This is a genomic window from Paraburkholderia fungorum, assembly GCF_003610895.1.
Classification (GTDB): domain Bacteria; phylum Pseudomonadota; class Gammaproteobacteria; order Burkholderiales; family Burkholderiaceae; genus Paraburkholderia; species Paraburkholderia fungorum_B.
The window spans coordinates 1-115,343 of the sequence record NZ_MCAS01000006.1 but is presented as its reverse complement, the minus strand read 5'-3'; the positions used below and the strand labels follow the sequence as shown (position 1 = coordinate 115,343).

Sequence of the window (115,343 nt, the reverse complement as noted above, 5' to 3'; positions counted from 1 at the left end):
TAGTGCGTGAAGTCGCCCCGCACCGACAATGTCGCCGACGTGAAGATCCAGGCGCGCGGCACGCCGGCGCGCTGCTTCGCGAAGATCGGCGCGACCGACAGGGGCGTTTCATGCAGCTGCACCGTATGCGCGAAGACTTCGATCCAGCGCACTTTTTCATTCGGATCGGCACGCTCGGCCTTGGCGTCCGCAGGGGCGGTATCAGCCGCTGCGCGCTCGGTCTCGGTAGGCGGTGTCGTCCAGCCTGCCAGCACGCCTTGCAACTCGCGTGCGCGGCGCAAACAGGCGCCGATCGATTCGGCGCGCTCCGCCTGGCTCGCCAACGCGGAAGTCAATGCGTCGAGCTCGGTCTCGAGCGTTTCGAGCGCGGGAAACAACGGGTGATCGTCGGGCAACTGGCCAATCGACAAGCGCACCGAGTCTTCCTTGAAAGCAAGCCGCACGTCACGAGCGGCTCGCTCGAGCGTCGAGCCGAGCTTCACCCAGTCAACCGACTCGCGCGCATGGCCCAGGCCCTCCGCCACGCTATCGCGTGCGAGTTCGAGAAATTGCGTAGTGGAGAGCGTTTCGCCGAAAAACAGCGTCGCGGTTTCCGGCAGTTGATGCGCTTCGTCGAAGACGATGGTGTTCGCCGTAGGCAGCAATTCAGCCATGCCGGTATCGCGCAGCATGATGTCGGCGAAAAACAGATGATGATTGACCACCACGATGTCGGCCTGCTGCGCCTCGCGGCGCGCCTGCATCACGAAGCACTCCTTGTAGTGCGGGCACTCCTGGCCGAGACAGTTTTCGCGCGTGGACGTGACCATCGACCACACCGCCGCGGTTTCCGGCACGCTCGCGAGTTCCGCCTTGTCGCCCGTGCGCGTGATCTTGGCGAAGCGAATGATGTCCTGCAGATACGAGGTTTCCTGGCGCGACGGCAGACGGCCGTTATCCGCCGTGCGCTGCAGATAGTAGTGGCACAGGTAATTCGCGCGCCCCTTGAGCATCGCCACCGAGACCGGCACGGCAAGCGCATCGCGCACAGTCGGAATGTCGCGCTGAAAGAGCTGATCCTGCAAATGCTTGGTGCCGGTGGACACGATCACCTTGCCGCCCCACAACATGGCCGGCACGAGATACGCATAGGTCTTGCCGGTGCCTGTACCCGCCTCCACGATCAGCGTGTTTTCGCTGCCGTCGAGACCGTTCGATTCTCCGGTTTCGGCGGTATCCGCCGCCGCATCCGCGCCGGGTGCCTGCAAGCGCCGCGCGGGGCGCTTTTGCGCCTCGAACATCGCCGGTTCGGGCATGGCACGACCCGATGCTTCCATGGCAGCCGCGACGGCGCGCGACATCTCGATCTGCGACGCACGTGAGCGATAGCCGTCGATCTGACGGGCGAGCAGTCCGTTGTCGGCGAAGATATCGTCCAGTTCGGCGGCGCGGCGCGGATTCAACGATGCGGAGAGCGCGGACGCGGCAGCGCGCGGCGCCGGAGTGCCGGCCACCGGAGCGCCGGCCACCGGAGCGCCGTCGCCCGCTGTGGCGCGTGGTGAAGTTTCGAGCGGTGAATTCAAGGCAAGCGTTTCCTGCAAAGTCCGGCGCGCGCGGCGCGACCCGGCGCCCGCCAGGCCACGAACTCAGGCGCGTGCGTCCGGTTCGAGCTGCAATTGCAGCAAGATGATGGTGTCCTTGACTTTGAGTTTGCGCTTTTTCAGGCGCTGCAACTCGAAGTCGTCGATGCCGGGCTCATCCGACATTCGGTCGATCAAGCGATCGAGCCCACTATGCTCCGATTCCAATTGCAGGATACGGTCGCGAAGTGTGTCAGCGGTGATGACGTGATGTTGATCGCGCATGCTCGCCTCCTCTCGTAAGCGGCACAGACTGCGTGGCGCAGCCCGATGCCTGAGGTTGCTGTCCGGCTTAAAACGCGTACGACGACTGCCTGGCTACTACCCTACCAGAACCGCTACAGCACACCTACTGTTGTTGCTGTTGCTGCTTCTGCTGTTCTTCAAGTTGTTGCTGCTGTTTCAACTGGTCCTGACGTTTCTGCTCGGCTTTCTCGGCCGCCTCCTTCTGACGGGCTTCAACGTCGGCTTTGTGCTGCGCCGCATCGGCTTGCTTCTTCTCGAAGCTCTGCTGCTTTTCCACCCGCTCCTGCGCCTTTTGCGCACCCTGCTGACGCGCTTCTTCGAGTTTGCGCTGGAAATCATCCTGCTTCTGATCGTACGCCTGGGTGTTGGCTGCGGCTTGCGACGGGTTGATGCCGCGCTGCGCCTGATCCAGCGCATGCTGTTGCTGCTTCTGCTGATACGCTTGCGCATTGGCGGCGCGTTGCGGCGCCTCGGCCGCACGCTGCGCCTGGTCGAGCTGATGCTGGCGCTGCTTTTCCTCGTAGGCTTGTGCGTTACGCGCGTCGTCAGCGGCGCGTTGCGGCGCGCCAGCTTCGTCTTGTGCGCGCTTGAGCGCTGCCTGCTCGTCACGCTCGCGGGCGCGCTGGACACGCTGCTCACCGTCGAGCGCGAGCTGTTCCTTGCGAATGTCGGCCTGCACCGAGCGCATGCTGTCACGCGCCTTGTTCAAACAGTAATTGACGAGAAACTTACTGTAGCAATCGTGTTCGGCAACCGCGTAACGGTAGTTGTTTTCCTCGGTGCGCTGATCCAGCACCTTCTGCCGCGCATCGAATGCGTTGTCGAGCGACGCCGCGCTGTCAGCATTTGCAGCGTTGCCGGCATTGTCCGCACTACTCGTGCTGTTCCCCGCATTGCTTCCATTACCCGCGCCCGTGCCTTTCACGATGCCCGTTGCCTGTGCCGCGCTAGCTGCCTGCGCGCCCGAAGCGCTTGCCGGCGCGAGGCTCGCGGCTGCCTTGAGCGAAGCGGCCGATTGTGCCGCGGCCGGTGCGGACACGGCGAGCGCTGCGGCCATGACGCACGAGGCGCACGACGCAAAAAGCATCCCATTGGACGCAAACGCTGACCTGAGCACGGATCGCGACGCCCGCACAGACGACACGAGCGGCATCAGCGATGTAATCGACCTGATCGACCTGATCGACGTAAGCGGCGAGCGCGCCAGACGCGGCGACAAGAAAGACAGCAATTGTGACAAGCGAGAGACCAAGCGGGAGCCCAGGCGGTTGAGGGACAAGGAGGTAGGCAACGTCGTAAATGGTCAACGGAACATGCCCGAAATTCTATCACCCTGCGGTTGAGCCCTTTGGCATTTATGGCAAAATGCCCCGCTCCAGCAACCTGGTCGCAGCGCGCACGCCCAGCGTGCACCGGCGTGCCCAACGCGGACCCAGCCTATGTCTCGCGTGCGCCATTACCGCCCGACCTTTGATTGAGTAGCAGGAACACCAAGACCTTATGACGGAAACCGTAGCACTCAAGATCGTACAGCGCATCGCCGCCGAACTGTCCGTCCAGCCGCGCCAGGTCGCGGCAGCGGTGCAACTTCTCGACGAAGGAGCGACTGTTCCGTTCATCGCCCGCTACCGGAAGGAAGTGACCGACAATCTCGACGACACGCAATTGCGTAACCTCGAGGAACGCCTGCTGTATCTGCGCGAGCTGGAAGACCGGCGCGCCGCGATCATCGCCAGCATCGACGAACAGGGCAAACTCACCGACGAGCTGCGCGCCGCGATCGAAGGCGCCGACAGCAAGCAGGTGCTGGAAGACCTGTATCTCCCGTACAAGCCCAAGCGCCGCACGCGCGCGCAGATTGCCCGCGAAGCCGGCCTGCAGCCGCTTGCCGACGCGCTGCTCGCCAATCCGCTGCTCGACCCGCAAACCGAAGCCGCCGCTTACGTGGACGCCGAAAAAGGCGTTGCGGACATCAAGGCCGCGCTCGACGGCGCGCGCGACATCCTCTCGGAACAATTCGGCGAAACCGCGGAACTGCTCGGCAAGTTGCGCGACTATCTGTTCAACCAGGGCGTCGTGTCGTCGAAAGTGGTCGAAGGCAAGGAAAACGCGGAAGAAGAGAAATTTCGCGATTACTACGACTACGCGGAAACCATCAGGACCGTGCCGTCGCATCGCGCGCTGGCCCTGTTCCGCGGCCGCAATGCGGGCGTGCTGATGGTCAAGCTGGGGCTCGGCGAGGAACTCGACGCGCAGGTGCCGCATCCGGGCGAAGCGCTGATCGCCCGCCACTTCGGTATCGCCAATCAGAACCGCCCGGCCGACAAGTGGCTCTCCGACGTGTGCCGCTGGTGCTGGCGCGTGAAAGTGCAGCCGCACATCGAAAACGAGTTGCTGACCAATCTGCGCGATGAAGCCGAACACGAAGCGATTCGCGTGTTCGCGCGCAACCTGAAGGACCTGCTGCTCGCCGCGCCCGCCGGGCCGAAGGCTGTGATCGGCCTCGATCCGGGCATGCGCACCGGCGTGAAAGTCGCGGTGGTCGATCGGACCGGCAAAGTGCTCGCCACCGACGTGATCTATCCGCACGAGCCGCGCCGCGACTGGGACGGCTCGATTGCGAAACTGGCGCGTATCTGCGCGCAAACGCAGGCTGAGCTGATCAGCATCGGTAACGGCACCGCATCGCGGGAAACGGACAAGCTCGCGAGCGAGCTGATCGCGCGTCATCCGGAGTTCAAGCTGCAGAAGATCGTCGTATCGGAAGCCGGTGCGTCGGTGTACTCGGCCTCCGAACTCGCGGCGAAGGAATTCCCGGACATGGACGTGTCGCTGCGCGGCGCCGTGTCGATTGCGCGCCGTCTGCAAGACCCGCTCGCAGAACTGGTGAAGATCGAACCGAAGGCGATCGGCGTCGGACAGTATCAACACGACGTGAATCAGCGCGAACTGGCCCGCTCGCTCGACGCGGTGGTTGAAGATTGTGTGAACGCGGTCGGCGTGGATGCCAATACGGCGTCGGTCGCTTTGCTCGCGCGCGTGTCGGGTCTGAACGCAACGCTGGCTCGCAACATCGTCGATTATCGCGATGCAAACGGTCCGTTCCCGTCGCGCGAACATCTGCGTAAAGTGCCGCGTCTGGGCGACAAGACCTTCGAACAGGCCGCCGGATTCCTGCGCATCAACAATGGCGAGAATCCGCTCGACCGCTCGTCGGTTCACCCGGAAGCCTATCCGGTCGTGGAGCGCATGCTCGCGAAAATCAGCAAGCATGTCGGCGAAGTGCTCGGCAATCGCGACGCGCTGCGCGGCCTGTCGCCGGCGGAGTTCGTCGACGAACGTTTCGGTCTGCCGACCGTGCGCGACATTCTGCTGGAACTCGAAAAGCCGGGCCGCGACCCGCGCCCCGAGTTCAAGACCGCGACCTTCCGCGAAGGCGTCGAGAAGGTCAGCGACCTGACGCCGGGCATGGTGCTCGAAGGTGTCGTGACGAACGTGGCGGCCTTCGGTGCGTTCATCGACATCGGCGTGCATCAGGACGGCCTGGTGCACGTGTCGGCCATGTCGACGAAGTTCATCAAAGACCCGCACGAAGTGGTCAAGGCCGGTCAGATCGTCAAGGTGAAGGTGCTGGAAGTCGACGTGAAGCGCCAGCGTATCGCGCTGACCATGCGTCTGGACGACGAGTTCGGCGCGGCGGCAAGCAGCGCGCGCAGCGGTGGCGGCGCCCAGCAGGATCGCGGCCGTTCCGGCGGCGGCGCTGGACGCGGCGCGCAGCAACAGCGCTCGCGCGAACCGGAAGCAGGCGGTGCAATGGCCGCGGCATTCGCCAAGCTCAAGCAGAAGTAAGGGGGTTCGTCGGCGCGCGGTGGAACGGCGCGCTGACGTTCACGAAACTGGCTGAGGGGTAAAAAAAACCCACGCAATCGCGTGGGTTTTTTATTGCTTGCCGTTCGTTAGGCACGCCTCGGTATGCAAGGCGCTTACGAACCAGCGCGCGCTCAGATCTCGATCTTCGTTCCCAATTCCACCACCCGATTGGCGGGAATGCTGAAGAAGTCCGTCGGCTTGGCGGCGTTCTGATGCATCCACGCGAACACCCGTTCACGCCACACCGACATGCCCGGCAACTGCGTCGGCACCACCGTTTCACGGGCGAGGAAGAACGACGTGTCCATCAACTCGAACGTCATGTCGTGCGTGCGGCCAACTTCCTGCAACACGGCCTTCACGTCAGGCGTTTCATTGAAACCGTACGCCGCCTTGACGAGGAACAGGCCACCGTTGAGATCCTTTACCGTCACGCGTTCCGCATCGTTCACATACGGGATATCGAGCGTCACGAAGGTCAGGAAAATCGTGCGCTCATGCAGCACCTTGTTGTGCTTCAGGTTGTGCAGCAAGCTCACCGGCACGAGCGAATCGCTGCCCGTCAGATAGATCGCGGTACCCGACACGCGATGCGGCGGATGCGCAAGCAAGCCTTGCAGGAAAGGCATAAGCGGAATGCCGTCAGCCGCGGTACGTTCCTTGACGATCATCCTGCCCTTGAACCAGGTCATCAGCAGGAAGAACAGAAGCGCACCGATGCCAAGCGGCAACCAGCCGCCTTCCGCAACCTTGAGCAGATTGGCGCCGAAAAATCCCAGGTCGACCGCCATGAACACGCCGATGATCATCGCCACGAGGAATTTGTTCCATTTCCACACGTTCACCATCACGACGGCGGCGAGGATCGTCGTGATCACCATGGTCGCCGTCACCGCGATACCGTACGCGGCGGCGAGGTTATCCGAGCTCTTGAACGCGATCACAATGCACAGAATGATGAACAGCAGCATCCAGTTCACCACCGGCACATAGATCTGGCCGATTGCCAGCTCCGATGTGTGCAGGATCTTCATGCGCGGCACATAGCCGAGCTGGATCGCCTGGCTCGTCAGCGAATAGGCGCCGGAAATCACTGCCTGCGACGCGATCACGGTCGCCACTGTCGAGAGCACCACGAGCGGCAGCAGCGCCCAATCCGGTGCGAGCAGGAAGAACGGGTTCTCGATCGCTTTCGGGTCGTGCATCAGCAACGCGCCCTGCCCGAAGTAGTTCAGCACCAGCGAAGGCATCACGAGGACGTACCAGGCCATGCGAATTGGCTTGGCGCCAAAGTGCCCCATGTCGGCGTACAGCGCTTCGGCGCCCGTCAGCACAAGGACGACCGAGCCGAGCACCACATAGGCCTGCAGCACGTGCGCCGCCATGAAGGTGTAGGCGTAGTACGGGTTCAGTGCGCGAATCACGTTGGGCGACTGCAGGATGTGCCACAGGCCCAGCGCGGCGAGCACAAGGAACCACAGCACCATGATCGGGCCGAACAGGCGGCCGACGGTGGCCGTTCCGTGCCGCTGAATCCAGAACAGCAGCACGAGGATGACCATCGTGAGTGGCAACACCAGATGGGACAGATTGGGGGCCGCGATCTCCAGACCCTCAACCGCGGAGATCACGGAAATGGCCGGCGTAATCACCGCGTCGCCATAGAACATGCAGGCGCCGAAAATGCCGAGCATCATCAGCAAACCGGCCATCTTCGACTTTTGATCGATCGAGCGCAATGCCAGCGCCATCAGCGCGAGGACACCGCCTTCGCCGTTGTTATCGGCACGCATCACGAACAACACGTATTTGACGCCGACCACGATCATGATGGCCCAGAACAGCAGCGAGATCACGCCGAGAATCGATTGATCGGTCAGCGGAATGCCGTGCGAGGGGCTGAAGGCTTCTTTCAGCGAGTACAACGGGCTCGTGCCGATATCGCCGAATACCACTCCGATCGCGGCAATCGCGAGGGAAGGCAGGGGCTGTTTGTGCACGTGATTGTTATCTGTCATAAACGCGAGGAAATCCGTTCCCTGAGCGGAAAAAACGACCGCTATTTTAAACTGCCCGCCTGGCGCCGCCCGGCTTGTTGTGGATACACCACGTGAATGGTCCGCGAAGTGTAGCACTGCGATTTGGGCACGTCTGCTGCACCAGACCTTTCACCAGTACAGACGCGCTAGTTCTGCAAGGCACCATTCGCAAGGCACCTGCGATGCGCACGGCGCGCACGGACGCGCAAAAAAAACGGAGCCCGATCGGGCTCCGTTTTACAGGCACTGCACGAAATACGACGCGACCGGTATGGCGCGCCGCAGCCCGCATCACGTACCCGACGACTCCTGCTGCATACCGCGCTTGATCCATGCGCCGAGATTATGCGGACGAACCGTGTCCCATTCCTCGAACGGCTGGTGAATCCACGGATTGGTGGGCAGATACTGCACGTGGTAGTCAGGCTTCACTTTCGAACAGCCCTTGTACCAGAGCACCGCCGAGCGCACCGCCGTGATCGCGGGATAGCGATCTTTCAGATGCTGCTGCACACGCGCCAGCGTCACGCCGGAATCGACCAGATCGTCTACCAGCAGCACGTTGCCGTGCAGCTCGCCGCGCGTCATCGTGATGTATTGCGCGATGTCGAGTTCGCCCTGCTCCGTACCGGCCGCTTCGCGGTACGAACTGGTGGCGAGAATCGCCAGCGGCAGATCGTAAATCCGCGAAAGCTGGTCGCCAACGCGCAAGCCACCGCGCGCGAGACACAGAATCTTGTCGAACTTCCAGCCCGACTCGTGCACCTGCAACGCCAGCAGTTCGATCAGCCGGTGATACTCGTCCCAGCCGACCCACAGGTTCTTGTCGTCGTTGCGCGGATCTTTCATCGCAATCATGGGTACACCTTGAACCATGGCTTAAACCTTGAACGGATGACGAAGCAGAATTGTTTCGTCGCGATCCGGACCGGTCGACACCATGTCGATCGGAATACCCGCGACTTCCTGCACACGCGTCAGATACGCGCGCGCGCTGGCCGGCAGCTTGTCCCATTCCGTGATGCCGACGGTGCTTTCCTTCCAGCCCGCGAAGGTTTCGTACACCGGCACGCAACGCGCGACTTCCGATGCGCCGCGCGGCAACAGGTCGACCGGCTTGCCGTCGACCGTGTAGCCGATGCATAGCTTCACTTCGTCGAGGCCATCGAGCACGTCGAGCTTGGTCATGCACAGCCCGGACACGCCGTTGATCTGGATCGAGCGGCGCAGCGCGGCGGCGTCGAGCCAGCCGGTACGGCGCGGACGCCCGGTGACCGAGCCGAATTCCTTGCCGACGGTGGCGAGTTCTAGACCGATCGCTTCCTGACGCGCGGCGTTATCCGCGTCGTACAGTTCGCTCGGGAACGGGCCCGAACCAACACGCGTGCAATATGCCTTGGTGATGCCGAGAATGTAGTTCAGCTTTTGCGGACCGACGCCCGCGCCGGCGGTAGCCGCACCGGCCACGCAATTGCTCGACGTAACGAACGGGTACGTGCCGTGGTCGATGTCGAGCAGCGTGCCTTGCGCGCCTTCGAACAGCAGGTTGTTGCCCTTGGCGTTTTCGTCGTACAGACGACGCGACACGTCGGTCACCATCGGCTTCAGACGGTCGGCATAGCTCAGCATCGTGTCGAGCGTTTGCTGGAAATCGACCGCGGCGACGCCCAGGTATTGCGTCAGTACGAAGTTGTGGTAATCGAGGTTTTCACGCAGACGTTCGGCAAAAGCCTCCGGCTCGAACAGGTCCTGCACGCGCAAACCGCGGCGCGCCACCTTGTCTTCATAGGCCGGGCCGATACCACGGCCGGTGGTGCCGATCTTGCCCGCGCCACGGCGCGCTTCGCGGCCCTGGTCGATGGCAATGTGGTACGGCAGGATCAGGGTGGTGGCTTCGGAAATGAAGAGGCGATTCTGAACATCGACCCCGGCGGCTTCGAGCTCGCCAATTTCCTTGAACAGCGCTTCCGGGGACAACACGACGCCATTACCGATGTAGCACGCGACGCCGGGATGCATGATGCCTGACGGAATCAGACGCAAGATGGTTTTCTTGCCGCCGATGATAAGCGTGTGACCGGCATTGTGACCGCCCTGGAAGCGAACGACGCCTTGGGCGTGGTCCGTCAGCCAGTCGACGATCTTGCCCTTGCCTTCATCACCCCACTGGGTCCCCACGACGACGACGTTGCGCCCGGGGTTCACATTCACTGCGCTGGCAGACATGTTGTTTCGTAAGCTGGTTAAAAACGTATTCTACCTATGTTCGCGGAACCTTCCGAATTTTTCCGTTTCCGCTCAACGGTATGCACGTTATGGTGGGTATATCGAAAATAGCGCGGCGAGTGGCCGCGCTACGTTCAGCGACGCTTTGGACGCCTTCTCAAATGCCCTCGGGTCACCCCGCGGGCGGTCCGGCTAATCAGTCTCAGGGACGGGGTTCGACGATCCACGCGCCGTTGCGCTCGACCAACACGCGGTCGCAGGCGAATTCGTCCAGATCGTGCTCGTGACCCGGCAACGCCTGGATCACGACTTCGCCGGCATCGCGCAGTGCGGCGACACTCGCGCGCAGCGCGTCGTCGTGCTGCCACGGCGCGAGAATCGCGCTGCTGCGGGCCTCGACGGGCGAAATACGGGCAACCTCGCGCAGATCGAGCGAGAAGCCGGTAGCCGCGCGGGCGCGACCGTAGGCCTGGCCGACGTGGTCGTAACGGCCGCCACGCGCAACTGCATTCGGCACGCCGTCGACATACGCCGAGAACATCACGCCGCTGTGGTACGCGTAGCCGCGCAAATCGGCGAGATCGATCATGACTTCGGCGCCGTCCACCTGGCTCGCGAGGAACGCGAGGTCGTCGAGCGCGCGGGCAATAGCCGGTGCGTTCGGCAAGCGGGCGCGGGCTTCGTCGAGTACCGAGGCGTCGCCGTAGAGCGTGGGCAGCGAGCGCAATGCGTCACGCGTCACCGGCGTGAGATTGGCGGTCAGCTCGACGAGGCGCGGCACGTCCTTGCCCGCCAGCGCATCGTAGAGCGATTGACCCAGCTCGGCCGCAGCAGGCTCCGCTTCGATCAGCGCGGCGAGTACACCTGCATGGCACAAATCGAGCCGCACTTTCGCGAGGCCGGCCAGACGCAGCGCGTCGAGCATCAACTGCTGGATTTCCAGATCCGCTTCAAGACCGGCGTGACCGTAGATTTCGGCGCCGATCTGGATCTGCTCGCGCGTGGCATGCAGGCCACGTGGACGCGTATGCGCGACGTTGCCGGCATAGCAAAGGCGCGTCACGCCCTGCCGATTCAGCAGGTGCGCATCAATACGCGCGACCTGCGGCGTAATGTCGGCGCGCAGACCGAGCGTGCGCCCGGACATCTGATCGACGAGCTTGAATGTACGCAGGTTCAGATCGTGACCGCCGCCGGTGAGCAGCGACTCGATGTACTCGAGCAGCGGCGGCATGACCATTTCGTAGCCGTACGAACGGAAACGGTCCAGCAGACGGCGCCGCAATTCTTCAATCTTGCGGGCTTCCGACGGCAGCACGTCGGCAATATTCTCGGGAAGTAACCAGGTCGACATCGATACAGTCCTACGACGTTGAACACGGCGGCTGGGTGCGCCGGTAAGTGAGTGTGAATGGCGGGCAACAGCTTTATTTTGGCGGCTGTAGCGGGCACGAGGGCGGCTCGTCGCAGTCCCTCAGCCGGCCTTCATCCGCGCCGGAGCGCTCGTTAAGGCAACGCTCTTGCCACGCTGCTCCGGCAGCGCATATCGCTAATGCAACGGTACGCTGCACAGCGTACCGTGCAAGCGCCCCATCAGGTCACGATGAACAGCAGGATCAACCCGAGCACCATCACGAGCAGCCCGCCGACGCGAATCTGATGCGGGGGCCGCTCCGCAATCTTGCGGAACGTATCGCGCCAGGCGCTCGGAAAAACGAAGGGAAACATCCCTTCGATAATCAGCATCAATGCGATCGCGAGCAGTAACGAGCCGGCTATGTCCATGCGAATGAAGGGCCGCGATGCGGATGCCGCGGCGTTCCGGTTATCAGTGTTTGCGCGGTGCCGCGGAAGCGTCCGGGGCGGCGCCACCGGTCGGGCTACGCATGAAGCGGAAGAACTCGCTGCTCGGGTCGACCACGATCACGTCGCCTGGCTTGAAGGTGTTCCTGTACGCCTGCATGCTTTGATAAAACTGGTAGAACTGCGGGTCGCTGCCGTATGCCGCGGCCGCGATTTCCGCTGCCTTGGCGTCGCCCTCGCCCTTGATGGTCTGCGCCTGACGATAGCCGTCCGCGAGAATCGCCTGTTGCTGCCCGACGGCGTCCGCCTTGATCTGGTCGGCCTCGGCCGTACCCTTCGCGCGTTCGTCGGCTGCCAGTTGCTCGCGCGCGGCGATCATCCGCTTGTAGACCGAGTCGGCCATCGCTGCCGGAAAGTCGACGCGCGTGAGCTGCACGTCGAGCACCGAAACGCCCAGCGATGCGGCGGCCTTGTCCATCGCGCCACGGGCTTCGTCGGCAACGGCTTGTTGCTTCGCCAGCGCGTCGGTCAGCGTGACCTTGGCGAACGCGTCGCCGAGTGCGCCACGCGAGAGCAGCGCGAGGCGATCCGACAGGCTTTGCACATCGCCCTTGGTTTCGGCGAGCAGCTTCAGCGGGTCGGTCACGCGGTATTTGATGACCGGGTTGGCCAGCAGATCGGTTTTGTCCGACGTGACGTAGCGATCTTCATCCGGCGCGTCGAGCGACTGGATGCGGTTATCGACCAGCGTGACCGTTTGCAACGGCGGCGGCAGCTTCACGTGAAGACCCGGGCCCAGCAAGACGGGCGCGGTGTCGCCATGCGAGGACAGCACGGCCATATGCCGCTGGTCGACCACGAATACCATCGACGACGCGGCAAACAGCACGATGACTAAGGCAACGACGAGCGCAATGATCTTGTTCATGGTGTGCGCTCCTTATTGAACGTCGTCTTCACGCATACGGCTGCGGAAGGAGTCGCGCGAACGGAGTGCGTCGCTGCTGGCTGCAGCCTGGCTGGCAGGCGTCGCGACCGCGGCGGGTGTGGAAGCAGCGGCAGAAGGCGCGGCTACGGATGGTGCAGCGGTGCCTGTGCCTTGCGGGGCGGAGGCACCCGCCGCAGCTGCAGCGCCGGAAGCGGCCGCTGCAGCGTCGGCAACGCGCTGACGCGTCTGCTCGACCAGCTTGTCGAGCGGCAGATACAGCACGTTGTTGCCGCTCTTGCTGTCCACAAACACCTTGGTCGTATTCGAATAGATGTGCTGCATGGTTTCCAGGTACATACGCTCGCGAATCACCGCAGGCGCTTTCGAGTACTGCGCGTAGACCTGCTTGAAGCGTTCAGCGTCGCCTTGCGCCTGAGCCACGGTCTTGTCGCTATACGTTTTCGCTTCGTCGACCTGACGCGCGACGTCGGCCTGGGCGCGCGGCAGCAGTTCGGCCGCGTAGGCCTGCGCCTCGCGTTTGGCGCGCTCGTTGTCCTGACGCACCTTGGCGGCATCGTCGAAAGCGGCCTGCACCTGGTCGGGCACCTGCACGCCCTGAATCGTGACGCCCGTCACGGTGAGACCGGACTGGTATTCATCCAGGGATTGCTGAATCGACGCTGTCAGTTGCTGGCGAATTGCTTCGCGGTCCTGATAGAGGATGTCGTTGGTGCTGCGCGCGCCGACGATGCTGCGCACCGCCGCCTGGGCGGCCTGCATGACGCTCTGATCGGGATCGACGCTGCGGAAAAGATAATCGGTCGGCTTGCTCACCTGGTACTGCACGGCAAAACGCACGTCGACGATATCGGCGTCGTGCGTGAGCATCGACGCGTCTTTCACGTTGGCAAGACGCACCACGTTGTTACGGCCAATCTCCACCTGGCGGATCTGGCCGATATTGACGAGCTCATGCGCTTCGAACGGATACGGCAGGCGCCAATGCACGCCCTGTCCCGCCGTATAGCGATACTTGCCGAACTGCATCACGACGCCGGCCTGACCATCCTGCACGACGAACACACCGCTGCCGAGATAGATCGCGATCAACACGCCGATCACAATGCCCACGCCGATACGCGCACCGCGACCGTTGTCCGGGCGGCCACCGCCACCCGCACCGCCGCCCTTGCGGCCAAACACCCGGCTCAAACGGCGGTTGAAATCGCGCCACATCTCGTCGAGATCGGGCGGCCCTTCACCATCCTTGGTCGGTGGACGTTTGGGTTCGTTGGGCCGTTGGCGCTCGCCATTGCCGTCGCCCCGGCCCCAGCGCGGATCGTTCAGTGAAAGCATGGCGCGCATGCGCAGCCAGATACTCCGCTCGTTGTAATCGTTCACCTGTGTTCGTTCACCAGAGTAGACAGCGGGTCAGTGCAATTGGAGCGGGTCAGTGCCCGAGTTCTGGGACCTTACGGTCCTCGCGCGGTGCCGCCGACCGGTCTTCTTCCGACAGATCGACCAGCGTATCGGAGAGAGGTTCGGCAGTAGCGATTTCAGCGATGGCAGCGCGCAATGTATCCAGCCCTTGCCCCGTGCGCGCGCTCAAAAAGACGCGCGAAATATTACCATACTCATCCCGCTCGACCGTGTCGCCACGCGCCGCCAGCTCCGGTACGGCGTCGATCTTGTTGAAGACCAGCACCTGACGGATCGTGTCCGCACCGATTGCGTGCAACACCTCGTTCACCTGGTCGATCTGATCGAGGCGTACGGCGCTCGACGCGTCGACCACATGCAGCAGGAGATCGGCGTGAATGGTTTCCTCGAGCGTGGCGCGGAAAGCCGCCACCAGTTGGTGAGGCAATTCGCGAATGAAACCGACCGTGTCCGACACCACCACCTGGCCGGCCTCGTCGCCCAGATAGACGCGGCGCGACGTGGTATCCAGCGTGGCGAACAGCTGGTCGGCGGCGTACGCCTGGGCCTTTGTCAGCGCATTGAAAAGCGTCGACTTGCCCGCGTTCGTATAGCCGACGAGCGACACGGACATGGTCTGATTACGGCTGCGCGCGCGGCGCTGCGTGCCGTGCTGACGGCGCAGTTTCTCGAGCCGCGTCTTGAGCGCCTTGATGCGCTCGCCGATCAAACGGCGGTCGGTTTCGAGCTGCGTTTCGCCTGGGCCGCGCAAGCCGATACCGCCTTTCTGGCGTTCAAGGTGGGTCCATGCGCGGATTAGCCGCGTCGATAGATACTGCAATTGCGCGAGCTCCACCTGCAACTTGCCTTCGTGGCTGCGGGCGCGCTGCGCAAAAATATCGAGGATGAGGCTCGTGCGATCAATCACGCGGCGATTAAGCGCCTGCTCCAGATTGCGCTGCTGCGCAGGGGCGAGAGCGTGATTGAAAATGACGAGCTCGATGTCGTTCGCCTCACAGGCAAGACGCAGTTCTTCGGCCTTGCCGCTGCCGACGAACATCTTGGCATCGGGACTGGACCGGCGCCCCGTGAGGGTGACTAAGGGGTTCGCGCCCGCGCTTTGCGCGAGCAGGCTGAGTTCTTCCAGACTGGCTTCGAAATCGATCTTACCGAAGTCGATGCCGACAAGCGCTGCATTGATCAAATTGGACGGTATCAAAATGAGGCGGCCGGGAGTTATCGCCAACGGGCGACGCTACGCCGGCCGCGACGGGGGTTAGGACTGTTCGGAATCCGGGTGGAAATTCACCGGACGGGCAGGCACGACAGTCGAAATGGCGTGCTTGTAAACCATCTGGGTGACCGTATTCCGGAGCAACACGACGTACTGGTCGAACGATTCGATGTTCCCTTGAAGCTTGATGCCGTTGACCAAGTAGATCGACACCGGCACATGCTCTTTACGCAGTGCGTTCAAAAACGGGTCTTGTAACAATTGCCCTTTGTTGCTCATAGCAAACTCCGTATTTTTTTGCAGGTTGACTGAATTGACGACGAAGGAAAAAGGGATCCGTCGCCAACCGCTACACTATAGCCGATTTTCATTTCTGCGCGAGCAGGCGGCCCTCGCGGCCAAACCCAGCACGCACGCGGGTTTCAGCCTGGATTTCAGCCTTTGTCCGCGTAAGGGTTCGTCGACGATCTGAACTCTATGCGCAATGGAGTCCCTGTCAGCTTGAAAGTTTCCCTGAAGCGGTTTTCGAGGTAGCGTTTGTACGTTTCGGTGATCGCATCGAGCGCATTTCCGTGAATCACGATGATCGGCGGATTCTGTCCGCCCTGGTGCGCGTAACGCAGTTTCGGGCGCACCGGACCGCGTCGGCGCGGTTGCTGGAACTCCACCGCCTCGATCAGCGCGCGCGTCAGCTTGGGCGTCGGCAGCTTGGTCATGGCAGCCTTGTAGGCGTCGTCGACCGAGCGCATCAGCGGGCCGATTCCGGTCTGTTCCGCAGCGGAAATGAAGTGGAATTTGGCGAAGTCGAGAAATTTTAGTTTGCGCTCGATGTCCGCCTTGGTGCGGTCGCGCACATGCGGATCGAGGCCGTCCCATTTGTTCACGCCCACCACCAGCGCGCGCCCCTGCTCGACCACGAAGCCGGCAATGTGCGCGTCCTGCTCCGAGATGTCCTGACGCGCATCGAGCAACAGGATCACGACGTTCGCATCCGAAATCGCCTGCAGCGTTTTCACCACCGAGAATTTCTCGATCGCTTCGAACACCTTGCCGCGGCGGCGCAACCCGGCTGTGTCGATCAGCGTGTACGGCTTGCCCTGACGTTCGAAGTCGACGTAGATCGAATCGCGCGTGGTGCCCGGCATGTCGAACGCGATCACGCGCTCCTCACCCACCAGCGCATTGATCAAGGTCGACTTGCCGACGTTCGGCCGGCCCACGATCGCAATCTTCACGCCGTGCGCCTTCTTCTCCTCGTCGCTCTCTTCCGGCTGCCCGGCGTACGCGACGCCGAGTGCCTCGTTGATCATTTCAGTGACGCCGTCGCCGTGCGCCGCGGAAATCGCGCGCGGGTCGCCAAGACCGAGTTCGTAGAAGTCGGCCGCCACCGTGCTGTACTTCATCCCCTCCGCCTTGTTGACGACGAGGAAGATCGGCCGGCCGACCTTACGCAGGTAGTCGGCGATCGTCTTGTCTTGCGGTGCGAGACCGTTGCGGCCGTCGACGATAAACACGACGATGTCCGATTCTTCGACCGCCTGGCGGGTTTGACGCGCCATCTCGTGCAAGATGCCGTCTTTCGCGACCGGCTCGAAACCGCCGGTATCGACGACCAGATACGGCCGGTCGCCGGCGCGACCTTCGCCATAGTGGCGATCGCGGGTGAGACCGGGCAGGTCGGCAACCAGCGCGTCACGCGTACGCGTGAGACGGTTGAATAGCGTGGATTTCCCCACATTGGGGCGCCCAACCAGGGCAATAACGGGTTTCATCAGATGTTGTTCACGGTGAAACGCGGGATCGAAATCGACCGCCCGCGTAGCGACGCCATGCGGCCGCTACACGGCAGCGTTTGACGAAAATTATCACGAATTCGGCCAGTCCCGGATGTGCTGCAAATATGCGCACCCGGGCGGACGAGAGTTTGGCTGTATGGGGCGGCGCCAATGGGCCGCCAGGTTCAGTCTTTCTTGCTCAACGGCTCGCACGCCAGTTCGGTACGATTCTCAGCGATGCCGTCGAAGGTGGCGCCGCAAGCAGCCACCGATGGCCACATGGGCCGTTTCTGATCCGACTTGCCGGACCAGCCAGTCCGGCGGAATTCTTCTAGTTAAGCTGCTGCACCACAAAAACGCGTGCGGCCGGCAAAGCCGGCCTGCACGCCTCACTACTTATTTGCCTGCGCGATTAACGCGGGCGGTAGCCGTACAGGTCGCCGTCGTGCGTTTGCACGACCAGCGTTTCACCGGCCAGCACCGGCGCCGCGGTAATCGCGCTGCCGTCGGTCTTCATACGGGCCACGAGCGTGCCGTCGTCGCGCGACAGGAAGTGCACGTAACCCTGATAGTCGCCCAGCACAGCCGCGTGACCCAGGATGAACGGGACGCTGAGGTCACGGTTCTTCAGCTTGTCGTTCTTCCACAGCGGCGCGCCGTTGGTGGCGTCGAATGCCGACACCACCGACCAGTCGTCGGCCGCCACCACGGCGCGGTCGTCCTGCGCCAGGCCGCTCGTGCTCGAGAACGCCTTTTCCCACAGCGCGCGGCCAGAGTTTGCGTCGAAGCAGCCAATCTGGCCCTGGAACGTCACGGCACAGGTTTGCGAGCCGACCAGGGTGGGCGGACCGGTCACGTCATTGATACGCTCCACCTCCGTCACGCCCTTCGGATACGACACCGGCGTCTGCCAGTAGTTGTCGCCGGTCTGCAGATTGATCGCGGCGAACGCGCCGCCCGGGAAACCTGCCAGAACAGCCGCGTCACCCGCGAACGTCATACCCGACGAGACGCGCAGGTTGAGCGGCACCGCGCGGTTACGGTAGTTCCACTTCTGCTCACCGGTTTGCGCATTGAAGGCAACGATCTGACCGTCGACCGTGCGCACCACCACGAGGCCGTTGCCGACCAGCGGCGGCGAGATGATTTCGCCGGGCGCCTTGGCAGTCCACAATTGCTTGCCGTCAGCACCGAGCACGTAGACGTCGCCCTTCAGGCCGCCAACCGCTGTGAGCGTGCCGTCGCTGCCGACACCTGCCGAGAGGTCGTCATGCAGCTTGACGCGCCAGACGTCCTGGCCGGTTTGCGCATCGATCTTCGCAACCGAGCCGTTCGCGCCGGCCGCGTACACCGCGTTGCCGACCGCGACTGGAGCGAACAGGTAACGCCCCGCCTTGCCCACGCTGGCCTTCCACGCCTGCTGCACGTCGAGCACGGGTTTGAACTCGGTGAGCGGCGTCGGCACGCGGCGCTCGTCTTTCGTGGATGAGCAAGCCGCCATGGTGAGGACGGTCATCGCACAGGCAACGGGCACAGCGTAACGTTTCAGCAGATTCATCGGTGGACGAAGCATTCAGGAAATTAATTAAAGGAGACCGGTTGGTCGTTACATGCGGCGCGCTGCATGCGGCGATTAGCCGCCCAGCGCGTCCAGCTTGAACTGAATCAACTGGCGAGCCGAGCTATCGTTTTTCGACAGCGAATCAAGCGCGAGCTTATAGGCCGCGCGTGCATCGTCACGCTTACCTTGTGCAGCGAGCAGGTCACCGCGGCCATTCGCCACAATGCCCTTGAACGCGTCGGATTGCGGTTCGGCGAGCAGTGCGAGGCCCTGGTCGTAAGCCTTGTCGTCGAGCAGCAGCGAAGCCAGACGCAGCTTGGCAATCTGCTTGAACTCGTCGTCTTTGGCGTGATCGATGGTCCATTGCAACTGCGCTTTCGCGGCGGCTTCGTCACCCGCGGCGTACAGCGCCTTGGCTGCGCCCAGCGCGGTCATCTGCGCATACGCGGTGCCGCTGAACTTGTCTTCCATATCGGTGGCGACGCGCGTGATCTTCGCCTTGTCACCCGATGCCACCGCTTGCTGCACCTGGTCGTACAGCACCGCGGCTTCCGCCGCCTGACGCCGCTGCCAGAAATTCCAGCCGTTCCAGCCGGCTGCGGCAACCAATGCCACCAGCACGATCCACGTGGTGGCATTGCCCCACTGCGTCCACCATGCCTTCAGACTTTCAATCGATTCTTGTTCGTCGTGGTAACTCATCGCCCGGCGATTTCCTCATTCTGGATACGTGTATGTGTCGAGCCTGATTGGCACTCAACCGGCTCGACGACATCGCGATCAGTCGTCGCCGTCTTCGGCGGTTGCAACCATCGCATTGATTAGAAATTCGGTCAAGTCTTCGGCGGGCACGTTATGTTGCTCGTTTTTACCGCCGTTAGAACTTGTATCACGGAGCGGTTTGACGCCGACCGTGCCGTTGGCGATCTCATCTTCGCCAAGCACCACCGCAAAGGCCGCACCGCTTGCGTCGGCGCGCTTCATCTGCGACTTGAAGCTCGCCGTCTGACCATCCGCGCTGCAATGCAGGATCACGTCGAGACCCGTATCGCGCAAACGCTCGGCGATGATAAAGGCCTGCTCACGTGCCGCGTCGCCCTGATGGACCACGTACACATCGCAACCTTCGTCTTCCGGCACGAGTTGCTCTTCTTTCAGCAACTCGAGGATACGCTCGACACCCATTGCCCAACCGCACGCGCCCGTCGGCTTGCCGCCGAGCTGTTCGATCAGCGGATCGTAACGGCCGCCGGCCGCCACGGTACCTTGCGCGCCGAGTTTGTCCGTCACCCATTCGAACACGGTCAGATTGTAATAATCGAGACCGCGCACGAGACGCGGATTGATCGTGAACGGAATGTTGTTCGCCTTCAGAATGCGCTGCAGGCCTTCGAAATGCGCGCGCGATTCTTCGCCGAGAAAATCGATCAGCTTGGGCGCGTTCTGCGCGACTTCCTGCATCGCCGGATTTTTCGTGTCGAGCACACGCAACGGGTTCGTGTACAGGCGGCGCTTGGCTTCTTCGTCGAGCACGTCCATGTGCTTTTCGAGGTATGCGATCAACTCGACGCGATGTGCCGCCCGCTCTTCTGCGAGACCCAGCGAATTGAGTTCGAGCTTGATGCCGATCAAGCCGAGGTCGTCCCACAAACGCTGGCACATCATGATGATTTCAGCGTCGGCGTCCGGGCCGGCGAAGCCCAATGCTTCGACGCCGACCTGGTGAAACTGCCGGTAGCGGCCGCGCTGCGGACGCTCGTGACGGAACATCGGACCGATGTACCACAGACGCTTCGGACCGTCGTACAGCATGTTGTGCTCGATCGTCGCGCGCACGACAGCCGCGGTGTTTTCCGGGCGCATCGTCAGATTTTCGCCGTTCAACGCGTCGGTGAAGCTGTACATTTCTTTCTCGACGATATCGGTCACTTCGCCGATCCCGCGCTTGAACAACTGCGTGTGCTCGATGATCGGGGTACGAATATTCTGGTATCCGTACGAACGCAGCATCGACTTGACGGTTGCTTCAAAAAATTCCCACAGCCCGGCTTCCTGCGGAAGGATGTCGTTCATGCCCTTCACGCCGGACAGCTTTTCGAGCTTTTTCTTCTGTTCAGTCATCTGTCTTCGATTGACGGTATTTAGTTGAGTGCTTCAGCGCGGCCATAGCGGCGCTCGACGTAGTCACTCACGATTTGCTGGAATTCTTGCGCGATATTATCGCCACGCAGCGTCTTGACCTTCTCGCCGTCGACGAACACCGGCGCAGCCGGATTTTCGCCAGAACCCGGCAAGCTGATGCCGATATTCGCCTGCTTCGATTCGCCCGGACCGTTGACGATACAGCCCATCACCGCCACGTGCATCTTTTCGACGCCAGGATACTGATCGCGCCACACCGGCATCTGCGTGCGCAGATAGGTCTGGATTTGCGAGGCCAGTTCCTGGAATAGCGTGCTGGTGGTACGGCCGCAGCCCGGGCAGGCGATCACCATCGGCGTGAACGAGCGCAGACCCATGGTCTGCAGAATTTCCTGGCCGACGATCACTTCGCCGGTGCGCGGGCCACCCGGCTCCGGCGTCAGCGAGATGCGGATCGTGTCGCCGATGCCTTGCTGCAGCAACACCGACAACGCAGCGGTCGACGCCACGATGCCCTTCGAACCCATGCCAGCTTCGGTCAGGCCAAGATGAAGCGCGAATTCGCAACGGCGGGCGAGTTCACGGTACACCGCGATCAGATCCTGCACGCCGCTGACCTTGCACGACAGAATGATCTTGTTGCGCGGCAAGCCAATTTCGACAGCGCGCTCGGCCGACCCGATCGCCGACTGGATCAAAGCCTCGTACATCACGCTCTGCGCTTCCCACGGCGTGGAACGCGCAGCATTTTCGTCCATCATCTTCGCGAGCAGGTCCTGGTCGAGGCTGCCCCAGTTGACGCCGATCCGCACCGGCTTGTCGTACTTCACCGCCGCTTCGATCATCTGCGCGAACTGCGTGTCGCGCTTCGCGCCGTGGCCGACATTGCCCGGATTGATCCGGTACTTCGACAACGACTCTGCGCACGCGGGGTAATCGCGCAACAGCAAATGGCCGTTGTAATGAAAATCGCCGACGAGCGGCACCGACACGCCCATGCGGTCGAGCTGCTCGCGAACCGCCGGCACGGCTGCCGCGGCTTCCGGCGTGTTGACCGTGATACGAACCAGCTCCGAACCGGCTTGGGCAAGTTCCTTGATCTGGATCGCCGTGCCGATCGCGTCCGCGGTGTCGGTGTTCGTCATCGACTGGACACGCACGGGCGCATCGCCGCCGATGGTGACAAGCTGGCCGCCCCAACGGACGTCGACCGCGTGCGACCTGCGCCGCTCAGCGTGGCCGCCGAACACCGGCTCGTTTGAAACGATCTTGCTACTGGATTGGGATTGAGCTTCGGATTGCATCGAAAAACCCATTTACGCCGCATGCACCACACAAAAAACGTGGCGCCTGAATTGAAAAAGCGTCGCGACCCGGTTGGCCGCGACGCATACCGTATCTATATCAAGGCAACGCAAAGCGCGCCACGTTGCCCTTGGCTGCTGAATATTTCGACGGATCGACTGGCTGGCCGTCGAGCGTAAGCGACTCGAGACCCGCCTTGTTGCCGACCGTAACCTTGAACGGCGCCACGCCCGTCACCTCTTTCGTATCGCCTGCGTGCACGAGGCCGGAGAATACTTCCTTGCCGTCCTTGCCGCGCACACTAAACCAACTGTCCTGAGTCACACGCAACGCGACGATCGCCTCACCCGCTGCAGGCGTTGCCGCCGCGTCCGATGCGCCTGTCGTGGCGACCACCGGCGCGCTCGCGCCAGGCGCCGCAGCCGGGACCTGCGAACCGGCCTTCGGCGCAACGGCTGCCGCCGTAACAGCCGGCGCGGATGACGGCGCCGTGCCGGTTGCCAGCGGCGCGGGCATCGGCGTGGCCGACGCTGCGTTATCCGCCGCGATGGCCTGCGTGTCCGGCGCGGAAGCAGCCTCATCCGTTGCCGCGTCGGAGCCGGCCGTCTGAGCTTGAGCCACCGCGCCCGATGCGCCGGTCGCGCCACCCGTTGCGCCGTTGGCGCTCGCCTTCAACCTTGCAAGCCACGCCGACGAATCGCCGCCGTTGGTATGCCACATGCCGAGCGCGATCACCGCAACGATGACCGCCGCAATGCCCCATAGCCACGAGCGGCTTTTCTGCCCGCTGCCGCCGAGCGACAACGATACACGGCCGCGCGGCAAATCCTTGCCGGACGACGCCGGCATCGACAGATCCGGTGCAGGCACGCCCTTCTCGCGACGCAAAGCCTGCGTGAACGGCGTGGGATCGGCACCAAGCATCTTTGCATAGCTGCGCACCACGCCAAGCGCGAAGGTAGTGTCCGGCAAGTGGCTGATGTCACCCGATTCGAGCGCACGCAACTTGATGACGGAGACCTTCAGACGCGCCGACACGTCTTCGATCGTCCAGCCCTTCGATTCACGCAATTGGGTCAAGCGCGCGCCCACCGCTGCCAATGAGTCAAAGCTCGCCGAGCCCGACTGCGTAACAGGCTGCACCACCGCCCGAGCGACCGGCGCCGGATGGCCTTCATTTCCGTCTGTGTCCTGCGGCTGCGGGTGCTGCGGCTCACTCATCCCAAATCCTTTCGCGTCGATTCTTTTTCACTTGTGCAACCCGGACGGGCCAAAGCCTCACGCCCGAATCGCAGACCGTTTATAACAAAATGCGCGGCCTTGTGTGCCGCTTCCGATCGCTTCTGCAAACTTTCTTTTCAATCGCGGATGGCGCGAAGGGGTTTTGCGCGCCCGGATCACTTTCCGCCGAACGCCGCGCCCTGCCGCCTTACGCGATTACACGGCGCGAACCTCGATCACCTTCGCTGCCCTCCCGGTGCGCTCAGCAAGGCGCGTGCGGTCTTTCACCGCACCGGCCAACTGACCGCAGGCAGCGTCGATATCATCGCCGCGTGTCTTACGCACTGTGGTGACGACGCCCGCGTCCATCAACACTTGTGCAAACCGCTTGATCTGTTCCGGCTTCGAGCGGATGAGGCCCGACTCGGGAAACGGATTGAACGGAATCAGGTTGAACTTGCACGGTACGTCACGCGTAACGGCCAGCAATTCACGTGCTTGTGCTTCGCTGTCGTTCACGCCGTCGAGCATGCAATATTCGAAAGTAATGAAATCTCGCGGCGCAACCTTCAGATAGCGCTGGCAAGCGGCCATCAGTTCGCGCAGCGGGTACTTCTTGTTCAGCGGCACCAGCATGTCGCGCAGCGGGTCGCTCGGCGCATGCAACGATACCGCGAGCGCCACCGGCAGGTCCGCGCCGAGCCGGTCCATCATCGGCACCACGCCCGAGGTGGACAGCGTGACGCGCCGGCGCGACAGGCCGTAGGCGTTGTCGTCCAGCATCAGGCGCATCGCGGGCACAACCGCGTCGTAATTGAGAAGCGGCTCGCCCATGCCCATCATCACAACATTCGTGACGACGCGCTCGCCTTTGCCGTCGCCACCTGTGGCACGGCCACCGTCCGTGCCGCGCGTTGCGCGCAGCGCGAACTCGGCCATGCGCAGCTGGCCAATGATTTCGCCGGTGGTCAGATTGCGGGAGAAACCCTGTTTGCCGGTCGAACAGAAACGGCAGTTGACCGCGCACCCGGCCTGCGACGACACGCACAGCGTGCCACGCGTTTCTTCGGGAATGTAGACGGTTTCAACCGCGTTGCTGTTGCCGACGTCGATCAGCCACTTGCGTGTGCCGTCGGTCGAAATATTGTCACTGACGATGCCAGGCATCGTGATCGTGGCACGCCCTTTGAGCTTTTCGCGCAAAGACTTCGCCAGATCGGTCATGCCGTCGAAGTCGGCAGCGTTGTACTGATGAATCCAGCGCTGCAATTGCTTGGCGCGAAACGGCTTCTCGCCCAGGCTGTCGCAGTAAGCGACAAGCCCTTGGGCGTCAAGGTCGAGAAGGTTGACGGTGGGACTGCTCGTCATATCGAATCCTGCCATTTCAGTGCGAGACTGCGTTCATGCAACAAGCTGCATGAACGCAATGCCGTTCGCGCCCATTCCTGCTGCTTTACCTTACTACTTTGCCGGGCGGTTCGTGCGGATTCGTGCGACAAATCCAACGGCTGCGTACGAATCACGCCACGACGACCAAAACCCGCTCAAACCCGCTTAACGCGAGTAAACGTTCACTTCCGGGAAGAAGAACGCGATTTCAACTGCAGCCGTTTCAGCTGCGTCCGAACCGTGCACCGCGTTAGCGTCGATGCTGTCGGCGAAATCGGCGCGAATCGTGCCCTTTTCTGCCTTCTTCGGGTCCGTTGCACCCATCAGGTCGCGGTGCTTCAGGATCGCGTTTTCGCCTTCCAGCGCTTGCACGACCACCGGGCCCGAGATCATGAAATCAACCAGGTCCTTGAAGAACGGGCGTGCGGCGTGCACAGCGTAGAACTTCTCTGCGTCAGCGCGCGACAACTGAACCATGCGCGAAGCCACGATCTTCAGGCCAGCGTTTTCGAAACGGCTGTAGATCTGACCGATCACGTTCTTGGCCACTGCGTCCGGCTTGATAATCGACAGGGTGCGTTCGATCGCCATAAAAACTCCAAAAAATTAAGAGGTTACAGATTCAAATGAATCCGCTATTGTAGCATGTTCCCGTGTATGATTGCGATTGAACCCTTACAGCATTGAAAGAATCCAAGCAGGAGTTGGGGATTACTGGTAGCGTAGGCCGTGTGAACATTTTCCGGGTATTGAAACTCCCCGCCAGCGCGCCAATCTTAGGGATGAACACCCCGCGACTGGCGGCAAGAATTCCGGCCGGCGCTGTACGACCTGCTGCCCAACCCGCAGTACAACCATTACGCAACACGCTTCTGAGGTAAGGAGAGACCATGAACGATCATCCGTATAGCTTTGGCCGCAATGGCGCGGTCAGCACGGTCGAAACCCGCAACCGCGTACTACGGAACACCTACTGGCTGCTCGCACTGTCCATGATTCCGACGGTGCTCGGTGCCTGGGTAGGCGTAGCCACCGGTTTCTCGCTGTTCGCCGCCACGAGCCCGGGCATGAGCATGCTGGCGTTCTTCGCGATCGCCTTCGGTTTCATGTTCGCCATCCAGAAAACTAAAGACAGCGCCATTGGCGTATTCGTGCTGCTCGGCTTCACGTTCTTCATGGGCCTGATGCTGTCGCGCATCCTGAGCTTCGTGCTCGGTTTTTCGAACGGCCCGTCGCTGATCATGCTCGCCTTTGGTGGCACTGGCGTGATCTTCGCCTCCATGGCAACGATCGCCACGGTCAGCAAGCGTGACTTCTCGGGTCTCGGCAAGTGGCTGTTCATGGGCGTGATCGTGCTGCTGCTGGCTTCGGTCGCGAACATTTTCCTGCACCTGCCGGCGTTGATGCTGACCGTGTCGGTGCTGGCAATCGTGATCTTCTCCGCCTACATGCTGTTCGATGTCCAGCGCGTCGTGAACGGCGGTGAAACGAATTACATCACCGCCACCCTCGCGATCTATCTGGACCTGTACAACGTGTTCGTCAACCTGCTCGCGCTGCTCGGCATCTTCGGCGGCAACCGCAACTAAGTCTGACGAGGCCCGGCACCCAAGCGCCGGCCTTGAAGAAAAAAGCCCATGGCGAGAAATCGTCATGGGCTTTTTTCTTTTGCACTGCCCGCACGCCGACCATAAGGCGCGGACACCCGCTACAACAGGCAGTCAGAGACAGATCACAAGCTCAGCCAGGCGAAGCCTTCATCCTGAGAAGCGACGATCACTTCGGTCGGCGCGCTGCCCAGCACACCCGCCATGGCAGCCTGCGCCAGTTCCGGCGAGTTGTTCTGCTGGCTCAGATGCGCGGCCACCAGATGGCGTAAGCGCGAGCGGTCGAGCGAGGCCAGGATTTCCGCCGCCGCCTCATTGTTCAGATGCCCGTGATTGCCGCCAATGCGCGCCTTCAGCGATTGCGGGTACCGGCTGCCCGCCAGCATCCGCACATCGTGATTGCATTCGAGCACCAGCGCGTCGCAGCCGCTCAGCACCGTGCTGATGTGCGGCGTGGAGGTGCCGACGTCGGTCAGCACGCCGAGCCGGCTCGCCCCATTGGAGAGCACGTACTGCAGCGGCTCGCGGGCGTCGTGAGGAACGGTGTAAGGAAGGATGCTGAGGTCGCCGATCGCCACCGCTTCGTCGCCCCACAAGACCTGAAGGTCGACGTCGGCTTCATCGGCACCCACCGCGCGGGCGGTGCCCCAGCTCATGTACAAAGGAATCGACCACTTGCGCGCCAGCGTCAGCGCGCTGCCAATGTGGTCGCTGTGTTCATGGGTAATCAAAATGGCGTCGAGACCCTCGACGCCCGCGCCCAGCCGCGCCAAACGCCGCTCGACTTCCTTGGCCGAAAAGCCGCAATCGAGCAGAACGCGCGTGGTGGTCGCGCCGCTTCGCGCTTCCACCAGCAAGGCATTGCCTTCACTGCCGCTGCCGAGACTGGCGAAGCGCACGGCCCGCTTAGTTCAGTTGTGCGTGCAGCAACGTCACGATGCGTTGCGCGTCGGACGAGTTATCCACCTGCCCGTTCGCGTCCAGCACCGCCACCTGCGTCACGGTGTCGCCCTTCGAGCGCACATTGACGAGGAATTCCTGACCCGGTTTCTTCGACGAATTGCCGCTGTAGAACAGCTTGCCGAAGAGCCCTTCCTTCTTCAACTCCTGCATGGAGTCGGCATAGCGCACGTAGTAAATGCCTTTCGAGCGATCGCGATTGTCGACGGTAAAGTTAGTGCGGTCGAGCGCGAGGCCCACGCGCAGCCATGCGCGGTCGAACGATTCCTGCAGGTCGAGCGTCGAAGCACCCGCGCTCTGATCGATCGTGGCCGGCGCGGTGGCCGAACGGGCGTCGGTCAGGAGTTGCTTCGACTGCGCGTCGGTCAGGCCGAACTTCTGCATCAGCTTGGCCAGGAACAGCGCTTCCAGCGCCGGATCACGCGGACGCTCTTCCCAGCGCGACGACGTCTTGTCCTGGCCCGTCAGCATTTCTTCCATCGCGCTATGCGTGATCGAGATGTCCGTGGTGTCAGCCGGACCGCGCGACACCAGCGTGCGGAAGCTGTCACGCGTGCCCGACGAGTAGGCGAAGTCGACCACCTTGCCGATCGTGCGACGGAACCAGTCGTCCGGAATATTGGCGCGGTTTTCAGCCCAGTCGGTGTTCATGATGCCGGTGGCCGGCGCATCGGTTTTCAGCGCAAAGCCGTTTTCCTGCCAGAACTCCTGCAACTGCGGCCACAGTTGTTCCGGCGTACGGCCGTCGACGACCAGCCAGCGGCGATCGCCATCACGCTCGATGTGCATACCCAGCGGATCCTGCGCATTGGGCTGGCCTTCGGTGGAATTGCCCGCTGCCGTGACCGCGCGTTGCGGCGAGCCGCCCAGCGCCAGATTGGCCGGCGGCGCCACGTAGCGCTGGTCGGTCGGCGTGGTGGTCAGATCGCCCGGAACGGCGAGCGGCGGTGCGCTGCCCGCGCCCTTGTAGTTGACGCGGTCGGAGGCGAACCAGTCGTTCAGCGTGTCACAGCCGGCGAGCGTTACCAGGGCAAGCGCCAGCGCCGCCATGCGGGTTGCGTGGAGGGAAAGTGCGGAACGTTTCATGAGGTCCTTCGTGATGCTGGAACGCGGTGCCTGGTTCTGTGTGCCGGGAACGTGGGCTGGATCGACGTCGGTTAAGGGAATGCCGGTGGCAGGCTTTCGTTAAGCTGGGAGTTGCCGGGACAAGCCCGCGCTTAGCCCAGCAGACCCGCTTCGCGCAGCGCGCCGCGCACCACTTCGTGGTATTGCGCGTCGAGCGGCGTGAGCGGCAGGCGGATTCCGCCCTGCACACGACCCAATTGCTGCAACGCCCATTTCGCAGGAATCGGATTCGATTCGATGAACAGGTTCTTATGCAGCGACAGGAGTTTCAAATGAATCTCGCGGGCGGTCTTCGCGTCCGCGGCAAGCGCGGCCTTGCACAGATCGCTCATCGCGCGCGGCGCGACGTTCGCGGTGACCGAAATATTACCGTGGCCGCCAAGCAGCATCAGCGCGATCGCCGTGGGATCGTCGCCGCTGTAGATACCGAAATGGGCCGGCGCCGACTTGATCAGGTGCGCGGCGCGATCGATATTACCCGTCGCTTCCTTCACACCGATGATGCCCGGCACCTGCGCGCAACGCAGAATCGTTTCGTTGCTCATGTCCGCGACCGTACGGCCCGGCACGTTGTACAGGATCACCGGCAGATCGACGGTTTCGGCAATCTTCGCGAAGTGGCGATAGATGCCTTCCTGGGTCGGCTTGTTGTAGTACGGCACAACCTGCAAGGTGGCGTCCGCGCCGACTTCCTTGGCCTGCTGCGTGAGTTCGATGGCTTCAGTGGTGGAGTTGCCGCCCGAGCCCGCGATCACCGGAATCCGGCCCGCCGTGTGCTCGACTGCGGTTTTGACCATCAGCACGTGCTCTTCGACCGACAGCGTGGCCGACTCGCCGCTCGTGCCGACCACGACCAGCGCGTTCGTGCCCTCTTCGATATGCCAGTCGATCAGCTTGCGAAACGCCGGCAGATCGAGGCCGCCGTCTTCGAGCATCGGAGTAATGATGGCAGGAATGCTGCCGCGAATCTGAACGCCGCCAGTGCTGCTTTGATTGCCGTTAGTCATGAAACGCCATGAATTTGATCAGGTAAACCGCGATTGTAGCGGATTAGCCAGCCAGCTCGTAACAAGGCGGGGGTGCCGCCTGCGCGCGCTCGGCTGAGCGATCCGCCTCCATAATTGCGCATATCCGCTGGACGTAGGCCGGGCGCGGCTGCGCGAGAAATCCATCTTGAAATGCAACCACGCGGAGATGACCTCGCACGACCTCGAGCAACTCGCCCGGCGCGAGCAAAAACGCCGGGTTAGACGGTTTGCCGACGGTTTCGTTGCCTTGCGCGAAAGTCTCGTAAACCAGCACGCCGCCGGGCGCAAGCGAGCGCAACAATTGCGGAAACAGCGGCCGGTGCAGATAGTTGGTGACCACGATCGCGGCGAATTGCGCGCAGGCGGGTAAAGGCCATGGCGCGCCTTCAAGGTCGGCTGCGAGCGTGGTGATCCGCGGCTCGTCGCGCATCAGGTCCAGCGCGGCCGCATCGCGGTCGAGCGCGGTGACCGGATGACCCAACGACGCAAAGAACCGCGCATGCCGCCCCGCCCCAGACGCCACATCGAGCACCGCGCCGCCTGCCGCGATCAGATGCGCCCAGTGGCACGCCCAGCGTGACGGTTCACCGTTTCCGTGCGAGGAAGCGTCCGGCATGGTCACGGGCGTACTCGTCATGTCAGCGCGGCAAAGCGTGTTCAGTTATACGAGAGGCCCATCGCCTCGCGCACATCACGCATGGTTTCCGACGCGTACTTGCGGGCCTTGTCGCAACCGTCGGCGACGATCGCGCGCAACAGCGACGGATCGTCCATGTACTTTTGCGCGCGCTCCAGCATCGGCTGCTGTTCGCGCAGAATGCCCTCGATCACCGGTTGTTTGCACTCGAGGCAGCCGATTCCCGCTGTTCGGCAGCCCTTCTCCACCCACTCGTGCGTGGCTTCGTCCGTGTAGACCTGGTGCAGTTGCCACACCGGGCACTTGTCCGGATCGCCCGGATCGGTACGGCGCACACGGGCCGGATCGGTCGGCATGGTGCGGACCTTCTTCGTAATGGTTTCCGCGTCTTCGCGCAGGCCGATCGTGTTGCCGTACGACTTCGACATCTTCTGGCCGTCCAGCCCCGGCATGCGCGACGCTTCGGTCAGCATGGCCTGCGGTTCGACCAGAATGATCTTGCGCGAGCCTTCGAGATAGCCGAACAGTCGCTCGCGATCGCTCATCGAGAGGCTTTGCGACTCCTGCAACATCGCCCGCGCCTGTTCGAGTGCTTCGTCGTCGCCTTCCTGCTGGTAGGCGTTGCGCAACTCGTGATAAAGCTTGGCGCGCTTGCCGCCCAGCTTCTTCGCCGCTTCATTGGCCTTCTCTTCGAAGCCTGGCTCGCGACCGTACAGATAGTTGAAGCGGCGCGCAATTTCGCGCGTCATTTCGACGTGCGGCACCTGGTCTTCGCCGACCGGCACGAGCGAGCCGCGGTACAGCAGAATGTCCGCCGCCATCAGCACCGGATAACCGAGGAAACCGTAGGTGGACAAGTCCTTGTCCTTCAGCTTCTCCTGCTGCTCCTTGTAGGTCGGCACGCGTTCAAGCCAGCCAAGCGGCGTGCTCATGCCGAGCAGCAGCGCCAGTTCCGCATGCTCGGGCACCTTGCTCTGGATGAACAGCGTAGCCTGCGCCGGATCGATACCCGAGGCGAGCCAGTCGATCAGCACGTCCCACACGTTCTTTTCGATCACTTCGGGCGTTTCGTAGTGGGTCGTCAGCGCGTGCCAGTCGACCACACAAAAGAAACACGGGTACTCGGACTGCAGCCGCACCCAGTTTTTCAGCACGCCGTGATAGTGGCCGAGGTGCAGCGACCCGGTGGGCCGCATGCCGGAGAAGATACGGTCTGGGAACATGGTTATTTAGAAAAGCGAAACAAGTGGAGTCAGAATTGCGGTGATCGCGCCGTAGCCGAGCGTAACGAGCGGACTAAGCCAATAACGCGTGAGCGTGCCCGTCATGACCAGCGCCATCACGATGAAAAAGCCGTACGGCTCGAGGCGCGACAGCGCGATCGACTGCCGCGGCGGCAATAGCGCCATCAGCACCCGGCCACCGTCGAGCGGCGGCAGCGGAAACAGGTTGAGCACGCCGAGCACGAGGTTCACGCCGACGCCGGCTGCCGCCATGCGCGTGAAGAAAGGCTCCTCGACACCCAGCACCGCGAGCGCGACACCGACCAGGCCCCACACCAGCGCCTGTACAAAATTGCAGGCCGGCCCGGCGGCCGCAACCCACAGACTACCCCAACGCGGATTGCGCAGATTGCCGAAGGCAACCGGCACAGGCTTCGCGTAACCGAACATGAACGCGCCGCTGGTAGCGAAGTACAGCAGCAAGGGAATCGCGATCGTGCCGAGCGGATCGATGTGCCGCATCGGATTGAGGGAGACGCGACCGAGCACGTACGCGGTATTGTCGCCGAGCCAGCGCGCGACGTAGCCATGCGCGGCCTCATGCAGCGTGATCGCGAAAATCACCGGCAACGCGTAAACCGCAATGGTCTGTATCAGGGAAGAATCCATAACTCGCTATTGTAACAACGCGACTGCGTGCGTCTGTCCGCTTTCGCTCATGCCGTCTCTTCGAGACCGAACGGCGCGAGAGAACCGCGCCCTGCCCGCACCAGCACCGGCTCGGCGCCGCTCAGATCAATCACGGTGGACGGCTCGCACACGCATGGGCCGCCGTCGATCACCAGGTCCAGCTGTTTCTCGAGCCGCTCGCGGATTTCTTCCGGGTCGTTCAGCGGTTCGGTCTCTCCCGGCATGATCAGCGTGGAGCCGAGCAGCGGCTGGCCGAGCTCTTCAAGGATCGCCAGCGTGATGGCGTGTTCCGGCACCCGCAGACCGATGGTCTTGCGCGACGGATGCGACAGGCGCCGCGGCACCTCCTTGGTCGCCTGCAAGACAAACACGTACGGGCCGGGCGTAACCGATTTGATCAGACGATACTGCCGGTTGTCGACCATCGCGAAGTTCGCCAGCTCCGACAGATCGCGCACCAGTAGCGAGAGCAGCGCCTTCTCGTCGAGCCCGCGAATCCGCCGCAGGCGTTCGACCGCGTCCTTGTCGTCGAGATGACAGGCGAGCGCGTAGCTGGAATCTGTCGGCAACGCGACGACGCCGCCATCGTTGATGATCTGCACGGCCTGCTTGACGAGGCGCGGCTGTGGGTTTTCCGGATGAAGCCGAAAGTATTGAGACATTTTGGCTAACGGTAACTACGGATGGAAAGTCGGGTGAACGCACGCCCTTCGGACAAGGGCCTTCGCGCATGGCGTGCCGCCGTGGCACGGCGCGCGATCACAACCAGCGTTCCCAGACGGGCTTGAGATCGGAAGGCAGTTGCGGCAGCGTGCCGAGATCGATGCGGCCCTCGCCGGGTGCATGGAAATCGGAACCGCGCGAAGCTTCGAAACCGTAGCGGCGCGCGACGTCCGCATATTCGCGGTACTGATTCGGCGTGTGGCTGCCGGTCACCACTTCGATCGCCTTGCCGCCGAGGTCGATGAATTCAGCGAAAAACGCGTCGAACTCGACCTGGGAATACGCATAACGCCCCGGATGCGCGACGATCGCCTCGCCGCCGGCGGCCTGAATCCAGCCGACCGCGTCCGCCAGTTTCGCCCAGCGATGCGACACGTAGCCGGGCTTGCCGTCGCCGAGATAGCGGTTGAATACGTCCTGGGTCGAGCTGGCGTAGCCGCTTTCGACCATGAAGCGCGCGAAGTGCGTGCGCGAAATCATGTCCGGGTTCGACACGTATTTGAGTGCGCCCTGATAGGCGTCGGGGATGCCGAGCGCGGCCAATTGTTCGCCCATTGCTTCGGCGCGCGCCGCGCGCCCGTTGCGGGTGCGCGCGAGACCGTCGATCAGGATCGAACTGGTTGGGTCGATGCCGAGCCCGACAATGTGCACGGTGCGCGACGCCCATGTCACCGAGATCTCGACGCCACTCACGTAAGCCATGCCGAGCGCCTCAGCCGTGCTACGCGCCTCGTGCTGGCCGCCCAGTTCGTCGTGATCGGTCAACGCCCACAGCGTCACCCCGCCCGCGTGCGCGCGGCGCGCGACATCGGCCGGGGCGAACTGGCCATCGGAAACGGTGGAGTGACAGTGGAGGTCGGCGTTCATCTTTGTCTTGAGAAGGTTCTGCAAGCATTTTACTGCAACGCAGTAAATGGCCGCAGCGCTATCTCACGATAGTCGACCTCGCACCGCAATCCTTTTGCAAGGTTCAGGCGCAGAAGCCTTCGATCAATGCGGCCACCTGCTCCGGCTGGTCGTGATGCACCATGTGCCCCGCTTCGTCGATGATCTTCTCGCGCCAGTTCGGAAAAGCCTGGAAACGCGCCTTGAATTCGTCGAGCGGAATCTCGCCGGCGATCTGCGCGAGCGTGGGCGAGTTAGCGGCCTCGACATGCAGCACTTTGGCGCTGACCTTGCGCCACACGGCCATCACTTCGTCGAGGCGGTACAGCGTCGGCCCGCGCAGCTTGTGCGCCGGATCGGCGAGCAGCATGAAGCGCCCTTCCCCGTCCGGCTTCGACCAATGCTGCGCGAGGAACTGCGCGCGCGGCAAAGCAAGGCGCGGGTTGGTCTTGATCAGGCGCCCCGCGACCTCGTCCAGTGACGCGTAGCGCTTCAGCTGCGGCGGGTCGCGCAACTCGTCGAGCCAGTTGGACAGGCGCTTAGGCGCCTGCGCCGAATGCGACGGCGCAAGGCCGAAACCTTCCAGATCAACTACGCGCCGCACTCGCTCCGGCCGCACGCCCGCATACAGGCAGACGACGTTCGCGCCCAGGCTGTGGCCGACCAGATTGACTTCGCCGGTCGGGGCATAGTGATCGAGCAGCGCGTCGAGATCGGCGAGGTAGTCCTGGAACCAGTAGTTGCCGCCGCCGCGCTCGGCAACCGGCCAGTCCGACAGGCCGAAGCCGCGCATATCGGGGGCGATCACCTGCCAGTCGCCGCCCAGGGCGTCGACGACGAACTGGAACGACGCCGCCACGTCCATCCAGCCGTGCAGCATGAACAGCATCGGCGCGTCGGGGTTCCCCCAGCGCCGCACGTGCAGACGGATGCCGCGCACGGCGACGAACTCAGACCTGGATGTATTCATGAACGGCGCGCCCAAAAAAAGAATGGTCGTTCGATTATAACGAGATAGCCGGACGATGCGTGGGGTCGGGTTGTGGAAAAAAGCTTCAGTCGCGCGCTACCGGCGCGGCGGATTGTTCGGTGTCGAGGCCGGCCCGGGCGACCAGCGCGGCCAGTTCGATTTCATCGAAACCGGCATCGCGGCGCGCTTCGAAATTGAACGGACCACGTAATTTCGGTGCGTGATACTGGTCGGCAAGACGCGTGTAGGCGGCATGCGGATCGAAGCCATGCTCGTCGCACAGATGGCGGAACCAGCGGTTGCCGATCAGCACATGGCCGATTTCGTCGCGCAGGATCACGTCGAGAATCGCTGCGGACGCGTGGTCGCCCGCCTGCTGCAGACGGGCGCGGATGGGCGGCGAGGCGTCGAGGCCGCGCGCTTCGAGGGTGCGCGGCACCAGCGCCATGCGCGCCAGCACGTCGGCACGGGTGCGCTCGCACATATCCCAGAGGCCGTCGTGGGCGGGGAAATCGCCGTAGGCATGGCCGAATTCCGCCAGCCGCGCGACCAGCAGCGAGAAATGATGCGCCTCTTCGGCGGCAACCTTGAGCCAGTCGGTGTAGAACGCGGCGGGCATGCCGGCAAAACGCCAGACGGCGTCGAGCGCGAGATTGATGGCGTTGAATTCGATATGCGCAAGCGCATGCAGCAGGACGGCCCGGCCTTCCGGCGACTGCATGCTGCGGCGCTTCAGCTTGCGCGGGTCCACCAGTTCGGGGCGCGCGGGGCGGCCGGGCAAGTCGGCCGGCTCGACGAGTTCGACGTTTGGCGAACAGGCGAGGCTCGCGTCGAGCACCGCGGCGTATAACGCACGGGCCGCGTCCGCCTTGGTTGCCGGGTCGACCTCGCTCAATATCGCCAGCGCAGCGGTGCGCGCGCAATTCGCACGATCCGAAGCGTTCTCAAGACTCGATACAGGCGGAGCGGGCGAAATGGACGGCACAACGGAGTTCATGGCACGAGGTCGGCAAAGGGTACGGCAAGAGGCAAGACGGAAAGGCGCGGCATGCGCCAGGGCTCGGCGCCTGACGGCTCGCAGCACCCTCCCGGCACCGTCAAGCGGCCCAACCACACAACCGTTTACAATACTCGATTCGACCATCTCGCGTGGCTGCCGCGCGGGGCAGGCAGGACAACCCGGTCCATTGGGGCGTTTTCAGGCACTTTCGGGCGTTTTGGCCCTCTGTTTTGCGGCCCGGCAGCCCATTGCCGCCCTAACCCCTGCACCACATAGCGACCGATCAAGAGGAGACACCGTGACAATTTACAAGCTTGGCGAAGCAGCACCGACAATCCATGAAAGCGTGTTCGTCGCGGACTCCGCGAACATTATCGGCAAGGTGACGCTCGAGGAAAATTCGAGCGTCTGGTTCGGCGCAACGATCCGCGGCGACAATGAGCCCATCACCCTCGGCGCAGGCAGCAACGTGCAGGAAAACGCAGTGCTGCATACCGATCCGGGCTTCCCGTTGACGATCGAGCCGAACGTGACGATCGGCCACCAGGTCATGCTGCACGGCTGCACGATCAAGGAAGGCTCGCTGATCGGAATTCAGGCGGTGGTCTTGAATGGTGCGGTAATCGGCCGCAACTGTCTGGTCGGAGCGGGCGCCATCGTCACTGAAGGCAAAGTGTTTCCCGACAATTCGCTGATTCTCGGCGCGCCTGCCAAAGTGGTGCGCGAACTGACCGAGACGGATATCGCCAATATGCAGCGCGGCACGGCAAGCTATGCCGAGCGCCGCGAATATTTCAAGGCGCAGCTCGTGCGCATCGGCTAATCAGCCGGAGCGCGCGGCGCGCAGGGCGCGGCATCAAGCTGCGTCATTCGACCGAGGAAAAGTTGTGAGCGACCAGTTGCAAAAATTCATGTTCAGCGCGGCGCCGGTGCGCGGCGAGATCGTTTCGCTGCGCAACACGTGGCAGGAAGTGCTGACGCGCCGGGACTACCCGGCGCCCGTGCGGACGATTCTGGGCGAGATGATGGCCGCGTGCGCGCTGCTTTCGGCGAACCTCAAGTTCGACGGCACGCTCGTCATGCAGATTTTCGGCGACGGCCCGGCCAAAATGCTGGTGGTGCAGTGCAGCTCCGACCTGTCGATGCGCGCCACCGCCAAGCTCTCCGGCGAAGCGAATACGATCGACGACGCGACCTCCATGATCGAACTGGTCAACGCGAGCGGCCACGGCCGTTGCGTGATCACGCTCGACCCGCGCGAGAAAAAACCGGGCCAGCAGCCGTATCAAAGTATCGTCCCGCTCTCGGGTGTGGACGGCCCGCTCAAGTCGATGGCCGAAGTGCTCGAACACTACATGCATCACTCCGAGCAGCTCGACACGCGCTTGTGGCTGGCAGCAAACACCGAACGTGCAGTCGGCATGCTGTTGCAAAAGCTGCCGGGCGACGGCGGCATCGTCCCGCATCCGGGCGATCTGGATGCGGACACGTGGGAGCGCGTCTGTACGCTCGGCGGCACGATGTCGCAAGACGAGTTGCTCAAGGAAGAGCCGGCCACAATTTTCCGCCGTCTGTTCTGGCAGGAAAACGTGCAGCATTTCGAACCGGCCACGGCGCGCTTCGAGTGCAGCTGTTCGCGTGAAAAGGTCGGCGCCATGCTGAAAATGCTGGGTCGCGAGGAAGTGGACGGTGTGATCGAAGAGCGCGGCCATGTCGAGATCCATTGCGAATTCTGCAACCAGCGATACGAATTCGACCCGGTCGACGTGGCGCAACTTTTTGTCGCCGATGCGCTCTCACAAGGCGTGACGCCGGCTGCCGACCAACGGCACTGAAGCAGCCCGAGGGCAGCCCGTTACGTCTGGATTACGGTAGCAAAATGACGCGCCGCCAGGTGCTTTTTCGGGGCACAGGTGGCGCGTTATCGTCGAGTGTTGCGTTGGATCGTGGGCGGTGCGCGCTACGCGTGGTTTGCTTAGGCATCCGACCGATGGAGATCAAAATGAACTTCAATACTTCGCTAAAGCATTGCACGCGCTCGTTCGCCGTGCTGGCTGTGATCGCCGGCAGCGCCGTGCTTACGGGGTGCGTGATGGACCCGCCGGGCCCATCGCCGATTTATAGCCGGCTACCGGCCGATCAGTCGGGCATGGCCAGCACCGCCCAGCCGCTTACGCCCGAAGAACGTGAACGCTACGACGCGATCGACCGTCAGGTGATGGCCGAGCAGAATCAGGCGATTGCCGCCGAGAACGCGGCCCAGGCCTATGCGCGTTATTATTCGCCGCCCGTCAACGTGTACGGCAGTTATTACGGCGGCGGTTGGGGGCACGGCTGGGGAACGGGTGTCGGCGTGGGCTACTCACCGTATTGGGGCTGGTGAGCCGAAGCGGATCTCCCAGGCAGGAGGCGCGCCGAACCGGCCTGATGACGCCTAGTGCGCGGCCTTCTTGTCTTTGACCGCCGCCTTACCGGCATGCTTGCGATCGGGCTTCGCGCGCGACTCCGGATTCGGCACCACATGCAGCGGTGCCGCCGACACCTCACCACGCGTAGACGTGGTAACCGACGGTGTATTCGTATTCGGCAACGGCGCGTTTGGCGAGACGAACTGCACAAACACCTCGCCGTCTTTCACCATACCCATTTCGTAACGCGCGCGCTCTTCCACCGCGGCCGTGCCGTTCTGCAGATCCTGCACTTCGCCTTGAATGCGTTCATTGCGCAGCTTCGAATCAGCGTTCTTTTGTAGTTGCTGCGCCAGTTGCTGCTGCAACTCATGCACGCGTAACCAGCCGCCGTGCCCCCACCAGAGCGGGTACTGAATCAGCGCCAGCAGAACGATCAGGACAGCAGTGACAAGCCGCATGAAGTAAGCACAATAAATACACGCCGCCCTGCGCTATACGCAGGGCGGCGGGGTCAATCAGAAACGAAGGATAGCCGGCTCATCGGTCGGCGCTAGCAGCGAAGCCATTAGCGCAGATTGTAGAACGCCGACTTGCCCGGGTAGCTAGCGATATCGCCGAGGTCTTCTTCGATGCGCAGCAACTGGTTGTATTTCGAGATACGATCCGAGCGCGACAGCGAACCCGTCTTGATCTGACCGGCGTTCAAGCCAACGGCGATGTCCGCAATCGTCGAATCTTCGGTTTCACCCGAGCGATGCGAGATCACAGCCGTGTAGCCGGCGCGCTTTGCCATTTCGATAGCCGCGAAGGTTTCCGTCAGCGTGCCGATCTGGTTGATCTTGATCAGGATCGAGTTGGCGATGCCCTTCTCGATGCCTTCCTTCAGGATGCGCGTGTTGGTGACGAACAGGTCGTCGCCCACCAGTTGCACCTTCTTGCCGAGCTTGTCGGTCAGCGTCTTCCAGCCAGCCCAGTCGCTTTCGTGCATGCCGTCTTCGATCGAAACGATCGGGAACTTGTCGGCCAGGTTCGCCAGATAGTCAGCGAATTCCGTCGACGACAGTTGCAGGCCTTCGCCCGCCAACTGGTACTTGCCGTCGTGGTAGAACTCGCTCGCTGCGCAGTCGAGTGCCAGCAGCACGTCTTCGCCCGCGCGGTAGCCGGCTTTCTCGATGGCTTGCAGGATGGTCGACAGGCATTCGTCGTTGCTGCCGAAGTTCGGCGCGAAGCCGCCTTCGTCACCCACGGCCGTGCTCATGCCGCGATCCGACAGGATCTTCTTCAGCGCGTGGAACACTTCGGCGCCGCAGCGCAGTGCTTCGCGGAAGGTCGGCTGGCTGACCGGCACGATCATGAATTCCTGGATATCCAGGCTGTTGTTCGCGTGCGCGCCGCCGTTGACGATGTTCATCATCGGCACCGGCAGTTGCATCGCGCCCGAGCCGCCGAAGTAGCGGTACAGCGGCAGGCCGGCTTCTTCAGCGGCGGCCTTCGCGACGGCCATGGAGACGGCCAGCATCGCGTTGGCGCCGAGGCGCGACTTGTTGTCGGTGCCGTCGAGTTCCAGCAGGGTCTTGTCGAGGAAAGCCTGCTCGGAAGCGTCGAGGCCCATGATCGCTTCGGAGATTTCGGTGTTGATATGCTCGACGGCCTTCAGCACGCCCTTGCCGCCGTAACGGCCGGCTTCGCCGTCACGCAGTTCGATCGCTTCACGCGAGCCCGTCGATGCACCCGACGGCACCGCGGCGCGGCCCATCGTGCCCGACTCGAGCAGCACGTCGCATTCGACGGTGGGGTTGCCTCGCGAATCGAGAATCTCTCGACCGATGATATCTACGATAGCACTCATGGTTTCCTCAAGAAATGACGTTGAATTCTTTACTGTGAAACTGCATCGGGGGGCGCACGTTACTCCCGCCCCATGCAGAGCACTGGTCTCCCCAGCACACTGCGCACACCCTGATGCTTTCGACGACCATTACATGCATTCGCCGCGTGCCGATTATGCAAACCGCTCGTGACACGCGGTGAATGCCTGAATCAGTTGAAATCGCTTTCGAGGAACGGCGCGCGCTTCACGGCCTGATCGAGCGTCACCAGCGTCTCGAGCAGATCGGCCATGCGATGCAACGGCACCGCGTTCGGACCGTCCGATTTGGCCTGCGCCGGATTCGGGTGCGTTTCCATAAACAGGCCGGCCACGCCCACTGCCACCGCGGCACGCGCCAGCACCGGCACGAATTCGCGCTGACCGCCCGAACTCGTGCCCTGCCCGCCCGGCAACTGCACCGAGTGGGTGGCGTCGAACACGACCGGCGCGCTGGTTTCGCGCATGATCGCAAGCGATCGCATGTCCGACACCAGGTTGTTATAACCGAACGACACACCACGCTCGCACGCCATGAAGCGGTCTTCCGAGAGACCGGCTTCACGCGCCGCATCACGCGCCTTGTCAATCACGTTCTTCATGTCGTGCGGTGCGAGAAACTGGCCCTTCTTGATGTTGACCGGTTTGCCCGAACGCGCGCAAGCATGAATGAAGTCAGTTTGACGGCACAGGAAAGCAGGTGTTTGCAGGACGTCGACCACCGACGCGACCTGCTCGATCTCATGCTCCGCGTGCACGTCGGTCAGCACCGGCAAACCAAGCTGGCGCTTCACTTCCGACAGGATGCGCAGACCTTCGTCCATGCCCAGACCGCGGAACGACTTGCCGCTGCTGCGGTTGGCTTTGTCGTACGACGATTTGTAGATGAACGGAATGTTCAGCTTCGCGCAGATTTCTTTCAGCCGGCCTGCCGTGTCGATCGTCATCTGCTCCGATTCGACAACACAGGTGCCTGCGATCAGGAAAAACGGCTTGTCGAGCCCGATTTCGAAATCGCCCAGCCTCATGCTTTCTCCTCGACTGCCGTCGCCGTGCGCGGCTGCTGGTGCGCGAGCGCCGCTTCGACGAACGACTTGAACAGCGGATGGCCGTCGCGCGGCGTGGACGTGAATTCCGGGTGGAACTGCACGCCGACGAACCACGGGTGCATGCTGCGCGGCAATTCCATCATTTCCGGCAGATCTTCACTCGGGGTACGGGCGCTGATAATAAGGCCGCCGGCTTCGAGTTGGGGCACGAAGCGGTTATTGACTTCATAACGGTGACGATGGCGTTCGTTCACATCCTTGCCATAGATCTCTTCGGCCATCGTGCCGGGCTTGATCGGGCAACGTTGCGAACCGAGGCGCATCGTGCCGCCCAGATCGGATTCTTCAGTACGCTTCTCGACACGGCCTTCACGGTCGTACCACTCGGTGATTAGCGCGACCACGCGGTTCTCGGTTTCCTGATCGAACTCGGTGCTGTTCGCGCCTTTCAGGCCTACCACGTCACGGGCGAACTCGATCACGGCCAGTTGCATGCCGAGGCAGATGCCGAGATACGGCACCTTCGCTTCACGTGCATAGCGGATCGCGGCAATCTTGCCTTCGGTGCCACGACGGCCGAAGCCACCCGGCACGAGCACGGCATCCAGATGCTTGAGGCTTTCGACGCCTTGCGTCTCAACCTCTTCCGAGTCGATGTATTCGATGTTGACCTTGGTCGACGTATGCATCGACGCATGGCGCAGCGCTTCGATCAGCGACTTGTACGACTCGGTCAGATCGACATATTTGCCGACCATGCCGATCGTGACTTCGTGCTTCGGATGCTCGAGTTTCTCGACGAGATTCGCCCACATCGACAGATCGGCCGGCTTCGGCGTGAGCTTGAGCTCCTCGCAGATGATCGCGTCCAGACCCTGGTCGTGCAGCATCTGCGGAATCTTGTAGATGCTGTCGGCGTCCCACACGGAAATCACCGCGTCTTCCGGCACGTTCGAGAACATCGAAATCTTCGCGCGCTCGTCGTCCGGAATGCGGCGGTCGGCACGGCACAGCAGCACGTGCGGCGAGATGCCGATTTCACGCAGCTTCTGCACGCTGTGCTGGGTAGGCTTGGTTTTCAGCTCGCCTGCGGTGGCGACCCAGGGCACCAGCGTGAGGTGCACGAAGCACGCGCTGTTGCGGCCCATGCGCAGACTCATCTGACGTGCGGCTTCGAGGAACGGCAACGATTCGATGTCGCCGACAGTGCCGCCCACTTCGACGATGGCTACGTCCGGCTCACCGCACGTAGCGGAAGCAGCACCGCGTTCGATGAACGCCTGGATTTCGTTGGTGATGTGCGGAATGACCTGCACCGTCTTGCCGAGATAATCGCCGCGGCGTTCCTTGCGGATCACCGATTCGTAAATCTGGCCCGTGGTGAAGTTGTTGGCCTTGCGCATCTTCGTGCTGATGAAGCGCTCATAGTGGCCAAGGTCGAGGTCAGTCTCCGCTCCGTCTTCCGTTACGAACACTTCGCCGTGTTGAAACGGGCTCATCGTGCCGGGGTCGACGTTGATGTAGGGATCGAGCTTGAGGAGGGTGACTTTAAGACCGCGCGATTCGAGGATCGCGGCGAGGGAAGCGGCGGCAATACCCTTGCCGAGGGAAGATACTACGCCGCCGGTGACGAAAACATATTTGGTCATCGCTGGATGCTCGCGGGAAAAACGGATTATACCGTAAAGCAGGGTCTCAACCCAGCGAAATCCTGGCGACATCTGTACGAAAGTATGCCGCGGCGATGGCAATCGCCGTTCGCCGATCATGCACCGTTTTTGCGGCGCAGGCGCAGCGCATGAGTGGGCCGCGCCGCGATCGCGGCCGCCGCTACGCCGCTTATGGACAGGCTGCCGCGCCAGTAAGCATGGGCGCCGCCTCGCACACGGCGCCCACGCTGGCCTTAATTCCGCCGCTCAAGTTCGCGCAACATCCGCTGCACCGCGCGCGCGGTTTCGAGCGGTTTTTCCATTGGATACAGATGGCTGCCCTCGATCCATTCCACATGACCGCCGGTCGCGCGGCGGGTGGCGTCCAGCCCCGCCTGGCGCACTTCCTTTGAACGCGTGCCGGCGATAAACCCCACCGGCACCGGCGCGCCGCGCGCGAGGCGGGGCCCTAGCGTATGCGGCAAGGTCTTGTAGATCTGATATTCGGTGCGCCGGTCGAACGCGAGCGAGCGGCCGCCGTCGGGCGAGCTTTGCGGGATGCCGAAGTCGATATAGTCGGACAGCATGCGCTCGTCCCAACGCGCGAACGCCGGTTTCGAATGGAAGTGCCGCCACGCCTCGTCACGGCTGGCCCATTGCGTGCGGCGCGTGCGGGTGGCGGCCGCGGGCGACAGGCGTTCGTCGAGCCCGGTCCATTGCGACACCCGCAGCATGCTGCTGCGCCAACCGGCGACCACGGGCGAATCGAGCATCACCACGCCCCTCACCCACTGGGGTTTTTTCAGTGCCGCCATCAAGGACAGGTAACCGCCAAGCGAATGGCCGACCAGCCACACCGGCTGCTCGTACGACCGGCCCACGTCGTCGAGCAACTGCTCGACAAGATGTGGCCAGTCCTGCGTAACCGGGTAACGCGCGTCATGACCGATGCGCTCGATGGAGCGCAGTTCGTAGTCGTCAGCGAGTTCGGCGAAGATCGTCCGGTAGGTCGAGGCCGGGAACCCGTTCGCATGCGAGAAGTGGATGATGTTTTTCAACTGCGGCAGTCTCCGTTCTGTTTTGACGCGCGGGCCGCATGCCTGACCCTTCGTGCAGACCTCGTCCCAGCGGCGCATTTGCTCTCTGTGTGCGGCCGGCAATCCATCAGCGATCCATCCAGTAGCGGCGTTGCGTGTCGCGATAGCGCTCGATCGTCAAGCTGGCGGCGCTCAGACCCGGATCGACCGTCAGGCCGGCTCCTGTACTGGTTCCCACGCCGGCCTCGGGACCGCTGCCTGGAGTGAGATGCGGGTTCGCGTCCGGGTTGACGTCGACCCGCACTGCACCGTCCGCATCGCTGCGCGCGAGCTCGATGTGCCGCGCCTTGTAACGCTCGAACACACCCGCATTCGGATGATGAAATCGGTTGCGATAGCCTACCTGAAATAGCGCGATGAGCGGGTCGATAGAGTCGAGGAACGGCTCGGTCGACGAGGTCTTGCTTCCATGATGCGGCACGACCAGCACCTGGGCGCGCAATGCGTCGGGATCGCGCGCGAGCAGAATGCGTTCGACCGGCGCTTCGATGTCCGCCGCCAGCACGGCGGCCAAGCTCGGCGCCACTGTTTGAACATTGGCCGCGACCGGACTCCTCTTCACCGTCGGCGCGTTCGCGTGAGCAGGGATCGTACTCACCCGCAACACGCAGCAATGCGCATTCGGTTTGCCTTGCAGCGGCCCGGCATCTGGCCAGAGCATCGCGAACTCGACGCCATCCCACTGCCAACGCTGTCCCGCGGCACAGGGCAGCGTATCCGCGCCACGCTCCTTCGCGTTCGACCACAACGGATTCGCGCTCGCCAACGCCGCCACCATCTGACGCACCTCGATCGCCTCCAGTACCGCCGGTGCGCCGCCCGAGTGGTCGGAATCGGCGTGGCTGATCACCAGCGTATCGAGCGCCGTGACGCCGTGTGCCTGCAAAAACGGCACCACAACGCGCTCGCCCGCATGGGTCGATTCCGGCCCCGGTCCGGTATCGAACAGCAGCGTGTGATGCGCCGTCTCGACCAGCACCGAGGTGCCTTGACCGATATCCAGCGCCGTCAGGCGGAAGCTGCCGTGCGGCGGCCCGGACGGCGCCGGCATCAGCAGTGGCAGCCACGTGAGCGGCGCGGCCCAGCGCAGCGGCCAGCCACGCGGCGCCAGACACCAGAGGACCCCAACCGCCGCCGCGGCAAGCGTCCACGCGTCGGGTTGCGGCAGCCGCCAGAGCGTCCAAGCCGGACCGGACAGCATCTGCAAGCCCGCGGCCAGCAGATCGAGCAAGGCATGCGCGGCGCGCAAGGCGTAGGCATCGAATGGCGCGGGCAACGCGACGCCCGCTAATACAGCCGGCGTCACCAGCAGACTCACCCATGGAATCGCGAAAGCGTTCGCAAACGGGCCGATCAACGGAATCTGCGCGAACCAGTAGACGGTGAGCGGTGCAAGCGCGACGGTTACCGCGAACTGCACCTGGGCGGCGCTGCGCAAGCGTTCACGGAAAGCACGAGCACGGCGGCGCACGCCGGACCACAGATGCATGAGCCTTGTCGGCGTCACGCCGCCGTCGCCCTGGTCGTCGCGGCGCTGCTCGTGATCCTGCACGCGGGGCCGTCCCGACATCGCGAACAGAATCGCCGCCACCGCGCAGAACGACAGCCAGAATCCCGCCGCCACGACCGCCCACGGATCGATCAGCAGCACCACACCCAGCGCCCACGCGAGCACTACCGATCGCGCGAGGTCGCGCCCGCTGATAAATGCAAGCGCCACTACGCCCGCCATCCATAGCGCGCGCTGGGCGGGTACGTTGAAACCGGCCAACGCCGCATGCAGCCCCGCGAACAATGCACCCGCCGTCACCGCGACGACTTGCGCGGGTAACAGCAGCGGCCAGTTGCGACCGATGAATCCCGAGCGCCGCCACACGGCACCGGCGAGCCACGCCGCAAGGCCCGCGACAAAACCGATATGCAAACCCGAAATCGCCACCAGATGACTGGTGCCCGTGCCACGCATCAACAACCAGTCGGCCGCGCTGACTTCGTCCTGCGCGCCGATGGCGAGCGCCACCACGATCCCACGGTGCCGAGCATCGGCGAGCACCGTGTCGATACGCGCACGCAGTGCATCGCGCCATCGATCGACCGTCACGCTAGCGCCGCGCGCGTTGCCCGCGAGGCGCACCGCGCGATCCGGGACACTCACGTAGCCCGTGGCGCGTACATTGCGCGCCAGCAAACTGGCTTCGGCATCGCGCACGCCGAAGTTCGCGTTGCCGTGCGGGCGTTTGAGCCGCACGGTCAGGCGCCAGCGTGCGCCCGGTTCGAGCGGTGGCGCAGGCGCATCCGCGGCAATCCACGAGAGTTGAATCACGCGCGGGAATGCCGCGATCGGCGCATCCGCCGACTCGACTTTAAAGAGGAAACGCACGCCTTTGTCGTCACGCGACGGTAGTCCTTTGATACTGCCGGCAACGTCGATATCGCGACCTTCCCAGGCACTCGGCAAGCTCACCGCGAGCCGGGTTTGCGCGCGCCACGCCGCGTAGCCAAAGCCCGCGCACAAAGCCGCAATCAACAGCGCAGCCCAGCCGACGTTCGAACGCGTGCGTGCACTGAACAAAATGCGACATATCAGCGAATTTCCAACCGCCGCACGAGCGTTTGCGATTGCGCAAGCACCATCACACAATCCACCCGAAGTCCCACTGCTCGCGTGGCCCGCAGACCCGCCACCCCATGTGCTCGAAGCACCACCGCCCCATTCGTCCGAATGACCCCGGCGCAATCCCCATACCGCCACAAAAATCGCAACGCCCCCAAGCGACGCCAGCGCGCACCAGCCGCGCCAATCCGGCAACGCCGCCTGCCGCTGCAGCCAGATCACACCCAACGCAAACCCGCACCACCATGCCCGCATCCGCCCTCCGCCCCCTGCGCCCAGCCAGCGCGGGACGACGCAACGCCGAGCGAGCAGACGTCAGCAAGCCCGCCGGGTGTGTTCCGCCCGGCGCGAACCACTCAAATCAGCGCGTTCAATTATGCAGAGGAAAGTGCCAGCCGCGGCAGCGCGGCGAGCGCGTTAGCCGTTGTGCCTAGGGCGGCTTCGTCGGCGCTCATGCCGCGTAGTTGCGCGAGGCCCGCGCCGATGCCAGGAATCTGCTCCGGCGAGTTGCGCTGCTTGTACATCCAGGAAGGGGCGATGTCCGGCGCGTCGGTCTCGACGACCAGCGCCTCGAACGGCAGTTGCTCCGCCAGCCGCCGGATTTGCCGCGCCCGCTCGAACGTCAGATTGCCGCCGAAACCGAGATGCATGCCCTGGTCGATATACGCCTGAGCCTGCTGGAAACTGCCGTTGAAAGCGTGCGCGATGCCGCGGTGAATCTGATGCCGCCGCAACCCTTTGATCACCTGATCCTGCGACTTGCGCACGTGGCAAATCACCGGCAGCTCGAATTCGCGCGCCAGTTGAAGTTGACCGTTGTAAAAGAACTGCTGGCGCGCATCGTCGAGACCTTCGACGAAGTAGTCGAGCCCGATCTCGCCGATGCCGACAAACAGCGGATCATCCAGACTCGCCTCGATTTCCATGCGCAGCAGTTCGAGATCGCCCTCCTCGGCACCCGGCGTGAAGAGCGGATGAATGCCAAGCGCGTACGCGCCGCCGTCGATGCGGTGTGCGAGTTCACGCACTGCCGTGAAGTTCTCGCGGCCGATCGCGGGAATCACGATACGCGCCACACCGGCTCGGCGCGCGGCATTCGCTACTTCATCGCGGTCGGCGTTGAATTCGGAAGCGTCGAGATGGCAGTGCGTATCGATCCACATGGCGCGCCTCGTTAGCGACAGAGCATCACTCGCGCTTGCACACGGCGCTTAAACCGGCACCGGCGGCTCTTCGTGCAAGACACCGTCCCGCAGCCGCATGATCCGGTCGCAACGTCCGGCCAGCTCGGGGTCGTGCGTGACGATCACGAAGCTGGTGTCGAGCGTTTGCGACAGTTCGAGCATCAGATTGAACACGGTGTCGGCGGTGCCGCCGTCCAGATTGCCGGTGGGTTCGTCGGCGAGCACGCAAGCGGGTTTCGTCACCAGCGCGCGCGCAATGGCCACGCGCTGACGCTCGCCGCCCGACAGCTCACCCGGACGATGTTTGGCCCGATGCCCCATGCCGACCCGCTCCAGCACCGCGAGCGCCTCGCGCCGCGCGGCTTCGGTTGTCATGCGGCGAATCCGCAGCGGCATCGCGACATTGTCGAGCGCGGTGAACTCCGGCAGCAGATGGTGGAACTGATACACAAAGCCGAGCGCGCGATTGCGCAGGTCGTTACGTTCGCGCTCGGAGAGCTTCGTAAACGGCTTGCCCAACACCGAGACATGACCGGCGCTCGGGTCGTCGAGGCCGCCGAGCACATGCAGCAGCGTGCTCTTGCCGGAGCCCGACGCGCCGACGATCGCCAGCTTTTCGCCGCGCCGCACATTCAGTTGCGCGTTGTTGAGCACCTGCACATTGAGGCCACCCTGCACGAACGACTTCGAAATGCCGGTTGCTTCCAGCACATAAGGATGCAGCGCGTTGTCGTCAGAGACCATGGATAGGCTGGTGGAACGGTCATTCATAGCGCAGTGCCTCCGCAGGACGGACTTTCGCACCACGCCAGCTCGGGTAAAGGGTCGCCAGCGCCGACATCAGGAACGCAATGATGCCGATCCGCGCCACGTCGGCGGGAATCAGTTCCGACGGCAGCTCGCTGATGAAATACACGGACGGCGGCAGGAACTGCACGCCGAGCACATGCTCGATCATCGGCACGAGCCACGGAATACTCCACGCAATCAGGCAACCGAGCGCGACGCCGGTCGCCGTGCCGATAAAGCCGATCGTCACGCCCTGCACCACGAAAATCTTCATGATCGAACCGGGCTGCGCGCCGAGCGTGCGCAGGATCGCGATGTCCGCCTGCTTGTTGGTCACGGTCATCACCAGCGACGACACCAGGTTGAACGCCGCCACCGCAATGATCAGCGTGAGGATGATGAACATCATGCGCTTTTCGATCTGCACCGCCGAGAACCAGGTCTTGTTCTGCTGGGTCCAGTCGCGGATATACAAATCGCCAGACAGGCTGCGTGCCAGTTGGTGCGCGACCTCCGGCGCCCGCTGCATGTCGGTCAGGCGCAGCCGCACGCCGGTCGGCGCGGATAGCCGGAACAGCGCCTCGGCGTCCTTGATGTTGATTAGCGCGAGGGTGCTGTCGTATTCGTAATGCCCGGACTCGAAGACACCCACCACCGTGAACTGTTTCAGCCGTGGCAGCATGCCGGCGGGCGTGATGGTGCCTTCGGGCGCGACCAATGTGATCTTGTCGTTGACCGTGACCCCGAGATTGGTGGCGAGGTCCGCGCCCAGCACGATGCCGAAGTCGCCCGGCACGAGGTCGGTCAGCTTGCCGCCCTTCATTTCCTTGCCGATGTCGGACACTTCGGGCTCGAGCGACGGTTCGACGCCGCGCAGCGCCACGCCGCTCACGGCGTCCTGGCGCGTGAGCAGCGCCTGCGCGTCGACATACGGCGCCGCACCGATCACTTCCTTGTTCTGGCGGGCTTCCTGGGCGGTCAGTTGCCAGTTGGGCATCGAACCGGTGGGGGAAAAGATTTCGACGTGCGCCAGCACCGACAGCATGCGGTCGCGCACCTCTTTCTGGAAACCGTTCATCACGGACAACACGACGATCAGCGCCGCGACGCCGAGCGCGATGCCCGACATCGACACGAGCGCGATGAAGGAAATGAAGCCGTTACCGGTCGTGCGTTTGCCGGCGCGGGTGTAGCGCCAGCCAATCTGCCATTCGTAGGGAAATTTCAAGCGAATCCTTTTCTGCGTTCTCGTCTGCTCCCGGCCTTCTGCGCGCACGACGGCGCCAACCTGCCGCTGTCGCGCCTGCCATACGGCCTGAGCGTCGTGATCATTGGTGTCGCGGCAACCCGGATGGTTCCGGTAAAACGTTCCGGTGCCGTCCGGCGCGCCTCCGGCAAACCCCCGCGCCACCGAAGCCGGCGCCCCGTCGCTGCTGCTACTGCCAGCAATCAAGCGCGAAGTTTGCCATACAATGCCGCGCATTCGCGCAAAGGCCCCGCGCATGGGGCTTGTAGCCCCGCCTGCTAACGCAGGTTGTAGCGACTCCTCAGACCATTGATGATCCCGGCGGCCTGGCTGGCCGCCATGTCCCGCAGTTCCGCGTCCTTACGGTCCCGATGCAGATGGGTGATATCCCAGTTGCAGCCGCCCTCGTCCTCGACGGTTTCGTGGAACCCGGTCGGAATCCAGCCGGCCGTGGCCGGATTGGCGTCGAGCGCTTTCACGACTAATTCCAGCAGCTCCTGCTCGGTTCTCAGTTCACGCGACATGTCGGTCTCCCGCGTCATGGGCGCGGTGCCGCCGCGCTCGGCTGCTGCCATCGGCGGGCCTCGGGCGCGCTGCCCGAATCCGTCGATATGGTCTGAATACTCGCACTCTTTGCCCTACAATGCGCAGCATCATGCACGCCAACCGTCTTCATCTTCTCCTGCCCTTCGCGCTGCCCGCCGCAGCGGACGCCTCCACCGCCTTGCACGACATTCGCAGTCCGGCCCTCGACCGGCTGATCGCGCGCGCGACGCTGGTCGAACGGGTGATCGGCGAAGATTTTCAGCGCACGCTGCCGCACGAACGCTGGGTGGCGCGCCAGTTCGGCGCGCTGCCCCATGTGCCCGGCGATACGGCGGCCGCCGACGAAGCGCCGCTTGCCCCGTACATGCTGCGCGCCGACGGCGGCGACCCTGGCAACGCCACGTGGGCCTGTGTGCAACCCGTGCACGTGCGCATCGCGCACGACCATCTGGTGCTGATCGACCCGGCCTCGCTCGAACTGTCGGACGCTGAAGCCAGCGTGCTGCTGGCGGTCGCCCGGCCGCTGATCGAGGAACTCGGCGTGCGGATCGAAGCACCCAGGCCTACGCGCTGGTACCTGTCGGGAGACGGCTTCGGCACACTCGCCGGCGCTTCGCCATTGCGCGCCAGCGGCCGCAACATCGAAATCTGGCTGCCGCACGAGGCACATTCCGGCGACCGCTCGCGCGCATGGATGAAGCTGCAGAACGAAGTGCAGATGGCCTGGTTCGAGCATCCGGTCAACGAAGCGCGCGAGGCGCGTGGCCTGCCGGCCGTCAATTCGATCTGGTTTCACGCCCAGGGCGCGGCGCAAGCGGTGAAGAGCCCGTTCGCGCGGGTCTTCTCCGACGCGGCGGCCACGCGCGGTCTCGCCATGACCGCCGGTGCCGAAACGGGCGCCCCGCCAGCATCCTTCGCGGCGTTGACTGCACTCGCAACGGCTCGCGCCACGGTCGGCGCGGCCGCCAGCACGAATGCCGATGCCGACGGCGTCACGCTGGTCGAACTCGATCCGTTCTCCGTGCCCTACATCGAGCAGGACTGGGCACGCTGGAACGACGCCTTCGCCGCCTTGCAAACCGACTGGTTCGAACCGGCGCTGGCCGCGCTGCAGTCGGGCCAGCTTGGCGAACTCGGTCTGACGCTGTGTGGCGACACCGGCTCGGTGACGCTCACGGTGACGCGCGGCGACCTGCGCAAATTCTGGCGCCGGCGCGTGCTCGCCTCGCTGTTTATCGAATGACTTATCGAATGCTCCACGGCCTTTCCGAATGACTCGAATCGTTACGCGCGCCTCGTCACCTGTCGACGCCGAAGTCCTCACCCGCCACGGCCTGCATCCGGTGCTCGCGCGCCTGTACGCGGCGCGCGGCGTGTGCATGCCCGATGAAATCGAAACCGGTCTGGCGCGGCTCGTGCCGCCTGCCGCGCTCAAGGGCTGCAAAGACGCCGCGGCGCTGCTCGCCGACGCGATAGAGAGCAAGCGCCGCATGCTGGTGGTCGCCGATTACGATTGCGACGGCGCCACCGCGTGTGCGGTCGCGGTCCGCGGGCTGCGCATGTTCGGCGCTCAGATCGAGTATCTGGTTCCGAACCGCTTCGAGTACGGTTATGGCCTGACGCCCGAAATCGTTGCGCTCGCCGCCCGCAGTGCGTCCGGCAAACCGGAACTGCTGATTACGGTCGACAACGGCATCGCCAGCGTCGACGGTGTGGAAGCGGCCAATGCCCTCGGCATCGACGTGCTGGTCACCGACCACCACCTCCCCGGCGACGAACTGCCGGCTGCGCGCGCGATCGTCAATCCGAACCAGCCGGGTTGCACGTTTCCGAGCAAGTGCATTGCCGGGGTCGGCGTGATGTTTTACGTGCTGCTGGCGTTGCGCGCGGAATTGCGCCGCCGCGGCGCCTTCAGCGACGATTTCCCCGAGCCGCGTCTGGACGGCCTGCTCGATCTGGTCGCGCTCGGGACGGTCGCCGATGTGGTCAAACTCGACGGCAATAACCGCGTGCTGGTCGCGCAAGGTCTGCAGCGGATTCGCAAAGGCAAGATGCAGCCGGGCATCGCCGCCCTGTTTCGCGCCGCCGCCCGCGACGCCCGCAGCGCGTCGGGCTTCGACCTGGGCTTCGCGCTCGGTCCGCGCCTGAACGCGGCCGGCCGCCTGTCGGACATGTCGCTCGGCATCGAGTGCCTGACCACCGACGACATCGGCCGCGCCTGGGATCTCGCGCAGCAACTCGACACCATGAACCGCGAGCGCCGTGAAATCGAAGCAGGCATGCAGCAGCAGGCGCTCGAAGACCTCTCGGCAATCAATCCTGAGGGTGCGACCACCATTACGCTGTTCAATCCGAGCTGGCATCAGGGCGTGATCGGCATCGTCGCCGGACGGTTGAAGGAGAAATTCCACCGGCCCTCGTTCACGTTCGCGCTCGCCGACGACAGCGGCCAGCTCGTCAAAGGCTCGGGCCGTTCGATCCCGGGCTTCCATCTGCGTGACGCGCTCGATCTGATCTCGAAGCGCGAACCGGGCCTGATCGTCAAATTCGGCGGCCACGCGATGGCTGCGGGCCTGACGATCGCCGCCGCCGACGTGCCGCGCTTTACCGCCGCGTTCGAGGCCGTGGGCCGCGCATGGCTCTCGGAAGAGGCGCTGGCGCGTACGGTCGAAACCGACGGCGAACTCGAAGACGCCTATTTCACGCCGCAATTCGTCGAAATGCTCGACGCGGCCGTGTGGGGCCAGGGCTTCCCGGCGCCGGTGTTTTCCGGCGAATTCGACATCGCCTCGCAGGCGCTGGTGAAGGACAAACATCTGAAACTGCAACTGATCCGCGGACGTCAGCGTTTCAACGCAATCTGGTTCAATCACACCGACACCCTGCCTGCCCGCACCACCGTCGCCTACCGGTTGGCCAGCGATACGTGGAATGGCGTGTCGCGGGTGCAACTGATCGTCGAGCACGCGGCGAGCTGAGGCGGCCAGCAGGCCGCCACGCGCGCGCAAAGCGCCAAAAATCACCGCAAAATCAACCCCAAACCCGCGCCGGACCGCTCACAAGGCTCCGGCGCGGGGCGCCGATCGGCTATAATTTCCCCTTTTTACGAAGCTATAAAAGATCGACATGGAAGCGGAACGTCTCAACGCGATCGAAGCCTCACTGGCGGACCTGCGCACGCGCGCGGATTCGCTACGGGGGTATCTTTGACTACGACGACAAAGCACTGCGTCTAATCGAAGTCAACCGGGAACTCGAAGACCCGGACGTCTGGAACGACTCGAAGCACGCCCAGGCCCTCGGCCGGGAAAAGAAGCTGCTCGACGATACCGTCGGCAAACTCAGGTCGCTCGATAGCGATTTGCGCGACGCGCAGGACCTGTTCGACATGGCCCGCGAGGAAGACGACGAGGAAACCCTCGTCGCCTGTGAATCCGACGCGCAAGGCATCGAACAGCGCGTTGCCGACATGGAATTCCGCCGGATGTTTGCGAACCCGGCCGATCCGAACAATGCCTTCCTGGATATCCAGGCCGGCGCCGGCGGCACCGAAGCGTGCGACTGGGCCTCCATGCTGCTGCGTCAGTACCTGCGCTACTGCGAGCGCAAGGGCTTCAAGACCGAAGTGCTGGAACAGACCGACGGTGACGTCGCGGGCATCAAGAACGCCACGATCAAGATCGAAGGCGAATACGCGTACGGCTTTTTGCGTACCGAAACCGGCGTGCACCGCCTCGTGCGCAAGTCGCCGTTCGATTCGTCGGGCGGGCGCCATACGTCGTTCTCGTCGGTGTTCGTGTACCCGGAAGTCGACGATTCGATCGAAGTCGACATCAACCCGGCCGATCTGCGCATCGACACGTACCGTGCGTCCGGCGCGGGCGGTCAGCACATCAACAAGACCGATTCGGCAGTGCGGATCACGCACATGCCGTCGGGCATCGTCGTGCAGTGCCAGAACGACCGCTCGCAGCACCGCAACCGCGCCGAAGCCATGGCCATGCTGAAATCGCGCCTGTACGAAGCGGAAATCCGCAAACGTCAGGCCGAGCAGGACAAGCTCGAAGCCGGCAAGACCGATGTGGGCTGGGGGCATCAGATCCGCTCGTACGTGCTGGACAACAGCCGTATCAAGGATCTGCGCACCAACGTCGAAATCAGCAATACCAAGAGCGTGCTCGACGGCGACCTCGATCCGTTCATCAGCGCCAGCCTGAAACAGGGCGTCTAGGCGCAACCGGCGCGGTATGCCTTGCATCGCCGCGCCGTATCCTTGCATCTTTGTGCATCTTTGTTATAGCGCCTGAGGTTTTTTACTGACTGGCCACCCGCATGCGGACCATCCTGGTGCGGGCCACCGAATACCAAACCATCATGACCGAACCGACCCAGCCGAATGCGGCCCAGCCGAATGCGGCCCAGCCAGATGTGGCCCAGCCGAATGTCGCGCCCGAGATGGACGACAACAAGATCATGGCCGAACGCCGCGAAAAGCTGCGCGAACTGCGTGAGCAAGGCGTCGCCTATCCGAACGATTTCCGTCCCACGCACCATGCCGCGGACCTGCAAACGCAGTACGCCGAGACCGACAAGGACACACTCGAAGCCAATCCGCTCGAAGTCGCGATCGCCGGCCGCATGATGCTCAAGCGCGTGATGGGCAAGGCAAGCTTTGCGACCGTGCGCGACGGTTCGGGCCAGATCCAGTTCTTCATCACGCCGGCAGACGTCGGCCAGGAAACGTACGACGCCTTCAAGAAGTGGGACATGGGCGACATCGTCGCGACGCGCGGCGTGCTGTTCCGCACCAACAAGGGCGAACTCTCGGTGCGCTGTACCGAGCTGCGTTTGCTGTCGAAGTCGCTGCGCCCGCTGCCGGACAAGTTCCACGGTCTGGCCGATCAGGAAATGAAGTACCGCCAGCGCTACGTCGATCTGATCGTCACGCCGGAAACGCGCAAGACCTTCGTCGCGCGCACCAAGGCGATTTCGTCGATCCGCAAGTTCATGGCGGACGCCGACTTCATGGAAGTCGAAACACCGATGCTGCACCCGATTCCGGGCGGCGCGGCGGCCAAGCCGTTCACCACGCACCACAACGCGCTCGACATGCAAATGTTCCTGCGCATCGCGCCGGAACTGTATCTGAAGCGCCTCGTGGTCGGCGGCTTCGAGCGTGTGTTCGAGATCAACCGTAACTTCCGCAATGAAGGCGTGTCGGTACGCCACAATCCGGAATTCACGATGATCGAGTTCTACGCGGCGTACACCGATTACCAGTGGATCATGAATTTCACCGAGCAACTGATCCGCCAGGCGGCGGTCGATGCGCTCGGCAGCGCGACGATCACCTATCAGGGCCGTGAACTCGATCTGGCCAAGCCGTTCCATCGCCTGACGATCAGCCAGGCGATCCAGAAGTACGCACCGCAATACACGGACGCGCAGCTCAGCGACGACGCATTCCTGCGCACGGAACTGAAGAAGTTCGGCGTGAACGCATCGCAGCCGCAGTTCCTGAACGCGGGCGTGGGCGCGCTGCAACTGGCGCTGTTCGAAGAAACCGCCGAGTCGCAGTTGTGGGAGCCGACTTTCATCATCGACTATCCGATCGAGGTATCGCCGCTGGCGCGCGCGTCGGACAAATTCGACGGCATCACCGAGCGTTTCGAACTGTTCATCACGGGCCGTGAAATCGCCAACGGTTTCTCGGAGCTGAACGATCCGGAAGACCAGGCAGCCCGCTTCAAGAAGCAGGTCGACCAGAAAGACGCCGGCGACGAAGAAGCGATGTTCTACGACGCCGACTACATTCGCGCGCTGGAATACGGCATGCCGCCGGCCGGCGGTTGCGGCATTGGCATCGACCGTCTGGTGATGATGCTGACCGACAGCCCGAGCATCCGCGACGTGATTCTGTTCCCGCACCTGCGTCGCGAGGACTGATCGCCGCGCCGCTCGTGACAACGGCTCGCAAAACCAGAAACGCCCGGCTCGCTGCCGGGCGTTTTTGCTTGCAGCGCGTGGAAAACACCTCGAGCCACAACCTGACAGTTTGTAACCGTCGGTAAAAGGTGCGTATCCTCTACCTGGCCGCGATTCTCCTGACTAGCCGCAGACCCGCAAGAAATCAGGCGCCCCGCCCCGCCGCGCGGACTTTGATGAGAATTAGCCGCGATGATTGCCCGGAAATCGTTACAAATTGAAACCCTCCCGGGATCGATTTGCCCGACACTCAGTCTCAATAACAGTCGACTCTGCTCCAGACGGAGGCCAATATGGATAATCCAGATACCAAATCCACGCAACAACGTCGTCTTCACCCGCTTGTCGCAACCGCTGCGGGTGCAGTGATCATCGCCAGCCTCGCCGCGACCGCGGCGGTCACGGGGCTGTTCCCGAAGGCATCGAGCACGGGCGCGCAAACGGATCAGACTCAGGCAGCGCAAGTGACCACCCAGCCGACCACCCAGCCGGGCGTGGTCGATTCGGCCGCGCCGGCAAATACGGCTAACCAGCCGGGTGGCCAACAACCGGCGGCGGCGCAACAAATCGCCCAGCAGCCGGCGCCACAACCTCAGCAACCTCAACAACAGCAGTACGCCCAGCAGCAACAGGCCCAGCCGGCACCGCAATATCAGCCGCAGCCGTCGCAACCGGCCTACTGCTCGAGCTGCGGCACGGTGGCCGCGATCTCCGCGGTGCGTCAGGAAGGTCACGGCACAGGTATCGGCGCGGTCGGTGGCGCAGTGGCCGGCGGCGTCGTCGGCAATCAGTTCGGCGCCGGCAACGGCCGTGCCGCGATGACCATTCTCGGCGCACTCGGCGGCGGTCTCGCCGGCAATTCGGTTGAGAAGCACATTCGCAGCACGACGTCGTATTCGGTGCGGGTGCGGATGGAAAACGGCAAGACGCGCTACTTCACCTATCACGAAGCGCCGCCGTTCCAGCAAGGTCAACGCGTGCGGGTTGAAAACGGCACGCTCGTCGCGGCCTGAACGCTGGCAGCCTGACGATTCTCCAGGCATTAAAAAAGGCGATTCCAATGGAATCGCCTTTTTCTTTGCTGCAGCGGAAGTGGACTCAGTAATCTGCGTCTTCGATCCATGCCGCCTGAATCGCTTCAAGGATCTTTTCGTTCGACCGGTTAGGGTCGTCGTCGAACCCTTCCAGCTCGGTTACCCAGCGGTGCAAATCAGTGAAGCGCACCTGCTGCGGATCGATGTCCTGGTGCTTGTCAGTCAGGGCCATCGCGATGTCTTGCGTATCGGTCCACTTCATGGCTGCATCCTCCAGTTAGTGATTTTCCTTCGCGTGATTGATCGAGTAGCGCGGGATCTCGACGACCAGATCCTGCTCGGCCGGCACCATCGCCTGGCACGACAGGCGCGACGCCGGTTCGAGCCCCCACGCCTTGTCCAGCAGATCGTCCTCGTCTTCCTCGGACGGCGTCAAGGCGGCGAAACCCTCACGCACGATCACGTGGCAGGTCGTGCACGCGCAGGACTTCTCGCATGCGTGCTCGATTTCGATGCCGTTATCGAGCAGATTGTCGCAGATGCTCTTGCCGGGCACGGCATCGATCACCGCGCCTTCCGGGCACAGTTCGACGTGGGGCAGCACAACGATTTGAGGCATACATTTTCCGTTTGGGTCTGCGGCACGGCGGCCGCAAACAGGCTCCGTGCCATTTTACTGGCGCCGCGCGGACTTTTTAAGTCTGCGCGGCGCGGTTCATTGCCGGTTGGCGCGCGCGGCGCGGGGCGTGGCCCCGCCGCGAGGCTCAGATCTCGTCGAGCTTGCGGCCGGCCAGCGCGCGGCGAATGCCCTTGTTCATGCGGCGGGCGGCGAATTCGTCGGTGCCTTCGGCGAGTGTTTTGGTCGCGGCTTCGATCGCGTCGGCGTCGTCGCTTTGCGCGATGTTGCGCAACGCGCTGAGCAAGGCGTCGAGTTCGGCGCGTTCGCTGTCGTCGAGCAATTCGGCGTCGGCGGCGAGCGCCGCGTCGGTTGCTTCCACCAGACGGCGTGCTTCCACTTGTGCTTCACGCAGGGCACGCGCGCGCATATCGACTTCGGCGGTCGAAAAGCTCTCTTCGAGCATCCTCGCGACGTCGTCGTCGGCGAGACCGTAGGACGGCTTGACCACCACCGACGCTTCCACGCCCGAGCCCTGTTCGCGCGCGAACACCGACAGCAAGCCGTCCGCATCGACCTGATACGTGACGCGAATCCGCGCCGCGCCGGCCGCCATCGGCGGAATGCCGCGCAGCTCGAAACGCGCGAGCGAGCGGCAATCGCTGACGAGCTCGCGCTCGCCCTGCACGACGTGGATCGCCATCGCCGTCTGGCCGTCCTTGAAGGTCGTGAAATCCTGGGCACGGGCAACCGGAATCGTCGAATTGCGCGGGATGATCTTCTCGGTCAAACCACCCATCGTTTCCACACCGAGCGACAGCGGAATCACGTCGAGCAACAGCCAGTCGTCGCCGTCCGCGCCGCGATTGCCTGCGAGCAGATCGGCCTGGATCGCGGCGCCGAGCGCCACGACCTGATCCGGGTCCAGATTGACGAGCGGCGGCTGGCCGAAGAACGACTCGACCGCGCGGCGAATCACCGGCATGCGCGTCGCGCCGCCCACCAGCACCACGCCCTTGACCTCCTTGGTCGTCACCCTGGCGTCGCGCAGCGCTTTCTTCGTGGGCCCGAGCGTGCGTTGAACCAGCGCCTGAGTAATGGCCTCGAAAGTGGCCTCGTCGACCGTCAGATCGATCCGGGTGCCGTTCGAGAGCGTGGCCTGTACCTTTGCATACGGCGCATCCGACAAAGCCTCCTTGGCCACGCGCACGCTATCGAGCAGGAGGCGGACGTCTTCGGCAGCGAGCGTGTGCGGCGCGATGCCCGCCTGCTCCAGCACGTAGCGATACAGGGCGTGGTCGAAATCGTCGCCGCCGAGCGCGGAATCGCCACCCGCCGCGAGCACTTCGAACACCCCCTTGGTGAGTTTCAGAATCGACAGATCGAAAGTGCCGCCGCCGAGGTCGTAGACCGCGTAGAGGCCTTCGGAGCCGTTATCGAGGCCATAGGCGATTGCAGCCGCAGTCGGTTCGTTCAGCAGACGCAGCACGTTCAGGCCGGCCAGACGCGCGGCGTCTTTGGTTGCCTGGCGCTGCGCTTCGTCGAAATAGGCGGGCACGGTAATGACCGCGCCGACCAGTTCGTCACCGAGCGTGTCTTCGGCGCGCTGGCGCAGTGTCGCAAGAATTTCCGCGGACACTTCGACCGGGCTCTTCACACCGTCGACGGTACGGATCTGCACCATGCCGGGCGCGTCGACGAAATCGTACGGCGCGTTTTCGGCGCCTTCCACTTCCGCCTTGCCGCGCCCCATGAAGCGCTTGACCGATACGATCGTGTTGCGCGGATCGGTTGCCGCTTCGGCCTTGGCCGTGCGGCCGATACGGCGGCCGCCCTTTTCCAGGTAACGCACCACCGACGGCAGCAGCGCATGGCCATCTTCGTCGGGCAGCACGTCGGGCACGCCGCTGCGTACGGCGGCGACGAGGGAATTGGTGGTGCCAAGATCGATACCGACAGCCAGACGCCGCTGATGGGGCGCCGGCGCCATGCCGGGTTCGGAGATTTGCAGTAGGGCCATCTGGATCTTCTCGGAGCCGCCTGGGCCCCGTCCTGAATTTTCGCGTTGCTGGATGCGTTGCTGGATGCGGTGTTATGTCTGCTATGTCTGCGAATTCACACGCGACACTGGCGTGCTAATTCTCGAGCCGCTCGATCTGCGTGCCGATTTCCGACGCCACCCGCTCGATGAACATCAACTGCCGCACCGCCTCGCCCGCCGCCTGATTCACGTCGCTGTCGAGCAGCGCGCCAAGTTTGTCGAAGCGCATGCGTTCTTCGTCGCGCAATTCGGTCAGCAGAGCGTCGAGCGCGTCGACGTTCTTCGCCGCAGCCGCGTCTTCGATCCCTTCGCGCCACTCCATCTGCTGCATCAGGAACGCCGGCTCCATCGCCGTGTTGTTCTCCGCGCCGACATCGATGCCGCGCAGGTGCAGCAGATAGGTCGCGCGTTTCAACGGATCGCGCAGTGTCTGATACGCCTCGTTGGTGCGCGTCGCCCATTGCATGGCGATGCGCTTTTGCGCGTCGCCGGCCGCCGCGAAGCGGTCCGGATGCACCTGGGCCTGCACCGTGCGGTAGGCTTGATCGAGTGCCGCTGCGTCGAGCGCGAATTGCGCCGGCAGATCGAACAGGTCGAAGTGGCTGTCGTTCAGCGAGGCCATCGGATAAATGGAGTCCGTTCAGGAAAGCGCACCGGAGTGCAGGCTAAAAACGCGTATCGGAAGCGCCGCGAGCGTTCAGTGGCAAGCCCGGCTGCAATGGGCCGCGCGCGCGGATGAAACTAAAAAGGCGGCCCGCGCCGCCTTTGATCCGCTGCACGCGGAATGAGCCGATTCACACGCGGAACGATTCGCCGCAGCCGCACTCATCTTTCACGTTCGGGTTGTTGAACTTGAAGCCTTCGTTCAACCCCTCGCGCGCGAAATCGAGTTCGGTGCCGTCGATATAGGCAAGGCTCTTCGGGTCGACAATGATCTTCACGCCGTTGCAGTCGAATACTTCGTCTTCGGGCGCGAGTTCATCCACGTACTCGAGCTTGTAGGCCAAACCCGAGCAACCGGTGGTGCGCACGCCTACGCGCAGCCCGACACCCTTGCCGCGGCGAGTCAGATACTTCTGGACGTGCTGTGCTGCCTTTTCGGTCAACGTAATTGCCATAGCGTTTCTCATTGCGCCGCGTGCCTTCGGCATTCATATGCCGACCGACACGCCGCTACCCTGCCTGCATCAAATATCGCTCATGCCGGACCGTGCGTTTCTACCTGCACCGACCGCTTCGACTCACTCGAACACGCTTATGCGTGTTGCTTGTCGCCTTCGACGACCGCTTCACCGTGACGCTGCTTGTAGTCAGCGACCGCTGCCTTGATCGCGTCTTCCGCGAGGATCGAGCAGTGGATCTTCACCGGCGGCAGCGCCAGTTCTTCGGCGATCTGCGTGTTCTTGATCGACATGGCCTGATCGAGCGTCTTGCCCTTCACCCATTCGGTGACGAGCGAGCTCGACGCAATCGCCGAACCGCAGCCATACGTCTTGAACTTCGCGTCTTCAATGATGCCGTCCGCGCCCACGCGGATCTGCAGCTTCATCACGTCGCCGCATGCCGGCGCGCCGACCATGCCGGTGCCGACTGCATCGTCGTCCTTCGCGAAGGAACCGACGTTGCGCGGGTTTTCGTAATGGTCCAGAACCTTGTCGCTATAAGCCATGATTACACTCCTTGATCCGTTTCAACCTGCAAATTGCAATTCGATAAATTCGACGTCCAGACTGGCGCGTCAGTGCGCTGCCCACTGGATGGTCGAAATATCGATCCCGTCCTTGTGCATTTCCCACAGCGGCGACAAGTCGCGCAACTTCGAAATCTTGGTCTTCAGCAGGTTGATCACGTAATCGACATCCTGCTCGGTCGTGAAGCGCCCCACCGTGAAACGGATCGAGCTATGTGCCAGCTCGTCGTTACGGCCGAGCGCGCGCAGCACGTACGACGGTTCCAGCGAAGCCGACGTACACGCCGAGCCCGACGACACCGCCACGTCCTTCACCGCCATGATCAGCGATTCGCCTTCGACGAAATTGAAGCTAATGTTCAGGTTATGCGGCACACGCTTTTCCATGTCGCCGTTCACATACGTTTCTTCCATCTCCGACAGGCCGCGCAGCAAACGGTCGCGCAGCATGCGGATACGTTCGTTTTCCGTCGCCATTTCTTCACGAGCGATACGGAACGCTTCGCCCATGCCGACGATCTGGTGCGTAGCCAGCGTGCCCGAACGCATGCCGCGCTCGTGACCGCCGCCATGCATCTGCGCTTCGATGCGGATACGCGGCTTGCGGCGCACGTACAGCGCGCCGATGCCCTTCGGACCGTACGTCTTGTGCGCCGAGAACGACATCAGGTCGACCTTCAGCTTCTGCAGATCGATCTCGATCTTGCCCGTGGCTTGCGCCGCGTCGACGTGAAAAATGATGCCTTTTTCACGCGTGATCTCGCCGATCGCCTCGATGTCCTGAACCACGCCGATCTCGTTGTTCACCGACATGACCGACACCAGAATCGTGTCCGGGCGCAATGCGGCTTTAAATTTTTCGAGGTCGATCAGGCCGTCGTCCTTCACGTCCAGATACGTGACTTCGAAGCCTTCGCGCTCGAGTTCACGGCAGGTGTCGAGCACAGCCTTGTGCTCGGTCTTCACCGTGATGATGTGCTTACCCTTGCTCTTGTAGAAGTGCGCAGCACCCTTGATCGCGAGGTTGTCCGACTCCGTGGCGCCCGAGGTCCAGATGATTTCGCGCGGGTCGGCATTCACCAGCGCAGCGACGTTCTCGCGCGCTTCTTCGACCGCACGTTCCGCATCCCAGCCATACGAGTGGCTGCGCGACGCGGGGTTGCCGAACTGCTCACGCAGGTACGGAATCATCTTGTCCACCACACGCGGATCGATCGGCGTCGTCGCGCTGTAGTCCATGTAGATGGGCAGGTGGAGAGTGTCGTTATTCATCAATTGCTCCGGGGACATCATTGCTCTGGCTTCTGGGTTCCTGATCAGGCTGTGCGTTCAGATTGCCGCGCCTAGGAACTGGCCATGTTGAAAACTGAATTGGGCCCTTTCGGCACGGCGCGAGCGGGTTCGACCGCCGGCGCCTCATTGCGGCGGTCACGCAAGACCGCCGGCGCACCTTCGCGCGAACGTTGCTGATCGACCAGATCCTTCAGGGAGACCGAATCCAGGTACTCGACCATTTTCTGGTTCAGCGTCGACCACAATTCGTGCGTCATGCAGTGGCCGTCGTGCTGTTTGGTACCCTCGCACGAGCCCTTGCCGCCGCACTGGGTGGCGTCGAGCGGCTCGTCGACAGCGATGATGATGTCGGCGACGGTCACGTCTTCAGCGCGGCGGGCCAGATTGTAGCCGCCGCCGGGTCCGCGCACGGATTCGACGATTTCGTGACGACGCAGCTTGCCAAACAGCTGCTCGAGATAAGACAGGGAGATATGTTGGCGCTGGCTGATACCCGCAAGCGTCACCGGGCCCTGCTCCTGGCGCAGTGCCAGGTCAATCATCGCCGTGACGGCGAAACGGCCTTTTGTGGTGAGTCTCATATGGTGTGGGGACCGCAATTCTCGACAAGTTTGGTCAAGTATAAATACATGAGTGAATTAGTCAAGTATCCCTATCGTGATTTGGGTCATTTGCTTAATTACTGAATAGCGCAGCCGACGCTGGCCGACCGCCGCCACACTCATGCAATCAGTTGGGGGCGCAACGCTGCGATCAGCCCGCGGCAGGCCGCCTCGCATTGATCCAACACCTGCTCGAACCCTTCCGCGCCGCCGAAATAGGGGTCGACCACTTCTCGCGCGCCGCCCCAGCGATCGTCGCCTTCAGGCACGAACTCCATCAGCAGGCGGATTTTGTCACGCTGCTTAGCCGGACAAACCTGGCGCAGCGCGCCGACGTTTTTGTCATCCATCGCGATCAGCAAATCGAAGCGCTCGAAGTCGGCTGCGGTGATCTGCCGCCCACGCAAGGCAGCAAGCTCGTAACCCCGCCGGCCTGCGGCAACTTGCGCGCGCTCGTCCGGCGGCTGGCCGATGTGCCAGTCACCCGTGCCAGCGGAATCGATCAGAATCCACTCCTCGAGCCTCGCCTCCCCGACCAGACGGCGCATCACGCCTTCCGCAGTTGGTGAACGGCAGATGTTCCCCAGGCAGACAAAGCAGACGGACACGGTTTTCATCAGAGGCTTCCGGGCGCTAAACGCCCGTGGATCGACAGTTAAGAAACGGTGGCGCGATTATACAAAGCCGCGCCAAATCGCGCCGGAAGCCGGCCGCTCAGGTTGCTTACAACTTAAGACGCTTCATTAGGACGCTTCAGCCAGCGGCATTGCCGTGACGGCGCGCATGGGTTTGGCCGGCAACGTCGCAGCGCTGTCGACCATGCCGTATGACACGGCACGCGCCAGTTCCGCAGTCAGTTGATCAGCAGCGAGCGGCGCTTGCGACGAACGCATAGCTTCATTGCCGCAGATGTGCAAATAGGCTGCCGCAGCAAGCGGCACAACGATGGCGAGGGGCCAGTACACCGATATTATCTTTTTCATGATGCTGTTTCTCCGATTGGGGCTCGTGCGCTCGTGACGCACTATGCCCAGTCGAAATGCTATAGGAATTCACAATCGGGAAAAACCCACAGGGGCGAGATACAGCGTTGCTCCGAGTGGAACAGTCCATGGACCGGCTTGCGGCGCACAAGGTTGACGTGCGTCGTGGCGCGAAAGAGAAATCCTTACAAAGACATACAAAGCTGGCGCGACGGTTGGCGATAATAGCTGTCTTACAGAAATGAAAACTTCGCACCGGTCGTCTCAATGAAACCTCTTGCTCCACTCGCCGGCCTGACAGTCGCTGCCGCATTGTTAGGCGGTTGCGCAGTCTATCCGGACGGCCCACCCATGGTCGGCAACGGCTATGGCGGCGGCTACAGCGATTATGGCAATTACGACGGCTACGCCACGGGCGTGCCGGTCGTGCCGCAAACCAGCGTGTACATGGGCTATGGCAATTACTCAGGGCCCGGCTACTACGACGGGCCTGGGCGCTATTACGGACCAGGACCTGGATATCGGGGCTACCCGGGCTATCCGGATCGGGGCCGGCCGAATAACGGCAACTATGGAAACAACGGAAACAACGGAAACCGCGGAGATAACGGCGGCTGGCATGGGCAGCCGAACGGCGCCGGCCCACGCGGAGGGCCACCGCCTCAAGGCGCAGTGGGTGGACCGAGAGGGCCGAGCGGATCGAGTGCGCCACGTCCGGGAGCAGGCAGCCCGCCGTCTCCTGCGCCACAGCAGGCCGGCAATGGCGGTGGGCGCGGCAACGGAGGCAATGCGTGGGCTAGAGGCAATAACGGCCGCCAGCCTGGCATGTCGGATCACTGACCCGGCGAGGAAGGCTCAAGTGCAAGCGCGCGCGGTACCGCCCGCTCAGCCGATGTGGCTACGCTGCGCGGCGTAGAGCTCCCTGAACGTACGGCCAACCGGGGCCGGCATATCGCGCGTATTGGTCCACCCCGCGCCACCCAGCGGCAACCTGGTAATCGAACGATTTCGCCCGCCCATCTGTTCGAGCACGCGAACCGCCAGCTTGGTGAAGAGCGCGTAAGCGTCCGGGTGCAGCGCGAGAAAACCCCACACCGCAAGCCCTACCCGCTCGCGCCACGGCCGCAGGCGCCGCTCGACCTGCTTCTCGCGCAGCTTGCGCAGCAAATCGGACAAGGGGATCCCCACCGGGCATACGCTATTGCACTCACCGCATAAAGTCGCCGCCTGAGGCAGATCCAGCGCGTTGCCGATCCCGACGTAGCTCGGCGTCAGCACCGAGCCCATCGGCCCCGGATAAACCCAACCGTAGGCATGTCCGCCTACCTTCTGATACACCGGGCAGTGGTTCATGCAGGCACCGCAGCGAATACAGCGCAGCATGTCCTGGAAGTCACCGCCGATCAGCCCCGTGCGCCCGCCGTCGACCAGCACCACATACATATGCTCGGGACCGTCCTGATCGCCCACGCCGCGCGGCCCGGTCAGCACGGAAAAATAATTCGAAGTGGCCTGCCCCGTGGCCGACCGCGGTAAAAGGCGCATCGCCGTCGCCAGATCTTCCAGCGTGGGCAACACTTTCTCAATGCCGGTCACGGCCACATGCACGCGCGGCATTACGGTGCACATGCCCTCGTTACCCTCGTTCGTGACCAGCACGACCGAACCCGTCTGCGCCACCACGAAATTGCCGCCGGTCACGCCCATGTCCGCGGTCATGAAATGCGGGCGCAGCACTTCGCGCGCTTCGCGGGTCATGTCCGTGATTTCGGTCAGGCGTGGCCGGCCGTGCGTTCTGGCGAAGAGATCAGCGATCTCGTCCTTATCTTTATGGACGACCGGCGCAATGATGTGGCTGGGCGGCTCGTTGTCGTTGATCTGAAGAATGTATTCGCCCAGATCCGTTTCGATCGACTGCACACCCATCTGCCCCAGCACCTCGTTCAGGCGCATTTCCTCGGTGACCATCGACTTGGTCTTGATCACCTTCTTCACCTCGTGCCGGCGCGCAATATCGGCGACGAGGCGCGCTGCCTCCTGCGTCGTCTCGGCGAACAGGACCGTGACGCCGCGCCGGGTCGCTTCGCGTTCGAATGTCTCGAGCCAGACATCGAGATTTTCCAGCGCACGATTGCGGCGCTCCTTGAGCGCGGCGCGGGTGGCGTCAAAATCGATCGCCGTCATGGACGCGGCGCGGGCCGATACGAACTTGGTCGACAGCTTGGTGAGGTTCTGCTGCAGACGCTGGTCGGCGAGTTTTTGGCCGGCGCGGGCCTTGAAATGCATTGATTGGACTTGCATGGCGGCCTTGAGCAAATTCGACTGGAATGCGCGACGGAATTGCGCTTGAAGTGCGTGAGTGACGCGCGCGCAATGGAGTGTGTTGAATCAGGCGCGCCTGTTTGAACGCCACCGACTAAACACCGCGCCATGAGCGCCGCGACGATGCTTAAACGTCGCCCGCCAGCACCTGGGCGATGTGCAGCACACGGGTGGTAGCGTCGCCCGTGCGCCGCAAGCGGCCTTCGATATTGAGCATGCAGCCGAGGTCGCCGAGCACCACCGCGCCGGCGCCGCTCGCACCGATATTTGCGCATTTCTCGTCGACGATCGCTGTGGATATATCGCCGTACTTGATCGCGAAGGTGCCGCCAAAGCCGCAGCAGTGTTCGCAATCCTTCATTTCGGTCACCGCCACACCCACCTGCGCCAGCAACGCCCGCGGTTGCGCCTTGACGCCGAGTTCGCGCAGCCCCGAACAGGAGTCGTGATAAGTCACCTGGCCCGCGAACTCGCCCGGCTGCAATTGCACCCTGGCCACATTGACAAGGAAATCGGTCAACTCGAAGACTTTGGCCCGCAAGCGGCCAAAGCGGTTCATGAGTTCCGGATCGTCCGCCAACAGGTCGCCGTAATGCGCGCGGATCATGCCGCCGCAGGACCCGGACGGCACCACGACGTAATCGAACTGTTCGAACTCGCGCAAGGTTTTTTCGGCCAGATCGCGCGCGATGCGCCGCTCACCCGAGTTGTACGCAGGCTGCCCGCAGCAGGTTTGCGCAGGCGGCACCATCACCTCGAAACCGGCGCCCTCGATCAGCTTGATGACCGAAAAACCGATCTCCGGACGCATCAGGTCAATCAGGCAGGTGACGAACAATCCGACTCGCATGAGCCCTCCTTCGGGAAAACGTGCCTGATTATCCGCTGTTCGACGCACAATACCAACCGTCCGGAAGGCATAGGACGAATGCCACATTAAATTGGAATAGGCGTTCCAACCGCTTTCCTTCTTTTCACAATACGGGATACAATCAATTTCCGCTGTTTGACGCGTCAACCGATTCCTCCCATGAGCGATACGAACCCGGATCCCAAAACTTCGATCCAGGTGATTGAACGCATGATGCGCCTGCTCGATGCACTCGCTGCGCATAGCGACCCGGTCAGCCTGAAAGAACTTGCCATCCGTACTGAACTGCACCCGTCCACCGCGCACCGCATCCTGAACGACATGGTGATGTGCCGGCTGGTCGACCGGTCGGACCCTGGCACTTACCGCCTCGGCATGCGTCTGCTCGAGCTGGGCAATCTGGTGAAGGCGCGGCTCTCGGTACGCGACGCAGCGCTTACGCCGATGCGCGAATTGCACCGTCAAACTGGGCAGACAGTGAACCTGTCGGTACGTCAGGGCGACGAGATCGTCTATATAGAACGCGCCTACTCCGAGCGTTCCGGCATGCAGGTGGTGCGAGCGATCGGTGGGCGCGCGCCGTTGCATCTGACCTCCGTGGGCAAGCTCTTCCTCGCCGCGGACGAATCGACCCGCGTGCGGGCTTATGCCACGCGTACCGGCCTGTCCGGTCACACACAGAACAGCATCACCGATCTGACCAAACTCGAGCGCGAGTTGTCGCACGTGCGTCAACAGGCGTGCGCACGCGACAACGAAGAGCTGGAACTGGGCGTGCGCTGCATCGCAGCGGGGATTTACGACGACACCGGCAAGCTGGTTGCGGGCCTGTCGCTATCCGCCCCGGCCGATCGCCTGCAGGACTCGTGGCTGGCGCAGCTCAGCCAGACGGCGCTGCTGATTTCCGCGTCGCTTGGTTATCGCCCGCAGACACAGCAGGCGCATCCGCAGCACGCGTAAGCAAGCGGCTGCGCTCAATAAAAAAGCCTCGCGTTTGCGAGGCTTTTTTTCTGGCCGGTTCGACAACCGGCCGTCAAACGATACCCAATTAGCTTCAGGTGCCCGCGCCGCCGGCATCCGCGCTGGTAATGCGCGGCTGATCGCCACCGTTGTCGAGCCACGTGCGCAGACGCGTTGCATCCGCAAAGCGCGAATATTTACCCGACGAGTCGAGCAGCACCATGATCATCGGACGGCCATGGATGGTCGCCTGCATCACGAGACACTCGCCCGCTTCGTTGATGAACCCGGTCTTTTGCAGGCCGATGTCCCACGTCGGGTTACGCACCAATGCATTCGTGCTGTTGTATGCCAGCGAACGCTTGCCCGTGTAGACCTCGTAGCTGTGATCGGTCGAGAACTTGCGGATCAGCGGATATTGATACGCCGCGTTGACCATCTTCACGAGGTCACGCGCGCTCGACACGTTCTGGCTCGTCAAACCCGTGGGGTTTTCAAAGTGCGTGTCGGTCATGCCGAGTTGCTTGGCTTTCGCATTCATTGCCGCGAGGAACGCCGGACGGCCGCCCGGGAAATAACGCGACAGCGCTGCGGCCGCGCGGTTTTCCGAGGCCATCAGCGCGATGTGCAACATGTCTTCACGCGAAAGTACCGAACCCACCGACAGACGCGAGCCGGTGTTCTTCTCGTAGTCGCGATCTTCGTCGGTGACTTCGATCTGATCGGTCATCGGTTCTTTCGAATCGAGCACCACCATTGCGGTCATCAGCTTGGTAATCGATGCGATCGGCACCACGGCGCGCGAATTCTTGTCGAACAGCGACTCGCCGCTGTTCTGATCGATCACGTAAGCAACGCTGGAACGCAGCATCAGTGCGTCCGGCGTTTCGTGCAGACCGAAAGCCTGGCCGACGGTAGGCGGACGCGGTTCGTACGCGACGCGGCGCACCACCGAGTGGTGACGGCCGTTCGACGTGTACGACACACGCTTACGCTTGACGCTCGCGCGCGGCGCGTCGTCACCGGCGGCGGCCACGGTCTTCGCAGCGGCGCCTTTGACGCCCTTCTTGCTCGACACTTTGGCTGCGGCTGCCGGTTTTTTGGCTGCTTTCGCGTTTTTGGAGGTTTTTGCCGTGGTGGCGGGCGTGGCGGCAAAAGTGCTGACGGGCGTGGCGAACGCCGCCGCGATGACCATTGAGGCGGCCACCGACAGAGCGGTGCTGCGGGCCGCGCCGTGGATCACTTTTAGCGACGAAAACATGTCGGTTTTCATGGGTGTTCGGTAGGGAGCGGCAAGAGGTTTCCGCAAGTGTAGTAAAACAACGAAAAATTAGCAATTTGAAGCACTTATACGCGCTCCTTAAACCGGCTTGTAAGCTCCGATCGCAAAAACACAAATAAGTGCCGCGCTTCGATCGAAAAAAACGATCGCCAGCGCGTTACGCCTCGCCTTTGCCGTCACATGCCCGAATCGGGACGATTCTTTCAGCATAACGGCAATTTCGAGACAACCTTGATCAGGGGAAATACGGTCGGAGCGCCAGCGTGTCAAGCCTTGCCAGCGCCACGTGCCGGCACAACGTGCCGACGCACCGGACGTCGCGGGGGTCTCGCCGAAGGCTGTTAAACGCCTGCTGGAGACCGCCAACGCGCATTCGACCAGCATAGAGCATTAACGTTCCGTGACACTTTCTGGTTTACATCGTGATGCCCAATTGATGGATTTTTTGTCAACCGCCAGCCCTGCTTTCTCGCTAGCGTTGCACGTCATCAAGGGGTCAAAACCTCTCCTGAAATCGGTAACAAATGCAGATTTCTCCCGCACCAGCGTGGTGCGACAGGCAAATCAACCCGCACCATATGAATGTCATGCCTACTGCATAACATATTGTTTTATCAGCAATTTATCAACATTGTGCGGCGCACAAAAAACACTTGACATTCGTTGCGGCCATCCTAAAATGGGAACCATTGCTGCGATGCACCATACATCGTAGTCCGGGGAGACGATCTTAAAACGTCTTGCCACTAACCCAATGCGGTCCGCACAGACAGGCCGCGACCCAGGAGCGTAAACCATGACTCTGCTGACCCCTGAGCAATTCGCTGCAGCCCAGAAAGCCAACTTTGAAACGTTGTTCGGCCTGACGACCAAAGCATTTGAAGGCGTCGAAAAGCTGGTTGAACTGAACCTGCAAGTCGTGAAATCGACGCTCGCGGAAAGCCAGGAAAATGCCCAACGCGCACTGTCGGTGAAGGACGCGCAGGAACTGCTGGCATTGCAAGCAAGCCTCGCACAGCCGGTGGCTGAAAAGGCGCTGTCGTATGGCCGTCACGTGTATGAAATCGTGTCGGCAACGCAAGGTGAATTCACCCGCGTCGCTGAAGCCCAGTTCGAAGAGCAAAACCGCAAGGTCCAGTCGCTCGTCGAAAACGTTGCGAAGAATGCTCCGGCCGGTTCGGAAACCGCTGTCGCCGTGATCAAGTCGGCGATCACCGCCGCCAACACCACGTACGAAACGGTTCACAAGGCAACGAAGCAAGCTGTTGAAATCGCCGAAAGCAACTTCAATGCAGCCGCAACGGCCGCTTCGAAGGCAGCCTCGCAAGCCGCTGCACAAGCATCGCGCTCGGCAAAGAAGGCAGTCTAAGTTTCAGGCATCAAAATTACGCCGGCCCGCCTCACGGTTGGGCCGGCGTTACTGCAAGCAACAGCGTTGTGCCGTTGCCGCTCACACGGTTTTATCTGGCCGAACGCTCCGATACGTTGAATGGCGTATCGTTTGCCCGGCGCAAGGCCGGGATTTTTTTTCCCGCTGCCTGAGATGAGCAGCGCATGCTTCATGCGCTGCTTCACGACAAACGCTGTTTGCCGCAAAAGAAAACGGCGCGCCCCATAAAGGGCGCGCCGTTTTCTTTTTGCCTTTGCATCATCGGGTCCGCCTGCATGCAGGCGGACCCGGCGGCATTACTTCTTTTTCTGCGGCGGCAGGTCAGTACAGACGCCTTCATACAACTCGGCGGCCATCCCGATCGATTCGCCAAGCGTCGGATGCGGGTGAATCGTCTTACCGATATCCGTTGCGTCCGCACCCATTTCGACTGCCAGACAGACTTCGCTGATCAGGTCGCCCGCGTTCAGACCGACGATACCGCCGCCGATCACGCGATGGGTTTCTTCGTCGAACAGCAGCTTGGTGAAACCTTCGTCGCGCCCGTTGGCGATTGCGCGGCCCGAAGCGGCCCACGGGAACACCGCCTTGCCGTACTTGATGCCTGCGGCTTTCAGCTGGTCTTCCGTCTTGCCGGCCCACGCCACTTCCGGATCGGTGTAGGCCACCGACGGAATTTGCAGTGCGTCGAAGTAGGCCTTTTCGCCGTGAGCAGCCTCAGCGGCGACGTGGCCTTCATGCACGGCTTTATGCGCGAGCATCGGCTGACCGACGATATCGCCGATCGCAAAGATATGCGGCACGTTGGTGCGCATCTGCTTGTCGACGTCGATGAAGCCGCGATCCGTTACCGCGACGCCTGCCTTGTCCGCACCGATCTTCTTGCCATTCGGCGTACGGCCGACAGCAACCAGCACGAGGTCATAGCGTTGTGCTTCGGCCGGCGCCTTTTCGCCTTCGAACGACACGTAGATGCCGTCGTCTTTCGCTTCAGCCGCGGTGGTTTTGGTCTTCAGCATGACGTTGGCAAAACGCTTGCTGTTGTACTTCTCCCAGATCTTGACCAGATCGCGATCCGCGCCGGCCATCAGACCGTCGAGCATTTCGACCACGTCTATCTGCGCGCCGAGCGTGGCGTAGACCGTCGCCATTTCGAGACCGATGATGCCGCCGCCGATTACCAGCATGCGTTGCGGAATCTGCCGCAGTTCGAGCGCGCCGGTCGAATCGACCACTCGCGGATCTTCCGGAATGAACGGCAGCTTCACCGCTTCCGAGCCTGCGGCGATGATGGCCTGCTTGAACTTGACGACCTTCTTGCCGCCTTCGGTCTGCACTTCCATATGGTGCGGATCGACGAACGAGCCGGTGCCCGTCACGACTTCCACCTTGCGCATCTTGGCCATGCCGGCGAGACCGCCGGTGAGCTTCTTGACGACGCCCGACTTGAAGTCGCGCAGCTTGTCCAGATCGATTTGCGGCTTGCCGAACGTGATGCCATGCGCGCCGAGCGCTTCTGCTTCGTCGATCACGAGCGCCGTGTGGAGCAGCGCTTTCGACGGAATACAACCGACGTTCAGACAGACGCCGCCGAGCGTCGAATAACGTTCGACGAGCACCGTCTTCATGCCCAGGTCGGCCGAGCGGAACGCAGCCGAGTAACCGCCGGGGCCCGAACCGAGCACGAGCATGTCGCACTCGATATCCGCGTTGCCGGAGAAGCTACCGGCTTGCGGCGCGGGCGCGGCCGCCTTCGGTGCAGCGGCGGCAGCTTGCGCGGGCGCTTTCTCAGGTTCTTTGGCCGCGGCCTTCGGTGCCTCTTTGGCCGGCGCCGCGGCTGCCGACGTTTCGACTAGCGCGATGACCGTGCCTTGCGAGACTTTGTCGCCCGCTTTGACGCGTACTTCCTTGACTGTGCCGGCGGTATCGCTCGGCACTTCGATGGAGGCCTTATCGGACTCGAGCGTCATCAGCGCCTGCTCGTTCTCGATGACATCGCCCGGTTTGATATTGACTTCGATGACATCGACGTCCTTGAAGTCACCGATATCCGGCACTTTTACTTCGACGAGACTCATAGTGTCCCCTTCTCTTATTGATCGTAATGAGGCGAAGAACCACGAAAATGCAGCCTAAAAGCCGGCAGCGCGGCGAACAGAAACATCCTTTGCTGTCCGCCTAAGGACGCGCCTTTCTTTTGCCTACTTTTCTTTGGAAGACAAAGAAAAGTAGGTGCCGCCCCGCACAGGGGCGACGCTAATAGACCACTAAGAAAGCAGGTTCTACAGAGGGACGCGGATAAGAGACAACTCAATCCGCGCCCCGCGCAACATCACATCAAAGAATCACACGCCGAAAATCGGCAAGAATCGCACCCAGATACGCATTAAACCGCGCCGCCGCAGCACCATCGATCACCCGATGGTCATACGACAACGACAGCGGCAGAATCAGACGCGGCACAAATTGCTTGCCATCCCAAACCGGCTTCATCGCGCCACGCGACAAGCCAAGAATGGCGACTTCAGGCGCATTGATAATCGGCGTGAAGTTAGTTCCGCCAATCCCACCCAGGGAAGAAATCGAGAAGCAACCGCCCTGCATCTGATCCGGCTTCAGCTTGCCATCACGCGCAGCCTTCGAAAGCTCGGTCATTTCCTTCGCGATGTCGATCAAACCCTTCTTGTCCGCGTCGCGAATCACCGGAACCACCAGGCCATTCGGCGTATCGGCAGCAAACCCAATGTGGTAGTACTGCTTGAACACGAGGTTATCGCCGTCGAGGCTCGCGTTGAACGTCGGGAACTGCTTCAGGGCGGCAACCACAGCCTTGATCACGAACGCCAGCATCGTGAACTTCACGCCGGCCTTCTCGTTTTCCTTGTTCAACTGCACGCGCAGTGCTTCGAGATCGGTGATGTCCGCTTCGTCGTTATTCGTGACGTGCGGAATCATGACCCAGTTGCGATGCAGATTCGCGCCCGAGATCTTCTTGATGCGCGACAGCGGCTTCGGATCGACCGGACCGAACTTGGTGAAGTCGACCTTCGGCCACGGCAGCAGGTTCAACTCGCCGCCACCCGCGGCAGCCGGTGCGGCAGCGCCGGCCGGCGCAGCACGCTGGCCGGTCATCACACCCTTGATGAACGCGGTCACGTCGGCTTGCGTAATGCGGCCTTTCGGACCCGTACCCTGCACCTGCACCACGTCGACACCCAGTTCGCGTGCGAACTTGCGCACGGACGGCGAAGCGTGGCTCGCGTGGCGCGCACCGCCTTCGCCAGCCGGAATCACCGGTGCCTGTGCAAGCGCGGACGGCGAGGCCGGAGCAGGTGACGGAGCAGCCGGTGCGTCCGACGGTTTCTCAAGCGCTTCCTGCCGCGCCGCAGGTGCGGGAGCCGCAGCCGGCGCACCCGCGCCATCCGCTTCCAGCACGACGATGACCGAGCCTTCCGACACGTTATCGCCGACCTTGACCTTCACTTCCTTGACGACGCCGGCAGCCGAGCTCGGCACGTCCATGGTCGCCTTGTCGGATTCGAGCGTCACCAGCGACTGCTCTTTCTCGACGCGATCGCCGACCTTCACCGCGACTTCGATCACGGGAATGTCTTTGTAGTCGCCGATATCCGGCACTTTGACTTCCTGCAGACCACCGCCGCTTGCGGCCGGCGCCGGCGCAGCAGCCGGGGCCGCTGCGGCAGCCGGTGCTGCGGGAGCCGGTGCGGCGGCAGGCGCCGCAGCGGGTGCGGCAGCAGCGCCCGCCCCATCCAGCAGGACGATCAGCGAACCTTCCGACACGTTGTCGCCCACCTTGACCTTCACTTCCTTGACGACGCCGGCAGCCGAACTCGGCACGTCCATGGTCGCCTTGTCGGACTCCAGCGTAACGAGCGACTGCTCTTTCTCGACGGTATCACCCGCCTTCACCAGCACCTCGATCACAGGAATGTCCTTGTAATCGCCGATGTCCGGCACCTTGATTTCGATCGCTTGACTCATTGTTAGTGTCTCCTGGGCCGCGCACGCCACCCGCCCCTGGCGATCAGGGGCAGGCGCGCACGCCATGGCACACGGGGAATGATGCCTTAGACGGTCATCGGGTTGGGTTTGGCGGGATCAAGGTTGTACTTCTTGAGCGCCTCTGCAACGACCTTGCGTTCGATCGTGCCTTCGTCTGCCAGTGCATTCAACGCGGCAACCGTGACCCAGTAGCGATCGACTTCGAAGAAGTGACGCAGCTTTTCACGCGTATCCGAACGGCCGTAGCCATCCGTGCCGAGTACGACGAACTTCTGCGGCACGAACGCGCGGATCTGTTCGGTCAGCGCGCGCACGTAGTCGGTCGAAGCGATGACCGGGCCTTGTGCGTCCTTCAGCAGCTTCTCGACGTGCGAGACCTTCTTCTCTTCGGTCGGGTGCAGCAGGTTCCAACGCTGCACTTCGTGACCTTCGCGAGCAAGTTCGGTAAAGCTCGGCACGCTCCACAGGTCGGCAGCGACGCCCCAGTCGTTCTTCAGAAGATCGGCAGCGGCAATCACTTCGTTGAAGATCGTGCCCGCGCCCATCAGCTGAACGCGCGGCGCCTTTGCGTCGGCTTCCGCTTTGCGGAAGGCATACATACCCTTGATGATGTCGGCCGCTACAGCATCGCCCTGCGGAATCGCCGGGTGCTCGTAGTTCTCGTTCATCACCGTGATGTAGTAGTACACGTCTTCCTGATCCGCGACCATGCGACGCAGACCGTCCTGCATGATGACCGCGAGTTCGTAACCGAAGGTCGGGTCGTAGCTGATGCAGTTCGGCACCGACGCCGCCCACAGGAGCGAGTGGCCGTCTTCGTGTTGCAGACCTTCGCCGTTCAGCGTGGTACGCCCAGCCGTGCCGCCCAGCAGGAAGCCGCGCGAACGCATGTCGCCCGCCGCCCATGCCAGGTCGCCGATACGCTGGAAGCCGAACATCGAATAGAAGATGTAGAACGGGATCATGATCTCGCCGTGCGTCGAGTACGACGTCGCGGCCGCGATCCAGTCACACATACCACCGGCTTCGTTGATCCCTTCCTGCAAGATCTGGCCGGATTCCGATTCGCGATAGAACATCAGCTGATCGGAATCTTCCGGAATGTACTTCTGGCCGTCCTGATTCCAGATACCGATCTGACGGAACAGACCTTCCATACCGAAGGTACGCGACTCGTCCGGCACGATCGGCACGATGCGCTTGCCGAGCGCCTTGTCTTTCAGCAGGATGTTCAGAATCCGCACGAACGCCATCGTCGTGGAGATTTCGCGGCCTTCGCCCGTGCCCTTCAGGAGCGGCTCGAACGCGTCCAGCGCCGGCACCGGCAGCGACTCGGCCTTCTGGCGACGCGCCGGCAGATAGCCGCCGAGGTCCTGACGGCGAGCGCGCATGTACTCGAGTTCCTTCGAACCTTCTTCGAACTTGAGGTACGGCACGTTGACGAGATCTTCGTCCGAGATCGGCAGACGGAACTGGTCGCGGAATTTCTTCAGCTGGTCCAGGTGCAGCTTCTTCTGCTGGTGGGTGATGTTCATCGCCTGGCCGGCTTCACCCATGCCATAGCCCTTGATCGTCTTCGCGAGAATGACGGTCGGCTGGCCCTTGGCGTTCGTGGCTTCGGTGAACGCTGCGTAGATCTTGTGCGGATCGTGGCCGCCGCGGTTCAGGTTCCACACGTCTTCGTCCGACCAGTCGGCGACCAGCGCCTTCAGTTCCGGCGTGTTGAAGAAGTGTTCGCGAACAAACGCACCCGACTCCGACTTGTACGTCTGATATTCGCCGTCGACGACTTCCATCATCCGGCGCATCAGCGCGCCCGACTTGTCGCGCTGGAACAACGCATCCCAGCGGCTGCCCCACACGACCTTGATGACGTTCCAGCCGGCGCCGCGGAATTCGCTTTCGAGTTCCTGGATGATCTTGCCGTTACCGCGCACCGGACCGTCGAGGCGCTGCAGATTGCAGTTGATCACGAACACGAGGTTATCGAGACGTTCGCGACCGGCCATGCCGATTGCGCCGAGCGATTCCGGTTCATCCGTTTCGCCGTCGCCAAGGAAAGCCCAGACCTTGCGGCCTTCGGTCTTCGCAATGCCGCGCGCCTGCATGTACTTCATGAAGCGTGCCTGATAGATCGCCATGATCGGGCCGAGGCCCATCGAGACGGTCGGGAATTGCCAGAAGTCCGGCATCAGCCACGGGTGCGGATACGACGAGATGCCCTCGCCGCCCACTTCCTGACGGAAGTTGTCGAGCTGGTTTTCGCTCAGGCGGCCGAGCAGGAACGCGCGCGAGTACACACCCGGCGACGAATGGCCCTGCACGAACACGAGGTCACCGCCATGTTCGGCGGACGGTGCATGCCAGAAATGGTTGTAGCCGACGTCATACAGCGTGGCGGCCGACGCGAACGACGCGATGTGGCCGCCGACGTTGGTGTCCTTGCCGGCGCGCAGCACCATGGCAATGGCGTTCCAGCGCGTGTACGAGCGAATGCGGTGTTCGAGGTCCTGGTCGCCGGGAATCGGCGCCTGACGCGACACAGGAATCGTGTTGATGTACGGGGTGTTTGCAGAGAACGGCAGATGTTCGCCGTGAACACGGGCGAATTCGATCTGTTTCTCGATGAGGTAGTGAGCGCGATCGGGGCCCACAGCAGAAATCACGCCATCCAGCGCTTCCAGCCATTCGCCGGTTTCCTGGGGATCGTCGTCTTTTTCAGCGGCGACATATTTCATGACTTCGTCGGGTACAGCGGACATGCTCGTCTCCTGGATATAGAGGAACGCTCTTTGAACAGACGACGCGGACGAAGCACGGCCGCGGCAGCTTCGGCCGATTGTAAAAGGGGTCCCGACGTCCGCGCAACAAAATTTTCGAATTACGAGATCACTTCTCATAATGCGGAAAATTGTTGCGGCGCAACCTGATTTGACTGCCGATCGACGGATACGTCGGCTAGTTTGCGCCGAATAACGGTTCTTTCAGTGCTTTTTTGCGCCATTTGCTAGCGACTCGCTGCGCTACAATGCCACGCATGTTGACCGAACGGCTTTTCGCTCGCTCGGCGCGCACCGCTGGTTCGCCGGCGGATTCGACGCCGTCCTCCCGCTGGCACCACGGACCGTGGTGGTCGAACTCCTATTTGCTCACGCCGCTGCTGTCGATCCTGGTTTTCCTGGTCGTCATGAGCCTGATTCTGTGGAGCCTGAACCGGCGCGAACAGCAGCAGCAGGAAGACACGCTCTACCGCAACGTCGCGTGGGCGCAGCAGCAGATCCGCCTGTCCATGACCGGCGCGCAGGAACAGATCCAGGCCCTCGCCCGCGACCTCGTGGCCGGCCACGCCGATCCGCATTCATTCCAGGTGTCCACCACGGACATCATGCAGGGGCATCCCGAGATCCTCTACATGAACTGGTACACGAGCCAGCAGCAGCCGCGCTGGCCCAATACCGCACTGCCCGTGTTCGGCCAGCGTCTTGCCAAGCCGAACGACGCGCAGATGGACGAGGCCGTCAAAGCCGCCTTCGCCGAAGCCCGCAATACGCGCCGCCAGGTGTACTCGCCGCTGATCTACGACGACCTCGGCAATGGCTACATCACGCTGCAGACGCCGGTTTTCCGCGACCGCGACTTCCTCGGCACGATTGCCGCCGTGTTCTCGGTGGAAGGCATCCTGAAACACGACATTCCGCCCGAGTTGTCGGCCAAATACAAAATCTCGATCATCGACGTGAACAACCGCGAGTTGACCACCACGTCGACCCGTCCGCGCCTGCCGCGCGACATGTTCTACGACCTGCCGCTCGACCCGCCGGGCCAGGGCGTCTCGGTACGCGTCTACGCGTTCCCGCAGATGACCAACTTCACCAACAACACGCTGGTCTGGCTGGTGGCCGGCCTGTCGTGCTTCGTGCTGTGGAGTCTGTGGAGCTTGTGGAAACACACGCGGCAACGTTTTGAGGCCCAGCAGGCGCTCTACGCGGAAGCGTTCTTCCGCCGCGCCATGGAAAACTCCGTGCTGATCGGCATGCGCGTGCTCGACATGCATGGCCGCATCACGCACGTCAATCCAGCCTTCTGCCGCATGACCGGCTGGGACGAAAGCGACCTGGTCGGCAAGAACGCGCCGTTCGCTTACTGGCCGCGTGACGCCTACCCCGAGATGCAACGCCAGCTCGACATGACGCTGCGCGGCAAGGCGCCTTCTTCGGGCTTCGAACTGCGGGTGCGCCGCAAGGACGGTTCGTCGTTCCACGCGCGGCTCTACGTATCGCCGCTGATCGACAGCTCGGGCCGTCAGACCGGCTGGATGTCGTCGATGACCGACATCACCGAGCCCAAGCGCGCGCGCGAAGAACTCGCCGCCGCGCACGAGCGCTTCACCACCGTGCTCGAGAGTCTGGACGCCGCGGTCTCCGTGCTGGCCGCCGACGAAGCCGAATTGCTGTTCGCCAACCGCTACTACCGCCACCTGTTCGGCATTCGCCCGGACGGCCATCTGGAACTGGCGGGCGGCGGGTTCGACAGCGCGCAGGCGTCGTCCGATTCGATCGACATGGTGGACACCTACGCCGGGCTGCCCGCCGCCGCCCTGACCGAAAGCACGGCCGATGCGCAGGAAGTCTATGTGCAGGGCATCCAGAAATGGTTCGAAGTGCGCCGCCAGTACATCCAGTGGGTGGACGGCCACCTCGCGCAGATGCAGATCGCGACCGACATCACCACCCGCAAGCAGGCTCAGGAACTCTCGCGCCAGCAGGACGAGAAACTGCAGTTCACCAGCCGCCTGATGACGATGGGCGAAATGGCCTCTTCGCTCGCGCACGAACTGAACCAGCCGCTCGCCGCGATCAATAACTATTGCTCCGGAACCGTAGCACTGGTTAAATCCGGTCGGACGACGCCTGACAATCTTCTGCCCGTGCTCGAAAAAACTGCCCAACAGGCGGTGCGAGCGGGCATGATCATCAAGCGCATTCGCGAGTTCGTGAAACGCAGCGAGCCGAAACGCCAGGCCACGCGCGTCGCCGACATCGTCGCCGACGCTGTGGGTCTCGCCGAGCTCGAAGCGCGCAAGCGCAAGATTCGCATCGTGACCGATCTGCGCTCGCGCCTGCCGGTGATCTATGTCGATCCGGTGCTGATCGAGCAGGTGTTGGTGAACCTGCTCAAGAATGGCGCCGAAGCCATGCACGACGCACGCCCGAACGCGGTGGATCCGGTGATTCGCGTGGTCGTGCGGCTGGACAGCGGGTTTGTCTGCATTAGCGTCGTGGACCAGGGACCCGGGGTCGACGAAGCAACCGCCGAGCGTCTGTTTGAACCGTTTTACAGCACCAAGTCCGACGGTATGGGCATGGGGTTGAACATTTGCCGTTCGATTATCGAATCGCACCGCGGTCGTCTGTGGGTGGTGAACAACGTCGAATCTGACGGCCACATCACAGGCGCCACGTTCCATTGCAGTCTGCCTATTGGAGAGCCTGACGGCCCGAGCAACGGCGGGTCAGAGGCGCCGACACCACAAACCGTTACGGGAGAGCTATGAACAGCCCAGTCACCACACAGGAAACAGTCTTTGTCGTCGACGACGACGAGGCCGTGCGAGATTCGCTGCGCTGGCTGCTGGAGGCGAACGGCTACCGCGTGCAATGCTTCTCCAGCGCCGAGCAGTTCATCGACGCATGGCAGCCGCATACGCATCCGGGCCAGATTGCCTGTCTGATTCTCGATGTGCGGATGTCCGGCATGAGCGGGCTCGAGTTGCAGGAACGCCTGATCGCCGACAACGCGTCGCTGCCGATCATCTTCGTGACGGGTCACGGCGACGTGCCGATGGCCGTGTCCACCATGAAAAAAGGCGCGATGGACTTCATCGAAAAGCCCTTCGACGAAGCCGAACTGCGCAAGCTGGTCGAGCGCATGCTCGACAAGGCACGCAGCGAAAGCACCAGCGTGCAGCAACAGCGCGCTGCCGCCGAACGTCTGGGCAAGCTGACCGCGCGTGAGCACCAGGTGCTCGAGCGCATCATCGCCGGCCGCCTGAACAAGCAGATCGCCGACGATCTCGGCATCAGCATCAAGACGGTTGAAGCGCATCGCGCGAACATCATGGAAAAGCTCAACGTCAACACGGTCGCCGATCTGCTGCGTCTCGCGTTGTCGAACAAGCCGCAACCGGCGCAATAAATAGAACATCCCCGATAACGACCGCGGCCCGCCCGCGGTTCGCGATCAAGCTTCAACGGCCGGACTGTCGAAAGGTCCGGTCCGTTCGCCTCCCCCGCCTTGAGCACCCCCGCTTCCCTTCGCTTTCCGACGCAATGCGCTGACGACGAGCCGTCTGGTTCGACGCATCAGTATCTATTTAGCATTACTGCATACTAATCAGCATCTGCTTACGCCAAACGGCAATGGATTCTTTCCTCCCGTAAGATTGACAAGCTCGGCTACGTCCCCTAATTTACACAGAACTCCTTAGCAGGAATCGCTGATGCCCGATGCGCACAGGACAGATGAACTGCAGTCGTTGTCGTCATTGTTGTCGTCGTTGTTGTCCTGTTCGGCATCGTCAGTCGATGCAAAACAGATGAAACGGCCTAGCCGCTTCACTGGCGCATGGGTCATATCGATCTGTACGGCTACACGTGGGCCATCCGCCCCGCTCTTCACCACGCTCCACATTTCATTGCGCCTGGGCAACGCGGCATGCGTTGCGCATAGGCCTCGCGCGTTCAACCCAGCCGGGAGGATTTCATCGTGAAACGATCCGGAGCACACCGTTCGCGTGTGTTGCTTGTCTGTGCTGCATTCGCAGGTGCGCCGTTCTTCATGGGTCTCGCCGCACCAACCGCCGCCTATGCGCAAAGCGCCGCGAAGATGTCGAATCAGCAACTCGATTCGCTGACCGCGCCCATCGCACTCTATCCCGACGCGCTGCTCGCGCAGGTGCTGATGGCGGCCACCTTCCCGCAAGACGTAGAGTCCGCCGCCGCATGGTCGAAAGCGAACGCGAAGCTGCAGGGCGACGACGCTGTCAAGGCAGTCGCGTCCGAGCCATGGGACCCGAGCGTGCAATCGCTGGTCGCCTTCCCGCAGGTCCTCGCAACCATGGCGTCCAAACCCGACTGGGTCGCGCAACTCGGCAACGCCTTTCTGGCCCAGCCAAACGATGTGATGGACTCCGTGCAACGCCTGCGCAAACAGGCGCAGGCCGCCGGCAATCTGAAGACGAGTTCACAGCAAAAGGTCGTGGTCGAGCAAAGCACGATTCAGATCGTGCCGGCCAATCCGCAGGTAGTGTACGTGCCGACCTATAACCCGACTGTCGTCTACGGCACGTGGCCCTATCCCACCTACCCGCCCGTGTATGTTCCACCGCCGCCCGGCTATGCAATCGCAACCGGATTCGCTACCGGCCTTGCGTTCGGCGCCGGCGTCGCAGTTGCCAATTCGCTGTGGGGCGGCTTTAACTGGAACACGCATGACGTCAACATCAACGTGAACCGGTACAACAACATCAATGTGAACAACCGGCTCAACGTGAACAGCAACACGACGAACTGGAACCGCAACGCGAACGTCAATCGCAATGTCAACAACGCGAATCTCAACCGCAACGTCAACAACAACCTCGGTGGCGCGCAGCGCGATGCCTACCGCGGCCGTGACGACGCCGCCCGCGCGCAGGCCCAGCAGACGCTGCAGAACCGCACCGGCCAGAACCTGAGCGGCAATGCGAGCCAGCGCGTCCAGGGGATTCATCAGGGCGGTACCGCCAACACCGACCTGCAAAACCGCGCACAGAACGTCAATCGCGATAATGCGCTACGCGGCGCCGGTGACGGCAATGCGGCGCGGCAGGACACGCAGCGTGGCGAGGCAAGCCGCAACGCTGCGGCGAACCGCTCCGGCGGCGGCTTCGGCGCAAACGGCGGTGGCCAGCAGCGCATGGGCGGCGGTCCCGGCGCGAACGGCGGAGGTATCCAGCGCGGCGGCGGAGGCGGAGGCGGCAGACTGGGCGGTGGCGGCGGCGGTGAGCGCCATCTTGGCCGCAACCGTTGAACGATCAGGAGGAATCTCTAATGATTCGCTTAATTCCACGCGGCGCCTTGCGCGCGCATGCTCTAACACTCGCCGCCGCCCTCTGCAGCGCCGGCACCCTGCTGATGGCGCCGGTACTGCTGCTCGGCACGACCGCCGCACACGCGCAAGCGGTCTATCCCACGGCTGACGACGCCGCCAATGCGTTCGTCGACGCCCTGGCCCGCAATGATGAAGGTGCGCTCAAACACGTGCTCGGCAACGATTTCCATCGCTTCATTCCTTCCGAAGGAATTGGCGAAGACGACATTTACCAGTTCCTCGGCGCATGGTCGAAAGGGCATCAGATCGTTGAAGACCCCGTAAAGAGCAAGGGGCGCGCAACCGCGCATCTGGCGGTCGGCGACAGTGGCTGGACGTTGCCGATTCCGCTCGTGCAGGCCGCGCACGGCTGGCGCTTCGATCCGCCCGCCGCGCAGGACGAGATGCTGACACGCCGCATTGGCCGCAATGAACACGCGGCGATCCTGACCTCGCTCGCCTACCTCGACGCGCAATTCGATTATCACAACCTGACCCAGCACTACGCCCAGCGCTTCGTCAGTACGCAAGGCCAGCATGACGGCCTGTACTGGGTGACCGCGCCCGGCGAAACGGAGAGCCCGCTCGGGCCGCTTGCGGCCACCATGCCCAACGGCACCCTGCCCACAGAGGCCTATCACGGCTATCACTACCGGATTTTGACGGCGCAAGGTCCGCACGCGAAAGGGGGAGCACAGGATTATGTGGAGGACGGCGTGCTGACCAAAGGGTTCGGTCTGATCGCTTCGCCAGCCGAGTATGGCAAGACCGGCGTGATGAGCTTCATCGTCAATCAGAGCGGCCAGGTTTACCAGAAGAATCTGGGCCCGCAGACCGCGCGTGCCGCGGCCGCCGTCAAATCGTTCGACCCGGACGATAGCTGGCAGCCGGTGCAGGAATAAAGTCAAAGCGCACCCGGCGGCCGGGCACACGGCGAAACCGCCGTGTGCCCGTGCACCACGCGTGCACCAGCAATCCCTGCATGGCACGCCATGCAGGGTCGGTATAATGTCGGACTTTGCAACGCCGCTTATCGCCGATTCGCGCCGCGCGCTTTTCATCTGCCGACCCGTTTCCGATGAAAAGCGCCATCGCACGTGCCACCCATGCCACGCGTGCCTGCGCCCTGCCCCGCTTTCCAAACTGCCCATCTCGACCGACCATGACTGCCAAACTGATCGACGGCCTAGCCCTTTCCCAGACCCTGCGCGCCGAAGTCGCCACCCGCGCCGCCGCCCTCACCGCTCGCGGCCATCAACCGGGCCTCGCCGTGGTCCTGGTCGGCGACAATCCCGCCAGCGAAGTCTACGTGCGCAACAAGGTCAAGGCGTGCCATGACAACGGACTCGGCTCGTCATTCGACCGCTATCCGGCCGATCTGCCGGAAGCCGATCTGCTGGCGCGCATCGACGAACTGAATCGCGACCCGCGCATCCACGGCATTCTGGTGCAACTGCCGCTGCCGCCGCATATCGACAGCCACAAGGTGATCGAGGCGATCGCCCCGGAAAAGGACGTGGACGGCTTTCACGTCGCCAATGCCGGCGCGCTGATGACGGGCCGGCCGCTGTTCCGCCCGTGCACGCCGTACGGCGTGATGAAAATGCTGGCGGCCTACGAAATTCCGCTGCAAGGCGCAAACGCGGTCGTGATCGGCCGCTCGAACATCGTCGGCAAGCCGATGGCGCTGCTGCTGCTCGAAGCGGGCGCGACCGTCACGATCTGCCACAGCAAGACGCGCGATCTGGCCGCCCATACCCGTAACGCCGACGTGGTGGTTGCCGCCACCGGCCTGCGCAACATTCTCACGGCAGACATGGTGAAGCCGGGCGCTGCCGTGATCGACGTCGGCATGAATCGCGATGAAGCCGGCAAACTGTGCGGCGATGTCGATTTCGCTGGCGTGAAGGAAGTGGCCGGTTACATTACGCCGGTGCCGGGCGGCGTCGGTCCGATGACCATCACGATGCTGCTCGTCAATACGATCGAAGCCGCCGAGCGCGAAGCAGCGGCAACGGCCAAGGCTTGAAGATGTGATGAACGCGTGCGGGCGCAGCGGTTTCGCCCGCACACAGGCGCCGGATGCGTGCCGGCGTGCTTCCCCATGCCAGGCCTGCCCCTCTCACGCGCGGACTCACGTCAACTGTCACACCCTCACCCAATGCGGCGCTGTGCCGACCTGCCGTACGCCGCAAAAAAGCTCAGATTGCGGCGAAGCAGCAATTCCCACCCTGTGCTCCTGTAACGCGCAGCGGCCCAGTGGATGCGGCGCTCCGGCGCATTCCCACTGCCTGAGCCGCGCGCCGGATACCCACCCTCGCGCACAATCGCGCGACATCTGATAATTTGTCTGCCGACGGATTGGAATCGGCGCGCCCTGCCCCAATAATGTCCCTATGGAGTGTCATCGGGGCGTTGCAGCGCGCGACCCGAAGGAAGTCCCCTTGGGGGACGCCCGTCGATGCACCGATTACCCGTTCACCCGCGTCAGACAGGAAGCCTTATGTCCACTACCCCCTCGAAACACGACAATCCGCTCCTCGATTTCTCCGACCTGCCGCGCTTTGGCGAAATCCGCCCCGAACACGTCACGCCTGCCCTCGATGTCCTGCTCGCCGATGCGGCAGCCGCCGTCGAGCGCGCCGCCGAGCCGATTACGCCCGCTTCATGGGCCGACGTCGTTGAGCCGGTCGAGCGCGCCACTGAACCGCTGTCGCGCGCATGGAGCGTGGTCGGCCATCTGAACGCCGTGGCCGATACGCCGGAATTGCGCGCCGTGTACGGCGAGAATCTGCCGCGCGTCACGGAATTCTGGTCGAGCGTCGGGCAAAATCTTGCGCTGTATGAAAAGTACAAGGCACTGAACGCCAGCGGCGATTTCGCCTCGCTGACCGGCGAGCGCAAGAAGATCCTCGGCAACGCGCTGCGCGACTTCCGCCTGTCGGGCGCGGAATTGCCCGAAGACCAGAAGCCGCATTTCGCCGAATTGCAGGAACGCCAGGCGGGCTTGTCGAAAGCGTTTTCGGATCACGTGCTCGATGCGACGAATGCTTACGCGTATGTCGTCGAAGCCGGTGATGAAGCACAACTGGCCGGCCTGCCGGAAGACGTGATCGAAGCCGCGAAGGAAGCCGCCGAGCGCGAAGGCAAGACCGGCTACAAATTCACGCTGCACTTCCCGTCGTATTTTCCGGTCATGCAGTACTCGGAAAACCGCGCGATGCGCGAAGCGATCTATCGCGCGTACGTCACGCGTGCCTCCGAGCTCGGTCCGCAATACGGCGGCGGCAAGCCCGAGTGGGACAACACCCAGGTGCTCGCCGAACAACTGAAGCTGCGTGCGGAAGAAGCGCACATGCTCGGCTACAACAATTTCGCCGAAGTCTCGCTCGCGCCGAAGATGGCCGAATCGCCTGCACAGGTGATGAGCTTCCTCGAAGACCTCGCCACGCGCGCGCGTCCGCACGCCGAACAGGACTGGAAGGAATTGCGCGAATTTGCCGCGAGCGAACTCGGCATGAGCGACCTGCAGCCATGGGACATGACGTTCGCCGCTGAACGTCTGCGCCAGAAGCGCTATTCGTTCTCCGAGAACGAAGTCAAACAATACTTTCCGGAAGACGTCGTTTTCAAGGGCCTCTTCAAGGTTACGGAAACGCTGTTTGGCGTGCGCATCCGTCGCGACGAGGCAGCCGTCTGGCATCCGGACGTGCGCTTTTTCCGCGTCGAGAATCAGGACGGCGGGCTCGTCGCCCAGTTCTATCTCGATCTGTACGCACGCGAAGGCAAACGCGGCGGCGCATGGATGGACGACGCGCGTGGCCGTCACAAGCACACGCACGGGGGTGTGCAAACGCCGGTGGCGTATCTCACCTGCAACTTCTCGGCACCGGTCGGCGGCAAGCCGGCCTGCTTCACGCATGATGAAGTGATCACGCTGTTCCACGAATTCGGCCACGGCCTGCATCACATGCTCACGCGTGTCGATGAACTGGGCGTATCGGGCATCAACGGCGTCGAGTGGGACGCGGTTGAATTGCCGTCGCAATTCATGGAGAACTTCTGCTGGGAGTGGGACGTGCTGAGCGACATGACTGCGCACGTCGATACCGCGAAGCCCCTGCCGCGCGATCTGTTCGACAAGATGCTCGCCGCGAAGAACTTCCAGAGCGGTCTCGGCACCTTGCGCCAGATCGTGTTCTCGATGTTCGACATGCAACTGCACACCGGTTTCGATGCCTCCGGTACGAAGAACGCGACCGAACTCGCGAGCGAGATCAACGAACGCTTCCACGTGGTGCCGCAAGCTTCATTCTCGCGTTGGCCGAACACGTTCAGCCATATTTTCGCGGGCGGTTATGCCGCGGGCTATTACAGCTACAAGTGGGCCGAAGTGCTGTCCGCCGATGCGTACGCCGCGTTCGAAGAAGCCGCACAAGCCGCGAGTGGCAGCGTGCTCGACCAGACAACCGGCATGCGCTATCGCAAGGAGATTCTGGAAGTGGGCGGCAGCCGTCCCGCAATGGAATCGTTCAAGGCGTTCCGCGGCCGCGAGCCGAATATCGATGCCTTGCTGCGGCACAGCGGCATGGCGCCGGGTGCGGCGCATTGAGCTTGCGTTGAAGTCTCAGTAGTCGGCGTTGTGGATGGCGTCGACTTCGATTAAAAGCCGGTGACTTGCTTGAGCAAGTCCCGGCTTTTTTCATTCCGGCACCGATATGTCGCGCGCGGTGGCTAAGCGCGATGCAGTTTGAAATCCACTTGCGCCGGACGCCCATCCAGCGACAATGCCGCGCGCGCCGCAGGCGCACGGCTCACCACCTTGCCCCGGCTTACCACCGCGAGCCGCGCGGCGCGCAGGCGGATTGCCTCGACCGGATCGCGTGCGTCGAGGACGACGAGATTGGCGGCGCTTCCCGGCGCGATGCCATAGCCTTCCAGACCGAGAATACGCGCGGCATTCACCGTGACCGCGTCGAAGCACGCATGCATGCCGTCGACGCCGGTCATCTGCGCAACATGCAAGCCCATGTGCGCGACTTCGAGCATGTCGCCCGAGCCGAGGCTGTACCACGGATCCATCACGCAATCGTGACCGAACGCCACGTTGATCCCCGCCGCCATCATCTCCGGCACGCGTGTCATGCCGCGCCGCTTCGGATACGTGTCGCTGCGGCCTTGCAGCGTGATGTTGATCAGCGGATTGGCGATCGCCGCAACGCCCGACTCGCGCATCAGCGGCAAGAGCTTGCTGACGTAGTAGTTGTCCATGGAATGCATCGAAGTCAGATGCGAACCGGCGACGCGCCCATGCAAGCCGAGCCGGTGTGTTTCAGCCGCGAGCGTTTCGATATGGCGCGACATCGGATCGTCCGATTCGTCGCAATGCATGTCGACGCGCAAGCCCTGCTCCGCCGCGAACTCGCACAACATGCGCACGGACAGCGCGCCGTCGGCCATCGTGCGTTCGAAATGCGGAATGCCGCCGACCACGTCGACGCCCATCGCAATGGCACGCTTGAGATTCTCGAATGCGCCGGCGCTGCGCAACACGCCGTCCTGCGGAAACGCAACCAGTTGCAGGTCGAGATACGGCGCGACGCGGCGCTTCACTTCGAGCAGTGCCTCAACCGCGAGCAAACGCGGATCGCACACATCCACGTGGCTGCGAATCGCCAGCAGGCCCCGCGCGACCGCCCAGTCGCAGTATTGCAGCGCGCGCTCGATCAGCGCTTCCTGCGTCAGGTGCGGCTTCAGTTCACCCCACAGCGCGATGCCTTCCAGCAAGGTGCCCGACGCGTTCACGCGCGGCAGACCGTACGACAGCGTCGCGTCCATGTGGAAATGCGGATCGACGAATGGCGGCGTGACGAGCGAACCGGCGGCGTCGATTTCTTCGCGCGCGCTCGCGGCCAGATTCGGTTCGACAGCGACGATGCGACCCGCTTCGATACCGATGTCGACCGGCTGCTTTTGCTGCTTGTGCTGTGATGTGGCGCTAGCCGGCAGCATCGCGTGGCGGATGATCAGATCCATGGTTCGCTCCCTTTCCTTGTTTTCTGGTAACGGCTATTCGCGTGATGATGATTCTATCGGCGTCAGAAAGTGCATGCCGACGTTTTAACAGGCGGCCGTACCGGCGGGCAAAAGGGAATCCGTACCGGCTGCGGGCACCGACGCCCGCCTATACTCGACTTTTCGAACGCCCGATGCCTGGGTGTTCCGCGTTGGCTTCGGCACTCTCCTTCGGTGCGCAGCGGCGCCTGCATCATCCATCCACGGAGCAAGACTATGAAAACGATCGGTGTGATCGGCGGAATGAGCTGGGAATCGTCCACCGAGTACTACAAGCTCCTGAACCGTCATGCGAAGGCACGCCTTGGCGGCCACCACAACGCCCGCAGCCTGATGCTGACACTCGACTTCGCGCCGATCGAGGCCAACCAGCGCGCCGGCGACTGGACGGCACTCGGCGAACAGTTGGCCGACGCCGCCCGTCAGCTTGAACGAGGCGGCGCCGACCTGGTGATACTCGCAACCAACACCATGCATCGCATGTATGAATCGATCGAACAGGCGATCGACATACCGTTCCTGCACATTGCCGACCCGACCGGCACCGCACTGCGCGCTGCGGGAATCGAGCGAGTGGGCTTGCTAGGTACGCGCTATACGATGGAGCAGACCTTCTACACGGGGCGCTTGGGCGAGCGTTACGGCCTCGAGACCGTGGTCCCCGATGAAGCGGGACGCGCGGACGTGCATCGCATCATCTACGACGAGCTGTGCCACGGCAAAGTGAATGACGACTCGCGTGCGGTGTATCAGCGCGTGATCGAAGGACTCGCTGCACGCGGGGCCCAGGCCGTGATTCTTGGCTGCACGGAAATCACGCTGCTAATCAAGCCGGAGGATTCGCCGTTACCCGTATTCGACACCACCGCGCTGCATGCGCAAGCGGCTGTGGAATGGGCAATTGGGCCGGACTGAATGCAAGCGCGTGGCCGCATGCATGAAGGGACGTTAGAAGTTAAAAAGCCCGCGTAGCTTGCGCTAGCGGGCTTTCAACAATGCTTGGTTGCGGGGGTAGGATTTGAACCTACGACCTTCGGGTTATGAGCCCGACGAGCTGCCAGACTGCTCCACCCCGCGTCAGAGAAAAAGAGTATATAGGGCCGTTCGCGAGACGTCAAACAATCCGGTGAAATAAGGCTGAAATAATTGCGGACGAAGCACAGTGCGTGTTCACTCTCATGCGGCGCATGCGGCACATGGATGCCGAAAATGAGCGGACAACTCAGAGATCCGCAACCGTCGCACCTTCCACCTTGCCGTCGATGATGTCCGCACCGTACTGACTCGCGCTGCGTTTCGCGACGCCGAAATCGGAGAACGTGGACGCCAGCACGAGACGAAACACGCGGCTCGCCTTCGAGCCGCTGATCGCGCCCGGCCGGCAAACGCGTACTGCCACGTCGTAACCTTCGGCATGACGCTTGTGACCGTCGAACTTGTCGAACTCCCGCGAAAACACCAGCGGATGCACTTCGAAGTCCTTATAAAGCGCCGGATAAGATTGAGCCATGATAGATCCCCGATGCACGTCAATGTGATCCCACTATACGCCGCGGCATGACGGGGGTGCGGTTTTATTTTTCGCGGCCGCCGGGCCAATTTTCACGCTCGCTCGTCTCGCGCGATAAGATGCGGGACTATCGGAATCAACCCGCGTCTCGCGATCCGAATCCGGGTCGCGAGACAGTTAGCCGCTAATGTGGGAAATGAAGCGGAACATAACGCGGAACAGCAAAAATACCGGGGCAGCACCCCACAAAGCCTTGCTCAGCAAGAATGTGAGAATCTCATGAAAATCGCCACCTGGAACGTCAACTCCCTGAAAGTGCGCCTGCAGCACGTTATCGACTGGCTCGAAACCAGCCACACCGACGTGCTGTGCCTGCAGGAACTGAAGCTGACCGACGACAAATTTCCCCGCGCCGAGCTTGAAGAGAAAGGCTACCGGAGCTGGTTCACGGGCCAGAAGACCTATAACGGCGTCGGCATCCTGGTGCGCGAAGGCCTGAACGTCGACGAAAGCAGCATCGTGCGCAATATCCCCGGGTTCGAAGACCCGCAGCAGCGCGTGATCGCCGCGACCGTCGAAGGCGTGCGCATCATCTCCGCGTACTTCCCGAACGGCCAGGCGCCAGGCACCGACAAGTTCGCCTACAAATTGAACTGGCTCGCCGCGCTGCACGACTGGGTCGCGAGTGAAATGACGCAGTATCCGCAGCTCGCGCTGCTCGGCGACTACAACATCGCGCCGGAAGATCGCGACGTGCACGATCCGAAAGCATGGGAAGGCCAGAATCTGGTGTCGCCCGAAGAGCGCGCCGAATTCGTGCGGTTGATCGAACTCGGTCTTGTCGATGCGTTCCGCCAGTTCGAGCAGCCGGAGAAAATCTACTCGTGGTGGGACTACCGGATGATGGCGTTCCGCCGCAATGCGGGGCTGCGCATCGACCACATTCTGCTGTCGAAAGCGCTCGCCCCACTATGTTCTTCCTGCGACGTCGACAAAGTGCCGCGCAAGTGGGAACAGCCGTCGGACCACGCACCGGTCGTCGCGCAGATCGGCTGAGCGCGCGACACCGCGCGGTAACGCGCGGCACTGCGCGACTACCGAGGCCTACGCCGACCCGTTCAGACAGCGCCACAAGAACTCAAAAACCATCGCATCATGCTCGGCCTGCTCCAGTTCATCGGAGCCGCCGTGGCCCCCTTCCGTGTTCTCGCGATACCAGACGCCTGGCGCACCCAACGCCTGCATGCGCGCCGCCATCTTGCGCGCGTGTCCGGGATGCACGCGATCGTCCGCCGTCGACGTGGTGAACAGCACGGGCGGATACGCCACGTCCGCACTCACGCGGTGATAGGGCGAGTAAGCCGCCAGCACACGCGCCTCGCCAGGTTCGTCCGGATCGCCGTATTCGTCGATCCACGACGCGCCCGCGTGCAGCAGGTGATACCGGCTCATGTCGAGCAGCGGCACCTCGCAGACCACGGCGCCGAACAGGTCGGGCCGCTGCACCATGCACGCCGCGACCAGCAGTCCGCCATTGCTGCCGCCCTGAATACCGAGTTGCGCGGCACTCGTCACGCCCGTGCGGATGAGCGCCTCGGCCACCGCGATGAAATCGTCGAACGCGCGCTGCCGATGCTCGCCCTGCGCCGCCGTATGCCACTGCGTGCCGAACTCGCCACCGCCGCGAATATGCGCGACCACATACACGCCGCCGCGCGCGAGCCAGCCGATGCCCTGCCCGGTCAGATAACCCGGCAGCAACGGAATCGCAAAACCGCCGTAACCGTTGAGCAGGCATGGGCGCGTCTGGTCGCGCGCCGCCATATATGCCTGGTCGCGTGCCTGTTGCGCAGACTGCGCCATCTGCCCCTCTACCGCGTGTTGCGTAACGCGCGGCCCGATCACTGTATACGGCACCCGCGTGCCATCCGCCGACACCGCATGCCCACGCGTTACCGCGAACGGCGCTGCATCGAACTGGGTCGGCCAGCGGTCGAGCAATGTCCAATCGGTCAGGTCGCCCTGCGCAAGATCGGTGAGCCAGTACGCGGGTGGCTGCAAATAATCGTCGGTATCGACGAACACCTCGTCGTTCAGCGTCGGCTCGACGGGTGAGACGTCGGCTTGCACGTCGTCATGCGAAGGAAAGAGGCGTTGTTGCCAGTGCCAGGTCTGATCGGCGGTTTGCGACGGGATCCACAGCGAGGTCCGGCTCTGCACATCCTCCAGATAGGACACGATCAGATAATTGCGCGTGTGTGTCCACTCGCAGGCCGAAGTTTGCGAGGTCGGTATGAAAAGCGGTACCACATCACGCTCGCCGCGCAGGAACGCCGTTTCGCGGATCGCCAGCAATGCGCCGCCCGGATAGCGCGCACCATTGCAGTCCCAATCGAGACGCGGCTCAAGCAGCAGCCAGCCCTGCCAGCCGCCTACCGCAACGTGCGACGGTAAGTCGTACTGCCGCCAGGAAGCGGCATGCACCGCCGCATCGTTCGCATCGGCATTGGCGCTATCGAGGTAATACGTATGCGAATCGAAGAAATCGACGCTGCTCACCACCGTGTGGCGCCGTTCGACCGGATCGTAATGCGCCTCCACGCCGATGTCGCCGAACGCGCCCTTGAAAACGACCGGCGCCTCCGCTAACGCACTGCCCCGTGTCCAACGCCGCACTTCGCGCGGATAACCGGAGCGCGTCAGCATCTTGCGGCCATTGTCCCAACCGACATACAACGTATCCCGGTCGATCCACGAAGCGGTGTGCTTGCCGGCCTTCGCAATCACGAAACCGTCGTCGACAAAACGTTGCGCGTCGATGTCGAACTCGCGCACCACCAGCGCGTCCGAGCCGCCGGGCGACAGCGTGATCAGTGCGCGATCGCCGTCGGGATAAAGAATGTCGAGTTCGGCGCAGACCCACGGCGTGCCTTCGGCCGCGCCGAGCGCGTCGAAATCGAGCAGGTTCTGCCAGACCGGTGCGCCACTGCGCCAGGCCGCCCACGTCGTGCGCCGCCAGATGCCTTTGGGATTGCGTTCGTCCTGCCACAGATCGTAAGCCCAATCCTTCCAGCGATCGGGGATGACCGGACGCTCGCGCGGCAGATAGGCGTCGGCCAGCCGTTGTTTCAGCGACTCGAATTGCGCGCCGCTGCACCATGCGGCGCGCGTGCGGGCGTTCTGCGCCTCGACCCACGCGAGCGCGCCGGGGTCCTCGAGCGCTTCGAGCGACAGAAAGGGATCGGGGGAAAGCGGCCAGGAGAAAGGAACTGAAGAATCGGGCATCGTCGGCTGTCGAATGAAAACAGCGTCGATTATGCCTTGCGAGCCCGGGCGCCTTTGACGCTGCGGGCCGGAGCCGCTGGCACGGCTCCGGCTAACCCGCAAACTTCCGAGTTCGTGAATCAGGGCTCGAGATTGAGTTCCTGAATCTTGCGCGTAATCGTATTGCGGCCGATACCGAGGCGCTCCGCCGCTTCTACCTTGCGTCCACGCGTGAAGTCCAGCGCCTCGCGAATCACCGCCGCTTCGAAACGGCGCGCGAGTTCATCCATCACATCGGGCGCATTCTCACGCAACATCCGCGCGACTTCGGTGCGCAAACCACCTTCCCAGGCGCTCACAGCGACGGCTGCGGGCATGCCGACAGCGGCCGCCGGATGCGTGGCTGCACTGACGCCGTTGATCGGCGCGCCACCGGCGAGACCAGGCTCACCTGCACCGATCGCGCCAGCGCCACCGCTCGCGAAATCGTTCACGCCTGCTTGCGCGGGACCCAGATCGGGCGGCAAGTCCTTGATCTCGATGGTCTGCGCAGGCGCCATCACCGTGAGCCAGTTGGCGAGGTTCTCCAGTTGACGCACGTTGCCCGGAAACGGCAGCGAAGCCAGATAAGCGAGCGCCTCTTCGGATACACGCTTTGACTCCACGCCCAGATCGCGTGCGCTCTTTTGCAGGAAGTGGCGCGTGAGCAGCGGAATGTCTTCGCTGCGCTCGCGCAACGCCGGCAGGCGCAAGCGGATCACATTGAGCCGGTGATACAAATCCTCGCGAAACAGGCCCTGACGCACGCGTGATTCGAGGTTCTGATGCGTCGCCGCGATCACGCGCACGTTGGCGCGCAACGGATTGTGGCCACCGACGCGATAGAACTGCCCGTCCGAGAGCACACGCAACAGGCGTGTCTGCAGATCGAACGGCATGTCGCCGATTTCGTCGAGAAACAGCGTGCCGTTCTCGGCCTGCTCGAAACGCCCCTGGCGCATGGCCTGCGCGCCCGTGAACGCACCGCGCTCATGACCGAACAGTTCGGACTCCAGCAGATCCTTCGGAATCGCCGCCGTATTCAGTGCGATGAACGGACCGTTCGCGCGTGGGCTATGTCGGTGCAATGCACGTGCGACGAGTTCCTTCCCGGTGCCTGATTCGCCGGTAATGAGCACGGTGGCCGCGGAATGCGACAGCCGGCCGATTGCGCGAAACATGTCCTGCATCGCCGGTGCCTGACCGAGCATTTCCGGTGCATCGGCAACGCGGTCATCCCACGTTTGCTCGCCTCGCATGCTTTCGTCCACCGCGCGGCGGATCAACTCGACCGCCTTGTCGACGTCGAATGGTTTGGCGAGGTATTCGAAGGCGCCGCCCTGGAATGCGGCGACCGCGCTGTCGAGATCCGAGAACGCCGTCATGATGATGACGGGCAAGCCCGGCACCTTGTCACGCACGGTTTGCAGCAATTCGAGGCCGGAGCCGCCAGGCATCCTGATGTCGGACACCAGCACCTGAGGGCTATCGTGATCGAGCGCCGCCGACGCCTCGCGCACGTTCGCGAAGCTACGCGTCGCGAAGTTTTCGCGAGCGAGTGCCTTTTCGAGCACCCAGCGAATCGATTGATCGTCGTCTACTATCCAGATCGGCTTCATATAGGTCGGTCAGAAGTCTAGAAATACATTTGGTGTTAGCAGTCGAGCGGCAGCAGAATCTGAAACTCGGTGTGGCCCGGCCGGCTTTCCACTTCGATCAGTCCGTCGTGCTGCTGCACGAAGGTCTGCGCGAGCGTCAAACCGAGACCGCTGCCGTCTTCGCGCCCCGACACGAGCGGATAGAAAATGCGGTCACGGATGTCCTCAGGAATGCCAGGGCCGTTGTCAGTGATATGCAAGTCCAGTGCCAGCTTACATAAACGTTTCGACACGGTGATCTTGCGCGCAATGCGGGTGCGCAATTCGATGCGCGCATCGCCTTGCGAGATGCGCTCGCGCAAGGCTTCCGCGGCATTGCGCACGATGTTCAACAGTGCCTGGATCAGTTGCTCCTTGTCGCCGCGCAGGTCCGGCACGCTCACGTCGTAATCGCGCTCGATCGTGAGGCCGCGCGGAAACTCCGCGAGAATCACCTGGCGCACGCGCTCGCACACCTCGTGGATATTCACGTCGCCGACGATATGCGGATGACGGTGCGGCTCCAGCAAGCGATCGACCAGCGTTTGCAGCCGGTCCGATTCCTTGATGATGACCTGCGTGTATTCGCGCAACTCGTCGCGCTGACGCTCGCCGAGTTCGAACTCGAGCAGTTGCGCCGCGCCGCGAATCCCACCGAGCGGATTCTTGATCTCGTGCGCGAGATTCCTGATCAGTTGTTTGTTGACCGCGGTGAGGTCATTGATGCGCTCCTCGCGGTCGGAGCGTAAATGCCGCTCGTTCTCGAACAGTTCGAGCAGCACATAATCCTGCACGCTCTCCAGAAAGCCGACGATCGCATGCACATGCAGCGGTTCGTGGCCTGGGCGTTCGAGTACGGCGTCCAGATGTGTTGCGTGAAAACGGTGAGCGGCGATCGCGGAGATGGTCTCGACCAGTTCGTCCGCATTCGAGAAAATGTCCTGCCACGCCATCTGCGTCAGTTGCTTGCGCGACAACTCAAGCATCGATTCCGCCGACGGATTCGCAAACACCACGCGCAGCGTGCGCTTTTCGAGCACCAGCACGACCGTCGGCAATGCCTCGAAGCCCGGCAGCAAACCGGAGCTCATCAGCTGAGCGTCGTCCGACAGCGTCTGCTCGTGCCCTTTCCTTGCCTTCATCAGATTCTTCAGAACCATCTTGCAGTCTGGCCGATAGGAGATGGTGATAAATCAGGTGTACTGCCTGTTGTCCTGCAGTCCTGCTTCATTGCCCCCACGCTGCGCACGTCGCGAATGGACGTATTCGGGTCCAACAAAAAAGGGACGGCGCCGCCGTCCCTTCGTGACCGATCGCGAGCGTCGGGCAAAGCGCTTCGCCGTTTGAAGGGCGAAGCGCCATTGCCGCTTACAGCGAGTAGTACATTTCGAATTCGATCGGATGCACCGACTGACGATAGCGTTGCAGCTCGCCCGTCTTCAGTTCGATGTACGCGTCGAGCATCGAATCCGTGAACACGCCACCGCGCGTCAGGAATTCACGATCCGCGTCGAGTGCGTCGAGCGCCTGGTCGAGGCCGGCACACACGGTCGGGATCTTTGCATCCTCTTCCGGCGGCAGGTCGTACAGGTTCTTGTCGGCAGCTTCGCCCGGGTGAATCTTGTTCTGCACGCCGTCCAGACCCGCCATCATCAGCGCGGAGAAGCACAGGTACGGATTCGCCAGCGGATCCGGGAAGCGCGTTTCGATACGGCGGCCCTTCGGGTTCGATACGTGCGGAATGCGGATCGATGCCGAACGGTTGCGAGCCGAGTAAGCCAGCTTCACCGGTGCTTCGAAGTGCGGCACGAGACGCTTGTACGAGTTCGTACCCGGGTTCGTGATCGCGTTCAGCGCGCGAGCATGCTTGATGATGCCGCCGATGTAGAACAGCGCGAACTCCGACAGACCTGCGTAACCGTTGCCTGCGAACAGGTTGGTGCCGTCTTTCCAGATCGACTGGTGAACGTGCATGCCCGAACCGTTATCGCCGACCACCGGCTTCGGCATGAACGTTGCCGTCTTGCCGTACGTGTGCGCGACGTTGTGGATGATGTACTTCATTTGCTGCAGCCAGTCAGCGCGTTGCACCAGCGTCGAGAACTTCGTGCCGATTTCGTTCTGGCCCTGGCCCGCGACTTCGTGGTGATGCACTTCGACCGGGATGCCGATCTGTTCGAGCAACAGGCACATTTCCGAACGGATGTCCTGGAACGTGTCGACCGGAGCGACCGGGAAGTAGCCGCCCTTCGTGCCCGGACGGTGGCCGGTGTTGCCGCCTTCGAATTCCTTCGCCGACGACCACGGTGCTTCTTCCGAACCGATCTTGATGAAGCAGCCCGACTGATCCGTATTCCACTGGACCGAGTCGAAAATGAAGAATTCCGGTTCCGGACCGAAGAAGGCCGTGTCGCCGAGGCCCGTGCTCTTCAGGTACGCTTCAGCGCGCTTTGCCAGCGAACGCGGATCGCGCTCATAGCCCTTGCCGTCAGCCGGTTCGACGACGTCGCAGGTCAGCACGAGGGTCGATTCTTCGTAGAACGGGTCGATGAAGGCGGTGTTCGCGTCCGGGACCAGCAACATGTCCGATGCTTCGATGCCCTTCCAGCCGGCAATCGACGAACCGTCAAACGCATGGCCGCTTTCGAACTTGTCTTCATCGAATGCCGACACCGGCACCGAAACGTGTTGCTCTTTGCCGCGCGTGTCGGTGAAACGGAAGTCGACAAACTTGACGTCTTCGTCTTTGACGAGTTGAATGACGTCGGCCACGGATTTACTCATAACCTATCTCCTGATTAACGAATTCGGCGGATTCAGCCGCCGCCCAATCTAGCTGACCCATCCCGGCGCGTCCACCCCTCTATCGTTGAGGATGAACATAAAAGCCTGCCGGTACAAATCGATCGGCACCAATAAAGCAGCTTCTGTGCCATGTGTGCGCCAACCCGGCGCAAAACCGCCCTGCGCGCGCGTTTGCAGGGAATGGACGCACCGAACGGCATGCAGCCCCTAAATCTTTACGCGACGCAACGCACCGAATCAGTGCATCAGGCGAACGGGCCGCGATCGATGTCTTCATTTTGGTGCATTTTTATAAGTATGCACCACGATCAGGCATCCGCTGCGCTGCTTCGCGCGGGTGCGGGCTGCGTCTGAACGGCATGCGCGCCACCTGCTGCGCGCTAGAATGATCATTTGGTCCGAAGGAGGTTTGCGCTCATGAGCACGCTCGAACAGTTGTACGCCCAGGCGGAAAAACGCCGCACCGAGAACCAGTTGCCCTATGCGGGCGCGGTGTCGCCCGCCGAGGCGTTCGAACTGCTGCAACTCGATCCGCGCACGCGTCTTGTCGACGTGCGCACCCGTGCCGAACTCGATTGGGTCGGCCGGCCGGTTATCGGCGACGGACAATACGCGCATGTGGAATGGACGCGCTATCCGGGCGCGGTGCCGAACCAGGAATTCCTTCAGCAACTGAGCCAGGCGGCCACGCCCGATACGCCCGTGCTGTTTTTGTGCCGCAGCGCCGCGCGCTCGAAGCTCGCCGCGATCGCCGCCACCCAGGCGGGCTATACCAAGGCCTACGATCTGCTGGAAGGCTTCGAAGGCGATAAGGACGGCCAGGGGCATCGGAAGACAGTGTCGGGCTGGTGCTTTCGCGGGTTGCCGTGGATCGGCGCCTGAGCGCTGAGCGCTCGCCTGATTGTTGCTGTCCGCGCGGGAGGCGCTGCATACGCGGACGGCTACTGGCAAGTACGGCAGATTGATGCCTTTCGCCTGACACGTGTGCGCACCGACGCAAAAGCGTGGCAGAGGCCGAGCGGCGTGCGGGACAATTAGACGCATCGTCGGCGCTGCATGTGACAGGCCGATGATGCGCCGAGTCTTAATCTGTTCCTGGCGCGGTCCTGGTCCACTCCTGGGCCGCTCCAGGTCCGCTCTGGTCCGTTAGACGCGAGTACAAACGAGCCCGAATAAAATCCGGCGTCCGAGCCGGATTAACCGCAGATCAACCGCGCGGTCCGGTCGCAACGGCCTCAAGGCTCGACAATGTCGCCTCCGAGCAGGTGAACACCTTCGCGCAACTTCACGAAGGCCGCCGCCACCGCTTCCGGTTCGCCCTTCACACCAAGATCGATGTGATGCCGCGCGTACACACCGCCGCGCTCCGCATCGCCCACGCTCGGCAGGCTGAACACTCGCACGCCCGGAAAATCCTGTTCGATCTTTTCCATCAGCGGCGTAAGACGCGACTCCGGCAGCTCGAAGACCAGCAATGATTTTTCCGCGTGCGGCATCGCGTGATGCAGATGCGCGTACTGCGTATCCAGCACCCACTCGATCATCGGCCACGCCATGACCGGAAAGCCCGGCACGAAGTAGTGCTGTTTGATCGAGAAGCCCGGGATCTTGTTGTAGCCGTTGGGAATGATCGATGCGCCCTGCGGATACGTGCCCATATTCAGACGATGCCGGTTCTCCGGCGAAGCCAGATCGAGCGGCGTAGCCGAGTTTGCCGGATGCATATCGCGGATGCGCTCCTGAATCAGCCGCTCAGCCTCCGGATGCAACTCGAGCGGTACGCCAAGCGCCGCGGCCGCGCACTGGCGGGTATGGTCGTCCGGCGTGGCGCCGATGCCGCCCGTCGAGAACACGATGTCGCCCGATGCGAACGTGCGCCGCAGCGTTGCCGTGATGCGCTCCGGTTCGTCGCCGATATATTCCGCCCAGCCGAGCGACAAGCCGCGCGCGCCCAGCAATTCGATGACCTTCGGCAGATGCTTGTCGACGCGTCTGCCCGACAGGATTTCGTCGCCGATGATGATGACGCCAAATGCCATTGCCGCCTCTTTCGCCTAGTCAATAATTCATCAGTAAGGAACCGGCGCCGCATGCCGCGGGCCGTGCTCTTCCGCGCGCATACGTTGCAGCGCGCGCAAACAGTAATAGCCGAACCACAGCGCCGAAAACACGAGAATGAACGCGTAGATCCAGATCGTCACCGCAGTGATCACCGGGAACAGCACGATCAACCACACCGACGACGCCCACAACAGCGTAGGCAGCGATCCCAGCAATCCGCTCGCGATACCGATCAACAGTAGCGGCAACCGGAAGCGCCGCACCAGCGCGCGCCGCTCGTCAGGCGTGGCATGCAGCGCAAGCGCGTCGTAACTCATTACGCGATAGGTCAGCCAGCCCCACAGGAGCGGCGGAATCAACGCGAAGAACGGCGGCACCAACCACAGCGGCAACGTGACGATCAATAGCACGAGACAGACCAGCGTGGTCCACAACGCCTGGCCGAGACTACCGTACCACGTTCCGCCGCGGCGCATTTCCAGCCCGGCGAATTGCCGTGCCGACAGAAAGCGGATGACAGCCGGCATCGACAGCGTGGCGATCAGCAGCAACACCGTGACGACAATCAACGGAATCGCCATCGCAATCACGATGAACGGCGCGATCGCCGCGTGCAGCGCCGAAAAACCCAGCCAGTCGAACAGGCGATAAAGCGTGACCGTGAACGACCAGCTTTCGAGCCACGTGCGGGTAGCGCCGATCAGCGTCTGCCAGGAAAACCACAGGATCACGCCCCACCCGATGGTCGCTGCCAGAAATGGCAGGACGGTCAGCCAGAGCATGCGCGGGTGGAGCGCGCTTGCGAGCGCACGTCCGAACGAGCGCAACAGATCATTCATGCGAGCCAGTGCCGGTGAACGAAACAATGGAACAAGGGAAACTGCGCGACGAACTGGCGATCCGTCCGTCAAACTGACCGGGACGCAAATCGGAAAACGAACCAGGAACATGCGCGCAAACGTGGACAGGATAAACCACGTGACGCGCCGCCGGGAAAACCGGCGGCGTGGGAGGAAGAACGCTCAAACCGGCGCGGCGTCGCTGCCTTCGGCGCGGCGGCGCTTCGGCGAAAGGCGCCCGGCGATGCGTACGAAGGCGAGCCAGTGCTGCGCCCAGAAACCGTCACCGTAGCGCCGGCCTTCCAGTTGATCGCGGATGCCGGTTGGCTCCATCTCCCGGCTCCAGGACACGCTGCGAAACAGCATGTCCCACCACGGGAACAGAACGCCGAAATTGCAACCGTACTTCAGGCCTTCATGGCCGTAGCCAATCGCATGGTGACGGCGATGGAAAGTCGGACTGACCAGCAGGCGCTCGCCGAGCCAGCCGAAGTACAGACGAATGTTCGCGTGCTGCACGCTCTGCGCCAGATTCGTGATTGCGACCAGCACGACGAATTGCGACGGCGGCACACCGATCACCAGTGCGATCACTGCGAAGAACGACGCTTGCAGCAGATCGTCGAGCAGATGGTTACGGTCGTCGGACCAGAGCGACATCTGCTGCTGGCTGTGATGCACCGCGTGCAACTCCCACCACACGCCGATCCGATGCTCCCACCGGTGGTACCAGTAGCCGGCGAAATCAAGCACGAGCAGATACATCACAAAGGTAACGAGCGGCTGCGTGGTGACGCCCGGCCACAGATTGTCGAACTCGATATTCGCGATGTTGTGCAGACGCAGCCAGGCCTGGACGGTGTCGAAGAAAGGCTGCAGCGCAAAAAAGAAAAACAGGTTGAGGATGCCGAGCTTGGCGATCCAGGTATAGATCACGTCGACCCGCACGGCCTTGCGGTTCTCCCAACGCTCCACCGGGCGCAGCGCCTCGAGCGGGCGCAGCACCGCGTACATCGCTAGCACCTCGATGACGCCGACGATCACCCAATACAGGCTGTCGTAGGTATCTTCGTCATAGCCCATCAAATCGAAGCGGAACAGCAACGGCTGCACCACGTCGACGTACAGCAGCGTCTGCACCGCTGAGACGAAGCTGTCGAGTGAAGAAAAAATCAGATGGAACATGGTGCTGGCCTGTTACTTCATTCCTGACGTTTCGCTGATTGCCGCATCAATACGCATCAATACTGCATCAATACTGCATCAAGCGCCGTTCGGCGCGGTGACCGGCGCGCGATTGAAGAAATAGATACCGTGCGGCGAACGGCCGACGGCAATCGTCTGGATCAGCTTACGCGTGTTCAGGTCGATGATGCCGACATGCTTCGCGAAGCGGAAGGTCACCCACAGATAGCGTTTGTCGGCGGAAAGCTCCATGTCGTCCGGCCCTGGCATCAAACCGGTGATGTCGCCGACATTGGTCAGCGTGTCTTCGTCGATGATGCTGATCGTGCTCGCGACGCGATTCGACACCGCCACGTGCTTGCCGTCCGCCAGCGAGCGGAAGTTGTGCGCGCCCTTGCCTGTCTGGATGGTTTTGACGATTTTCTGGTTGCGCCAGTCGACCACCGCAACGTAATCCGACCCGGTCATGCCGATCAACAGGTACTTCTCGCCCGGCGTCATCCACAAGCCGGCCGGCACCTTGCCGACTTTCATCTTCCACTTGACGGTTTGCGTGGCCAGATCAATAGCCGCCAGCTCGCCCGAAACCTGCAACGTGACGAAAACCGTCTTGCTGTCATTGGTGAACGCCATGTGGCTCGGCATCACCGCGAGCGGCAAACGCGAAGCCAGCGTCATCTGGTTTTTCTGGCTGTCGTAATGATAGATGTCGAGGCGGTCCAGACGCAGCCCGGTGGTGACGAGCCACTTGCGGTCTGGCGAAAAACCGATCTGGTATGGATCCTCGATGTTCTCGACCCAGCGCTGCACCTGGCCCGATTTCGGATCGACGAACATCAGGTTGTTCGACACCGAGTTGGCGACGATCAGGGACGAATTGTCCGGCGTGGCCATCAGGTGATGTGGTTCCTTGCCCGTCGGCACCGTGCCGACGACCTGGCGGGTGGTCTCGTCAATCAGGCTCAGCGTGGCTTCGCCGGAATTCAGCACGATCACGTTATTGGCGTGGGCCGCCGGAGAAAAAAAACCTGCGGCGGCGGCCAGCGTTGCGCCTGCGGCGAACGTAGCGGTCAAGCCGGAAAGAAGAAATTTGCGCATGAAAACTCACTTCAGAGAACAACCGGCATTGTAGAACGTTTGTCAGGAAGCGAGGTTGACGTCGATACCGGTTTGACGCTCCGGAAAATAGGAGCGCGACAGGAGCAAGGACATGACTCTGTCAGCGGTTTCCGGTGGCTTGCTGGCACGTCGTCGGATTTACGTAAGAAAGTCAGAAGGCAATCCGCACCGAATCAAATAAATTTTCAAAACTATAAATTATTACATTCTTATATTTTGAATTACCACATAAGACAAAACAAGACCATTCCTTATTTTTAACAATCAAAAAACACTTATTCATATTTAATTACAGCCGATTATTTATTTTCAATAATTTAAGAATTGGCTTATTCCGCCTTTTCCCCACCAGGTCTGACAATCCCGCCGATCATCGCCCAAGCACTTAATCCTGTGGACTTAAGGGCGTGACGCAGAAGATTCGGACGCGCGAAAAATTTAAGCAGGACACGGAAAACGGACAACGGAAATACCGCGGTCGACATGTTCTATTTGTGCGCGACAAATCGGGGCGATGACGCCTTTTCCGAATCAACATGCTTTCACGTGCCGTCCACGCTCGTAATTCCGCGGAGTTTCAGAAAATATGAATAAGATTTACAAATCGGTTTGGTGTGAGGCAACGGGCACGTGGGTGGCGACGTCGGAGACGGCACGGTCGAAAGCGAAACGCAACACCTCCCGGAGACTGGCGATACTGGTCAGCGCAGGGTTGATAGGTGGCGTATCGGTAGCAAATGCGGCTGGAACCGCCGCCACTGACTATTTTGATGCCAGTCCGTCATACCCTGGCTTGACTCAGAATGCACAAGCCACTGCAGCTGGCGCGGTTGCCGCCGGTGGCGGAGCGCTTGCAGATGGCGTGAATTCAGCGGCGATCGGCGACGGGGCAAAGGCGCTGGACATCGGTACGGTCGCATTGGGCAGCGGCGCGATTGCGACCCAAGGAGGCGCTACGGCAATCGGCTTTACCTCGATCGCCCGTGGGGCGAGCGCGCTTGCGAATGGAGCGGCGGCTTGGGCAAAGGCTGATTACAGCATCGCACTCGGCGGCCTTTCCGGTTCCTTCGCGCACGGCGCAATCGCGCTTGGGGCGTACAGCAACGCCATGGGGATCAATTCGGTAGCGATCGGCTACGGCGCGACTGTTGCAACCGACAATAGCGTCGCGTTAGGCGCGAACTCGAGCACCACCGCCGATCTGACTACACCAGCATTTGTGCCAACCGGGTCAGGCGCCACAGCCGTCGAAGCCACCACCGCAAGTGGCGAAGTATCAGTCGGCTCTGCCGGCAACGAGCGTCGCGTGACGAATGTCGCTGCAGGCGCAGCCGCGACTGATGCAGTCAACGTCAGTCAATTGAGCGCCGTAGACGGAAAAGTCGATGCGGTCGCGAAGAATGGCACGCTGCGTTACTTCAAGGCAGCGGGTATCGACGGAAGCGGTGACGACGCAGCGGCGAGCGGCGACCACTCAGTGGCGATTGGCAGTAACGCGTCCGCCTCCGGCGAGAAGTCCTTCGCAGCTGGCACCTCCGCTTCGGCCGACGGTATGATTTCAACAGCGGTCGGCGCCAATTCCGTCGCCAGCGAAACCGGCACAACGGCTGTAGGCGCAGGCGCTGCGGCAACCGGTCTGGTTGCCACCTCGATCGGCGCCAATTCCTCGGCAACGGGGTTCGGCGGCGTCGCCATCGGCAACATGGCCGAAGCCGATGCAGACAATTCCGTTGCGTTAGGTCACGGCTCGATTGCGGATCGCGCCAATACCGTCTCGGTGGGCTCGGCCGGGAGCGAGCGGCAGATAGCCAACGTCGCAGCCGGCACCGAAGCGACCGACGCGGTCAACGTCAGCCAGTTGCAGGCCGCCACGGCGAGCGCATCGCGCTATTTCAAGGCGACGGGCGTTGACGGTAGCGGAGACGATGCCATCGCACGCGGCGACCACTCTGTTGCGATCGGCAGCGGCTCGGTAGCTTCGGGCGACAAATCCTTCGCCGCCGGCACAAGCTCGTGGGCGCAAGGCAGCTTCGGCACCGCCGTCGGCACCCTCGCCACAGCACAGGGCGACAACTCAACCGCCCTCGGTTATAAAGCGAACGCCGTTGCGTCCAATTCGGTCGCCCTCGGCCAAGGTTCCGTCGCGGATCGAGCGGACAGCGTATCGGTCGGTTCAGCCGGAGCAGAACGCCAGATCACCAACGTTGCCGCCGGTACCGCCGACACCGACGCGGTCAACGTTTCCCAGTTGAAAGCGGTCAGTGACCAAACGGCCGCGACTGCCGCCAAACTCGATGGCGCAGTGATGTACGACCAGAACGCCGACGGCAGCGTCAACAAGAACAGTGTGACGCTCGGTGGTGATGCCGGCACCGCAATTCACAACGTCGCCGACGGCGTGGACGCAAGCGATGCCGTCAACCTCGGCCAACTGAACGCGGCAATCGGCAACGCGGTCCAGAACATCACCGTAAATCCGAACGTTCCGTTCTTTAGCGCCGACGGCAACACCGACACGGAAGGCGCACAGGCCTCGGGCACGCATTCCGTCGCCGTCGGCGCCAGCGCCAACGCCACCGGCACGAACGCAATCGCGATCGGCGCAAATTCCACCGCCAGCGGCCAGAACGCCACCGCACTCGGCGCAGCAGCCAACGCCAGCGCCGATAACTCGGTTGCACTGGGCCAGGGCTCGGTCGCGGATCGGGCGAATACGGTTTCGGTAGGCGCAGCAGGTCAGGAGCGTCAGATCACCAACGTTGCGGCCGGCGTGCAAGGCACGGACGCGGTCAACGTCAATCAGCTGCAGCAGAGCGTGAGCGGCGCAGTTGGCCAGGCGAACAGCTACACCGACGACCAGATCCGCTCGGCTCGCCGCGACTCGTACGGCGGCACGGCGTCGGCGCTGGCGGCTGCGGGCTTGCCTCAAGCGGTCCTTCCGGGCCACGGAATGGTCGCCATTGCCGGCGGCACGTATGGCGGTCAATCCGCAGTGGCAATCGGCATATCGCAACTGTCGGAAACCGGCAAGTGGGTCTACAAGGTGCAAGGCACCTCTGACTCGCGCGGCCAGTTCGGCGCGTCGGTCGGCGCCGGCATGCACTGGTAAAACTTTGGCAGGACGCGTGACCGGTTCGATCCGGGCTAGTCACGCGGAAGTCAGTAGCGTTGCTGTACTCGCAGCGAGCAGGCGCGGGTCCGAAAGGGCCCCGCCCTTTGCGCGTGATGTCACTCCCAAAAGGAGCGGTGTCACGCGCTTTTTTGTCCGCGCTGCAAACGCACTGCAAACACGTTTCAGCCTACGGCCCGCGCCGCCTGGATGGCGCGGGGGCATGCACCTGCGGCGCCCCCGCCCGACGGGCCACTCAGCGTTGCATCGATTCCCATACCTTATAGAGACGCTTCACCGAAACCGGCATCGGCGTACGAAGCTCCTGCGCGAACAGCGAAATACGCAACTCCTCCAACAGCCAGCGGAACTCCGACAGCCGCGTGTCCAGCACGCCGCCGCGTTGTGCGAGCGCGCGCTGGTAGTTCTGCAGAAGCGGCTGGAATTCGGCGAACTGACGGGCGTCACGCGCAGAGTCGGCCTTCAGTTTGTCGATGCGCAGCGCAATGCCCTTCAGGTAGCGCGGGAAGTGCGACAGCTGAGCATACGGCGTATCGACTACGAAGCGTTTGCCGATCAGGCTATCCAGCTGGTTCTGTATGTCCGCATGCGCGGCCGTGAACGACTTCGCCTGCGTCAGTTTTTTCGTCACGGTCGCGTATTCGCCAAGAATCTGCCCGACAAGGCGGGCAATTTCCTGAGCCAATAAGGTCAGGCGGCTACGGCCTTCGTCGCGGCGCGTGTGGAAGCTGACGTCATCGGCCGGCAAGGGGTCTTGCAGACAGGCGCGATCGAGCGCCGTGTCGATCAGTTGATCGCGCAGTTCCTCCTGAGTGCCGCGCGGCATGAACTGCATCGCCATTTCGCGCAAACCCGGCAGGTTCTTTTCCAGATACTTGATCGGTTCCTTCAACTGCAGCGCGAACAGGCGGCGCAACCCCGCGCGATGAATCCGCGCGGCTTCGTCCGGTGAATCGAATACTTCGACGTCGCAGTGCGTGCCGCGATCCACCAACGCCGGGTAGCCGAACAAGGTCTGGCCGCCGCGGCGAATTTCCAGCAACTCAGGGAGCTTGCCGAAATTCCACGTCGTGAGTTTTTCGTAGAGCGCGGTCGCCGGTGCACCGCCGCCTTGCGACACGGTCTGCGGACCGGACGCAGCCGCGCCCCTGCCCTGCGGCGCCGCGCCGGCTGAGCCGGCAGCCTGCGAGCCAGCCGCAACGCTGCCGCCGCCCGCATCCGCCAGCGCCGCCCCGGCCGCACTGGACGCAATCTTCTGAAAATGCTGCTGCGCCTGGCCGCCGAGTTCAGCGCGCAATTGCGACATATTCCGGCCCATCGCGAGTTGCCGCCCATGCTCGTCGATGACCTTGAAGTTCATGAACAGATGGGGCGTCAGCGTTTCGAGCTTGAAGTCCGATTGCTTCATCGCGACCTGGGTCTGCTCGCGAACATCCGCGATCAGCGACTCGAGCAAACCGCCCGCGCCGAAGCGAGGACCACTATGCCGATCGACGAAACCTGCCGCGTACTCGGGCAGCGGCACGCAATGGCGTCGCAACTTCTGCGGCAACGATTTCAGCAACAGTTGCGCCTTCTCTTTCAGCATGCCCGGAACGAGCCATTCACAACGGCGCGCGTCGACCTGATTGAGCGCATACAGCGGCACCGCGAGCGTCACGCCGTCGCGCGGCGAACCGGGTTCGAAGTGATACGTGAGCGCCATCTCGACACCCGCCATCGTCATCCGCTTCGGGAACAGATCGGTCGTCACGCCGGCGGCTTCGTGCCGCATCAGATCGTCGCGCGACAGATACAGCAGCCGCAATTTGTCTTCCGGCTGGCCGCTCTTCTTCACCTCGTCGCGATACCAGCGCTCGAACGAGGCACCGGTGTAAATGCCTTGCGGCAAGGCCTGATCGTAGAAGCCGAAAATCAGTTCGTCGTCGACCAGCACGTCCTGACGGCGCGACTTGTGTTCCAGTTGCTCGATATCGGCGAGCAGCTTGCGGTTGTGCGCGAAGAACGCGAGCTTCGTGTCGAACTCACCCTCCACCAACGCACCGCGAATGAACAGCTCGCGCGCGCGCGCCGGGTCCTGTTTGCCGAAGCTCACGCGCCGCCGGTGATAGATCGGCAGGCCGTACAGCATTGCGCGCTCGAACGCCGACACCTGCGCCGCGCGCTTTTCCCAATGCGGTTCGGACAATGACTTCTTTAGCAGATGCTCGCCGATCTTCTCGATCCATTCCGGCTCGATCTTCGCGATACAGCGTGCGTACAGACGGCTCGTCTCGACCAGTTCCGCGGCCATCACCCACTTCCCGGCCTTCTTCACCAGCGCCGAGCCCGGCCACAGGTAGAACTTGATGCTGCGCGCGCCGAGGAAATACGGCTCGTCGTCGGCTTTCAAGCCGATATTGCCGAGCAGGCCGGTCAACAACGCGAGGTGAATCTGCTCGAAGGTCGCTTCGGCCTCGTTCAGACGCCAACCGTGCTCACGCACCACGGTGAGCAGTTGCGAGTGCACGTCACGCCATTCGCGCAGGCGCAGTTGCGACAGGAAGTTCTTACGGCACTCGTCCTGCAATTGCCGGTTCGATTTCTTGTGGGCAATCGCTTCTTCGAACCAGTTCCAGATCTTCAGCCATTGCAGGAATTCGGAGCGCTCGTCGGCGAACCGGCGATGTGCCTGGTCGGCCTGCTCCTGCGCTTCGATCGGCCGGTCGCGCGGATCTTGCACCGACAAAGCGCTGGCGATGATCAACACTTCCTTCAGCGCCTGCTGATCGCGCGCGGCGAGAATCATCCGCCCGACGCGCGGGTCGAGCGGCAAGCGCGCCAGTTCACGGCCGAGCGGCGTGAGCTGATTGTCGTCGTCGACGGCGCCCAGTTCGTTGAGCAGCTGATAACCGTCGGCAATCGCGCGGCCGGGCGGCGGCTCGATGAAGGGGAAGGTTTCGATCGCCGTCAGATGCAGCGACTTCATGCGCAGAATGACCGACGCCAGCGACGAGCGCAAAATCTCCGGATCGGTGAAGCGCGCGCGGCCCTGATAGTCGCTTTCCTCGTACAGACGAATACAGACACCGTCGGCAACCCGGCCGCAACGCCCTGCCCGTTGATTCGCGGCGGCCTGCGAAATCGATTCGACCTGCAGTTGCTCGACCTTGTTGCGATACGAATAGCGCTTCACGCGCGCGAGGCCCGTATCGACCACGTAGCGAATCCCCGGCACGGTCAGCGAAGTCTCGGCGACATTGGTCGCGAGCACGATGCGGCGCGCGTTCGAGGTGCGGAACACGCGCTCCTGTTCGGCGGCCGACAGGCGCGCGAACAAGGGCAGAATTTCCGTATGCGGCGGATGATGCTTGCGCAACGCTTCGGCGGTATCGCGAATCTCGCGCTCGCCGGGCAGGAACACGAGCACGTCGCCAGCGCCTTCGCGGCACAGTTCGTCGACCGCGTCGACGATCGCTTCCATCAGATCGCGGTCGGTTTCGCGCTGGGTTTTCGGCCGTTCACGCGACGACGATGCGGAAGAGCCTTCTGCCGACTTCACCGCCGGACTGTCTTCCGCGACCGGCCGGTAGCGCATCTCGACCGGATACAGCCGGCCGCTCACTTCGATCACCGGCGCAGGCTTCTCGTCGCTGCCGAAATGGCGCGCGAAGCGATCGGCGTCGATTGTCGCCGAGGTCACGATCAGCTTCAGATCGGGCCGCTTGACGAGGATTTCCTTCAGATAGCCCAGCAGGAAATCGATGTTCAGGCTGCGCTCGTGCGCTTCGTCGATGATCAGCGTGTCGTAGGCTTTCAGCAGCGGATCGGTCTGCGTTTCGGCGAGCAGAATGCCGTCGGTCATGAGTTTGACCGACGCGCCCGGCGACAGATTGTCGTTAAAACGCACCTTGTAGCCGACCACTTCGCCAAACGGCGTGCCGAGTTCCTCGGCGATACGGCGGCCCGTCGCCGATGCCGCGATCCGGCGCGGTTGGGTGTGGCCGATCAGGCCGCTGCCGCCCGCGCCGAGACCACGGCCGAGTTCGAGGCAGATTTTCGGCAACTGGGTGGTCTTACCCGAGCCGGTCTCGCCGCAGACGATCACGACCTGATTCTGCTCGATGGCGCGCGCGATCTCCTCGCGGCGGCCAGACACCGGCAACGCTTCGGGGAAAGTGATCGCCGGAATCGGGTTCGGTTCGACCACGCGTTGAACGCGCGGCGCGCGCGGCTCGCGGCGTTCGTTGTGCGCGGCGCCGCTCGCTTGCGGTGTTTTCTGCGCAGGGGCGCCGGCGTCTCGGCGCGGCTGGCCGCCTTGCTGATTCGCCTCGCGAGCTCCGCCGGAACGGGCACGCCGCTCGTCCGCGTGAGGCTGGCGTGGGCCTTGCGGCATTTTCTGCGCGTGGCCATCGTTGCGAGGCGCTGGTTGCCCGGCGTCGCCGGCATGCGGTTGCTTACGCGCGGCATCGCCGTGCGGCGGCTGTTTGTGCCCCTCACGAGCGTTTTTCGGCGCCTGCGCGCCCGCCTCCCGGCGCACGCCCTGCGGCGGGTTTTTTTTCTGTGCAGACGACTCCGCGCCCGGCGCGTTGCGGCGCGGCTCGCGCGCCGTTTCCGGCGTGTTGCGGTGGGCGTCCGGCGTTTCGCGGCGCGCAGCGTCGCCAGGCTTCACCTGATCGGCGGCCGGCGCTGCATTCTCGTTCGCCGCAGCGGGACTTTTGGGTACATTCGACATGGGGGCGCATTATAATCCCCGGCATGAATTCCCAAACCGACCTCGTCCCCGCGCCCGCGAGTGTTCCTGCCCCCGCCGGAGCAACGGAAGACCTCGCCCAGCACGCGCAATTCGTCGACTGGATGCGCTCAGTCGCCCCTTACATCCATGCGTTCCGTAACAAGACGTTCGTCGTCGGTTTTGGCGGCGAAGTGGTGCATCAGGGGCTCCTGAATGCGCTCGTGTCGGACATCGCGCTGCTGCAGGCCATGGGTATCCAGATCGTTCTGGTGCACGGCTCGCGACCGCAGGTCGAAGAGCAGATGAGCCTGCACGGCGTGGAATCCGAGTTTTCGCACGGCATGCGCATTACCGACGCGCGCGCTTTGGAGTCCGCGAAAGAAGCGGCCGGCGAAGTGCGTCTGGATATCGAGGCGGCGATCAGCCAGGGCTTGCCGAACACGCCGATGGCGCACGCGCACATCAGCGTGGTGTCCGGCAACTTCGTGACGGCGCGCCCGGTCGGCATTCTGGACGGCGTCGATTTCGCCCACACCGGCGTGGTGCGCAAGATCGACGCAGATTCGATCCGCCATTCGCTCGCAAGCCGCAAGCTCGTGCTGCTCTCGCCGCTCGGCTTTTCGCCCACCGGCGAGGCATTCAATCTGTCGATGGAAGACGTGGCCTCCGCTGCCGCCATCGCGCTGCGTGCCGACAAGATCGTGTTCCTGACTGAAACGCCGGGCCTGATGGAAACCGGCGAAAACGGCCCCGAACTGGTCCGCGAACTGTCGCTCGACGACGCCTACAAGCTGCATGAAAGCGGCGAAGTCACCGGCGACGCAGGCTTTTATCTGAAGCATTCCATCCGGGCCTGCCGCGGCGGCGTAGCGCGGGCGCACATCATCCCCTACGCGCTCGACGGCAGCCTGCTGCTCGAACTGTTCCTGCACGACGGCGTGGGTACGATGATCTCGTACGAGAACCTCGAAAGCCTGCGCGAAGCCACGCCGGACGACGTCGGCGGCATTCTTTCGCTGATCGAGCCGCTCGAATCCGACGGCACGCTGGTACGGCGAGGCCGTCACCAGATCGAACGGGACATCGACCATTTCTCGGTGATCGAGCACGATGGCGTGCTGTTCGGCTGCGCGGCGCTGTATCCGTATCCGCAGGAGCGCATCGGCGAAATGGCGTGTCTGACGGTCGCGCCTGAAGCACAAGGCACCGGCGACGGCGAGCGTCTGCTCAAGCGCATCGAACAACGCGCCCGGGCACGCGGCCTCACGCGGATTTTTGTGCTTACTACGCGCACCGAACACTGGTTCCTCAAGCGCGGCTTCGTCAAGGTCACGGTCGACGACCTGCCGGAAGACCGCCGCCGACTCTATAACTGGCAGCGCAAGTCGCTCGTGCTGATGAAACAGCTCTAAGCGACCCCATATAAAGCGACTGCCCGCCCCCACACCGATATAGGAGAAGCACAGCATGACTCGTATGGTTCAATGCGCGAAGCTCGGCAAGGAAGCCGAAGGTCTCGATTTCCCGCCGCTGCCGGGCGAACTCGGCAAGCGGATCTACGAAGGTATTTCCAAGGAAGCCTGGCAGGCCTGGTTGAAGCAGCAAACCATGCTGATCAACGAGAACCGCCTGAACATGGCCGATCCGCGTGCGCGCCAATATCTGATGAAGCAGACCGAAAAGTTCTTCTTCGGCGAAGGCGCGGATACGGCGCAGGGCTATGTGCCGCCGGCGGCCGAATAAGTCACGCCTGAATCACGCTTGAACCCCGCTTTGGCCCCACTTTTGCCACCGCGGCCAAAGCGTTTCAATCGGCATAGGGGACGGCCATGAGGCCGTACCCCTGCCACACCACCCGGCATGCGGGTCCGCACCGGGCGGTTCGGGAAGTTGAGGTTAGGAGAGCCGGGGTACACCCAGCCGGTCGAAGTAAGCGATGCTCAGCACACTCTTGAGCAGCCGGTCACTATTGCGCCACCAGCGACGACTGTTGGCCGCCACCTGTTGTGCCACCGTGAACGGCGCACCCAGCACACGCAGCGCCCGGTAAATCGTCGTGCCACGGCGCCAGTGTTTAAGCTGGATAGCCCGCAGCCGGTGACGCACCCATTTGTCCAATTCCAGCCAGACTCGTGGCGTTTGCGCCAGCCGGAAGTACGCTTTCCAACCCTGCACATAAGACCGTAACCGCTCTACCACTTCCTTCATGCTGCGCCCGCCAGAGCGACGGGTCAGTTCACGGATACGGTGTTTGAACGCCTGCAGCGGTTTGGCCGCCACCTTGCGCTTCACTACACCGCCCCGAGCGACCCACAGGCTGTAGCCCAGAAACTTGCGACCGAACACACTCGCGACCGCACTTTTGGTCTCGTTGACCTTCAGACGCAGTCGACCATACAGGCGTCGCAGCAGCGCCATCACCCGTTCGCCCGCACGACGGCTCCGAACGTAAACATTCGCGTCGTCGGCGTAGCGTGCGAAGCAGTGACCCCGCCGCTCCAGTTCCTTGTCCACCTCGTCGAGCAGTACGTTGGCCAGCAGTGGGGATAGCGGGCCGCCCTGCGGCGTGCCCTGATCCCGCTGCTGGACCACGCCGTCATCCATGATGCCGCTGTTCAGGTACGCACGGATCAGCCGGATTACGCCAGCGTCTCCAATCCGCTTCTGCAAACGGTCGATCAGGATGTCGTGGTTGACCCGGTCGAAGAACTTCTCCAGATCAACGTCCACCACGATTCGCCGGCCTGACTGCACGTACGATTGCGCGGCGAGTACTGCGTCGTGCGCACGCCGTCCGGGCCGGAAGCCGTAGCTGTGCTCGCTGAAGGTAGGGTCCAGAACCGGCTGCAAGACTTGCAGCAACGCCTGCTGGATCAGCCGATCCGTTACCGTCGGGATACCCAGCTCGCGCTCGCCCCCGTCTGGCTTTGGAATCGTCACCCGACGTACCGGACTGGGCCGGTACCTCCCCTTCAGCAACTGCTCTCGGATCACAGGCCACGCCGTCACCAGATGACGCGACGTCTGGTCAATATCCAGACCGTCCACGCCCGCGGCTCCTCCGTTAGCCCGTACCCGTTTGAACGCCTGCTTCAGGTTCTTTCTCGTCAGCGCCGCTTCCAGCAGCGCTGACCCTGTGTTCCCGAGTTCATGCCGCGGGCAGTAGGCTTCGTCGCTCACGGGTACACGCGCGGCTTCACCGCGCCCTACTCCCACTCGCCCCGTTTGCACGGGCATCTGACGCATTACCTGTCGCATCGACATGACGTTGAACACTCCTTCCCGTTCGGCCCTTCGTCACCAGCTTCAGCCTCCCCGGCTTATCCTGTGACTACTATGGCCTCTGCTGACTTCTCGCTCCGGCTCGACACCGTCGCCCTTTCAGGCATGAGGCGAGATCTCCCCAGGTAAGAACGCACTCCTTCACTGCACAGCCGCCGGATCTACGCCACCGCCCCTTGATCACGAGAGCTTTGCGGTTACATGCCCGCTCGCCCTGATCGGTAACGCCTTCTATCCGGTTCTTGTCCATCGGCTCGCAGTTTCGCTCCACGCTTCCTCCCCACGTCGGGTCGCCCTCACGCAGTTGCGCTTCGCTTCGCTCGCTGTGATCAACTTACGGTGGGACTTGCACCCACTGGAGTGCGCCCATGCTGGGCGCACATG

At 62.6% G+C, this 115,343-nt stretch carries 96 protein-coding genes and 1 tRNA gene (1 of these 97 running past the window's edge); 26 read left to right on the top strand and 71 right to left on the bottom strand.

Translation table 11 applies throughout. The features are described 5' to 3' along the window. From BCY88_RS07745 to BCY88_RS07735, 3 genes are all read right to left on the bottom strand, one after another. On the bottom strand, nucleotides 1-1,562 hold the 5' portion of the coding sequence (locus BCY88_RS07745) for a DNA repair helicase YoaA (protein WP_183081309.1). It extends 709 nt beyond the left edge of the window; only the first 1,562 of its 2,271 coding nucleotides appear in the window; it begins with the start codon at nucleotides 1,560-1,562; its stop codon lies beyond the left edge, outside the window. A gap of 63 nt (nucleotides 1,563-1,625) precedes the next feature. Next, nucleotides 1,626-1,844: a DUF465 domain-containing protein gene (locus BCY88_RS07740; RefSeq protein WP_028199545.1), complete on the bottom strand. Its 219-nt coding sequence runs from the start codon at nucleotides 1,842-1,844 to the stop codon at nucleotides 1,626-1,628. 124 nt (nucleotides 1,845-1,968) lie between these two features. After that, on the bottom strand, nucleotides 1,969-2,952 hold the full coding sequence (locus BCY88_RS07735) for a hypothetical protein (protein ID WP_120343681.1): 984 nt from the start codon (nucleotides 2,950-2,952) through the stop codon (nucleotides 1,969-1,971). Here BCY88_RS07735 and BCY88_RS39800 point away from each other — a divergent pair. Further along, on the top strand, nucleotides 2,921-3,208 hold the full coding sequence (locus BCY88_RS39800; RefSeq protein WP_183081313.1) for a hypothetical protein: 288 nt from the start codon (nucleotides 2,921-2,923) through the stop codon (nucleotides 3,206-3,208). The genes BCY88_RS07735 and BCY88_RS39800 overlap by 32 nt on opposite strands. A 157-nt stretch (nucleotides 3,209-3,365) precedes the next feature. Then, nucleotides 3,366-5,714, top strand: a complete 2,349-nt coding sequence (locus tag BCY88_RS07725) for a Tex family protein (protein WP_120343679.1) — start codon at nucleotides 3,366-3,368, stop codon at nucleotides 5,712-5,714. A 152-nt stretch (nucleotides 5,715-5,866) separates the two neighbouring features. Here BCY88_RS07725 and BCY88_RS07720 read toward each other — a convergent pair whose 3' ends face one another. From BCY88_RS07720 to ndk, 17 genes are all read right to left on the bottom strand, one after another. Beyond that, nucleotides 5,867-7,753: a potassium transporter Kup gene (locus tag BCY88_RS07720; RefSeq protein WP_120343678.1), complete on the bottom strand. Its 1,887-nt coding sequence runs from the start codon at nucleotides 7,751-7,753 to the stop codon at nucleotides 5,867-5,869. A gap of 312 nt (nucleotides 7,754-8,065) precedes the next feature. Next, nucleotides 8,066-8,650 carry a phosphoribosyltransferase gene (locus tag BCY88_RS07715; protein ID WP_120343677.1) on the bottom strand — a complete coding sequence of 195 codons (585 nt, stop codon included), beginning with the start codon at nucleotides 8,648-8,650 and terminating at the stop codon, nucleotides 8,066-8,068. A gap of 3 nt (nucleotides 8,651-8,653) precedes the next feature. After that, nucleotides 8,654-10,000 (bottom strand): adenylosuccinate synthase, encoded by a 1,347-nt coding sequence (locus BCY88_RS07710; protein ID WP_120343676.1) that lies wholly within the window; start codon nucleotides 9,998-10,000, stop codon nucleotides 8,654-8,656. Nucleotides 10,001-10,202: 202 nt separating this feature from the next. After that, nucleotides 10,203-11,354: an ATP phosphoribosyltransferase regulatory subunit gene (locus BCY88_RS07705; RefSeq protein ID WP_120343675.1), complete on the bottom strand. Its 1,152-nt coding sequence runs from the start codon at nucleotides 11,352-11,354 to the stop codon at nucleotides 10,203-10,205. A gap of 239 nt (nucleotides 11,355-11,593) precedes the next feature. Then, complete coding sequence (locus BCY88_RS07700) at nucleotides 11,594-11,785, bottom strand: DUF2065 domain-containing protein (protein WP_120343674.1); 192 nt, start codon at nucleotides 11,783-11,785, stop codon at nucleotides 11,594-11,596. 43 nt (nucleotides 11,786-11,828) lie between these two features. Then, on the bottom strand, nucleotides 11,829-12,731 hold the full coding sequence (gene hflC / locus BCY88_RS07695; RefSeq protein WP_120343673.1) for a protease modulator HflC: 903 nt from the start codon (nucleotides 12,729-12,731) through the stop codon (nucleotides 11,829-11,831). A 12-nt stretch (nucleotides 12,732-12,743) separates the two neighbouring features. Then, nucleotides 12,744-14,132: an FtsH protease activity modulator HflK gene (gene hflK / locus BCY88_RS07690; protein ID WP_120343672.1), complete on the bottom strand. Its 1,389-nt coding sequence runs from the start codon at nucleotides 14,130-14,132 to the stop codon at nucleotides 12,744-12,746. Between the two features lie 49 nt (nucleotides 14,133-14,181). Next, nucleotides 14,182-15,369 carry a GTPase HflX gene (gene hflX / locus BCY88_RS07685; protein ID WP_120343671.1) on the bottom strand — a complete coding sequence of 396 codons (1,188 nt, stop codon included), beginning with the start codon at nucleotides 15,367-15,369 and terminating at the stop codon, nucleotides 14,182-14,184. Between the two features lie 57 nt (nucleotides 15,370-15,426). Then, entirely contained in the window at nucleotides 15,427-15,663 is a 237-nt protein-coding gene (gene hfq, locus BCY88_RS07680; protein ID WP_006051315.1) for an RNA chaperone Hfq, read from the bottom strand. 155 nt (nucleotides 15,664-15,818) lie between these two features. Further along, a complete protein-coding gene (gene der / locus BCY88_RS07675) occupies nucleotides 15,819-17,156 on the bottom strand; it encodes a ribosome biogenesis GTPase Der (protein ID WP_120343670.1) in 1,338 nt (445 codons plus the stop codon). 415 nt (nucleotides 17,157-17,571) lie between these two features. Then, nucleotides 17,572-18,717 (bottom strand): outer membrane protein assembly factor BamB, encoded by a 1,146-nt coding sequence (gene bamB / locus BCY88_RS07670; protein WP_120343669.1) that lies wholly within the window; start codon nucleotides 18,715-18,717, stop codon nucleotides 17,572-17,574. A 75-nt stretch (nucleotides 18,718-18,792) separates the two neighbouring features. Continuing rightward, nucleotides 18,793-19,422: a YfgM family protein gene (locus BCY88_RS07665; RefSeq protein WP_120343668.1), complete on the bottom strand. Its 630-nt coding sequence runs from the start codon at nucleotides 19,420-19,422 to the stop codon at nucleotides 18,793-18,795. A gap of 78 nt (nucleotides 19,423-19,500) precedes the next feature. After that, nucleotides 19,501-20,841 (bottom strand): histidine--tRNA ligase, encoded by a 1,341-nt coding sequence (gene hisS / locus BCY88_RS07660; protein ID WP_120343667.1) that lies wholly within the window; start codon nucleotides 20,839-20,841, stop codon nucleotides 19,501-19,503. A 20-nt stretch (nucleotides 20,842-20,861) separates the two neighbouring features. After that, nucleotides 20,862-22,178, bottom strand: coding sequence for a flavodoxin-dependent (E)-4-hydroxy-3-methylbut-2-enyl-diphosphate synthase (gene ispG / locus BCY88_RS07655; RefSeq protein WP_120343666.1), 1,317 nt, complete (start codon nucleotides 22,176-22,178; stop codon nucleotides 20,862-20,864). Nucleotides 22,179-22,266: 88 nt separating this feature from the next. After that, nucleotides 22,267-23,388, bottom strand: coding sequence for a helix-turn-helix domain-containing protein (locus tag BCY88_RS07650; RefSeq protein ID WP_120343665.1), 1,122 nt, complete (start codon nucleotides 23,386-23,388; stop codon nucleotides 22,267-22,269). Nucleotides 23,389-23,604: 216 nt separating this feature from the next. Continuing rightward, nucleotides 23,605-24,756 (bottom strand): dual-specificity RNA methyltransferase RlmN, encoded by a 1,152-nt coding sequence (gene rlmN / locus BCY88_RS07645; RefSeq protein WP_120343776.1) that lies wholly within the window; start codon nucleotides 24,754-24,756, stop codon nucleotides 23,605-23,607. Between the two features lie 186 nt (nucleotides 24,757-24,942). After that, entirely contained in the window at nucleotides 24,943-25,368 is a 426-nt protein-coding gene (ndk, locus tag BCY88_RS07640; RefSeq protein WP_028199528.1) for a nucleoside-diphosphate kinase, read from the bottom strand. Nucleotides 25,369-25,667: 299 nt separating this feature from the next. On the opposite strand from ndk, the gene BCY88_RS07635 reads away from it, so the two are divergent. Beyond that, on the top strand, nucleotides 25,668-26,366 hold the full coding sequence (locus BCY88_RS07635) for a Bax inhibitor-1/YccA family protein (RefSeq protein WP_120343664.1): 699 nt from the start codon (nucleotides 25,668-25,670) through the stop codon (nucleotides 26,364-26,366). Nucleotides 26,367-26,509: 143 nt separating this feature from the next. Here BCY88_RS07635 and BCY88_RS07630 read toward each other — a convergent pair whose 3' ends face one another. The 10 genes from BCY88_RS07630 to BCY88_RS07585 all read right to left on the bottom strand — a co-directional run bounded on the left by BCY88_RS07630 (nucleotide 26,510) and on the right by BCY88_RS07585 (nucleotide 35,622). Then, a complete protein-coding gene (locus BCY88_RS07630; protein WP_120343663.1) occupies nucleotides 26,510-27,283 on the bottom strand; it encodes an MBL fold metallo-hydrolase in 774 nt (257 codons plus the stop codon). A 7-nt stretch (nucleotides 27,284-27,290) separates the two neighbouring features. After that, nucleotides 27,291-28,430, bottom strand: coding sequence for an outer membrane protein assembly factor BamC (gene bamC, locus BCY88_RS07625; protein ID WP_120343662.1), 1,140 nt, complete (start codon nucleotides 28,428-28,430; stop codon nucleotides 27,291-27,293). A 131-nt stretch (nucleotides 28,431-28,561) separates the two neighbouring features. Continuing rightward, on the bottom strand, nucleotides 28,562-29,476 hold the full coding sequence (gene dapA, locus BCY88_RS07620; protein WP_120343661.1) for a 4-hydroxy-tetrahydrodipicolinate synthase: 915 nt from the start codon (nucleotides 29,474-29,476) through the stop codon (nucleotides 28,562-28,564). 43 nt (nucleotides 29,477-29,519) lie between these two features. Beyond that, nucleotides 29,520-30,134: a class I SAM-dependent methyltransferase gene (locus tag BCY88_RS07615; protein ID WP_120343660.1), complete on the bottom strand. Its 615-nt coding sequence runs from the start codon at nucleotides 30,132-30,134 to the stop codon at nucleotides 29,520-29,522. A gap of 20 nt (nucleotides 30,135-30,154) precedes the next feature. Continuing rightward, nucleotides 30,155-31,357 carry a tryptophan--tRNA ligase gene (locus BCY88_RS07610; protein WP_120343659.1) on the bottom strand — a complete coding sequence of 401 codons (1,203 nt, stop codon included), beginning with the start codon at nucleotides 31,355-31,357 and terminating at the stop codon, nucleotides 30,155-30,157. A 6-nt stretch (nucleotides 31,358-31,363) separates the two neighbouring features. After that, complete coding sequence (locus BCY88_RS07605; RefSeq protein WP_120343658.1) at nucleotides 31,364-32,026, bottom strand: site-2 protease family protein; 663 nt, start codon at nucleotides 32,024-32,026, stop codon at nucleotides 31,364-31,366. A gap of 47 nt (nucleotides 32,027-32,073) precedes the next feature. Continuing rightward, nucleotides 32,074-32,709 carry an L-threonylcarbamoyladenylate synthase gene (locus BCY88_RS07600; RefSeq protein WP_120343657.1) on the bottom strand — a complete coding sequence of 212 codons (636 nt, stop codon included), beginning with the start codon at nucleotides 32,707-32,709 and terminating at the stop codon, nucleotides 32,074-32,076. 97 nt (nucleotides 32,710-32,806) lie between these two features. Beyond that, on the bottom strand, nucleotides 32,807-33,637 hold the full coding sequence (locus BCY88_RS07595) for a 3',5'-nucleoside bisphosphate phosphatase (RefSeq protein ID WP_120343656.1): 831 nt from the start codon (nucleotides 33,635-33,637) through the stop codon (nucleotides 32,807-32,809). Nucleotides 33,638-33,740: 103 nt separating this feature from the next. Continuing rightward, a complete protein-coding gene (locus BCY88_RS07590; protein ID WP_120343775.1) occupies nucleotides 33,741-34,625 on the bottom strand; it encodes an alpha/beta fold hydrolase in 885 nt (294 codons plus the stop codon). A gap of 85 nt (nucleotides 34,626-34,710) precedes the next feature. Further along, a complete protein-coding gene (locus BCY88_RS07585; RefSeq protein WP_120343655.1) occupies nucleotides 34,711-35,622 on the bottom strand; it encodes a ferritin-like domain-containing protein in 912 nt (303 codons plus the stop codon). A 301-nt stretch (nucleotides 35,623-35,923) separates the two neighbouring features. Between BCY88_RS07585 and BCY88_RS07580 the strand changes: the two genes are divergently transcribed. The 3 genes from BCY88_RS07580 to BCY88_RS07570 all read left to right on the top strand — a co-directional run bounded on the left by BCY88_RS07580 (nucleotide 35,924) and on the right by BCY88_RS07570 (nucleotide 38,008). Next, nucleotides 35,924-36,448, top strand: coding sequence for a gamma carbonic anhydrase family protein (locus tag BCY88_RS07580; RefSeq protein ID WP_120343654.1), 525 nt, complete (start codon nucleotides 35,924-35,926; stop codon nucleotides 36,446-36,448). Nucleotides 36,449-36,512: 64 nt separating this feature from the next. After that, on the top strand, nucleotides 36,513-37,460 hold the full coding sequence (hslO, locus tag BCY88_RS07575) for an Hsp33 family molecular chaperone HslO (protein WP_120343653.1): 948 nt from the start codon (nucleotides 36,513-36,515) through the stop codon (nucleotides 37,458-37,460). A 167-nt stretch (nucleotides 37,461-37,627) separates the two neighbouring features. After that, nucleotides 37,628-38,008, top strand: coding sequence for a hypothetical protein (locus BCY88_RS07570; protein WP_120343774.1), 381 nt, complete (start codon nucleotides 37,628-37,630; stop codon nucleotides 38,006-38,008). A 51-nt stretch (nucleotides 38,009-38,059) separates the two neighbouring features. On the opposite strand, the gene ftsB is transcribed toward BCY88_RS07570, so the two are convergent. The 10 genes from ftsB to BCY88_RS07520 form a co-directional block, all read right to left on the bottom strand. Beyond that, nucleotides 38,060-38,494, bottom strand: a complete 435-nt coding sequence (gene ftsB, locus BCY88_RS07565; protein ID WP_120343652.1) for a cell division protein FtsB — start codon at nucleotides 38,492-38,494, stop codon at nucleotides 38,060-38,062. 107 nt (nucleotides 38,495-38,601) lie between these two features. Further along, nucleotides 38,602-39,885: a phosphopyruvate hydratase gene (gene eno / locus BCY88_RS07560; protein WP_042322785.1), complete on the bottom strand. Its 1,284-nt coding sequence runs from the start codon at nucleotides 39,883-39,885 to the stop codon at nucleotides 38,602-38,604. Between the two features lie 191 nt (nucleotides 39,886-40,076). Continuing rightward, nucleotides 40,077-40,931 carry a 3-deoxy-8-phosphooctulonate synthase gene (gene kdsA / locus BCY88_RS07555; protein WP_120343651.1) on the bottom strand — a complete coding sequence of 285 codons (855 nt, stop codon included), beginning with the start codon at nucleotides 40,929-40,931 and terminating at the stop codon, nucleotides 40,077-40,079. Next, nucleotides 40,928-42,601, bottom strand: coding sequence for a CTP synthase (locus tag BCY88_RS07550; protein ID WP_120343650.1), 1,674 nt, complete (start codon nucleotides 42,599-42,601; stop codon nucleotides 40,928-40,930). Before BCY88_RS07550 ends, kdsA begins: the two co-directional genes overlap by 4 nt. A 254-nt stretch (nucleotides 42,602-42,855) precedes the next feature. Further along, nucleotides 42,856-43,659, bottom strand: coding sequence for an alpha/beta fold hydrolase (locus BCY88_RS07545; protein WP_120343773.1), 804 nt, complete (start codon nucleotides 43,657-43,659; stop codon nucleotides 42,856-42,858). 106 nt (nucleotides 43,660-43,765) lie between these two features. Then, the gene (locus tag BCY88_RS07540; protein ID WP_120343649.1) at nucleotides 43,766-46,567 is read right to left on the bottom strand and encodes a DNA internalization-related competence protein ComEC/Rec2; all 2,802 of its coding nucleotides are present in this window, start codon (nucleotides 46,565-46,567) and stop codon (nucleotides 43,766-43,768) included. 119 nt (nucleotides 46,568-46,686) lie between these two features. Continuing rightward, the gene (locus BCY88_RS07535) at nucleotides 46,687-47,475 is read right to left on the bottom strand and encodes a TatD family hydrolase (RefSeq protein ID WP_120343648.1); all 789 of its coding nucleotides are present in this window, start codon (nucleotides 47,473-47,475) and stop codon (nucleotides 46,687-46,689) included. A 48-nt stretch (nucleotides 47,476-47,523) separates the two neighbouring features. Continuing rightward, a complete protein-coding gene (gene lolD / locus BCY88_RS07530; protein ID WP_120343647.1) occupies nucleotides 47,524-48,267 on the bottom strand; it encodes a lipoprotein-releasing ABC transporter ATP-binding protein LolD in 744 nt (247 codons plus the stop codon). Further along, nucleotides 48,260-49,513, bottom strand: a complete 1,254-nt coding sequence (locus BCY88_RS07525) for a lipoprotein-releasing ABC transporter permease subunit (RefSeq protein WP_120343772.1) — start codon at nucleotides 49,511-49,513, stop codon at nucleotides 48,260-48,262. The genes lolD and BCY88_RS07525 overlap by 8 nt, the downstream gene beginning before the upstream one ends. Before the next feature lie 296 nt (nucleotides 49,514-49,809). After that, nucleotides 49,810-50,106 (bottom strand): hypothetical protein, encoded by a 297-nt coding sequence (locus tag BCY88_RS07520; protein WP_120343646.1) that lies wholly within the window; start codon nucleotides 50,104-50,106, stop codon nucleotides 49,810-49,812. A 68-nt stretch (nucleotides 50,107-50,174) separates the two neighbouring features. Between BCY88_RS07520 and BCY88_RS07515 the strand changes: the two genes are divergently transcribed. The 5 genes from BCY88_RS07515 to BCY88_RS07495 all read left to right on the top strand — a co-directional run bounded on the left by BCY88_RS07515 (nucleotide 50,175) and on the right by BCY88_RS07495 (nucleotide 57,075). Further along, nucleotides 50,175-51,320, top strand: a complete 1,146-nt coding sequence (locus BCY88_RS07515) for a regulator (protein ID WP_120343645.1) — start codon at nucleotides 50,175-50,177, stop codon at nucleotides 51,318-51,320. A 28-nt stretch (nucleotides 51,321-51,348) separates the two neighbouring features. Next, nucleotides 51,349-53,055: a single-stranded-DNA-specific exonuclease RecJ gene (recJ, locus tag BCY88_RS07510; protein WP_120343644.1), complete on the top strand. Its 1,707-nt coding sequence runs from the start codon at nucleotides 51,349-51,351 to the stop codon at nucleotides 53,053-53,055. Nucleotides 53,056-53,203: 148 nt separating this feature from the next. Continuing rightward, a protein-coding gene (gene prfB / locus BCY88_RS07505) for a peptide chain release factor 2 (protein WP_120343643.1) occupies nucleotides 53,204-54,308 on the top strand; the annotation gives its coding sequence in 2 pieces (ribosomal slippage) (nucleotides 53,204-53,284 and nucleotides 53,286-54,308; 1,104 coding nt in all). Nucleotides 54,309-54,451: 143 nt separating this feature from the next. Further along, the gene (gene lysS / locus BCY88_RS07500; protein ID WP_120343771.1) at nucleotides 54,452-56,023 is read left to right on the top strand and encodes a lysine--tRNA ligase; all 1,572 of its coding nucleotides are present in this window, start codon (nucleotides 54,452-54,454) and stop codon (nucleotides 56,021-56,023) included. Between the two features lie 332 nt (nucleotides 56,024-56,355). After that, complete coding sequence (locus BCY88_RS07495) at nucleotides 56,356-57,075, top strand: glycine zipper 2TM domain-containing protein (protein ID WP_120343642.1); 720 nt, start codon at nucleotides 56,356-56,358, stop codon at nucleotides 57,073-57,075. 85 nt (nucleotides 57,076-57,160) lie between these two features. On the opposite strand, the gene iscX is transcribed toward BCY88_RS07495, so the two are convergent. From iscX to BCY88_RS07445, 10 genes are all read right to left on the bottom strand, one after another. Then, nucleotides 57,161-57,358, bottom strand: a complete 198-nt coding sequence (gene iscX / locus BCY88_RS07490) for a Fe-S cluster assembly protein IscX (RefSeq protein ID WP_007181290.1) — start codon at nucleotides 57,356-57,358, stop codon at nucleotides 57,161-57,163. 15 nt (nucleotides 57,359-57,373) lie between these two features. Then, complete coding sequence (gene fdx, locus BCY88_RS07485; RefSeq protein WP_028199497.1) at nucleotides 57,374-57,715, bottom strand: ISC system 2Fe-2S type ferredoxin; 342 nt, start codon at nucleotides 57,713-57,715, stop codon at nucleotides 57,374-57,376. 145 nt (nucleotides 57,716-57,860) lie between these two features. Next, complete coding sequence (hscA, locus tag BCY88_RS07480) at nucleotides 57,861-59,732, bottom strand: Fe-S protein assembly chaperone HscA (protein ID WP_120343641.1); 1,872 nt, start codon at nucleotides 59,730-59,732, stop codon at nucleotides 57,861-57,863. Nucleotides 59,733-59,847: 115 nt separating this feature from the next. Next, on the bottom strand, nucleotides 59,848-60,375 hold the full coding sequence (gene hscB / locus BCY88_RS07475) for a Fe-S protein assembly co-chaperone HscB (RefSeq protein WP_120343640.1): 528 nt from the start codon (nucleotides 60,373-60,375) through the stop codon (nucleotides 59,848-59,850). A gap of 172 nt (nucleotides 60,376-60,547) precedes the next feature. Beyond that, nucleotides 60,548-60,871: an iron-sulfur cluster assembly protein IscA gene (gene iscA, locus BCY88_RS07470; protein ID WP_028199494.1), complete on the bottom strand. Its 324-nt coding sequence runs from the start codon at nucleotides 60,869-60,871 to the stop codon at nucleotides 60,548-60,550. 137 nt (nucleotides 60,872-61,008) lie between these two features. After that, entirely contained in the window at nucleotides 61,009-61,422 is a 414-nt protein-coding gene (gene iscU / locus BCY88_RS07465) for a Fe-S cluster assembly scaffold IscU (protein WP_028199493.1), read from the bottom strand. A 69-nt stretch (nucleotides 61,423-61,491) separates the two neighbouring features. Further along, nucleotides 61,492-62,715 carry an IscS subfamily cysteine desulfurase gene (locus BCY88_RS07460; RefSeq protein WP_120343639.1) on the bottom strand — a complete coding sequence of 408 codons (1,224 nt, stop codon included), beginning with the start codon at nucleotides 62,713-62,715 and terminating at the stop codon, nucleotides 61,492-61,494. A gap of 71 nt (nucleotides 62,716-62,786) precedes the next feature. Further along, entirely contained in the window at nucleotides 62,787-63,317 is a 531-nt protein-coding gene (gene iscR / locus BCY88_RS07455; RefSeq protein WP_120343638.1) for a Fe-S cluster assembly transcriptional regulator IscR, read from the bottom strand. A 140-nt stretch (nucleotides 63,318-63,457) separates the two neighbouring features. Further along, entirely contained in the window at nucleotides 63,458-63,955 is a 498-nt protein-coding gene (locus tag BCY88_RS07450; RefSeq protein WP_120343637.1) for a low molecular weight protein-tyrosine-phosphatase, read from the bottom strand. A 126-nt stretch (nucleotides 63,956-64,081) separates the two neighbouring features. After that, nucleotides 64,082-64,321, bottom strand: a complete 240-nt coding sequence (locus BCY88_RS07445; protein WP_120343636.1) for a hypothetical protein — start codon at nucleotides 64,319-64,321, stop codon at nucleotides 64,082-64,084. Nucleotides 64,322-64,588: 267 nt separating this feature from the next. Between BCY88_RS07445 and BCY88_RS07440 the strand changes: the two genes are divergently transcribed. After that, complete coding sequence (locus BCY88_RS07440; protein ID WP_120343635.1) at nucleotides 64,589-65,161, top strand: hypothetical protein; 573 nt, start codon at nucleotides 64,589-64,591, stop codon at nucleotides 65,159-65,161. A 45-nt stretch (nucleotides 65,162-65,206) separates the two neighbouring features. On the opposite strand, the gene BCY88_RS07435 is transcribed toward BCY88_RS07440, so the two are convergent. After that, on the bottom strand, nucleotides 65,207-66,622 hold the full coding sequence (locus tag BCY88_RS07435) for a lactate utilization protein B (protein ID WP_120343634.1): 1,416 nt from the start codon (nucleotides 66,620-66,622) through the stop codon (nucleotides 65,207-65,209). Between the two features lie 148 nt (nucleotides 66,623-66,770). Then, nucleotides 66,771-67,493: a (Fe-S)-binding protein gene (locus BCY88_RS07430; RefSeq protein ID WP_120343633.1), complete on the bottom strand. Its 723-nt coding sequence runs from the start codon at nucleotides 67,491-67,493 to the stop codon at nucleotides 66,771-66,773. A gap of 180 nt (nucleotides 67,494-67,673) precedes the next feature. Between BCY88_RS07430 and BCY88_RS07425 the strand changes: the two genes are divergently transcribed. Next, nucleotides 67,674-68,474 carry an IclR family transcriptional regulator gene (locus BCY88_RS07425; RefSeq protein ID WP_120343632.1) on the top strand — a complete coding sequence of 267 codons (801 nt, stop codon included), beginning with the start codon at nucleotides 67,674-67,676 and terminating at the stop codon, nucleotides 68,472-68,474. Between the two features lie 94 nt (nucleotides 68,475-68,568). On the opposite strand, the gene pbpG is transcribed toward BCY88_RS07425, so the two are convergent. Together pbpG and BCY88_RS07415 are read right to left on the bottom strand one after the other, a co-directional pair. Then, nucleotides 68,569-69,747 carry a D-alanyl-D-alanine endopeptidase gene (gene pbpG / locus BCY88_RS07420; RefSeq protein ID WP_120343631.1) on the bottom strand — a complete coding sequence of 393 codons (1,179 nt, stop codon included), beginning with the start codon at nucleotides 69,745-69,747 and terminating at the stop codon, nucleotides 68,569-68,571. Between the two features lie 87 nt (nucleotides 69,748-69,834). Beyond that, a complete protein-coding gene (locus BCY88_RS07415) occupies nucleotides 69,835-70,140 on the bottom strand; it encodes a hypothetical protein (protein WP_120343630.1) in 306 nt (101 codons plus the stop codon). A 412-nt stretch (nucleotides 70,141-70,552) separates the two neighbouring features. Here BCY88_RS07415 and BCY88_RS07410 point away from each other — a divergent pair, with 412 nt between their 5' ends. After that, on the top strand, nucleotides 70,553-71,125 hold the full coding sequence (locus BCY88_RS07410) for a phasin family protein (RefSeq protein WP_028199484.1): 573 nt from the start codon (nucleotides 70,553-70,555) through the stop codon (nucleotides 71,123-71,125). A gap of 317 nt (nucleotides 71,126-71,442) precedes the next feature. On the opposite strand, the gene lpdA is transcribed toward BCY88_RS07410, so the two are convergent. From lpdA to aceE, 3 genes are all read right to left on the bottom strand, one after another. Then, complete coding sequence (gene lpdA / locus BCY88_RS07405) at nucleotides 71,443-73,224, bottom strand: dihydrolipoyl dehydrogenase (protein WP_120343629.1); 1,782 nt, start codon at nucleotides 73,222-73,224, stop codon at nucleotides 71,443-71,445. A 259-nt stretch (nucleotides 73,225-73,483) separates the two neighbouring features. Continuing rightward, nucleotides 73,484-75,148 (bottom strand): dihydrolipoyllysine-residue acetyltransferase, encoded by a 1,665-nt coding sequence (aceF, locus tag BCY88_RS07395; RefSeq protein ID WP_120343628.1) that lies wholly within the window; start codon nucleotides 75,146-75,148, stop codon nucleotides 73,484-73,486. Nucleotides 75,149-75,234: 86 nt separating this feature from the next. Next, nucleotides 75,235-77,931, bottom strand: coding sequence for a pyruvate dehydrogenase (acetyl-transferring), homodimeric type (gene aceE, locus BCY88_RS07390; RefSeq protein ID WP_120343627.1), 2,697 nt, complete (start codon nucleotides 77,929-77,931; stop codon nucleotides 75,235-75,237). 275 nt (nucleotides 77,932-78,206) lie between these two features. On the opposite strand from aceE, the gene fixL reads away from it, so the two are divergent. Together fixL and fixJ are read left to right on the top strand one after the other, a co-directional pair. After that, a complete protein-coding gene (gene fixL, locus BCY88_RS07385; RefSeq protein WP_120343770.1) occupies nucleotides 78,207-80,723 on the top strand; it encodes an oxygen sensor histidine kinase FixL in 2,517 nt (838 codons plus the stop codon). Next, nucleotides 80,720-81,364: an oxygen response regulator transcription factor FixJ gene (gene fixJ / locus BCY88_RS07380; protein WP_011488992.1), complete on the top strand. Its 645-nt coding sequence runs from the start codon at nucleotides 80,720-80,722 to the stop codon at nucleotides 81,362-81,364. The genes fixL and fixJ overlap by 4 nt, the downstream gene beginning before the upstream one ends. A gap of 288 nt (nucleotides 81,365-81,652) precedes the next feature. Here the strand turns inward: fixJ and BCY88_RS07375 are convergent, their stop codons facing one another. Then, the gene (locus tag BCY88_RS07375) at nucleotides 81,653-81,859 is read right to left on the bottom strand and encodes a hypothetical protein (protein WP_120343626.1); all 207 of its coding nucleotides are present in this window, start codon (nucleotides 81,857-81,859) and stop codon (nucleotides 81,653-81,655) included. 75 nt (nucleotides 81,860-81,934) lie between these two features. Between BCY88_RS07375 and BCY88_RS07370 the strand changes: the two genes are divergently transcribed. The 4 genes from BCY88_RS07370 to BCY88_RS07355 all read left to right on the top strand — a co-directional run bounded on the left by BCY88_RS07370 (nucleotide 81,935) and on the right by BCY88_RS07355 (nucleotide 87,911). Next, the gene (locus BCY88_RS07370; RefSeq protein ID WP_120343625.1) at nucleotides 81,935-83,239 is read left to right on the top strand and encodes a DUF3300 domain-containing protein; all 1,305 of its coding nucleotides are present in this window, start codon (nucleotides 81,935-81,937) and stop codon (nucleotides 83,237-83,239) included. Nucleotides 83,240-83,259: 20 nt separating this feature from the next. Then, nucleotides 83,260-84,201: a DUF2950 domain-containing protein gene (locus tag BCY88_RS07365; protein ID WP_120343624.1), complete on the top strand. Its 942-nt coding sequence runs from the start codon at nucleotides 83,260-83,262 to the stop codon at nucleotides 84,199-84,201. A gap of 260 nt (nucleotides 84,202-84,461) precedes the next feature. Further along, entirely contained in the window at nucleotides 84,462-85,328 is an 867-nt protein-coding gene (folD, locus tag BCY88_RS07360) for a bifunctional methylenetetrahydrofolate dehydrogenase/methenyltetrahydrofolate cyclohydrolase FolD (protein ID WP_120343623.1), read from the top strand. Between the two features lie 474 nt (nucleotides 85,329-85,802). Next, a complete protein-coding gene (locus BCY88_RS07355) occupies nucleotides 85,803-87,911 on the top strand; it encodes a M3 family metallopeptidase (protein ID WP_120343622.1) in 2,109 nt (702 codons plus the stop codon). Between the two features lie 122 nt (nucleotides 87,912-88,033). Here the strand turns inward: BCY88_RS07355 and BCY88_RS07350 are convergent, their stop codons facing one another. Further along, nucleotides 88,034-89,335, bottom strand: coding sequence for an amidohydrolase family protein (locus tag BCY88_RS07350; RefSeq protein ID WP_120343621.1), 1,302 nt, complete (start codon nucleotides 89,333-89,335; stop codon nucleotides 88,034-88,036). Nucleotides 89,336-89,590: 255 nt separating this feature from the next. On the opposite strand from BCY88_RS07350, the gene BCY88_RS07345 reads away from it, so the two are divergent. Continuing rightward, on the top strand, nucleotides 89,591-90,289 hold the full coding sequence (locus BCY88_RS07345) for an aspartate/glutamate racemase family protein (protein ID WP_120343620.1): 699 nt from the start codon (nucleotides 89,591-89,593) through the stop codon (nucleotides 90,287-90,289). An 85-nt stretch (nucleotides 90,290-90,374) separates the two neighbouring features. Here BCY88_RS07345 and BCY88_RS07340 read toward each other — a convergent pair. Beyond that, nucleotides 90,375-90,451 (bottom strand) — tRNA-Met (locus tag BCY88_RS07340). 145 nt (nucleotides 90,452-90,596) lie between these two features. Further along, nucleotides 90,597-90,884 (bottom strand): hypothetical protein, encoded by a 288-nt coding sequence (locus BCY88_RS07335; protein ID WP_120343619.1) that lies wholly within the window; start codon nucleotides 90,882-90,884, stop codon nucleotides 90,597-90,599. A 279-nt stretch (nucleotides 90,885-91,163) separates the two neighbouring features. Here BCY88_RS07335 and xth point away from each other — a divergent pair, with 279 nt between their 5' ends. Beyond that, complete coding sequence (xth, locus tag BCY88_RS07330; RefSeq protein ID WP_120343618.1) at nucleotides 91,164-91,940, top strand: exodeoxyribonuclease III; 777 nt, start codon at nucleotides 91,164-91,166, stop codon at nucleotides 91,938-91,940. A gap of 48 nt (nucleotides 91,941-91,988) precedes the next feature. Here the strand turns inward: xth and BCY88_RS07325 are convergent, their stop codons facing one another. The 4 genes from BCY88_RS07325 to glnA all read right to left on the bottom strand — a co-directional run bounded on the left by BCY88_RS07325 (nucleotide 91,989) and on the right by glnA (nucleotide 98,608). Then, entirely contained in the window at nucleotides 91,989-94,169 is a 2,181-nt protein-coding gene (locus tag BCY88_RS07325) for a prolyl oligopeptidase family serine peptidase (protein WP_120343617.1), read from the bottom strand. A 119-nt stretch (nucleotides 94,170-94,288) separates the two neighbouring features. After that, nucleotides 94,289-95,806 carry a nitrogen regulation protein NR(I) gene (ntrC, locus tag BCY88_RS07320; RefSeq protein ID WP_120343616.1) on the bottom strand — a complete coding sequence of 506 codons (1,518 nt, stop codon included), beginning with the start codon at nucleotides 95,804-95,806 and terminating at the stop codon, nucleotides 94,289-94,291. Nucleotides 95,807-95,841: 35 nt separating this feature from the next. Beyond that, entirely contained in the window at nucleotides 95,842-96,984 is a 1,143-nt protein-coding gene (glnL, locus tag BCY88_RS07315) for a nitrogen regulation protein NR(II) (protein ID WP_120343615.1), read from the bottom strand. Between the two features lie 208 nt (nucleotides 96,985-97,192). After that, nucleotides 97,193-98,608: a type I glutamate--ammonia ligase gene (gene glnA / locus BCY88_RS07310; RefSeq protein ID WP_120343614.1), complete on the bottom strand. Its 1,416-nt coding sequence runs from the start codon at nucleotides 98,606-98,608 to the stop codon at nucleotides 97,193-97,195. Between the two features lie 438 nt (nucleotides 98,609-99,046). Here glnA and BCY88_RS07305 point away from each other — a divergent pair, with 438 nt between their 5' ends. Beyond that, complete coding sequence (locus BCY88_RS07305; RefSeq protein ID WP_120343613.1) at nucleotides 99,047-99,511, top strand: rhodanese-like domain-containing protein; 465 nt, start codon at nucleotides 99,047-99,049, stop codon at nucleotides 99,509-99,511. Nucleotides 99,512-99,864: 353 nt separating this feature from the next. Here BCY88_RS07305 and BCY88_RS07300 read toward each other — a convergent pair whose 3' ends face one another. The 4 genes from BCY88_RS07300 to BCY88_RS07285 form a co-directional block, all read right to left on the bottom strand. Further along, the gene (locus BCY88_RS07300; protein WP_120343612.1) at nucleotides 99,865-100,668 is read right to left on the bottom strand and encodes a competence/damage-inducible protein A; all 804 of its coding nucleotides are present in this window, start codon (nucleotides 100,666-100,668) and stop codon (nucleotides 99,865-99,867) included. Between the two features lie 30 nt (nucleotides 100,669-100,698). Then, the gene (locus BCY88_RS07295) at nucleotides 100,699-101,529 is read right to left on the bottom strand and encodes an EI24 domain-containing protein (RefSeq protein WP_120343611.1); all 831 of its coding nucleotides are present in this window, start codon (nucleotides 101,527-101,529) and stop codon (nucleotides 100,699-100,701) included. A 183-nt stretch (nucleotides 101,530-101,712) separates the two neighbouring features. Next, the gene (locus BCY88_RS07290; protein ID WP_120343610.1) at nucleotides 101,713-102,714 is read right to left on the bottom strand and encodes a sterol desaturase family protein; all 1,002 of its coding nucleotides are present in this window, start codon (nucleotides 102,712-102,714) and stop codon (nucleotides 101,713-101,715) included. A 78-nt stretch (nucleotides 102,715-102,792) separates the two neighbouring features. Beyond that, the gene (locus tag BCY88_RS07285; RefSeq protein ID WP_120343609.1) at nucleotides 102,793-103,812 is read right to left on the bottom strand and encodes a YVTN family beta-propeller repeat protein; all 1,020 of its coding nucleotides are present in this window, start codon (nucleotides 103,810-103,812) and stop codon (nucleotides 102,793-102,795) included. Nucleotides 103,813-104,419: 607 nt separating this feature from the next. On the opposite strand from BCY88_RS07285, the gene BCY88_RS07280 reads away from it, so the two are divergent. Next, nucleotides 104,420-106,942, top strand: coding sequence for a YadA-like family protein (locus BCY88_RS07280; protein ID WP_120343608.1), 2,523 nt, complete (start codon nucleotides 104,420-104,422; stop codon nucleotides 106,940-106,942). A gap of 256 nt (nucleotides 106,943-107,198) precedes the next feature. Here the strand turns inward: BCY88_RS07280 and hrpA are convergent, their stop codons facing one another. After that, complete coding sequence (hrpA, locus tag BCY88_RS07275) at nucleotides 107,199-111,677, bottom strand: ATP-dependent RNA helicase HrpA (protein ID WP_120343607.1); 4,479 nt, start codon at nucleotides 111,675-111,677, stop codon at nucleotides 107,199-107,201. A 23-nt stretch (nucleotides 111,678-111,700) separates the two neighbouring features. On the opposite strand from hrpA, the gene argA reads away from it, so the two are divergent. Both argA and BCY88_RS07265 read left to right on the top strand, forming a co-directional pair. Beyond that, complete coding sequence (argA, locus tag BCY88_RS07270; RefSeq protein ID WP_120343606.1) at nucleotides 111,701-113,089, top strand: amino-acid N-acetyltransferase; 1,389 nt, start codon at nucleotides 111,701-111,703, stop codon at nucleotides 113,087-113,089. A gap of 55 nt (nucleotides 113,090-113,144) precedes the next feature. Further along, the gene (locus tag BCY88_RS07265; protein WP_074282891.1) at nucleotides 113,145-113,420 is read left to right on the top strand and encodes an oxidative damage protection protein; all 276 of its coding nucleotides are present in this window, start codon (nucleotides 113,145-113,147) and stop codon (nucleotides 113,418-113,420) included. Nucleotides 113,421-113,573: 153 nt separating this feature from the next. Here the strand turns inward: BCY88_RS07265 and ltrA are convergent, their stop codons facing one another. Continuing rightward, a complete protein-coding gene (gene ltrA, locus BCY88_RS07260; protein ID WP_120343410.1) occupies nucleotides 113,574-114,941 on the bottom strand; it encodes a group II intron reverse transcriptase/maturase in 1,368 nt (455 codons plus the stop codon). Nucleotides 114,942-115,343: the final 402 nt, after the last annotated feature.

Bases quoted from the DNA above. Each gene is read 5' to 3' on its own strand.
- lpdA (WP_120343629.1), bottom strand. From the start codon at position 73,224: ATGAGTCTCGTCGAAGTAAAAGTGCCGGATATCGGTGACTTCAAGGAC.
- pbpG (WP_120343631.1), bottom strand. From the start codon at position 69,747: ATGAAAACCGACATGTTTTCGTCGCTAAAAGTGATCCACGGCGCGGCC.
- BCY88_RS07570 (WP_120343774.1), top strand. From the start codon at position 37,628: ATGAACTTCAATACTTCGCTAAAGCATTGCACGCGCTCGTTCGCCGTG.
- iscX (WP_007181290.1), bottom strand. From the start codon at position 57,358: ATGAAGTGGACCGATACGCAAGACATCGCGATGGCCCTGACTGACAAG.
- BCY88_RS07430 (WP_120343633.1), bottom strand. From the start codon at position 67,493: ATGCGAGTCGGATTGTTCGTCACCTGCCTGATTGACCTGATGCGTCCG.
- BCY88_RS07520 (WP_120343646.1), bottom strand. From the start codon at position 50,106: ATGGCAGCAGCCGAGCGCGGCGGCACCGCGCCCATGACGCGGGAGACC.
- iscR (WP_120343638.1), bottom strand. From the start codon at position 63,317: ATGAGACTCACCACAAAAGGCCGTTTCGCCGTCACGGCGATGATTGAC.
- xth (WP_120343618.1), top strand. From the start codon at position 91,164: ATGAAAATCGCCACCTGGAACGTCAACTCCCTGAAAGTGCGCCTGCAG.
- BCY88_RS07705 (WP_120343675.1), bottom strand. From the start codon at position 11,354: ATGTCGACCTGGTTACTTCCCGAGAATATTGCCGACGTGCTGCCGTCG.
- BCY88_RS07280 (WP_120343608.1), top strand. From the start codon at position 104,420: ATGAATAAGATTTACAAATCGGTTTGGTGTGAGGCAACGGGCACGTGG.
- BCY88_RS07715 (WP_120343677.1), bottom strand. From the start codon at position 8,650: ATGGTTCAAGGTGTACCCATGATTGCGATGAAAGATCCGCGCAACGAC.
- BCY88_RS07610 (WP_120343659.1), bottom strand. From the start codon at position 31,357: ATGTTCCCAGACCGTATCTTCTCCGGCATGCGGCCCACCGGGTCGCTG.
- BCY88_RS07300 (WP_120343612.1), bottom strand. From the start codon at position 100,668: ATGGCATTTGGCGTCATCATCATCGGCGACGAAATCCTGTCGGGCAGA.
- BCY88_RS07460 (WP_120343639.1), bottom strand. From the start codon at position 62,715: ATGAATAACGACACTCTCCACCTGCCCATCTACATGGACTACAGCGCG.
- BCY88_RS07615 (WP_120343660.1), bottom strand. From the start codon at position 30,134: ATGACGAGTACGCCCGTGACCATGCCGGACGCTTCCTCGCACGGAAAC.
- BCY88_RS07410 (WP_028199484.1), top strand. From the start codon at position 70,553: ATGACTCTGCTGACCCCTGAGCAATTCGCTGCAGCCCAGAAAGCCAAC.
- BCY88_RS07735 (WP_120343681.1), bottom strand. From the start codon at position 2,952: ATGCTTTTTGCGTCGTGCGCCTCGTGCGTCATGGCCGCAGCGCTCGCC.
- BCY88_RS07435 (WP_120343634.1), bottom strand. From the start codon at position 66,622: ATGCAAGTCCAATCAATGCATTTCAAGGCCCGCGCCGGCCAAAAACTC.
- ltrA (WP_120343410.1), bottom strand. From the start codon at position 114,941: ATGTCGATGCGACAGGTAATGCGTCAGATGCCCGTGCAAACGGGGCGA.
- BCY88_RS07540 (WP_120343649.1), bottom strand. From the start codon at position 46,567: ATGCGGGCATGGTGGTGCGGGTTTGCGTTGGGTGTGATCTGGCTGCAG.
- aceF (WP_120343628.1), bottom strand. From the start codon at position 75,148: ATGAGTCAAGCGATCGAAATCAAGGTGCCGGACATCGGCGATTACAAG.
- ntrC (WP_120343616.1), bottom strand. From the start codon at position 95,806: ATGAAGCCGATCTGGATAGTAGACGACGATCAATCGATTCGCTGGGTG.
- BCY88_RS07415 (WP_120343630.1), bottom strand. From the start codon at position 70,140: ATGCTGGTCGAATGCGCGTTGGCGGTCTCCAGCAGGCGTTTAACAGCC.
- iscU (WP_028199493.1), bottom strand. From the start codon at position 61,422: ATGGCTTATAGCGACAAGGTTCTGGACCATTACGAAAACCCGCGCAAC.
- BCY88_RS07590 (WP_120343775.1), bottom strand. From the start codon at position 34,625: ATGAATACATCCAGGTCTGAGTTCGTCGCCGTGCGCGGCATCCGTCTG.
- BCY88_RS07595 (WP_120343656.1), bottom strand. From the start codon at position 33,637: ATGAACGCCGACCTCCACTGTCACTCCACCGTTTCCGATGGCCAGTTC.
- ftsB (WP_120343652.1), bottom strand. From the start codon at position 38,494: ATGCGGCTTGTCACTGCTGTCCTGATCGTTCTGCTGGCGCTGATTCAG.
- recJ (WP_120343644.1), top strand. From the start codon at position 51,349: ATGACTCGAATCGTTACGCGCGCCTCGTCACCTGTCGACGCCGAAGTC.
- BCY88_RS07585 (WP_120343655.1), bottom strand. From the start codon at position 35,622: ATGAACTCCGTTGTGCCGTCCATTTCGCCCGCTCCGCCTGTATCGAGT.
- BCY88_RS07295 (WP_120343611.1), bottom strand. From the start codon at position 101,529: ATGAATGATCTGTTGCGCTCGTTCGGACGTGCGCTCGCAAGCGCGCTC.
- BCY88_RS07445 (WP_120343636.1), bottom strand. From the start codon at position 64,321: ATGAAAAAGATAATATCGGTGTACTGGCCCCTCGCCATCGTTGTGCCG.
- dapA (WP_120343661.1), bottom strand. From the start codon at position 29,476: ATGACTAACGGCAATCAAAGCAGCACTGGCGGCGTTCAGATTCGCGGC.
- kdsA (WP_120343651.1), bottom strand. From the start codon at position 40,931: ATGAGGCTGGGCGATTTCGAAATCGGGCTCGACAAGCCGTTTTTCCTG.
- BCY88_RS07740 (WP_028199545.1), bottom strand. From the start codon at position 1,844: ATGCGCGATCAACATCACGTCATCACCGCTGACACACTTCGCGACCGT.
- BCY88_RS07600 (WP_120343657.1), bottom strand. From the start codon at position 32,709: ATGTCTCAATACTTTCGGCTTCATCCGGAAAACCCACAGCCGCGCCTC.
- BCY88_RS07665 (WP_120343668.1), bottom strand. From the start codon at position 19,422: ATGAGTTACCACGACGAACAAGAATCGATTGAAAGTCTGAAGGCATGG.
- bamC (WP_120343662.1), bottom strand. From the start codon at position 28,430: ATGAAACGTTCCGCACTTTCCCTCCACGCAACCCGCATGGCGGCGCTG.
- fixJ (WP_011488992.1), top strand. From the start codon at position 80,720: ATGAACAGCCCAGTCACCACACAGGAAACAGTCTTTGTCGTCGACGAC.
- BCY88_RS07700 (WP_120343674.1), bottom strand. From the start codon at position 11,785: ATGGACATAGCCGGCTCGTTACTGCTCGCGATCGCATTGATGCTGATT.
- hflC (WP_120343673.1), bottom strand. From the start codon at position 12,731: ATGAACAAGATCATTGCGCTCGTCGTTGCCTTAGTCATCGTGCTGTTT.
- BCY88_RS07285 (WP_120343609.1), bottom strand. From the start codon at position 103,812: ATGCGCAAATTTCTTCTTTCCGGCTTGACCGCTACGTTCGCCGCAGGC.
- BCY88_RS07710 (WP_120343676.1), bottom strand. From the start codon at position 10,000: ATGTCTGCCAGCGCAGTGAATGTGAACCCCGGGCGCAACGTCGTCGTC.
- BCY88_RS07350 (WP_120343621.1), bottom strand. From the start codon at position 89,335: ATGGATCTGATCATCCGCCACGCGATGCTGCCGGCTAGCGCCACATCA.
- fdx (WP_028199497.1), bottom strand. From the start codon at position 57,715: ATGCCTCAAATCGTTGTGCTGCCCCACGTCGAACTGTGCCCGGAAGGC.
- BCY88_RS07605 (WP_120343658.1), bottom strand. From the start codon at position 32,026: ATGGATTCTTCCCTGATACAGACCATTGCGGTTTACGCGTTGCCGGTG.
- BCY88_RS07515 (WP_120343645.1), top strand. From the start codon at position 50,175: ATGCGCAGCATCATGCACGCCAACCGTCTTCATCTTCTCCTGCCCTTC.
- BCY88_RS07375 (WP_120343626.1), bottom strand. From the start codon at position 81,859: ATGTGGAGCGTGGTGAAGAGCGGGGCGGATGGCCCACGTGTAGCCGTA.
- BCY88_RS07290 (WP_120343610.1), bottom strand. From the start codon at position 102,714: ATGTTCCATCTGATTTTTTCTTCACTCGACAGCTTCGTCTCAGCGGTG.
- BCY88_RS07425 (WP_120343632.1), top strand. From the start codon at position 67,674: ATGAGCGATACGAACCCGGATCCCAAAACTTCGATCCAGGTGATTGAA.
- ispG (WP_120343666.1), bottom strand. From the start codon at position 22,178: ATGGGTTTTTCGATGCAATCCGAAGCTCAATCCCAATCCAGTAGCAAG.
- BCY88_RS07440 (WP_120343635.1), top strand. From the start codon at position 64,589: ATGAAACCTCTTGCTCCACTCGCCGGCCTGACAGTCGCTGCCGCATTG.
- lysS (WP_120343771.1), top strand. From the start codon at position 54,452: ATGACCGAACCGACCCAGCCGAATGCGGCCCAGCCGAATGCGGCCCAG.
- fixL (WP_120343770.1), top strand. From the start codon at position 78,207: ATGTTGACCGAACGGCTTTTCGCTCGCTCGGCGCGCACCGCTGGTTCG.
- hscB (WP_120343640.1), bottom strand. From the start codon at position 60,375: ATGGCCTCGCTGAACGACAGCCACTTCGACCTGTTCGATCTGCCGGCG.
- rlmN (WP_120343776.1), bottom strand. From the start codon at position 24,756: ATGACGAGCAGTCCCACCGTCAACCTTCTCGACCTTGACGCCCAAGGG.
- argA (WP_120343606.1), top strand. From the start codon at position 111,701: ATGAATTCCCAAACCGACCTCGTCCCCGCGCCCGCGAGTGTTCCTGCC.
- hscA (WP_120343641.1), bottom strand. From the start codon at position 59,732: ATGGCCCTACTGCAAATCTCCGAACCCGGCATGGCGCCGGCGCCCCAT.
- BCY88_RS07495 (WP_120343642.1), top strand. From the start codon at position 56,356: ATGGATAATCCAGATACCAAATCCACGCAACAACGTCGTCTTCACCCG.
- lolD (WP_120343647.1), bottom strand. From the start codon at position 48,267: ATGAATGACCGTTCCACCAGCCTATCCATGGTCTCTGACGACAACGCG.
- BCY88_RS07535 (WP_120343648.1), bottom strand. From the start codon at position 47,475: ATGTGGATCGATACGCACTGCCATCTCGACGCTTCCGAATTCAACGCC.
- iscA (WP_028199494.1), bottom strand. From the start codon at position 60,871: ATGGCAATTACGTTGACCGAAAAGGCAGCACAGCACGTCCAGAAGTAT.
- BCY88_RS07450 (WP_120343637.1), bottom strand. From the start codon at position 63,955: ATGAAAACCGTGTCCGTCTGCTTTGTCTGCCTGGGGAACATCTGCCGT.
- BCY88_RS07345 (WP_120343620.1), top strand. From the start codon at position 89,591: ATGAAAACGATCGGTGTGATCGGCGGAATGAGCTGGGAATCGTCCACC.
- hfq (WP_006051315.1), bottom strand. From the start codon at position 15,663: ATGAGCAACAAAGGGCAATTGTTACAAGACCCGTTTTTGAACGCACTG.
- BCY88_RS07325 (WP_120343617.1), bottom strand. From the start codon at position 94,169: ATGCCCGATTCTTCAGTTCCTTTCTCCTGGCCGCTTTCCCCCGATCCC.
- BCY88_RS07355 (WP_120343622.1), top strand. From the start codon at position 85,803: ATGTCCACTACCCCCTCGAAACACGACAATCCGCTCCTCGATTTCTCC.
- BCY88_RS39800 (WP_183081313.1), top strand. From the start codon at position 2,921: ATGACGCACGAGGCGCACGACGCAAAAAGCATCCCATTGGACGCAAAC.
- der (WP_120343670.1), bottom strand. From the start codon at position 17,156: ATGAAACCCGTTATTGCCCTGGTTGGGCGCCCCAATGTGGGGAAATCC.
- hisS (WP_120343667.1), bottom strand. From the start codon at position 20,841: ATGACTGAACAGAAGAAAAAGCTCGAAAAGCTGTCCGGCGTGAAGGGC.
- hrpA (WP_120343607.1), bottom strand. From the start codon at position 111,677: ATGTCGAATGTACCCAAAAGTCCCGCTGCGGCGAACGAGAATGCAGCG.
- glnL (WP_120343615.1), bottom strand. From the start codon at position 96,984: ATGGTTCTGAAGAATCTGATGAAGGCAAGGAAAGGGCACGAGCAGACG.
- BCY88_RS07305 (WP_120343613.1), top strand. From the start codon at position 99,047: ATGAGCACGCTCGAACAGTTGTACGCCCAGGCGGAAAAACGCCGCACC.
- aceE (WP_120343627.1), bottom strand. From the start codon at position 77,931: ATGTCCGCTGTACCCGACGAAGTCATGAAATATGTCGCCGCTGAAAAA.
- BCY88_RS07550 (WP_120343650.1), bottom strand. From the start codon at position 42,601: ATGACCAAATATGTTTTCGTCACCGGCGGCGTAGTATCTTCCCTCGGC.
- BCY88_RS07720 (WP_120343678.1), bottom strand. From the start codon at position 7,753: ATGACAGATAACAATCACGTGCACAAACAGCCCCTGCCTTCCCTCGCG.
- BCY88_RS07365 (WP_120343624.1), top strand. From the start codon at position 83,260: ATGATTCGCTTAATTCCACGCGGCGCCTTGCGCGCGCATGCTCTAACA.
- ndk (WP_028199528.1), bottom strand. From the start codon at position 25,368: ATGGCGATCGAACGCACCCTGTCGATTATCAAGCCGGACGCAGTGGCC.
- BCY88_RS07265 (WP_074282891.1), top strand. From the start codon at position 113,145: ATGACTCGTATGGTTCAATGCGCGAAGCTCGGCAAGGAAGCCGAAGGT.
- folD (WP_120343623.1), top strand. From the start codon at position 84,462: ATGACTGCCAAACTGATCGACGGCCTAGCCCTTTCCCAGACCCTGCGC.
- BCY88_RS07335 (WP_120343619.1), bottom strand. From the start codon at position 90,884: ATGGCTCAATCTTATCCGGCGCTTTATAAGGACTTCGAAGTGCATCCG.
- BCY88_RS07725 (WP_120343679.1), top strand. From the start codon at position 3,366: ATGACGGAAACCGTAGCACTCAAGATCGTACAGCGCATCGCCGCCGAA.
- BCY88_RS07650 (WP_120343665.1), bottom strand. From the start codon at position 23,388: ATGAGTGAGCCGCAGCACCCGCAGCCGCAGGACACAGACGGAAATGAA.
- bamB (WP_120343669.1), bottom strand. From the start codon at position 18,717: ATGAATCTGCTGAAACGTTACGCTGTGCCCGTTGCCTGTGCGATGACC.
- BCY88_RS07635 (WP_120343664.1), top strand. From the start codon at position 25,668: ATGAACGATCATCCGTATAGCTTTGGCCGCAATGGCGCGGTCAGCACG.
- eno (WP_042322785.1), bottom strand. From the start codon at position 39,885: ATGAGTGCTATCGTAGATATCATCGGTCGAGAGATTCTCGATTCGCGA.
- glnA (WP_120343614.1), bottom strand. From the start codon at position 98,608: ATGAGTAAATCCGTGGCCGACGTCATTCAACTCGTCAAAGACGAAGAC.